Source organism: Polynucleobacter sp. MWH-Svant-W18, from assembly GCF_018687495.1.
In the GTDB taxonomy this organism is placed as follows: Bacteria; Pseudomonadota; Gammaproteobacteria; order Burkholderiales; family Burkholderiaceae; genus Polynucleobacter.
Map to the genome: position 1 here is coordinate 1,608,309 of NZ_CP061293.1, position 111,858 is coordinate 1,720,166.

Below are 111,858 nucleotides of genomic sequence, written 5' to 3' on the forward strand. Positions count from 1 at the left end.
CTCGACCAGCGATAGCACCTGCTTGGCATCAACGTCACCAGAAATGACCACAGTTGCATTATTGGGCTTATACCAACTGCGATACCAGTCGCGTGCATCAGATGCAGTCATGTTTTGGAGATCATTCATCCAACCCACTACCGGATGACGATAAGGTGAACTCATATAGGCAGTAGCCATCAATGATTCATTCAATAAGCTACTTGGATTATCTTCAGTGCGCAGACGTCGCTCTTCCATCACCACCTGAATTTCTTTTAAAAATTCAGCGTCATCAAAATTCAGATTCGACATGCGATCTGCCTCTAACTTGATGACTTCATCCAGTTTTGATTTTTCAACCTGCTGAAAATACGCGGTGTAATCACGTGACGTAAAGGCATTCTCACGACCACCCACTGCAGCAACTAGACGAGAAAACTCTCCCGCCTTTACTTTCTTAGTGCCTTTGAACATCATGTGCTCAAGTACGTGGGCTACACCCGTGCGCCCATTGACTTCGTCCATTGAGCCAGCCCGGTACCAAACCATATGCGCTACCGTAGGCGCGCGATGATCCTCGCGAACAATCAGCTTTAATCCATTATTGAGCATGAATTCATGGGTATCTGCTAAATCACTATTAGCAGCCCATGACAGTGGTGCTAATACCAAGAATAAAAAGAGAATTCGGAGTAAATTGGAACGCATCTGCTAAATCACCATATCCCAAAATTAAATTGATAAGATGCAAGGTTTAAATTGTATCGATTATGTTCGGCTTACGTAAAACCCTCGGATCCCTTTTTAAATCAAGCAAAATAGATGAAGCTTGGTTTGATACTTTAGAAGAGTCACTGATTCAAAGTGACGTGGGACTCCCCACGACTGAACAACTGATTAGCAAGCTTCGCAAAGCGGCTAAATCTGAAAAAGCATCTAGCCCTGAAGAGTTACAAGCCCTCCTGATTGAAGAGGTGGCTACTTTATTAAGGGTCCTAGAGCCCTCCCCAAATCCACTCTTTGGGCCCATTAAAGGCAGCATCCCTGAGGTCTGGTTAGTGGTCGGCGTTAATGGCGCAGGTAAAACCACCACCATTGGCAAGCTTTGTAGACTCTTTCAATCTCAAGGTAAGTCCGTCTTACTGGCTGCAGGAGATACTTTTAGAGCGGCGGCACGCAATCAATTACAAGAATGGGCTGGTCGCAATCAAGTAGACGTCATTACCCAAGAAGGCGGCGATGCTGCTGCGGTTGCGCACGATGCAATTCATTCTGCGATCTCGCGCAAAAGCGACATTCTCATTATTGATACCGCTGGACGTCTGGCCACCCAAGACCACCTCATGGAAGAACTAAAGAAGGTCAAACGTGTTATCGGCAAGGCACTTCCTGGAGCGCCTCACCACACCTTGCTAGTTCTGGATGGCAATACTGGACAGAATGGTTTAAGCCAAGTGAAGGCCTTTCACGCGGCCTTAAGTCTTACTGGAATCATCGTTACGAAGCTCGATGGCACTGCTAAGGGCGGCGTTATTTGCGCTTTGGCACATACCCTTCAAGAGGGGCCAAAACCGGCCATATTGGCCCTGGGCAAAGGTGAGGGTATTGATGATTTAGCCCCATTCACCGCCAGACAATATTCTTCTGAATTATTCAATTAAATCAATAAGTTAAAGATCAAATAAACCATTAGCACTCTCTTGACAGGAGTGCTAAAATAGTCTTTCATTCAAACCTCATATTGATAAGAAAAATGGTTCAAAAGAAATCTGACAAACCGAATATGCAAAGGCTGCCTGTAGCGCAGGCTGCAGCGGCGTCTGCGTTTCCAATGCTGCCATCCCTTGGGGTTGGCACTCTCGATTCATACATTGCGTACGTGAATCGCGTACCAATGCTTAGTGCTGCTGAAGAGTTACATCTTGCGCAGGAATTTCGTCGCACAGAAAATGTCGATGCTGCTAAAACTTTAGTGCTCTCCCATTTGCGTCTCGTTGTTTCTGTTGCTCGTCAATATCTGGGCTACGGCATTCCGCATGCTGACTTAATTCAAGAAGGCAATATTGGCTTGATGAAAGCTGTGAAGCGCTATGACCCAAGCAATGGCGCTCGCCTAGTGTCTTATGCGATACATTGGATCAAAGCAGAAATTCATGAGTACATTCTCAAGAATTGGCGTTTGGTCAAAATGGCAACGACCAAGGCACAACGCAAGTTGTTCTTTAACTTGCGTAGCAACAAACCTAGCTTAAGCGCTCTCACTCCAAGCGAGATCGATGCTTTAGCAAAGGCGCTTGATGTTAAGGGCTCCGATGTGAAAGAAATGGAGATGCGCTTGGCTGGTGGTGATATTGCGCTTGAAGGTGAAGATACTGATGAGGATGCAGCCTATGCACCGATTCAATGGCTGGCCGATAACAGCCAAGAGCCAACAGAACGGATTGCGAGCAACGAAACTGATGCCCTGCAAGGCCCCAAGCTTGATCAAGCTTTGATGGCCTTAGATGAGCGCAGTCGCAACATTGTCCAATCCCGCTGGTTGGCTATGGATGCCGATGGCAATGGTACAAAAACATTGCACGATCTTGCCGCTGAATATGGCATCTCTGCTGAGCGCGTTCGTCAAATTGAGACTGCAGCCCTCAAGAAGATGCGCGGCATGCTGCAAACTGCAGCAGCTTAATCAAAATCCTACTTTAGAAGTTCCTTCAAGTCATGTGCCAAGGTCTCAGGGCCTTGCGCATGTTTGATATAGAGGCGTAAGTGACCGTCTGGATCGAAGGCATAACTTCCCGCAGTGTGATCCATAGTGTATGAACCAGGAGTTGTGCCTGGCACTTTCTTGTAATAAATCTTAAAGTCTTTTGCGACTTTCTCTAAAGCAGTATCATCTGCTGGACGCAAACCTAAGAAACGAGAATCAAAAGAAGGTACATACTGTTTCAATATCGCTGCGGTGTCGCGCTCTGGATCAACCGTAACAAAAAGTACCTGTACTTTATCCGATTGTGTGCCTAGAAGAGTCATCACCTGCTGCATTTCAGTCAGGGTCGTTGGACAAATATCGGGGCACTGGGTATAGCCAAAAAACATGACCACGACCTTACCCTTGTAATCAGCAAGTGTTTTTACATTGCCGTCTGGATCTACCAAACTGAAGTCTTTCCCAAATGCACTGCTGCCAGTGATATCGATATTCTTAAACTCAGGCTTAGGACTACAGGCAGTTAATGCAATGAGAAGAGCGGCAACACAGCAATTACGCAAAAAAGTCATATTCATCTTAGAGAAAATAGTGATCAACCAGCAAGGCTGCAAAAAGCAATGACAAATAGGTAATGGAAAAACGAAAGGTTTTCTTTGCTAACGCATCGCTATACGACACAAATAAAGCGATGGCATACGCTAAGAAGATCAAACCTAGAACAATAGCAGATATTAAATACACCATGCCACTCATACCGTAGATATAGGGCAGCATTGTTGCGGCAATTAAAATCAAGGTATATAAAAGAATATTCAGCAGCGTAAAGCGTTCCCCATGAGTAACTGGCAGCATCGGTAAACCAGATTGCACATAGTCATCGCGACGGTACAAAGCCAAAGCCCAGAAATGGGGTGGTGTCCAAACAAAAATAATGAGTACCAACAGCCACGCTTCTGCTGAAAGGGTATTGGTCACAGCCGCCCATCCCAGGGCTGGCGGCATCGCACCAGATAAGCCACCAATGACAATATTTTGGGGGGTCGCCGGCTTCAATAGCCAGGTATAAATCACTGCGTAACCGACAAAGGTTGCCAAGGTAAGCCACATGGTTAATGGGTTACAAAAATTCCACAAAATAATCATGCCCAGTGAACCCAGGATGATGGAAAAAACAATAATGTGAAACGGGGTAACCTCTCCAGTTGCTGAGGGGCGCCATGAAGTGCGCTTCATCTTGGCATCAACCGCTTGCTCAATTAAACAGTTCACTGCAAAAGCTGCACCAGCTAACAACCAAATGCCTACAATTCCGCCAAAGAGTACTGGGTAAGGAACCATTCCTGGGGTAGCCAAGAACATCCCAATGACAGCACAAAACACAGCGAGCTGAGTCACCCTGGGTTTTGTTAAAACCCAGTACTGACGCCAACGCGGCATTGCCACTGGTTTTGATGTCTCAAGTGCGCTCATGAATTCATCTTCTTTTGAGTTGTTGAGTTCCAAGATGCCCAATAACTCATTCTGACCAAGCAGAATACCAAAGCGGCAGAACCCGCAGTATGTAAAAGGGCTGCTAGCAAGGGCCACTGAAATACTACGTTCGATATTCCAGTGATCACTTGCAGAACAAGTAAGGTGAGCAAAAGCTTAGCAAAGCGACTTAGACTGGATAAAACTGGGGTTGCTAATTTCATGGTCTTCCAACTTAATGTAGCCAGAACAATCAAAACAACCATCGCAAATAAACGATGTGCCCAGTGAATTGTCTGCAATGCCACCGGGGAAATAAACTCACCTTGTGCATTAAGACCTAATTGACGCCAGAAAGTGAAGCCCTCACTCCAATTAGTTTCAGGCCAAGCACTGCCTAGGCAAGTCGGAAAATCAGGACATGCTAGTACGGCGTAATTAGTGCTCACCCAAGCGCCTAAAAAGATTTGGATCGTTAGCACTACAAAAGCCAAACAGAGCAGTTGAGCTGGTACAGGACGAATACGAATTGTTCGTACCGTAGCAGATTTAGCCTCCCAATCTTGTTGAGCATAAGCAGTTAAGCAAGCCAATAAAAGTAATGCCAACATCAAATGCGTTGTCACGATGATGGGCTGCAATTTTAGGGTCACAGTCCAAGCCCCAAATGCACCCTGAATACAAACAAGCAAGAGCAGGCCTAGACTACCGAACAATGGTGTCTTACCTAAAGCCTTGAGCTTGCTAAATGCTAGGGCAACTTGAACCAAAATTAAGGCCCCTACCGTCATCGCTAAATAGCGATGAATCATTTCAATCCAAGCCTTAATCACCGTAACAGGACCACTTGGTAAGCTGGCTTCAGCCTGCTGTATTTCACCTAAAGCATGAAAAGGATTTGATACTCCATAGCAACCAGGCCAATCCGGGCAACCGAGCCCTGAGTCAGTTAAGCGAGTAAAGGCGCCAAACACAATCAGATCAAAAGTCATGAAGACTAAAACCCAGTTGAGTTTTTGAAAAAAGCTATACCCTGGCTTTCTCCAAAGATAGGCCAAGGGTAGGCCTGCAAAAATGATTGCTATCAACGCAAGCTCTAGAAGCAATACAAAATTAGGCATTACAAATTCTCGCCCTTGTGATTGAGCTTCAAAAGCTTTTCTAAATCTTTTTTAATACTCGCAAATTCCTTGGGAGAATTCGTAACAGGGAAATACATCATCTTTGCAGGACTTGGATCCAGTAGCTGAATTTCTTGCCCAGCGCCCTCTTTGTTAAGCCAAGCCTCAAAGGCTGCTTTTGTATCAGGGTCCGACGGTAGCCCAACCACTTTCAAGCCGGCTGATTGCTCGTCATAAACCTTAGCCACTTCAGGATCAACAGGCCGCCCATCCGTATTGACCCATAAAAGTTGTACACGATTACTTTCTCTGCCCATCGCAACCTTCACTTGACGCATTAAAAATAATGCCTCGATACATTTTTCATCCTTGATGCTGCACTCTCCAGCAGGACGGGCAATCAAGAGGGTCCACTTCCCCTGCAAAGGAACATTCAGCCAAGCGGTATTCAATTCTTGAACGGGATAAACCAAAGTACCAAAATTAGTTTTGCCGCCCTCAGGCTTAATCACGTAATACGCTAAATAAGAAGCAATGACCGGTGCTGCACAAGCAAGCAATAACAAGAGCATTTGGATGCGACCACGTCGAGTCTGTGCATTGATCGTCGATGCATCAGTCTGTGAAGCCGGAATTAACAACTCTTTATCGCTCACGCTCAATCCCCATTTTTACTATTCCGCGAATATTGCCGCAGACCAGTAATCAACCAAAATAAGAAGCCACAAGTGGCTAAAGCAAACCACTGGAATGCATAAGCATAATGGCGATCGACTCCGGTTGTCAGAGGCGCCCACTCCCGCAACAAGCCATCCGCGATACCAACCTCAACCTCACGCAAAATAAAAGGGCTTTGGTCCCAGTTGTGGATCCTAGCTTCAGCTGCCAAATCAAAGTTTTGCTCAATACGGGGTTTGCCTGTTTCAAGATTTGGCTTGCTGCTACCCAATTCATAGACTTTGCCGGGGTGCGCAAAGACAATACCCTCGATATTGACAACCCCTGAGGGTGTCTTCACCGATGGCAATGCTTCACGATCCTCATTATTGCGAGGCGCCCAGCCGCGATTAATCCAAAGCACATCCTTTTTCCCTTCAAGACGCATAGGCATCATCAGATAAAAACCGGATTGTGAGCTACTACTTCCAACAGGTGGAATGGGTCTTGGGCGGTTATCTAGCCATATCGCCGCTTCAGAGATATATTGCCCCCGTGCAATCATGCGCCGCTCACTCACCTCCTCTAAAGCCCAAGGACCAGCATTAGCGCTCAATATTGGCATTTGTTGCCGAGCCAATAAATTGGCTGCCAAAGCGATTTTGGTTTCCGCCCTATTGATTTGCCAAATTCCTGCGCCACAACCAATTGCCATCACCAGTAAGGCTGATACAGTAGCAACTAGGCGCTTAGCGATGAGAGTGTTAAATAGATTCAAGATAAGGATGCGAGATGAAGTGGATTATTCCGGTTGCCCTACTATTGATTGTTGCCAGCCTAGGATCAGCCCTGTATTACATGATGAAAGATCGGGGCAATAGCTCGAGAATGGTTCACTCTTTAATGCTGCGGATTGGCCTCTCCATTGCACTTTTCCTTGGCATTTTGGTCGCCTATCACTTTGGCTATATACAGCCTACTGGCATCAAAGTCGGCATCAACTAAAACTTCGCTGCTAAAAACTAATCGGGGCTTTACGCCCCGATTTTTACTTCAAATTACATCCAGTAGACGGCAATATAAAGGCCAAGCCATACAACGTCAACGAAGTGCCAGTACCATGCTGCACCTTCAAAAGCGAAATGGTGTTGAGCTGTAAAGTCACCACGAATCATGCGGCGTAAAACAATTGCCAACATAGTGCCGCCAAGGAATACGTGGAAGCCATGGAAACCTGTCAACATAAAGAAAGTTGAACCATAGATACCTGAAGTTAACTTCAAGTTCAGCTCATGGTAAGCATGGTAGTACTCATAGCCCTGGAAACCCAAGAAGATTGCGCCCAAAGCAACAGTTGCAGCCAAACCAATAATGGCTTTCTTCATATGGTTCTGCACTAAAGCGTGGTGAGCGATCGTAATAGTTACACCAGAGCTCAACAACAACAAGGTGTTGATAGTTGGAATCGGCCAAGGCCCCATGGTGGTGAATTTCTGTACCAAGCCTGAAGGACCATCATTCGGCCAAACTGCCTGGAAGTCAGGCCAGATGAGTTTGCTCTCAACACTACCCAACCATGGCATCGCAATATTGCGTGCATAGAACAAGGCCGCAAAGAATGCGCCGAAGAACATGATTTCAGAGAAGATGAACCAAGCCATTGACCAGCGATAAGAGATGTCTACGTTGACGCCATTCTTGCCAGCATTCGATTCTGCAATCGTGTCGCCAAACCAGTTATAGAGCACATACAGGATCCAAGCCACACCAACCAATGCCAGGGAGCCGCCCCAAGAAGTGTGATTCACCCAACCGGACATGCCAAAACCAAAGGCGATTAAGCCAAAGGCCGCCATGGCTGGATGTCTAGATAGTCCTGGGACGAAATAGTATGGGGTTGAATTGGATGACATCTTATTCTCTCTATTCAATCAAAAAATAATCAATGGGACACAACTGCTTTCACTATCAATAACAGGACGCCCATAAAAATCAAGGCACCAAGTACCCCTGCAATGATAATGTGTACAAAACTGAGTGAAGCTACATCTTCCTGCAAACCTGCTTTTTTACGCACTCCCAAGAAGCCCCATAAAACAGCTTTCATAGACTGCATAAAACTACTTTTCTTCTTCATGACACTACCTTTGATTTGGGTGCAGGCGGAGTGCCCAGTCCTAACTCAAAGAAGGTGTACGACAACGTAATTGTTTTCACATCATCAGGCAAGCCTGCATCAATCACAAAAACCACCGGCATCTTCTTCGTCTCATTTGCAGCCAGTGTTTGCTCCTGAAAACAAAAACACTCTAATTTCGTAAAAAACTCTGTTGCGCTTTTAGGCGCATAACTCGGTATTGCCTGAGCCCGTACCGTACGACCTAAATTGTTTGTTACTTCGTACACAATCTCGGTCATCTCACCAGGATGCACTTCCAAGAAGTTCTTCACTGGCTTAAAAGTAAATGGCCCACGACTATTAGAGTCAAATTCAATGGTCACTGTACGGGAGTAATCTACTTGCGTATTACCAACCCGATTAGGACTAAATGCTCTGACGCCATAATCGTTCTTGCTTGTTACTACGTTAATTCCAGTGACCTCACACAAGGCCTTATACATTGGAACCAAAGCGTAACCAAAACCAAACATCATTACTGCTGCAATGAGGAGCTTCAATAAAATCTGTCGATTCAGTGATTCAGTAGAAACCATCGCAATCGGCGGGATTAACCCAAGAAGCTCCGTTTAATCACAATTCCAATAAAAAATACCAACACTACGCTCAACAATACAAACCCTAATCTGCGGTTATTGGCAGCTAGGGTTTGCTTGGCTGAAGAATTAAATTCCTGCTTCACGCATTTGCTCCGCACTTGGAGGAGTCTCAAAAGTATGGTGTGGCGCTGGTGAAGGAATGGTCCACTCCAAGCCTTTCGCACCATCCCAAGGTTTTGCTGAAGCTTTGACACCATGACCGCGGTATGCAGGCAAGGCTACACAGAATAAGAAATACACCTGCGCTAAACCAAAGCCTAAAGCACCGATCGAAGCAATCATATTGAAGTCAGCAAACTGAGTTGGATAGTCAGCATAGCGACGTGGCATACCTGCAAGACCCAAGAAGTGCATTGGGAAGAAGGTGATGTTGAAGAAAATCATGGAAGCCCAGAAATGGATCTTGCCGCGAGTTTCATTAGCCATATAGCCAGTCCACTTTGGACACCAGTAGTAGAAGCCAGCAAACATCGCAAACAATGAGCCCGCTACTAGTACATAGTGGAAGTGGGCAACAACGTAGTAGGTATCTTGAACACCAATATCAATTGGCGCCATTGCCAAGATCAAGCCGGTGAAGCCGCCCATCGTGAATACGAAAATAAATCCAACCGCCCACAACATAGGAGTTTCAAAGGTCATTGAACCTTTCCACATAGTGGCTACCCAGTTAAAAATCTTCACGCCAGTTGGCACAGCAATCAACATAGTCGCATACATGAAGAACAATTGACCAGTCACTGGCATGCCAGTTGCAAACATATGGTGAGCCCAAACAATGAATGACAAGATTGCAATGGATGCGGTTGCGTACACCATTGAGCTATAACCAAACAATGTTTTTCTAGAGAACGCAGGAACGATTTCGCTCACGATTCCGAATGCCGGAAGAATCATGATGTAAACCTCTGGGTGACCAAAGAACCAGAAAATATGCTGGAACATGATTGGATCGCCACCGCCAACAGCGGAGAAGAAAGAAGTACCGAAATGACGGTCAGTCAAAACCATAGTGATTGCACCAGCTAATACCGGCATCACGGCAATCAATAAATAAGCAGTAATCAACCATGTCCAGCAGAACATTGGCATCTTCATCAATGTCATGCCAGGAGCGCGCATATTCAAAATAGTCACGATGATGTTAATAGAACCCATAATGGATGAAGCACCCAATAAGTGAAGGGCAAAAATCGCCATATCCATACCAGGGCCCATCTGTGAGGTCAATGGAGCGTAGATTGTCCAACCACCTGCAGGAGCGCCGCCGGGAACAAGGAATGAACTCAGCAACAAAGTAGCTGCAACCGGCAGAATCCAGAAGCTGAAGTTATTCATGCGAGCAAAGGCCATGTCAGATGCGCCAATTTGCAAAGGCACCATCCAGTTGGCAAAACCAACGAAGGCCGGCATGATCGCACCGAAGACCATTACCAAACCATGCATGGTAGTTAATTGGTTAAAGAATTCAGGGCGGAAAAATTGCAAACCAGGCTGAAACAGCTCTAGGCGAATACCCAATGCCATCACACCACCAGCCAATAAGCTGATGAAGGAGAAGATCAAGTACATCGTGCCAATGTCTTTGTGATTGGTTGCAAACAACCAACGACGCCAACCGTGTGGCATGTGATCATCATGTGCGTGATCGTGTCCGTGGTCAATAGTAGTAGAGACTGTGCTCATGGATTACTCCGGTTTCGTTTTATCTGTATTAGTAAATGGATTACTGGCCGCCACGTGCAGTAATAATGTCTTGGGTCTGAATCACTTCGCCCGTCTTATTACCCCATGAGTTGCGGGTATAGGTAATCACTGCGGCGATATCACCATCAGAAATCACGCCAGCCCACTTCGGCATTGCATTCTTACCGTTTAGCAAAATATTGAACTGGCCTTGTTTTGGACCATTCACCACTTTGCTGCCATCTAATGCTGGGAAGGCACCTGCGCCCTTACCATTTGCTTGGTGGCAAGCAGCGCAGTTAGCTGCATAGACTTTTGCACCACGCTCTTTTTGTTCTTCTAGTGTGTAAACCTTAGTAGGATCATCACCGCCTGCGCCCATTTCTTTTTTCTTTTGCGCAACCCAAGCCGTGTAGTCCTCTTGTGAAACAACCTTCACAACGATTGGCATGAAGGCATGCTCTGCACCACACAACTCTGAACACTGACCGCGGAAAGTGCCAATCTTGTCAGCTCTAAACCATGTATCCCTTACAAATCCTGGGATCGCATCTTGCTTTACACCGAATGCAGGAATGGTCCAAGCATGGATCACATCATTTGCGGTAGTGATCAAACGAATTTTCTTGCCAACAGGCACAACCATTTCGTTATCTACTTCCATCAAGTAAGTATTGGACTTAGGCGCAAGGTTGTTAATGGCTTCACGAGATGTAGACAGAGTTGATAGAAAGCTAATGCCTTCGCCTTCGCCCTTGATGTAGTCATATCCCCATTTCCACTGATAGCCAGTGGTCTTAATGGTGATGTCTGAGTTGGTTGTATCTTTCATTGCAACAACCGTTTTGGTTGCAGGCAATGCCATGCCGATCACGATGAGCAGTGGAATCACGGTCCAAATAATTTCAACCGTGGTGCTCTCATGGAAAGAAGCAGATTTATGGCCCAATGATTTGCGGTGCTTGAGAATGGAATAGAACATCACGCCAAACACGCCAACAAATATTACTGCGCAGATGATCAACATCATCCAGTGCAACCAATGAATTTCTTGCATGATTTTGGTTGCTGGTGCTGCGAAGTTCAGCTGATTAACAGCTGGGCCTCCTGGCATATTTTCTGATGCCTGCGCAAATGCTGTGCCGAAGGCTGCTACTAGATAGAGCGAAGCCCTAATGACTTTTCCAAATAAATTCATCTTATTCTCTGTTTATTGTCGTGAGCAAAGTGCTAAAAACGCTCCAAAAATGCCTAAAAAGCGGTTTTAAGCCAATACTGCCTGCGGTGATTATAGGGTTAATTGAACACAAGAACAAACAGGGTTATCCCAGCTCAATCCAATCTTGGTGTAGGTTTAAATGATAGTAAGCACTTACACTTAAGCAGAATCTCGCCTAGTCTTGCGTCCAATTTGATTTACGTCAATATAGGCAATATTGTCCTGCGGTTTAGCCAGGTGCTTTCCAATGGCCCAGGCATGGCCGTATACCACCTCTAAAGTCATTTTTTTGGGCAAAAGATCCTTTTCAGGGATTTCCTTTGCAGCCAATTGCAGTAATTTCAATGCATCGGCATCCGCTAGCAAAAGTGCATCTGTTTCGTAATCAAGATGAACAAATTCCATATCCATTACAGGATCAGAAAAACGCTCAGCCATCAGGGCATCACCCATATCATGCATATCCCAAGGATTTAATAAGCTCTTCAGCTGAAGGGCGTTGGTTTGGAGTCCGCGCAATTCTTTTCCGGTATCGGGCCCCAAATAGCTAAAAGTAATGAGGCCGCCCTCTCTCAGGACACGCCAACACTCCTGAAGAAAGTGTCGAGGATCCACCAAGTCCTGCATCAAAAGATCACTAAAGACTAAATCTACAGAATTATCAGGAAGGTCAAATTTACCGATAGATAAATATGTGGAAAGTGCATTTGTACTACCACCAAATATTGCACGCCAATTTGCCATTGCCTTTGCATATTTCAGATCGAAGCGGGGAATATTCTCTTCTGTCAGACTATGAATATTGGCATGGGGATAGCGCTTAGCAAAAGATTTCAAATGCCTGCCAATAAAGTCCGGAGCAATCAAAATATCTTTGACATCAAGTTTGACGATATCGAGTTTTTGCAACATACGGTCTGCAATTTCGTCCTGTAACCATCTGATCGGCTGGGTCATTGGCTCAGTATACTCAGCGCCCCATGGGATTTCTAGAGAAGCTTCTTCAGGCTATTGGCAGATACGGCATACCGAGCGCCTGCATCGTCTGTGAGCGCTATCAATGCGATACGATTTGCACCAACTGCCTAGAGTCTCTGGCCAATGATGCCTTGTTTAATTACGTATGCTGCTCCCAATGTGGCATTGCACTTCAAGCATCTGAGATAGCAAAACAGAAATGCGATTCATGCATCCTCAATCCACCATATTTTGATGCAAGCTATTGCTTAGATCGCTATGAGGGAGCACTTCAAAACGCACTGCATCAACTCAAGTATCAAAAACGTCTTGCTTATGCGCATGGGCTTGCAAACGCCTGGAACAAACTATTGTCAGAACAATTAAAAATGATTGATGCACAGCTCTTATTTCCAGTACCACTGAGTATTCAAAAATTGGGCGCCCGCGGTTTTAATCAAAGCTGGGAAATTGCTCGCAAAATTGAGTGTGGGCAAGGTCTCTTAAAAACACCCTTTGTACTAAAACGCCATCATCATGAATTTGCACAGGCGGGAGAGAAATTTTCTACTAGGCACCTGGCGATCCAGAATATGTTTTATCTCGACCCCCAATATAGGCAGCTGCTAAATGGGCAAAGCATAGTAATTTTTGACGATGTCATGACTACCGGGGCTACGCTCAATGAAATAGCCCGACTTCTGAAGGACAATGGAGCATCCCAAGTGATGAATTGGGTTTTATTGAGAACTACAAGAGCACCGCATGTTTAATATTGTCTTATTCGAGCCTGAGATTCCGCCCAACACTGGCAACATCATTCGCCTGTGTGCCAACACTGGGGCGAAGTTGCACTTAATCGAACCCCTAGGCTTTCCGATGGAAGATGCGAAGTTGCGCAGAGCTGGCTTGGACTATCACGAATTCGCTCAAGTCAAAGTTCACCCTAACTGGGCAGAGTTTATGAAAAATGAGGAAGTCGACCCAGAGCATCTATTTGCGCTCACCACCAAAGGGAACGCAAATTTTCATGATGGGAAATACGCCTCCAATGACTACTTTGTGTTTGGCTCTGAGACCAAAGGCATCACAGATGAAGTGCGTAACTCTATTCCAAAAAAGAATCAAATGCGTCTTGCGATGCAAGACAGTAGTCGCAGCTTAAATTTATCGAATACCGTAGCGATCGTAGTTTACGAAGCATGGCGTCAAAATGGGCTTGCGGGCGGAAGCTAAAAACTCGAAGACCCTAAGCTTCTATTTTTGGATCACGGCCCATGAGCTTTTTTAAGGCCTCTTGGGTGTTTAATCTTCCAGATAAGACTTCGCCCATCATTGCAGTAATGGGCATCTCAACATCCAAGCGTTTTGCTAAATCGGTCACTGCGGCGGCACACAGCACTCCCTCGGCAACATGACCTAATCCAGAGAGTATTTCTGCTAAGGGCCTACCTGCAGCAAGCTCCAAGCCGACGCGACGATTGCGGGAGAGGTTCCCAGTAGCAGTCAAAATTAAATCGCCTACGCCTGTCAGCCCCATGCAAGTCTCAGGTCTGCCACCTGCCGCTTTCACTAGACGCATCATCTCAGCAAGGCCTCGCGTCAGCACTGCAGCGCGTGCATTTAAGCCTAGGTCCAAGCCATCACCAATTCCGGCAGCAATTGCTAAAACATTTTTGATAGCACCGCCCAACTCAACACCAATCAAATCATCACTTGCATAAACGCGCATATTGCCATGATGAAACGCTGACTGTACTACCGCACACAAGTCACTTGAATTACTCGCGATGGTCAATGCACATGGCATGCCAGCCCCTACCTCTGCAGCAAAACTTGGGCCTGATAACGCACCATAAAAATGTTTGATGCCACGACTGTGTAGCTTGTCTTCACGCGCAACAACTTGGTGCGGCAATAGAGCTGTTGTCGGCTCCAATCCTTTGCATAACCAAATAATATTGAGCGGATGCTCAGCAATCGCCAATACTTTAGCAATCGTTTCTGAAAGTCCAGACATGGGTGTGGCGATGACCAATAGATCATCTGCAGAGAGTCTCTTAATAGCCTGAGAAAAGTCACTCTCAAACTGAAGATTTTTAGGCAGCTCAATGCTAGGAAGATATGGGCGGTTCTCACTGCTTCTCTCGATTTCTGCGAGCTGCTCTTTGCTACGCGACCATAAGCAAACTTGGCCATCTTGAAGATGGCGAGCCGCTTGGGCCGCCATCGCCGTTCCCCAGGCACCAGCGCCAATCAGGGTGACTTTCATGATCTGTGCGGGATTACAGCCTAGTGAGGGAGAATAATCTTGCTCTCATCAGCAGCGTCGTTCTCTTTGCTAGCTGCTTGTTGAGCTTGCATCAAACGATGCTCATACATGCCGTGGAAATTAATCTCATTCAAATGAATTGGCTGGAAGCCTGCGCGGCTAATAATGTCGGCAATATTAGAACGAAGGTAAGGGTACAAAATGGTTGGGCAAGCGATACCCAGCATCGGATCTAATTGTTGTGGTGGGATATTGTTAAATTCAAAAATACCGGCTTGATTGGCTTCAACCAAAAACAATACTTTTGAATCCACTTTAGCAGTCACAGTAGCAACAATCGAAACCTCGAAAATTTCATCGCTCAAAGGATTGACTGCAATATCAACCCCTACCTCTACCTGCGGCTCTGCTGCCACCAATAAAATTTGCGGTGCATTAGGCTGCTCAAGGGATAGATCCTTCAGATAAACCCGCTGGATACGAAATCCAGGCTCTTTAGAGCTGTCAGCTTGGGGTGCGGAAGTTTGTTCAGTCATTGCTGTCTTTCTTTACGATTGAATACATTAAACCAATAAAGGGTCGAGCTTACCCGCACGATCCAAAGCCACTAGATCATCGTATCCGCCAACATGAGTCTCACCAATATAAATTTGTGGAACCGTACGACGACCAGTGCGAGTCATCATCATTTCACGCTGTGCTGGATCACGATCAATCAAAATCTTTTCTAAATTATCAACGCCTTTTTTGAGCAATAGTTTTTCAGCCATTACGCAATATGGACAAACCTGGGTGCTGTACATCGTTACTTGAGGCATAAATTCCCTTATTTAACCAATGGGAGGGAAGCTTCTTTCCAGGCTTTAACGCCGCCATCAAGAACCCCAACTTCAGAAAAACCGAGCTTTTGCACATCTGCGAGTGCCTTGCGAGAGTGAGCGCCCGTATCGCAAACCAAAACAACTGGGTGCTTGCGATCCAATTTCAGCTTTTCAATAGCAGACGTGATCTCCGCTGAGTTAACCAATTTAGCCCCTGGCAGTCGACCCTCTTTAAATGCAGCCTCTGGGCGCAAATCGAAAACATAAGCCTTACGACGATTAATCCAAATAGTCGCTTCTGTAGGCGATAAGCCTTTTCCGCTAATAAGCGTAGATAATGTAGGTAGGAAAAGCGCGGCGCCCGAAACAACTAAAAGGGCAATAAGCGCTAAATTATCAATTTGAGTGAGAAAGTTCATCACTGGATTATAGAATGGCTCTATGAAACAACTCGTCCTTATTCGTCATGGCGAATCCGCCTGGAACCTCGAAAACCGCTTCACTGGCTGGGCGGATGTTGACTTAACCCCCAAGGGTGCGGAACAGGCCCTGAAAGCAGGGGAAAACCTCAAAAAAGCAGGCTATGAATTTGATGTGGCCTATACCTCAGTTTTAAAACGTGCCATTCGTACCCTCTGGCATGTTCAAGACAGCATGGATCTCATGTGGTTACCGGTGATTCATAGTTGGCGATTAAATGAGCGTCACTACGGAGCGCTAACGGGTTTGAATAAAGCAGAGACTGCCACTAAATATGGAGACGAACAAGTTCATATTTGGCGTCGCTCTTATGATGTGCGTCCACCATTACTAGAAGCAGAAGATGAGCGCAATCCTAAAAATGATCAGCGCTACTCCAAGCTCAGCACAGAAGACATTCCTTTGGGTGAGTGTCTCAAGGACAACGTTGATCGAGTATTGCCTTTATGGAATGAATCTATTGCGCCAGCCCTAAAAGCTGGTAAACGTGTTTTGTTAGTGGCGCATGGCAACAGTATTCGCTCGCTCATTAAATATTTAGATCAAATGTCTGATGAGGCCATTATGGAAATCAATGTACCTAATGGCATCCCCCTCGTATATGAGCTCGATGACAACCTTAAACCCATTCAGCACTTTTACCTAGACTAGATAAAAAGAAACATGCGTAAATTTCTCAAGAGCTTTGCCCTCATCGCTGTAGGCCTTATTGCTGGTGTAACCGCTACCATCCAACTGTCGGCTACTGCTCAACAAAATACGCAGCTTCCACTCGATGAGCTCCGCACCCTTTCCAATGTCTTTGCACAAATCAAGCGTGAGTACGTTGAACCTATTGAAGACAAGCAACTACTGACCGATGCCGTCAAGGGCATGGTTAGCAGCCTCGATCCACATTCCACCTTTTTGGACAAAAAAGATTTTGCTGAAATGCAGGAAGCTACTTCTGGAAAATTTGCAGGCCTCGGCATTGAAATCACTTCTGAAGATGGCGTTGTTAAAGTGCTTAACCCAATTGAAGATAGTCCAGCAGCACGAGCAGGACTTCAGGCTGGAGATTTAATTACTCGCCTAGATGACAAACCAGTGCGCGGAATGTCACTTGATAAAGCCGTACGCACTATGCGCGGCACACCCGGCACCAAAATCACCTTAACGATCTATCGAAAGAGCGAAGAGCGTAGCTTTCCGGTAACCATTACTCGAGCAGAAATCAAAGTTCAGTCAGTTAAAGCGAAGATCTTAGATAACGATATTGCTTGGGTTCGAGTGACAAGCTTTCAAGAGCGCACCGTTCCTGATCTTGCCAAAAAATTAACGGAACTAGCCAATCAAGATCCAAAACTTAAAGGCATTATTCTTGATTTACGAAACAATGGTGGCGGCCTTCTACAAGGTGCGGTTGGTGTTGCTGCTGCATTTCTACCAGCCAATGTTGTTGTTGTGTCTACCAAAGGTCAAGCTCCAGACTCTCAGCAAGTATTTAACGCAACCCCTGCCATGTATCGTCTGAGCGAATCCGGAGATCCTTTGGCAGGCGTGCCAGAAATGTTCAAAAAATTACCCATGGTCGTTCTGGTCAACGCCTATTCCGCCTCTGCTTCTGAAATTGTTGCGGGTGCATTGCAAGACTATAAGCGTGCCACCATTATTGGTAAGACAACATTTGGTAAGGGATCCGTGCAAACCGTACGGCCCTTAACGAATGACTCTGCTTTGAAAATCACTACGGCTTACTACTACACCCCAAGCGGTAAATCGATCCAGGCGTTTGGCGTCAAACCAGATATTCCAGTTGATCAAAATAAAGATGGCGATCCTGATGATGTCCTGATCACCCGTGAAATTGACAGTGAAAAACATCTTCGTAATAAGCAGTCTGCCGAAGATAAACTCATTAAAGATCGTGAGCAGCGTCGTCTCGAGGAGTTACAGCGCATTGAAGAAAAGAATGCAAAGAAAACTCCTGAAGAGAAAGAAAAAGATAAGAATAAAAAGCCACCTGAGCTTGGTAGTGCAGATGATTTCATGCTGACTCAAGCAGTGGCATTTCTGAATGGCCAACCGGTGAAGCGCTCTTCATCCAAGCTCGAGTAGCTTTCACTAATCTACCCATGAATGATGAGCAGTTACTTCGCTATTCAAGGCATTTACTGCTTGAAGAGATCGATGTTTCCGGTCAAGAGAAGCTCTTAAATTCTCACGCCTTGGTAATAGGGGCCGGAGGACTTGGCAGTGCTGCAGCCCCCTATTTAGCTGCCGCCGGCCTTGGGCACATTACCCTGATAGATCACGATCAAGTGGAGATTACCAACCTCCAGCGGCAAATCATGCATGCAGAGGCACGCGTGAATCAAAGCAAAGTTGCCTCTGGAAAGCAATTTTTACTGGGTCTCAATTCTGGCATTCGGATTGAAACTATTGAAGCCAAAGCAACATCTTCTCTGTTAGATGAATTATTGCCGAGCGTAGATATTGTTTTAGACTGCACCGATAATTTTTCTACCCGTCATTTGATCAATGCTAGCTGCGTCAAACATCAAGTGCCGTTGGTTTCTGGATCGGCCTTACGTTTTGATGGGCAGATCACCGTATTTGACCCACGCAAAGCTACTTCACCCTGTTACGCCTGCATCTTCTCACCAGATGAGCATTTTGAAGAAGTGAGTTGCTCTTCAATGGGAATATTTTCTCCCTTAGTGGGAATTATTGGCGCCATGCAGGCTGCTCAAGCAATACAGGTGATAGTAGGCTTCGGAGAGAGTTTGATAGGCCGTATGCTGCTGTGGAATGCGCGGACTACGCAAATAGATGAATTCAAAATGAGCCGCAACCCCGAGTGCTCGGTTTGCGGCAAGCCCCACTAGGCCAGTAGACGTTCCAAAGCCTTGGCTTGGGCCTCTGGCTCATAAGCCTTCAGGACTCTGGGAATAAGGCCTTTTAACATTCCTACATCAGCCTTCAAAATCTCACGCTTAACTAACAGCAGTTGACTGAAATGCATTGAAAAATCGGTCAAGCCTAAAGCAAGCAATAACTTCGTTAAAGCAGGATCACCGGCCATCTCACCACACACTGCAATAGGCACATTAGCGCGTTTTGCCTGATCAATAATGCTTGCCAACAACTGCAAAATGGCTGGGTGCAACGGATCATATAGATGGGCTACTGCATGATCAGCGCGATCAATTGCCAAGGTGTACTGAATGAGATCATTCGTACCAATCGACAGGAAATCAAATCGATTGATAAAAAGTGGCAGCACTAGAGCAGCTGCCGGAATTTCAATCATAGCGCCCACTTGAATATTTGGGTTGTAGGGTTGGCCACGTTGAAACAGTTGCTGCTTTGCTTTCTCAATCAAGCGGAAAGTTTCATCAATCTCTTTGGCGTGTGCCAACATGGGGATCATAATCCGTGCTTGGCCAAAAGCAGAAGCACGCAAAATTGCCCGCAGCTGGGTTAAGAATATTTCGGGCTCTGTCAAAGACCAGCGGATAGCCCGCAATCCCAGTGGTGAAGTGCCAGTTTGCGATACATCCATTCCTCCAGCACCCAAGGCTTTATCAGCCCCAACATCAATTGTTCTAATGTTTACAGGTAGTCCATGCATTAAATCGACTACCCTACGGTACTCTAGAAATTGCTGCTCCTCATCAGGGAGTGCTTGCTTACGATCCATGAATAAAAACTCTGATCGAAACAAGCCCACGCCTACTGCGCCCAGCTTGACGGCCTGTACCGCATCCTCAGGCAATTCAATATTGGCGAACAACTCAATCTCAACATGATCCAGAGTTTCTGTTTTGGTGTGCTTGAGCTCCTGCAGTTTGCGAGCTTCTTTGATAGCCTGGCTTTGTAGTTTTCGATACTCTTCAAGCAAGTTAGCATCAGGAGCTACCACTACTACACCTTGCTCACCATCGAGCACCAGCCAATCGCCATGCCGAATCATTTCACTTGCATGGCGAACACCCACCACAGCAGGAATTTCCATGCTACGCGCCACAATCGCAGTATGTGATGTCTTGCCGCCAAGATCAGTAACAAATCCAGTGAAAGCAGAGTCTTTAAAACGTAGCATGTCATGCGGGGCAATATCGTGAGCTACGATGATCGAATCGACCCCTAATTCGCTTGGCGACATTAAATCCGCACTATCCAATGAATCTTTATTCTGGGCATTGATGGCTTTAATCACCCGCTCAGCCACTTGTCGAATATCGTGCGCACGCTCTTTTAAATAGGGGTCTTCGATTTCAGAAAACTGCTCTAAAAGATCATTTAATTCGGTGGTGAGGGCCCATGCAGCATTCATGCGCTGGGTGCGGATCAATTGCATTGGCTTTTGCGCTAATGCGGGATCCTCCAAAATCATGCCATGCACATCAAGGAAGGCACCCATCTCCTGCGGAGCATCTTTTGGTAAACCTTTTCGCAGTTGGTTTAACTCTTGTCGAACCTGATCAAAAGCATCTAAGAGCTTTTGAACCTCAAGTTCTTCTTTGCCTGGCTCAACTAAATAATGACTTACCTCTAAAGCTGCACGTGAAATCAGTACTGCCTTGCCGATGGCAATGCCTTTTGATACTGGGATCCCGTGCAATGCAAATGTCATTGCTACTCGCCTTCACCAAAGCGGTTATTGATTAATTCTGTTAGAGCCTGCATCGCTTCATCTGCTTGCTCACCGACAGTCTCTAAGGTTACGGTGCTACCAATCCCTGCAGCCAACATCATGACGCCCATAATGCTCTTAGCGTTGATTTGACGCCCATTGCGTGACAGCAGTATTTCACATGGAAATTGTGCTGCCAACTGAGACAGCTTGGCAGAAGCACGAGCATGCAAACCTAATTTATTGATGATTTCGATTTCAGCAACTGGCATGGCAAATTCACTCCCTATTATTCTTGGCCAACCTTAGCGCCGAGACGCAAAATTCCATTTTGGCCACCCGCTAAGGCTTTTTGTGCCAATTCCTCTAAATCCTCTCCACGGTGAGAGATGCAGCGCATCAGCATAGGTAAATTCAAGCCCGCAAGCACAATCACCGGAGCATTCAATCCTGATAATGGTCCAAGCGCTTCAAGCTTAGACGCCACATTCGCAGGAGTTGCACCCATGACATCCGTCAAAATGAGTACGCCATTACCTGTATTCACGCCATAGGCAGCCTTCATCACCCGATCAAAGCTCGCTTTAGTATCTTCATGCGGGGGGACATCCACAGCCCTAACGCGCTCAGGAACAACGCCAAAAGTATGCTCTGCAAAGTTCAGCATTGCACTAGCAATCGGTGTGTGGGCAACAATGACGATTCCAGCCATGTTAAGACAAAGCCTTTTCAAGTGTTGATATAAAAAACTGAGCAACATTGAAATCACTTTGGTCTGTGATTTCTACAAAGCATGTAGGGCTAGTCACATTAATTTCAGTGAGATAGCCCCCGATTAAGTCTAGCCCAACCAAGAACAAACCGCGCTGATTCAGAATGGGTGCAAGTCTTTTGGCGATAGCGCTTTCAGCATCACTTAATGGCATTGCAACGCCCTTACCGCCAGCAGCTAAATTGCCACGGATTTCTTTACCTTGAGGAATGCGTGCTAATGCAAAGGGCACAACCTCTCCACCAATTAATAGCACCCGTTTATCGCCCTCGGCTATCTCTGGCAAAAAGCGTTGCACCATCAAAGTCCTAGCGCCATTTTTACCAAGGGTCTCCACAATACTAGCCAGATTCAGGCCATCAGAACCTACACGAAAAACACCCATACCACCCATGCCATCTAAGGGCTTAATGACAATATCTTGATGTGTCTGATGGAATGTCTCTACTGCGCTCAGTTCGCGAGTTACTAAAGTGGGTGGAATGAGCTCTGGAAATTCTGTGATGGATAACTTTTCAGAATGATCACGAACTGCGGCAGGATTGTTAAATACTTTTGCACCCTGTCGAACCGCCGCAGAAAGCAACCAAGTGGTATTGAGATATTCAATATCAAAGGGTGGGTCTGTGCGCATCAATACCGCAGAAAATGATTTGAGCGTGCGTGACTCTAAATCGCCCAGCTCAAACCAAGAAGAAGCACTAGGTTTAACTACCAGGGTTTGACAATCAGCAACAACAGATTCGTCTCTCCACAAAATGTTGCGACTCTGACAAAACCATAAACGGTGGCCCGCTTCTTGTGCAGCACGCATGATTGCCAAGGTGGAATCTTTTTTAATCTTAAAAGATTCGAGAGGATCGGCAATAAATAGAAAGTCCATGTTTATCAGCTCAATTAAGCCGCTTCAGCATCAGGATCAGTACGCTCAAGCTCTAAAGATGCCGCAAGCAATGCCAGTCGAGCCACTACCCCGTATAAATAGAAGCGATTTGGGGCGGCACTTCCAGGCTTAGCGCTCATATCTGGCATGGAATTTTGTTCAAATGCTAAGGGCACAAAATGCATCCCTGGGGCATTGAGATTTTCGTCAGGGCCACGGTCGGTATGTACACGATAGAAACCGCCAATCACATAGCGATCGATCATATAAACGACTGGCTCTGCTACTGCCTCATTGACCTTCTCAAAGGTATACACACCCTCCTGAATGAGCACGTCGCTTACTGCTAGACCCTCTTTGACTACGCTCATCTTATTGCGGTCTTTACGGTTTAGATCCTTGAGTTGTGAGGGATCATTCACCACCATGACACCCATGCCGTAGGTACCCGCATCCGCTTTGACGACAACATAAGGTTTTTCTTTGATGCCGTATTCACGATATTTCTTAGCAGTCTTTTTCAAGACTTGCTCTACGGCAGCTTGAAGTTCTTCCTCACCTTTGCGCTCGTGAAAGTTCACATCCGAACAACTCGTGAAGTAGGGATTAATCATCCAAGGATCAATATCAACTACTTTGGCAAACTTCTTAGCAACCTCTTCATAGGCGGCAAAATGATTCGACTTGCGACGGACATGCCAGCCAGCATGGAGGCCGGGCAAAAGGTATTGTTCATGCAGATTTTCCAAAATGGGTGGAATGCCTGCGGATAGATCATTATTTAAAAGGATTGAGCATGGATCAAAATCTTTTAAACCCAAGCGTTGTTTCTTTAAGCCCAAACGAGAGAGGGGTTCCATTAATAGGCGATTGCCATCAGGCAACTCAATCCAAGTGGGTTTCTTAATTTCTTCCGAAAAAGTACCCAGGCGCACATTCAAACCAGCTTGACGCAAGATGGAAGACAAGCGTGCAATATTTTGCAAATAAAAAGTATTGCGGGTATGACGCTCTGGAATCAATAACAAATTTTTGGCTTCTGGACAAATCTTCTCAATGGCAGCCATTGCAGCCTGAACGGCCAAAGGCAACATCTGCGGAGAAAGATTATTAAAGCCGCCAGGAAAGAGATTAGTATCTACCGGCGCTAGCTTAAAACCAGAATTTCGTAAATCAACTGAGCAATAGAAAGGCGGGGTATGTTCTTGCCATTCCAACCTGAACCAACGCTCGATGGTTGGGGTTGCTTCTAAAACCCTAGACTCTAGTTCGAGCAAGGGGCCGCTTAAGGCTGTGATGAGATGTGGAACCATTCCACCATTGTAAGATTATTAAAAGAAAGACGCGGAATCCAAGGATTCCGCGCTTAAAAACCGAGCAGCCAACCAAGGCCGCCCAGTGAGGGGTAATTTACTGATTAAGACTCGTATGCAGCCTCACCGTGTGAGCTGATATCCAAGCCTTCGCGCTCTTCTTCTTCTTTCACACGTAAACCGATCACGATATCAATCAATTTAAATGCGATATAAGAAACTACGCCAGACCAGATCAAAGTCGTAATCACACCTTGAGCTTGGATCCACAATTGGCTAGCCATGGAGTAGTCAGGAGCTGTAGCATTTGCTACGTAATCCCAGATACCTGTGCCGCCCAATGCTGGATCAGCGAAAATGCCGGTTAACAAAGCGCCTGAGATACCACCTACGCCGTGCACACCAAATACGTCCAAGCTGTCATCTGAGCCCAAGATTTTCTTGAGGCCAGTTACACCCCAGAGGCAAACTACACCAGCAAATACGCCGATTGCGATTGCGCCCATTGGGCCAACAAAACCAGCAGCAGGAGTGATAGCAACCAAGCCTGCTACGCAACCAGAAGCTGCGCCCAACATAGATGGCTTACCTTTGAGAACCCATTCAGCAACAGACCAACCCAATACAGCAGCAGCAGTAGCTAAATATGTGTTCACGAAAGCCAATGCTGCGCTGCCGTTTGCTTCGAGTGCAGAACCAGCATTGAAACCAAACCAGCCAAACCACAAGAGTGCAGCACCAGTCATGACATAAACGAGGTTATGTGGCTTCATTGCTTCTTTGCCGTAACCAACACGCTTGCCGATCACGAAGGAACCTACCAAGCCAGCAATCGCGGCATTGATATGAACAACGGTACCACCAGCGAAGTCGAGAATACCTTTTTGCCATAACCAACCAGCACGAGCAGTAATTGCTTCGAGTGATGCAGCATCTTTGATGTCATCAGGACCAGGCCAGAACCAAACCATGTGAGCGATTGGCAAGTAGCTGAATGTGAACCAAATAACCATGAACACCAAGATTGCAGAGAACTTAGCACGCTCAGCAAAGGAGCCAATGATCAAGCAGCAAGTGATAGTTGCAAACACAGCTTGGAATGCCATAAATACATACTCAGGAATCACAACACCCTTACTAAAGGTTGCCGCTACTGAGTCTGGATTCATACCAGCCAAGAACAGTCGATCGAATCCACCAATGAATGCGCCACCTTCCGTGAATGCAATGCTGTAGCCATAAATAGACCAAAGTACTGTAATCAAAGAAAAGACCATAAAGCATTGCATGCAGATCGACAAAATGTTTTTGCTACGTGTCAAACCACCATAGAACAAGGCCAAACCAGGAAGCGTCATCAAGAGCACTAATGCAGTCGATACCATCATCCAAGCGGTATCCGCCTTATTGCACTTTTCAGAGCAAAGTACTGGCGCAGGTTCTGCAGCAGCAGGAGTTGCAGCCGGAGCAGTCACTGCAGGTTTTTTTACTTCATCAGCATGTGCTGGCGAAGTAACTACTACACCAGCAGCAGCAATGGCCAAAGCCACAGCACCGCCAGCAACAAGTCGTTTCATCCAAGTTAACATTTTGAACCTCTCTTTAAAGTGCTGACGCGCCGGTTTCACCGGTACGAATACGAATGACGTGCTCAACTGGTGAGACAAAAATCTTGCCATCACCAATCTTACCTGTACGTGCAGATTTTTCAATTGCTTCAATCGCACGCTCCAAAATGCCATCTTCAACAGCAGCTTCAATTTTTACCTTAGGCAAAAAGTCGACAACATACTCAGCGCCACGATACAACTCGGTATGACCCTTTTGACGGCCAAAGCCTTTAACTTCAGTGACGGTAATGCCCGAAACTCCCACTTCCGAGAGAGCTTCGCGCACTTCGTCAAGCTTGAAGGGCTTGATGATTGCGGTAATTAATTTCATATATTTCTCCGTTCAGAGTGGAAATTAGAAAGTCTTTGTTAAAGAAATCAAGCCAGTGGACTTACCCAAGTTCTTGCCCTGTGGGCTTGAATAAGCATAACCACCCATATAGGTTGCTGCATTAGTTCCCACATAAGCAATCGCTGCAGATAAGCCGCCACCGAAATCTTTAGTCACACCTAATTTCCAATCGGTATAGCTGTACAAAGTGCTATTACTCGTTCCGTTGTTAATAGTCTTTCCAGTATATGATGTCGAACCATTATTCAGGTTTCCAGCAACGTACTGGTAACCTACGTGGCCATTCAAGGCTAAGCCCCAAACACCAGTATCGTAATTTACCGTCAAGTCTGGATAATATGATCCAGATGAATTAGCAGTACCAAACAATGTTGAAACTGCATAAGACACTTTTGCAAAACCAGTTACAGGGCCAAAAGTAAAGTTTTGCGCCACATAAATCTCACTAGTATTTGGATTGGTTGAGCCATTAGGCAAGCCTGAAGTTGGGTAGTAGTACTGAAGGAATCCAATATCTGAAGCAAAACCCTCGCCAATCAATTCCTTTTTGAAACCAGCATAGAAGTCCATTTCAATCGGCGCTGATACAGCTGTGCCTGAAGAAGCCTTGCCACCGTAGCTACCAGCCTGGCCATATGAATCACTGATCCAGCTAATTGAGCTATTCCAGTTTCCAATATAGAAACCACTCTCGTGAGCATAGTCAAAACCGCCTTGAATCGCTGGCTTAAAGTTTGATTGGCTGATACCACGATAGCGGTAATCATTAACGATAGTCACGTTTGCGGTAATTGGGCTCACTTCTGGTGCTTCTGCGGCTGCCTCTTCTGCAAACACAGATGAGCACGCCAAGCCGCTCAACAATGCTACTGCTGCTGCAGACATTGCTTTCTTGTGTAAAGTTTTCATGTAAAGCTCCTTACTGGTTGTAATAAAAAAGGGTTGAATGCCAAATGCATGGAGTGATATTGATGGTTTGGGGGTTCATGGATTTGTCACAAATCCCCTAATTAAGGCATATGCACTTTATTGGTGCTTAATATTGCACCATGACTGTGAATTTAAGGTCTTTTTGGGCATTTTTAGCTGTTTTACCCCTTTTTTGAGACCCAACATAAAATATCAATGTGTATCTTTTATGCAACTTTTTTAAGAACTGCAAAGGCCCCTCATGCAAAAACCTGGCGAAATCCTCGAGCAAATGCAACGTATTGCAAGTGATATACAAAACAAGGTGAGTGAAGCTATTCGCAATTCACCAGCACAAGAAATAGAAAAAAATGTTCGCGCAATGATGAACCAAGGTTTTCAGAAAATGGATCTGGTCACTCGCGAAGAGTTTGACTTGCAAACCAAAGTGCTTTCAAAGACCAGAGAAAAGCTAGAAGCGCTCGAAGCTAAAGTTGCCGCCCTAGAAAAAACTGTTTAAGTTTTTTTACTCTGGGTAGAACTCATTAAAAAAGTTTGCGTATTCTTCTTGAGATAAGAGAATCTTTGGAGAGTCTCCATTTGCATTTGAATGCAAAACAGATACTTGATAAATCATTGCATCTCCATTACTCGACTGCCGCGTGATCCAGCGCACTCGCATTTGTTGCTGCGCTCTTTCATTCAAATTAAAAGTGATGAAATAATCCGTCGTTGCCAAACGTTGACGATTGTTTGTTTGGTAGGTTGTCGACTCTTCTATTACTGTGCCACCAGATGCCTTAGCTCTATCGAGCAAATTACTTTTTAGTTTCACAACAATCTTTTCGGTCACGGCAGCTTGATTCACAGGAACCTGTATCGTACCGATCGAATAAATATCATCATCCACCTTTACTGCCTCAAGGGTTTGATTGAGCTCTTGATCTTGGTACGGAATATGTCGCTCTAATTTATCTGGCTTGCCAGGAAACAAAGCGCTATATCGCTCTTGAGGTGATTGAACAGTGCGCCAATCCAGCTTCGGACTACAGGCTACCAACAAAATAAATGCTGGCAGCAATACGCCAACCTTAAGGACTCTAAACAACTCCTGCTCCGTGAGCTTGTTGATCCGCATGGTAGCTAGACCGCACCATAGCACCCACAGCAGCATGGGAGAAGCCCATGGCATAGGCTTTCTCTTCAAACATCTTAAATACATCTGGGTGTACATAGCGACGCACTGGGAGGTGGTGGCCAGAAGGCGCAAGATACTGGCCGATTGTTAGCATGTCGATATTGTGCTCACGCATATCTCGCATCACTTCTAATATCTCTTCATCTGTTTCACCAAGGCCGACCATCAAACCACTCTTAGTGGGAATATTTGGGAAGCGCTCTTTGAAATCTTTTAAGAGCTTTAAAGAGTGCAAGTAATCCGCACCTGGCCTCGCTTCTTTGTATAGGCGTGGAACAGTTTCGAGATTGTGATTCATCACATCTGGTAAACCGTTAGGCGCATGCTCTGCAAAAATATCTAAGGCTTTATCAAGACGACCACGAAAATCTGGAACTAAAACCTCAATACGAGTACTTGGTGATAGGGTGCGCGATTCAGAAATACATTCCACATAATGCATTGCGCCACCATCACGTAAATCATCGCGATCCACGCTAGTGATGACAACGTAATTTAATTTCAGGGCCGCAATAGTACGGGCAAGGTTACCGGGCTCTTTCTGATCCAAGGGATCAGGTCGGCCATGACCCACATCACAAAATGGGCAGCGACGGGTGCACTTATCACCCATGATCATGAATGTGGCAGTGCCTTTACCAAAGCACTCACCGATATTGGGACAACTTGCTTCTTCACATACGGTAACCAATTCATTTTCGCGAAGGATCTTTTTGATCTCATTAAAACGAGAATTTCCAGAAGCCGCTTTTACCCTAATCCAATCTGGTTTTTTTAAGACATCTTCTAGAGGAATAATCTTGATTGGAATACGTGCAGTTTTCTCGCCAGACTTTTGCTTACGAGTTGCATCGTAGTTAAGGTCTTGACGAGACTCTATCGTTGTCTTGGTATCAGTTTTATTGGTGGTCATGTGGCATCAGTTGCTTTTGTAAATGCTCCAAAAGCCTTTGGCTAATAATGTCTATATTGTCCTTGATCCCAAGGGTTTGCATATCCACCGTCTTTAAGCCCTCATAACCACAGGGGTGGATGCGGCCAAATGCCTCCAAATCAGTCGCCACATTGAGCGCTAGGCCGTGATATGAACAGCCTTTAGAGACCTTTAGACCTAGAGCAGCGACCTTGGCCCCAAACCACTGAGCGGGCACTCCAGGCTGCTTAGTAACATAAATCCCTGGAGCGCCAACTTGCCTTTCCGCAGCAATTCCAAAATCTTGCAAGGTATCAATTAATGCTTGTTCAATTCTAAAAACCAATTCTTTTACAAAGATTCCAAGGCGCTTAAGATCAAGCAAAAGATAAATCACGACTTGACCAGGCCCGTGATAGGTAATTTCACCACCACGATCAACCTGCACTAATGGGATTTCATCGCTAGGTGAATGTAAATTACTAGCATCGCCTGCAAGGCCCAATGTAAAAACTGGTGGGTGCTCTAGAACCCAAATTTCATCAGGAGTTGAGTGATCCCGCGCACTAGTAAAGACCCGCATCGCCTCATAGGTTGATGCGTAATCTGCAATACCAAGATGCTTTACTAAAGCAGACATTAAATAAATTACAGAACAATACTAACGAGTGGGTGTGTAGACAGGGTTCGATATAGCTCATCTAGCTGCTCACGACTGGTTGCTGTAATTGGCAAAGTCAGCCCCAAGTAATTGCCATCTTTAGATGGGCGCTGCTCTACCTTGCTCTCATCAAATGTGGGATCAAATTGTTTTGCAATATGCAAAATCGCTGGCAGATACTCGGGATTCATCTTGCCCATCACCTTAATCGGAAATAGCGAGGGATACTCAATGAGGGATTTTTCTTCAGCCATAATTTTCTCTTATCTCAATGATTGTTTGCGGTGGTCGGGCATGCCCAACCAGGCGCCCGTAATAATGTTGCGAATGCAATGTAACCTACGATGGAAGAAATGATCTGCGCCAGGCACCACTTGTACTGTGAGCTCTTGAGGGCGCGCCCAATCTAGTACATCAATTAATGGGATTGTTTCATCTAACTCACCATGAATCAAAATAGTATCTGCAGGTACGGGTGCCAGTGTCCACTTACCAGCAGCGCTACCAACCATGACTAGGCGCTCAGCTGGACGACCGAGATCAATCAGCCTCTGAACTAAATGGCTCCCCACAAAACTACCAAAAGAAAACCCAGAAACCACCAGTGGCAACACATTTACACTGGCTCCCCATGATTGATTGGCAGTAGTCTCAAGCACAGCCCAGCTTGATGGTATGCGCATCCATTCAGCAATGTGTAGCAAATCCTCTAGCTCTCCAACACCATCATCATGCACACCTGCAGTGCCACCAACCCCACGAAAATTCGGACGCACACTAACAAAGCCTAGCTGATTAAAAGCCCGCGCCATCGTTGCCGCAACCTTGTTATCCATGGTGCCCCCCATCAATGGATGAGGGTGTGCAACTAAAGCTAAACCACGAATTACAAATGTTGGATCATTTTTTAATTCATCTGGAAGATCAATAGACATTTCTATCGAACCCACGATGCCATCAATATGAATGATTTTTGTACGGCTATTCATGAACATACTTTCAACAATAATTAAGCCAACTGCAGGCGCTCAACTGGGCGCCCAGAAATTAAATGGGATTGAATGATTTCTTCTATGTCTTCCTCATCTATGAAGGTATACCAGATACCCTCTGGGTAAACTACCATCACAGGACCCTCTGCGCAGCGGTCCAAGCAACCCGCTTTATTCACCCGAATCTTTCCGGGACCTGCAAGACCCAGTTCTTTCACTCGATTTTTTGCATAATCAAATAGTACAAATGCATTATGTAGATCGCAACAGTTGTCGCCATTGCTGCGTTGGTTCAAACAAAAAAATAGGTGGTGTGTAAAACTCATAGACATTATCTTTTTCTGTACTGCGGGTTAAATTCGCCAACGTGATAAATCATCCAAGTCAATGCGATTGGTAGCCATACTACCGAAACCCATTGCATCAAATCATTAAAATGTAACAAGCGTCCTTGATTCCAGTGCCGCAAGTTCATGATGAAATAGGGATTATCCGGCAAGACGTTAATGGCAATAGTGGCGATACCTAAACAGCACAAAGCTAGCCAAAACTTACTTCCCTGACCTAAGCGCAAAGCCCATCTCAATAAAATGCTTGCTAACACCATGCCCCATAAGGCGCCTGCTGTCAGCCAGATCAAACTAAACTCGCCACCGAATTGCAGGGCTGTAAATAAGATCTTAATCAACACTGTTAAACACAGCAGTCCATTCAGAATTCGCCACTGCGGGGCCTTGGAACGTAACCCTAAAGACAGTAACAAAGCGACGCCAAGCCAACATAAAGCAGTGATTAAGGTCTCTTGGACTACTTGATTGATAACTAGGGTTCCCCAATCAATCGAGCCAAAAATCGCATGGCCCCATACACCTGTACCCAACCAAGAACTTTGAGGATAAATTTGCGACCAAGGAAATAGTAGGAAAAGAGCGCAGGCACCCCAATTCAATCCAAACCATTGATCAAAACGTCGTCGTACAACGCTGCCTGATAACCATTGAGGGCCTAATGGAATGGCTAGCAAGCCCCCCAAGAGACCTCCAAAGATATTAGCCCACCAGTCCATCAAACTGGGTACTCGGGTGGGTAACCATGACTGTAAGGTCTCTACACTGATCGCCAAAATGGCGCTGAGGCTTAGAGCAATCCCCAAAGCAACAAAATTGCGCCACCGTGGATAAGCAGCAAATACCAACAAAAAACCAAACGGGATATATGCGAGGATATTGACTGAAACATCAAATAAAGTAATAAATCGCGGTAGAGGAGCGTCTATCCAAGACCAGGCATCAATGCCATTCTGAAAGTCAAAGTCAAAGGGATTTAGGCTGATGTAAATGATCAAGAGTGCATAACTGAGGCTCATGACCCTAGCTAAAGGCATGGCCTGCAAAGGCCAAACAAACTTATAGGGGCGCTGATCTTTTTGATCCATCCCACAATTCTAGGTCAGACCTTTCTACAATGGCGAAATGACTGCCAATTGCATCCTTGAACGCGTTACTGAAACTCAATCCACAAATGATGACCTCCTGGAGCGCTGGCGCGCGGGAGAGCTTATTGACCCCGTCGCTCGGCTTGCCCATAAGCAAACCGCAGGCAAAGGCCGGGCAGGGCGGAGCTGGTTCGCCAAGCCAGGCGACTCCATCAGTTTTTCATTAGCCTACCCCTTCAAAAGAACCCCCGCAGAAATGACTGGACTGAGTCTTCTGGTTGGAATGGCTGTCATTACCGGAATCGCAGAAGCCTTAAATCTTGATTCCAATGTTTTGCATCAAGCAGGCTTACGCTTAAAGTGGCCAAATGATTTACTTCTAAATAACAGCAAACTCGGCGGCATTCTCATAGAGGGCGGCCAAGCCAAAGCAGGCGATAGCACTTGGATGATTATTGGCATTGGCATGAACTTGCGCAATCGCGCTGCTATTGAAGCTGGACTTGATAATCCGTCTGGACTCAAGATAAGCGCACTAGATCAACTCATTACAGCGCCTGCAGAGTTACCCGATACGGAATATCTTTGGATCAAATTGATTGCAGCTCTAGAGAGTGCACTCAAGCAATTCGATGAAGTCGGTTTTGCCCCATACCAAGCACAATGGAAACACTGGGATGCCTACACTGGTCAGGCGGTGTCTATATCGGGTATCGGCAAAGAGCCCATTCATGGTATTTCACAAGGCATTAATGAAACCGGCGCATTACTATTGCAGCAAGACAATAAAACGCTCGTGATTCATGCGGGCGATGTATCCCTAAGAGCACAATCATGAGCCTTTATTTACTGTTTGATGTTGGCAATACACGCCTTAAATGGGCTGCAGTTGAGTCTACTCAACAACCCTCAGACCGACAGAAAAAGCTATGGGCTTACTCTGGATCGATTAGCAGTAAATCTTTAGCCTCGCCTGAACATAAAGCAGAGCTAACAGATTACATTTCGAAGACTTTACCCAAACCTGATGCGATTGGCTTTACTTGCGTTGCTGGTAGCGAAGCTATTGAAAATCTCAAATCACTTTTTCCACAATGGAGTGATGTCCTTTGGCAGCAGCTCAAAGGCAATAGTGAATGTGCGGGCCTGCGGACACTCTATCAAGATTCGAGCAAGCTTGGTGCCGATCGCTGGGCTGCAATGATTGGGGCACGCGCACTTTCAAACACCAATACCATCGTCGTTAATGCCGGCACCGCAACTACCATAGACCTTCTCGGTGCTAATGGAGTGCACTATGGTGGCTGGATATTGCCAGGACTTGAGCTGATGCAAAAGAGTTTAGCGGGTAATACAGCCGCACTCCCTCTGGCCGTGCGTGAGGGAGACTCTGATGGATTTGGTTTATCAACTAATCAAGCCATTATTGGTGGATGTGATGCTGCACAAATTGGCGCTATTCAGTATGCAGTCGCTCTAGCAAAAGAAATGAATTGTCCAGTTGAGCGAATTTGGCTTGATGGCGGCAATGCTCAGATTTTGGCTAGAGAGATGAACAAAATGAAATCTCAAACTTCCTGCGCAATAGAGATGACTGAGGGCTTAGTGCTACGAGGAATTTGGGCGTGGCTACTACAAAATCTCTAAGAGCGGATCTTACCTAACAAGCTTGTCGTAGAGCGCTCGTATAAGAATGGGATCGCAATAGCTTTTCCGCCCCAGGTCTTGACTAACTTTGTTTCCGCTAGAGTATCGATTTCATAATCGCCACCCTTGACGTAAATATCGGGGCGAATTTCTTCAATCAAATTCACTGGCGTTTGCTCAGTAAAAAGCACTGCCATATCAACACTCTCCAGCGCAGCTAACAGCGCCTGTCGATCTGCTTCAGAATTAATAGGTCGGTCATCACCCTTACCCAGCATCTTTACTGAGCTATCTGAGTTCACCCCCACTACCAAACTTGCCCCTAAAGCACGAGCCTGTGCCAAATAACTGGCGTGACCTCGATGCAAAATATCAAACACTCCATTAGTAAAAACCAAGGGTCTAGGTAGTTTTGCCACTCGGCTAGCCAGTTCATCTAGGGGGCAAATTTTGGATTCGAAAGAGGGCGGTGGCAATGTACTCATAACTCAATATTAATAGCATTAGCCAATGCTCAGCGATATTGCCCAGAATGTCTTAGACTTGCACTCTATTCACCCAATCCCAGAAGGTCTCAATGCCTCGCCAGATATCATCTTACCCGCGCCATCTCATCAGCGTCTGGGTCTTTGCCCTCCTGACAATGATCTGGGGTAGCCAAACTGCCAATGCAGCCTCCAGCTGTAGCCCTCTCCTCTCCCAAACCTTTTTGCGCCTTCAAGATGAAGTACCTCAAAGCCTTTGCCAATATCAGGGCAAAGTCATTTTGGTTGTGAATACTGCTAGCTTTTGCGGCTTTACCAGCCAATATGAAGGTCTGGAGAAAATCTATGCGAAATATAAAGATCAAGGTTTTGTAGTGTTAGGCTTCCCTTCCAACGACTTCGGACAACAAGAGCCTGGCAGCAATAAAGAAATCGCTGACTTTTGCAAGAATACTTATGACGTGAAATTTCCGATGTTCGCTAAGAGCTCAGTGACTGGTAGTAATGCGAATCCATTATTCAAAATGTTGATTGCGAAAACAGGCACAACACCTAAATGGAATTTCTATAAATATTTGATTGATCGTAATGGCAAAGTAGTGGATTCGTATGGAAGTATGACTAAGCCAACGAGTGGCAGCATCACTAGCGAAATCGAAAAGCTTTTGGGAGAAAAGTCCCAGTGACCAAAAAAAGAATTGCCATTATTGGCGCTGGGATCTCTGGTCTTGGTTGTGCATATGCCTTAAGACAGCATCCTGAATTTGAAATCACCCTTTATGAGGGCGGCGATCATATTGGCGGACATAGCAATACGGTTGATTTGACTTGCGAAATCAATGGTCAGAGAGTGACACATGGTGTAGATACTGGGTTCTTGGTTTTTAATCGGAAAACTTATCCCCGCTTGGTACGTCTCTTTGAAGAGATTGATGCTCCTAAAGCGCCTTCTGAAATGTCTTTCTCGGTCTCCATCGATACATCTGAGAAGGGCCAGTCTCATCGAAATATTGAATGGGCTGGCAATGATCTCAATTCTTTCTTTGGTCAAAGATCTAACTTACTGTCTCCGTCTTTCTGGAGAATGGCATACGACATCTTGCGCTTTAACCAACTGGCGACAAAGTTGGCTCAGGCTCAAATTGAAGCAGGCCATCTTTATAAAGAGCCGGATGAATCGATTGCCAACTTTTTAGATCGCAATCGATTGAGCCAAAGCTTTAGAGAGAATTATTTTCTGCCAATGATTGGCGCTATCTGGTCTTGCTCTGTCGAGCAGATGCTGCAATTTCCCATCCAAACTATGGTGCGCTTTTGTCATAACCATGGTTTATTACAAATTCAGAATCGCCCTCAATGGCTAACCATCAAAGGTGGCTCACGAGAGTATGTGAAGCGCATTGTGGCAGCCCTCGAATCCCATCAAGTACATATCCTACGTGAGAGTGTTGTACGCGTGAATGCTTCACGAGATGGCTCCTCACAAGTGGAGGTCATTAGCCCCTCCGGGAGCGCCTGGTTCGATGAGGTAGTCATGGCATGCCATAGCGATCAAACCCTCGATCTCGTTCACGGCATAGCCCAGCAAGCCCGAAATATTCTGGCGGCCATCCCATATCAAAAAAATCGCGCCATTCTCCACACCGACGAGCACTTTCTTCCTGAAACAAAGCGCTGTTGGGCTGCCTGGAACTACACCGCCAAAGCGGGGATACACACTTCGGCAAAACAACACGTCAGCGTGAACTATTTGATTAATCGCTTACAGCCGCTGCCAGTGGAGCTCAAAGATACACAAATTATCGTGAGCTTAAATCCCTCAGCTGAGCCAAATCCAAAGTTGATTCATCAAGAAATTCATTACTCTCACCCAGTGTTTGATATGAATGCTATTCAGGCTCAAAAAGAGTTGCCGCTGATTCAAGGAACGGGATCTATCTGGTACTGCGGTGCTTGGACGGGCTTTGGCTTTCATGAGGATGGCTTACGCTCTGGCGAATTGGTTGCAGAAGCATTGATTGAGAGCACTCACTCGCCACGCCAAACCCACCCCGAGCAAGATGCACATTAAATGAGTCAGGCCAAGATTAACTTTGGGGTTGTTAAGCATCGCCGCTTTCGGCCAGCACAAAATGCCTTTGGCTATGGTGTATTCACCGTATCGATCCCGATGCGCGCTAGAAAAGACAATCTGAAGTTACTCAGCCAGCATGGACTAAAAGACAATCAATTGGGCTTATTTTCTTTTTTTGATAAAGACCATGGCACGGGCGCAGCTGATAGCCTCCAATGGATTGAGCAGATCCTTCACGATAACCAAATTCAAAATGTTGATGGGGAAATCTGGCTGCAGACATTTCCTAGGGTACTAGGCTATGTATTTAATCCTGTGAGTTTTTGGATTTGTACTCGAGCAGACGGTCAAGTTCAAGCTGTATTAGCTGAGGTTAATAATACTTTTGGCGAGCGTCACTGCTACTTATTAGCTAAGCCTAATGGTGAAGCATTGCGCTCCGGAGAAACCTTAACTAGCCAAAAAGTATTCCATGTTTCACCGTTTTGTGATGTGCGAGGTGACTACCATTTTCGTTTCCTCTTTCCTCAGGATAGCAACAGCGGAAATCATTCAGTGTGCCGGATTGAGCTCCACGAAGATGGGCTCCCGCTCATCAATACCAGCATTAGCGGAACCAGCCGTCCCTTAAGCTCATCGTCTCTTTGGCTGGCTTTTCTTCGCTACCCCTTAATGAGTCTGGGCGTGATCTTTCGCATCCATTGGCAAGCATTGAAATTATGGCTAAAAGGTGTACCCTTTCATACAAAACCCCATCCACCGGAATTCGAAGTTAGCAAATGAACCGTCCTGGACAATCTTTACTCTCGCGACTGAATTTTGTGCGACCTCAAAATCGAGCTGTAAAAACATCTCCATCTAGAGTCAGCACTGAAACACTATTACGCCTTTTGTCAAAGCTGAGTAGCGGTTATTTAAGAATGACTCTACCGGATGGCAAAGTCAGGGAGTTTGGCAACCCAAACGATGCCCTGCATGCTGAGATTCATATCTTGAACTGGGCAGTATTCAAGCAAGTGCTGTCTCATGGTGACATTGGCTTTGCTGAAAGTTATATCCGCGGTGAATGGAACACCCCGGATTTAAAAGCTATTCTGGAACTGGCAATTCGTAACCGTCAGATTCTCGAAAAAGCCATTTATGGCAGCTGGTATGGCTCACTGCTCTATCGCGTCAGACACTGGCTCAGAGATAACAGCAAGTCTGGCAGTCGTAAAAATATTCATGCCCACTATGATTTGGGCAATGCATTCTATGCGCTATGGCTTGATCCAACCATGAGTTACTCTAGCGCTTGGTTTTCGGGTGATGAACAACAATCTCTTGCCGATGCCCAGAGAGCAAAGATTAGACGTATCTTAAAATCACTCCAAATCAAACCTGGCGATCACGTCTTAGAAATTGGTTGTGGTTGGGGTGGCGTTATGGAAGAAGCCCTTCAGAACAATATTTCCATTACCGGCTTAACCCTATCTACTGAACAGCAAGCATTTGCCAAAGATCGTCTCCAAAAGATTCAGTCTGCAATGGCGCACCCGAGCACATTTGAGGTTCGACTCCAGGACTACCGAGATTGCCAAGAGCAATTTGAAGGGATCGCCTCAGTAGAAATGTTTGAGGCAGTTGGTGAAAAACATTGGCCTGAATACTTCCAGACGATAGCGAAATGCCTCAAGGCAGGTGGTAAAGCCTGTATTCAAACGATTGTGATTGCAGAAGAACTCTTTGAGCGCTATCGCCACAATACGGACTTCATTCAACAATATGTCTTTCCTGGCGGAATGCTACCCTCTCGCTCCAGCTTTAAAGAATATGCTGCTAAGGCAGGGCTTCAAATTGAATCCGAATTTGCTTTCGGAGCTGATTATGCAAAAACACTTTGCCTATGGAGAGATGCCTTTAATCAAAAATTATCTGAAATTCATCGCCTAGGTTTTGATGAGGCCTTCATTCGTCTCTGGAATTTCTACTTAATGTATTGTGCAGCTGGCTTTTCAGAGCGCAATATCGATGTCGTGCAATTCACTTTGAGCCATAAACCCCCACAAGCATCCCCTGATGCTCTGAGCATATGAAACAAAAGGGTATTTCATCCTTCTCTGGTAAACGTGTTTGGATCATTGGCGCCTCCAGCGGAATTGGCGAGGCCTGTGCAAAAGCGCTTCTTCGCGCTGGTGCAAAGATTGCTATTTCGAGTAGAAGGGCTGAGCGCCTGAATCAAATTGCTTCTCTTGGGAATGCAGAGCAAGCATTGGTTTTGCCATTAGACGTAACCAATCAGACTCAATTGGAAAATGGCTATCAATCAATCCTCAATGTTTGGGGTGGCATTGATTTATTGTTATTTGTTTCCGGCATTTACATTCCACTAAGGGCTGACGACTTTGATATCAAAGCCGCAGAGCAAACAATTGATGCAAACTTATTGGGCCCAATGCGCGCTGTAGGACTTGTACTTCCCGAAATGCTCAAAGCCCATGCCGGCCATATTGCAATTGTAGGTAGTGTTGCAGGATACAGCGGCCTTCCTAAGGCCTTGGCCTATGGCCCAAGCAAGGCGGCAATTATTAACTTCTGCGAAATCCTCTATTACGACTTACTTCCTCAAGGGGTGAGCGTTCATATGATTTCACCGGGCTTTGTAGCAACCGAGGCGACCGCTCAGAACGATTTTGAAATGCCGGCCTTAATCAGCGCTGAAGAGGCTGCCGCTGAGATCTTGTCTGGAATTCAAGCGGGGGAATTTGATATCCACTTTCCCAAGCGATTTTCTAGATTCTTAAAGTTTTTAAGAATCCTGCCATACCCCATTTACTTTTGGATTGTGCGGCGCTTTGCAAAGATTTAAGCAGTGGTGCTACGTAGTTACTACTGCTTATATTTATCTTTGCGAATTTTATCCTCAAGATAATCCATCACCAAAATAGCTTTGGCTTTGCTGCCAGCAATGGATGGGGAGGTGACATATTTGCCCTGCATCACAATTGTTGGTACGCCATCGATGCGATAAGCCTCAGTTAATTGCTTGGCTGCACGAGCCTTTGAGACGATCGCAAAGGATCGGTAAGTTGCTAAGAAAGTATTGCGATCGATACCTTGGGATGCGACCCAATCAGCAATCTCAGATTCCGTGAGTAAACGCTTATTTTCCTTATGCATCGCATACATTACTTTTTCATTTAACGCATCGCCCTTACCCATAGCCTCTAAGGCATAGAAAAATTGGCTGTGCGGCAAGAAGTCATCACGAAATGCTACTGGCACTCTACGGAAAGATACATCCTTAGGCTGACGTTTGACCCAAGCACTCAGGTCTGGCTCAAAGTCATAGCAATGTGGGCAACCATACCAAAAGAACTCGATCACCTCTACTTTGCCCTTCACCTCTAAAGGTTGAGCGTTAGGTAAGACACGGTAATCGAAACCCTCTTCAATCTTTGTACTTTGTGCGCTAACAATCCCGCTTAAGCAAAAAATAGATAGTGCGATAAAAATTCTTTTACTAAATGAAATCATGATTTACTTGATTTAATGAGGGTTGGTTTGACGCCGATGCCATTTAACTTATCACGCACTGGATTGCTTTCTTCAACGCTATTGAATGGACCAACTCTGACACGCCAAAGCGTATTTCCATCGCTGGTCACTTCACTCAATTGCGCCTGAATGCCTTGAATGGCTAAGTTTGCCTTTTGCGCATCTGCATCAGCGCGCTTTACAAAAGCCCCAGCCTGCAGGAAATAAATTGCATCTGATTTTGCTGCTGCAGGTGCCAAGGTAGGAGGAGAATCAACCGGTTTTTTTCCATTTACCAAATCACCAATAGGGTCTGAGGACGCTGCTGCAGGTGATTTTCCTTGCAAAGGTTTATTCAAATCTAATGGCGCTGCAGGTGCAGCAACTTCGCCTTCAGCTGGCGATGGAGAAGGTTTAATCGTTAACGGTAAATTTGGCGCCCGAACACCGGGTCTTTCTTGGGGGGTATTTTTATTTAAATAAAAAGTAATGCCAAAGGCTAGTGCTAGACCGGCACCTAAACCCAAAACAAAGCCCAAGATCGTGCCACCATACTGGGCATTATTTCCGCTCTTGATGAAGCCAGTTTCTTGATTCGGTTTTTTCATGATTTCCTCATCTTACCTTTTCACTTCATACGCTGCCATTACATCTTAGCTGGTGCAGATACCCCTAATACTTTTAAACCATTTTGCAAGACTTGGCGAGTTGCTGATAAAAGCGCCAAACGAGCCAACTTCAAGCTTGGATCATCGACCAAAACTCGATCCGCATTGTAGAAAGTGTGGAAATCGCCCGCAAGATCGCGCAAATAAAAAGCCAGGGCATGAGGAGCCAGCTCATGTGCCGCATCTGTCAACACTTCGGGATACTCTGCCAAACGACGCAATAAATGATCCGAAGCTTTACTTTGCAATAAAGATAAATCTGCTGAAATCAAATCATCAGTCTGACCAGCCCATTGTTGCAAGATAGAGCAAATTCGTGCATGAGCATATTGAACGTAAAACACTGGGTTCTCATCATTTTGCTGAAGAGCCAAGTCAATATCAAAGACAAATTCCGTATCTGCCTTACGGGAAATCAAGAAAAAGCGCACTGCATCACGACCGCGCTGGAGAGCTAGCTCCCGCTCTTGTGGGGTCATTTCAGGAGTAACACCACCAGACCATTCCACCAAATCTCGGACTGTGACATAAGAGCCCGCCCGCTTGGAAATTTTTACCTCTTCGCCATGACGCATCACAGTAACCATCTTGTGCAATACATACTCTGGATATGTCTTGGGAATATCCCAACCACGCTTTTGTGCAACACCCTGCAAACCAGAGCGCACACGGGCAATCGTGCCATGGTGGTCACTACCCTGTACATTGATCACTTTCTGAAAACCACGATTCCACTTACTTGCGTGATAAGCAACATCGGGGACAAAGTAAGTGAAGCTCCCATCCGATTTACGCATTACACGATCTTTATCATCGCCATCATCAGTAGTCTTTAACCACAATGCACCTTCAGCTTCGTAGGTCTTACCAATGCCCTGTAGATCACCAACGATTTGCGCAACACTACCATCGGTATACAAAGAAGATTCTAGGTAATAGCAATCAAACTTCACGCCGAAAGTTTTTAAATCAATGTCCTGCTCATTGCGTAAGTAAGCAACTGCAAATTGACGAATCGCTTCAATGTCATCTTCATATTGAGGCGAGTCCTTAAAGGCGGAAGCAATCTCCGCAATATATTCACCGTTATAAGCTTGCTCAGGCCAAGCGGTATCGCCTGGCTTTAAGCCATGCAAACGGGCTTGAACAGATAATGCTAAGTTAGCAATTTGTACGCCTGCGTCGTTGTAATAAAACTCACGATGCACTTTGACACCTTGCGTCGCCAATAAATTAGCTAAGGCATCACCCAGCGCCGCTTGCCTACCATGACCTACATGTAATGGTCCGGTTGGATTTGCTGAGACAAACTCAATCATTGCGCTTGGAGCGTTTGCGCTGCTCGCGGGATGCTCTCCAAAGTGGGCGCCCTTCTCAAGAATCTCATTGATCACTGCTGTTTTGGCGATATTACTGAAGCGGAAATTGATAAAACCAGGGCCCGCGATTTCGCATGATGCAATGAGTTGATCAAAGCCGGCTTGCTGTTGCAGACGATCTACTAAGGTCTGGGCTAAATCTCTAGGATTGAGCTTCCAGGCTTTTGATAACTGCAACGCAATATTGCAAGCGACATCGCCATGATCTACTGCCTTAGGACGCTCTAAACGGGGCGCAGATGGCTCTGCCAAGCCTCGCTCCTGAGCGATACCAGCTAGGGCACTACCGAGCATCTCAATTAAATGGTTTTTATTGGTTAACAACATAGAAGAGTGAGTTTATCAGGTGGTAAGCTATCGAAATGATCTATCAATTTCGCTCAAAAGCTGGACCGGACGTCATTATGTTGGCCGATCTGACCAAGCGAATCTTTGATATTTTGGGTCGTCCACTGGAGCCCAGGGGAATTCTGACCGTAGAGCAATTACCGAATCTCATTACCACCCTAGAAAATGCAATTCTGAAAGACCTAGAAGAACGCTCAAAAACAGAGCATGAAGAGGGTGAAGAAAAGCCCAAACTTGCTGACCGACTTGGTCAAAGGGCCTATCCTTTTTTAGAACTGATGAAGCAGGCCAAAGCCAAAGATGAGCCCGTGATGTGGGGCGTTTAATCTATCAAGCTAGCGAGTTGACGGCGTACATCCTCAACTGACTCACCACGACGCTTAGCCAAATCTTCCAACTGATCAGTTGAGATTTTCCCAACATTAAAGTAGCGTGCATCTGGATGAGCTAAATAGAAACCGCTCACACTGGAAGCTGGATTCATGGCCATTGACTCAGTCAAGGTCATGCCAATATCTTCTGACCCGATTACCCTAAGAAGATCTTGCTTAACCTCGTGCGCTGGACACGCAGGATAGCCAGGCGCAGGACGAATGCCGCGATACTCCTCGTTGATCATCTGATCATTGGTCAGAATTTCATCGGTAGCATAGCCCCACAAATCCGTTCTCACTCGATGGTGCATTAACTCGGCAAAAGCTTCAGCTAAGCGATCAGCTAAAGCCTTCAACATAATGGCGCTGTAGTCGTCATGCTTGGCTTGAAATTCAGCAACCTTCTTTTCTACGCCGTGACCTGTTGTCACTGCGAAGCATCCGAGGTAATCATTCACTCCAGAATCTTTTGGTGCGACATAATCCGCCAAGCAACGATTTGGTCTGCGAGCTCCATCCACGATGGGTCGTTCAGCCTGCTGACGCAAGTTATGCCACACAAATAGTGGCTGCTCGCGCTTTTCATCGCTGTACAAAACAATATCATCGCCCACAGTATTCGCTGGGTAGAAGGCAACCACTGCATCAGCCTGCAACCACTGACCCTTGATTAGCTTATCTAGCAAAACCAGTGCATCTTCATATACCTTGCGAGCCTCAACACCTACTACTTCATCATCCAAGATGGCCGGGAATTTACCGGCCAAATCCCAGGTCTGAAAGAAAGGTGTCCAGTCAATATATTTAGCAATGTCACTCAGTGCAAAGTTTTTGAATACACGACGACCAATAAACTTGGGCTTCTCAGGAACGTAGGCAGACCAATCAATCAACTCACGATTTTTACGAGCCGCTTCTAAAGAAATTGTTGGGGCTGCTTTCTTATTGGCATGCTGCTCGCGAATACGGACATAGTCATCACGCAAATCTTGAATAAATTTCTTGGCACTTTCATCTGAGAGCAGACTGGAAGCGACAGAAACAGATCGGGATGCATCAGGGACATATACCACTGGACCATCGTAGTGGGGGGCAATCTTCACAGCGGTATGCACCCGTGAAGTAGTTGCACCACCAATCATCAAGGGAATTTGACGTTCACGGAAATAATCATCACGCTGCATCTCTTGTGCGACATAAGTCATCTCTTCCAGGGATGGTGTGATCAAGCCAGACAATCCAACGATGTCCGCATTCTCTTCCTTAGCGCGCTTGAGAATCTCTGCGCAAGGAACCATCACACCCATATTGGCTACCTCGAAGTTATTACATTGCAGCACTACAGTCACAATATTTTTACCAATATCGTGGACATCACCTTTTACTGTAGCCATCACGATCTTGCCTTTGGCTTTGGCCTCACCACCAGCAGCAATATGCTGACGCTTTTCTTCCTCGATATAAGGAATCAGAATCGCAACAGCTTGTTTCATGACCCGAGCACTCTTGACTACTTGTGGCAAAAACATTTTTCCTGCGCCAAACAGATCACCAACCACATTCATACCATCCATGAGTGGGCCTTCAATGACCTCAATTGGTCTACCGCCAGCACCCATGATTTCAGCACGTAATTCTTCGGTATCTTCTTCAATAAAAGTAGTAATCCCATGCACTAGTGCATGAGTTAAGCGCTCGCGCACTGGTGATTCACGCCACACCAAGTTCTCTACCTGCTTAGCACCACCACCCTTAAATTGATCGGCAATCTCTAACAAACGCTCTGTTGGCGTCTTGCCCTCTTTTTCCTTAAAGCGGTTTAGGACAACATCTTCGACACGTTCACGCAACTCAAGATCTAAGTCGGCGTACACACCCAGTTGGCCGGCGTTGACGATACCCATATCCATGCCTGCTTGAATCGCGTGATATAGGAAAACAGTGTGAATTGCCTCGCGCACCCGGTCGTTGCCCCGAAATGAGAAGCTCACATTAGAAACGCCACCACTCACTTTTGCACCTGGTAGGTTTTCTTTAATCCAACGAGTAGCATTAATAAAATCTACTGCGTAGTTATCGTGCTCTTCAATGCCGGTAGCTATTGCGAAGATATTGGGATCAAAAATAATATCTTCTGCAGGAAAACCAATTTCATTTACCAAAATCTCGTAACAGCGTTGGCAGATTTCTGTTTTACGTTTAAATGTATCAGCTTGACCTGCTTCATCAAAAGCCATCACCACAGAAGCAGCGCCGTATCGACGAATCAAGCGAGCTTGTTTCCTAAAGGACTCTTCGCCCTCTTTGAGTGAAATCGAATTGACGATGGGCTTGCCCTGAATACACTTAAGGCCTGCTTCAATCACGCTCCACTTGGAGGAATCAATCATGATGGGAACGCGGGCAATGTCTGGCTCTGAAGCAATCAGATTGAGGAAGCGAATCATCGCTGCCTCGGAATCTAGCATCGCCTCATCCATATTGATATCAATGACTTGTGCACCATTCTCAACTTGCTGACGCGCTACTGCGAGAGCCTCATCAAATTGATTGTTCAGAATCATGCGTGCAAATGCTTTGGATCCCGTAACGTTAGTACGCTCACCAATATTTACGAAACCGACAGCCGAAGTAACGTTAAATGCCTCTAAGCCAGATAACTTCATCGGCGGCGGCATTTTTTTCTCCAAACTACTCATTTGGCAGCCTCTGCGTTTTCGCGATAGAAAGCACGTGGCTTACGCTTACTCACTGCATTGGCAATTGCGCGAATATGATCTGGCGTGGTACCACAACAACCACCAACCACATTCACCAAACCATCCTTAGCAAAACCATCAACTAGACTTGAAGTAATTTCAGGGGTTTCATCGAAACCGGTGTCACTCATTGGGTTAGGCAGGCCAGCATTCGGGTAGCAAGAGATTGCTGCATCACAAATCCGCGCAAGCTCTGCAATATAAGGGCGCATTAATGCAGCACCTAGGGCACAGTTCAAACCAAATGTCAGTGGTTTTATATGGCGCAAGCTATTCCAGAAGGCCTCAACAGTTTGACCAGACAAAATACGCCCGGAAGCATCGGTCACCGTTCCAGAAATCATGACCGGCAAACGCTCTCCAGTTTCTTCAAAGAATTCATCTAAGGCAAATAGCGCAGCCTTTGCATTGAGCGTATCGAAAATCGTTTCAACCAAAAATAAATCAACACCGCCAGCAAACAAACCCTCAATCTGCTCACGGTATGAAGCGCGCAGCGCCTCAAAGGTAACATTACGAGCACCAGGATCATTGACATCCGGCGAAATGCTAGCGGTCTTAGGAGTTGGGCCAATAGCGCCAGCAGCAAAACGAGGCTTGTCTTGAGTGCTGTATTTTTCACAGGCAGCTTTGGCAAGTCGAGCAGAGACTTCATTCATCTCGCGAGCTAAGCCAGCCATTTTGTAATCTTCTTGTGCAACTGAGGTTGCGCCAAACGTATTGGTTTCAATAATGTCAGCACCGGCCTCCAGGTACTGCTCATGAATTTTGCTAATGATGTGGGGCTGGGTTAGAACCAACAACTCATTGCTACCTTTGATATCACCAGGGTGATCAGCAAAACGCGTATTTCCTGGCAATCCACGGTAGTCAGACTCAGTCAATTTGTACTGTTGAATCATGGTACCCATTGCACCATCCAAAATCAGGATGCGCTGCTTTAACAGCTCGGGAAGTGCCTGACCGCGGGTGTAGGGCTGGGAAATACCATTAAATTGCATTGATTAACCGGGATAAATCTCTAGAATCCCTTATTCTATTGGAAAAGCCACTTTTTATTTAACTCGGAGCCACTATGTTTGGAACCATTCCAGAATTTAATCAAAGCCTTGAAATGTTTAAAACCATGTGGGGTCAAGGAACAGCAGCACAGGCTGGTCAATTTCCCTTCACCACAGACGCCTCTAAGGGCGCTGGTGGGTTTGGCTCTGCCTTCCCAGGCCTTGATGTTGAAGAACTTGAAAAGCGTATCAAGGACCTTAAAAGCGTTGAAAACTGGCTTAATCTGAACCTCAATATCCTCAAATCCACGATCCAGGGCCTTGAAGTGCAACATGCCACGATGATGGCCTTGAAGTCCTTTGGCGATGCTGTCTCAGCAGCTGGTGCAGCAGCCACTGGCTCTAACGAAGAATCTGTAACAAAGAGTAGCGCAACTAAACCACGGAAAACCGCAACACGCCGTCGTCGCAAAGCAGGCGACGCAACTTACCTCGACGAAGTAGGTAATTCAGATGAGCAATAGCCTCGCCCATCGCAAAAGTAAGCTGATGAATATCTAACTCACGCTTAAATAAAACCGGCACTATCTCTCGAGCAGTGGCCGGTTTTTTACATGCCCCCAAGGTATCCGCTAGGCGCTCATCATGATGTGCTTTTAGTTGGGCAATACGTGGCTTCATTCCAGTAAATGGCTTGCCATGGGATGGCAGAACCAAAGTATCTTCAGGCAGCGGTAAATAACGATCGAGTGAATCTAAATACAAGCCTAAAGGATCGCCATCAGGCTCGGCATCATAGACGCTGACATTCGTTGAAATGCGCGGCAAGAGCATATCCCCAGATATCAATACCCCTAAGGACTCACAATACAGCGAGGCATGCTCTGGGGCATGACCATATCCCATGATGACTCGCCATTGCCTACCGCCAATCAGGATAATATCGCCATCCAAAATACGGCGATATTGACGTGGTACGCCTGGCACCATGTTGCTGTAGTAATTGAAACGCGCCCGAATTTTTTCTAAATCTTCTGGGCTTATTAAACCGTGTTTCTGAAAATGATCTGCAGAGCCACCGCCGCCGGCACGTGCACCAATTGCGGCGCCACCCTCTTTGCAGCTTAACCATTGCGCCGTCAAGTAGTCTGTCATCGAAATCCATAGGGGCGCATTCCACTTCTCACAAAGCCATTGCGACAATCCAACATGGTCTGGGTGCATGTGGGTAACGATGACACGCAATACCGGTAAGCCTTCTAACTGAGTTGCAAAAATCTTTTCCCACGAAGCTCTAGTCTCATCATTGGCAATACCGCAATCGACAATCGTCCAACCAGCTACACCATCAATTTCATCGCGTAAAAGCCACAGATTAATGTGGTCTAAAGCAAATGGCAGTTTCATTCTGAGCCAGCGAACACCGGGCGCAAGTTCAATCGTGCTGCCTAGATCCGGAAGAGCCTCACCTAATGGATAATGAATAGCACTTTCGGGTCTTGCCTGATTTTGAGTATTCATGGTGTCGATGTATTTTCTTTTGTAGTGTTATTGCTTTTAGGCTTATTTTGACAACAGTCCCATCACCTTGCATCAACTGGTGCGATATCAATCCTGAAAACGGTTATTGCCGCGGTTGTTATCGCACCTTGAGTGAAATTGCAGATTGGTCAGATTTTTCTAATGCCGAGAAACTTGAGGTTTGGTCAAAACTTAAAAAACGTAAACCTCAAGCCACAGAATAAATCCCAGTATCGGCTTACTTATTTACATCCACAATTAAGCGACCACGCACATTACCCGCCATTAACTCTTGTGCATACTTTAATGATTCTTCTAGAGTAATTTCGTAAGAGATTTCATCTAAGGTTTTTAGATCAACTAACTTACTTAATTGCTCATATGCGGCAATTCGTTTTGCACGTGGAACAGTTACGCTATTGACGCCATACAAAGTCACGCCGCGCAAAATAAATGGGGCAACAGTTGATGGGAAATCCATGCCCTGGGCAAGCCCGCAAGCGGCGACCGCGCCATCACTCTTGGTTTGGGCGCAGGCGTTGGCTAGTGTGTGACTACCAACACTATCCACTACTGCTGCCCAACGCTCCTTAGCCAAAGGCTTGCCTGGAGCAGATAAAGATGCGCGGTCAATGACTTCAGCGGCACCTAATTTCTTTAAATAATCTGCCTCAGCCATTCGGCCAGTACTAGCAACTACCTTGAAACCTAACTTACTCAATAAAGTAATGGCGAAGCTACCAACCCCTCCGGCAGCACCCGTTACCAATACCTCTCCATCGCTTGGCTTGAGACCATGTTTTTGCAAGGCCATGACACAAAGCATGGCGGTGTAACCAGCAGTGCCAATTGCCAAAGCTTGCTTTGCTGTAAATCCTTTAGGCAATGGAATCAACCACTCCGCCTTGACTCGGGCTTGTTGAGCTAAACCACCCCAGTGACCTTCGCCAACACCCCAACCATTTAAAAGCACCAGATCGCCAGCCTTGAATTCTGGACTAGAGCTCTCAATCACTTCCCCTGCAAAATCAATGCCCGGCACCATTGGAAAGCTTCTCACAACAGGGCCTTTGCCAGTAATAGCCAAGCCATCTTTATAGTTAAGGGTCGAATAGAGCACCTTTACTCGAACATCCCCTTCTGGCAGGCTAGCCTCATCTGCCTGCCCCAACTCGGCACGATAGCCTTGATCATCTTTATTCACTAATATTGCTTTAAACATGTCTCATCCTTTTATAACGGGGCATTTTCCCGCAGTCGTCACCCAATAGGTTTATCCTAACGAGCATTGCTAATTATGGAGGTTTCCATGAAAAAAATTCTACTATTAACTGCAGCTTCTAGCTTAATGCTCTCCGCTTGCTATTCCACTGAAATTAATATGTCTATGGGCAATATGCGCCTGATTACCTCCAGCGCAAGCCCCCAGGACGTTATGGACTTCGCCACTAAAACCTGTCGCAATGACTTTTATGAGGGCGCCAGCTTCTTATCGAAAGCTGGCAAGGAATATCGCTTTAAATGCGTTAGAGCAGAAGAAAATGAAGTGTTGATTCCAATTCCAGGAACAACGATCAACCCTGAAACCAAAACCGAAGCAAAGTAAGCTAAGCCTAATGACCCCGTTTACCTCGCAAGATTTGCGCAAGGGATTTGCATCGTTTGCTACTGGGGTCACTGTCATCACCTGCCTTGATGAGAGCGCTGGTCATCACGGCATCACCATTAGCTCATTCAATACGGTTTCTCTCGAACCCCCACTCATTTTGTGGAGTCTTAAAAAGCACTCTCGTTTAATGCCTTGGGTTGAGGTAGGCAAAAAGCATCTCATCCATGTACTAGAACGCTCTCAAGAGCAATTAGCAATGCACTTTGCTACCGTAAAACAAGACCAATTTCTAAGTGTTGAACATCGTTTAGCGGCAAGTGGGTTAACCCAAATTGAGCATTGCGTGGCCTACTATGAATGTGAGACAGTTTCTGTACACACTGGCGGTGACCACAACATTATTGTTGCCAAAGTGATTAGCTTAAAAAATCATCCAGAAAGAGAACCGCTGATATTTGCACGCAGCAAATTTGTCGGCCTAGATTTTTCTGAAATCAATCCTGCTTAAACTTCTTGGCGTGGTGATCTGCGCCAATGAAGAGGTACATTGCTGGCACTACAAATAGAGTGAAGAGCGTACCAATTGATAGGCCAGTGAAAATCACAATGCCCATTGATTTACGGCCAGCAGCCCCGGCACCAGAGGCAATCACTAGCGGTAAAACGCCAAGCACCATCGCTGCAGTCGTCATCAAGATTGGCCTTAAGCGCACACTACTCGCCTCCACAATAGCGTCCAATTTGCTCCGCCCTGCGGCTTGCAATTCATTGGCAAATTCCACAATCAAAATACCGTGCTTACTAATTAAGCCCATGAGGGTTACCAAGCCAACCTGGGTATATACGTTCAAGGTGGTAAATCCCAAATTAATAAAGATCAATGCGCCAAATAGCGCTAGCGGCACAGAAACCAAAATCACAATAGGGTCACGGAAACTTTCAAATTGCGCAGCAAGTACTAAAAAGACAATCAGGATCGCAAAGAACATGGTGACTAAAAAGCCGCCAGACTCGGCCATAAATTGGCGCGAAGGCCCTGCGTAATCCATACTGTAGCCATTGGGTGCAACCTCTTTCAAGGTTTGGCGCATGTACTCTAATAAATCTGCCTGAGAGATGAAAGGGGTACTCACCCCAGAAATCGTGGCGGAATTTAATTGCTGAAAATGGTTGATAGATTGGGGAACAACGCGCTGCTTAATACTAGCAATCGTGCGCGCCTGAATCATCGCACCACTAGGAGTACGAATATAGTAGTCAAGGATTTGATCTGGATTTAGACGATCTACCTGCTTCACTTGTGGAATGACTTTATAAGAGCGGCCAGCGACTGAGAAGTAATTTACATAACCGCCGCCTAAAGCTGCAGACAGTGCAGAGCCAACTTCTTGCTGGGTCATCCCTAAGGCAGCCACCTTCTCTCGGTCAATGACCAATATATCTTGTGGCTTGTCGATCTTCAAATCAGAATCTACAAAGAAAAAGTTTCCAGAGCGGCGGGCTTTATCCAAGACCGCCTGAGACACCTCATTCAGTTGCTCATAAGATTCGGTAGTGTTGATCACCACCTGGACGGGTAAGCCCTGAGCACCAGGTAATGCGGGGAACTGGAAGGCTGCAACGCGGGCACCTGCAATCGTGTTCCACTTCTGCTGCATATCTTCCTGGAACTTGGTTGCATTACGATTGCGCTCACCCCAATCTTTAAGGAGTACTCCACCGAAACTACTGGTTGGACTTGTAATTTGAAACATCTGCTCGTATTCAGGCTCAGCACTGGAGATTTGATAAATCTGATCAGCGTATGTCTGCATTTGATTCACCGTACTATTAGGTGGCCCTGATGCTTGCATTAATACAATACCCTGATCTTCTGTTGGTGCTAATTCACCCCATGCTGTCGCATATAAATAAGCAACGCCTCCTAGAAGAATGACACCCATCACAATAATGACCTGCCAGGTACTTAATAAATCTCGTAGAGTAGATTGATAACTGTGGTGCACCTTATCAAAGACTCGATCAATCTTTTGCACGAATGGAGAGGCCTCCTGCTCTTCCGTAAATATGCGTGAGCACATCATCGGTGAAAGTGTTAAGGCAATCAATCCAGAAACTGCAACAGCGCTTGCCAAGGTAAACGCAAATTCAGTAAAGAGTGCGCCCGTTAAACCACCTTGGAAGCCAATTGGAATATAGACCGCAATCAATACCACGGTCATTGCCAAAATTGGTCCGCCCAATTCACGAGCTGCAATTAATGAGGCTTCTAGAGGAGACTTACCCTCCTTCATATGCCGATCAACGTTCTCTACAACGATGATGGCGTCATCAACTACCAATCCAATCGCCAACACCAAAGCTAGCAAGGTTAATAAATTAATGGAATAGCCTAAGACCTGCATGAGGAAGAAAGTGCCAATCAAAGATAGCGGCATCGCAATTACCGGAACAGCAACTGCGCGCACACTACCCAAGAAAAGATAGATCACAACCGTCACAATGAAGAGGGCCTCAAGCAATGTAGAGACAACCTCATCTATTGAGCTTGTGATGAACTTCGTAGAGTCATACACAATCTTGCCAGTCATACCAATCGGCAATTGCTTTTGAATTCCAGGCACTACATCACGGACTCGCTGAGCAACATCAAGCAAATTGGCCTGGGGTGCCACCTTAATGGCAATAAATACCGATCTTTTACCGCTGAAGGCCACATTAGTGTTGTAATCCTCTGACCCCAAAGTCACCGTGGCTACCTGATCGAGATAGACGATATTGACGCCATCTTTTTTCACCACCAACTTGCGAAACTCTTCCAGAGTATGTAGGTCTGTTCCAGCCACCAAATCAACGGCAACCATGTCCCCCTTAGTGCTGCCAACGGCTGAGAGATAGTTATTGGCAGCCATGGCGCTATACACATCATCAGCGCCGACTCCCAGACCCGCCATCTTTTCGCGATCTAACCAAGCACGTAAGGCAAATTTTCTGCCACCAGTAATTTCAGCATTTTGCACACCCTCAACTGAATCTAACTTGGGCTTTACAACACGTAATAGATAATCAGTAATGGCGTTATTTGCTATCTCATCGCTATAAAAACCCATATACATTGCCGCAGTTGATTGACCAACCTGCACTGTCAATACGGGTTGCTGAGCTTGTGGTGGGAGCTGATTCTTCACTGCGCTAATTTGCGTCTGAATCTGCGTTAATGCAGCATTCGAGTCATAGTTCAACTTCAAAGTAGCAACGATTGTGGATACGCCACTGACGCTTGAAGAAGATAAGTAATCAATTCCCTGTGCTTGCGCAATAGAGGCTTCAAGCGGCTGCGTAATAAAGCCTGCGATCGTTTCTGGATCGGCACCATAGTACGCAGTAGTGATGGTGACAATCGCATTTTGTGTTTGCGGGTATTGATTAACCGGCAAAGATCCAATCGCCTTTAAACCAAATACCAGCACGAGCGCACTCACCACCAGTGACAGCACTGGCTTGCGAATGAATGTATCAGTCCAATTTATCAACTACTTATTCCTGCGGCTTAGGGTCAGGTGAATTTGCTGGTTGCACCTTGTTATTAATAATCAATGGTGTACCGTTCTTTAACTTTAGCTGGCCACTAGTAACGACTGTAGCGCCTTCATCAAGGCCTTTTAGAATTGCCACTTGATCACCGCGGGTTGATCCAGTGGTAACAAATACCTGTTGTGCCTCTAGGGAAGGATTACCTTGCTTATCTTTCTTTCCAGTTGGCTTAGCAATAAATACCGTTGAGCCATACGGGTTATACGTGACAGCAGTTTGCGGCAAAGTCAACAACTTGACCTGATCACCAAGCTTAATATTTACATTGGCAAACATGCCGGGAAGAATCTTCTTATCAGGATTGGCAATTTGTGCCTCAACTTGAATATTTCGTGTGTTGGTATCAACTTTCGGACTCACCGCAGTGATTTTTCCAGTAAAGCTAGCATCTTTAAAAGCATCAGTTGTCACAACAACCTCTTGGCCAACTTGTATTTGCTCTGCATTGTTCTGAGGCAAGTTGAAATCTACAAAAATAGGATCCAACGTTTGCAAGGTGAGAAGCTTATCGCCTGGGTTGACGTACTGACCAGGATTAATCGAGACAATACCGACGCGGCCACTAAAGGGGGCTTTCAGATTTTTCTTTGCTACTAAAGCTATCTGCGACTCAACCTGGGCTTGCTTTGATTTTGCATCAGCAGCGCTGGTATCAAAAACGTTTTTGCTAATTGCTTGGATAGCTAACTGCCGTCTATCACGCTCATTAATGACTTTAGCCAAATCAGCCATAGCCTTTAGTGATTTCAACTGCGCGACGTCTGAAGCATCATTTAACTTAATGAGTAATTCGCCTTCTGTGACATCTTGGCCAGATTTAATCGGCACTGTGAGCACCAGACCGCCAATTTCGGTACTTAACTCCACGCCCCGAAAAGCGCGAACATTACCAACGCTCGTTAATTTCGGTTGCCACTCTGTATTGGAGACCGCCATCGTTGAGACGGTTGCTGGTGGCAGACCCATACCGGAGATGAAATGCTTAATCATGAAAGTCTTGAACTGATTAAAAGCAAAAATCAATCCTAGGAGTAAAAAGACACCACACAACATAATGGTCATACGACGCTGCAATGGCTCCATAGCCATCAACTTGGCATAAGCTTTGGTACCCCGCCATTTTTGACCCATGCGCGCATAGAAGGCTTTGGCTTTTTCCCAGAGAGCGATTACCCTCTCGCGCAACTTCCACTCAATCGCCTTGCGCTGGACCCAGGCCCATAAAGCAAGCACCAAAGCAATAACTTTGCTTTTAATTGTTTCCGGAAGTTTCATTTTGATCTTTATTCGCTATGTCTTTTGGTTTAAATGCAGGACCGCTACGATTCCACCAGCCGCCCCCTAATGCTGCAAAAAGCGCTGCCGTATCAGAAAAGCGCGTTGCTTGAGCTGATACAGATTTCACTTTTGCTTGCTGATACTGATTTTGGTAATACAAAACGGCTAAGTAACTTGCCGTACCTAATTTGTATTGCTGTTGAACAAGCTCCAAAGTTTCGTAAGCATAACGCTCGGCATCAGATGCGGCTTTGAGTGCTTGCGCACCGGTTTCAAGCGCACGTAGAGCGTTGGCAACTTCTTGAAACGCATTTAAGACAGTGGCTTGATATTGAAAAGCCGCTTGCTCGTAGGCAGCAATGGCACCACGTCGCTGGGCCAGTAATTGCCCGCCTTGAAATAGTGGCTGCAAAATTCCACCACCCAATGACCACAATGATGAATTCGGACCAAATAAATTATTAGAGGTGAGTGAAGCAGATCCAATTGAGCCGGTGATGTTGAACTGCGGTAATAAATTGGCAGTTGCCACCCCAACAAATGCATTTTGAGCCTTCAGTTGGGCTTCTGCAGCCCGCACATCAGGGCGCTGACGCACTAGGTTTGATGGGACTGAGAGAGGCAATTTTTCAGGCAATTGCAAATTTGCAAGATCGAACTTTGCAATATTTGCATTGCTGGGTAGTTCACCAACGAGCACAGCCAATTGATTGCGAGCAAAGGCTAAATTACGTTCGTAGGTAAATAAATCTACTTGTGAGTTTGAAACCAATGTCCTTTGGGAGGTGACATCAACTTTAGACACCGTGCCAATCAGCAATTGTTTTTCAGTGACTTCTGCAAGATTGGTTTGCGCTTTCAGAATTTCTTCCGTTGCTTGCATTTGCGCACGCAGTGCTGCTTCTTTTACCGCACTGGTGACCACATTGGCAGTTAAAGAAAGATAAGCGCCCTCAAGCTGAAACTGGGCAACTTCTGCTTGTGCTTTAGCACCTTCTACAGCGCGGCGAGCCCCTCCAAACACATCTAACTTATAGGTAACGTTTACTGAGGCGTTATAGAGGTTATAAGTATCAGAGCCATAGGGTAGGCCATAAATTGCTGAAGGTTGAAGTTGACGAGTGGCCCCGCCACTTGCGCTCACCGCTGGAAAATATTGCCCGCCAATTTGAGCGTTTACATTTTCTTGTGCAACCCGTAAAGCAGCATCGGCTGCGCCTAAGGTTGGACTTTGTTCCAATGCCTTTTTAATCAGCGCATCTAACTCTGGTGATTTGTAAAGCTCCCACCATTGGGCCTCAATATCTGCACCCTCAATAAATTCTTGGGAGCTGCCCCCAGGAACGCCAGGCGCTGTAGTTAACTTTTGGGATAAGGTAGTTTCGGTATACGAAGAAGTTTTAGGCGATTCAGGTTGCTTAAAGTCTGGTCCTACAGCGCAAGCAGAGAGCGCCCCAGCACAAATCAGGGGAAGCAACTTTAAGCAGAAGGATTGGGAAACTTTTGGTAGAAACATGTGTTGCAACAAATATCCTCTTTTATAAGGCTTATTTGAACACAATTTAAAAATCAAATCTTATAAAGCTATGATTTTATTAGTGAAATTAGTACAACTCTGTCCATTTTATTTTATGCAGAAAACAAAATTGTCTTACTGCTTGGGAATGGCTCTAATTACATACTGCATCGGTAAAGCATCCGATGCTGAAACTTGTGGATCGGCACCAGCAGCTTTTGCCATTAACTCAATTATTGGCAAAAATAAATCTCTATTTTTTTCTTCGTATATCAATGGTCTACCATTCTCTATTTGGAACCCTGTTTGATCAAACATTTCAATTAAAGTCTGGCGCGTGAACCAGCGAAGATGAGTTTTATCTAATAGCCCCATATCTTCATAACGGAAATCCCCAATGCTGAGCTTAGCCTGCAAGCTCCAGTGCTGAGCATTAGGGATGCATGCTACAACACATCCAGAATGTGGAATTACCTTTCTAATACGTTGAAGAATCGCCCAAGGATCCCTGAAGTGTTCGAGTACATCCCCAAAAATCCAACAATCTCGATCGGATTGTTCAGTCCAAAAATCCTCAGTAGCAGCCTCAAGGTTAAGGACTATGGATCTATCACAATATCTTTTAGCAAGATCTGCATATCCTGCATCTATTTCAACACCCAAGTAATCACAATCAGGAGATAAAGTTTTAAATTCTCGAGCTAACGCACCCGAACTACATCCAATCTCGATTATTTTTTTGGAATTAGTAGGGATAAATTCTAAAAGTGCTGGATTATGCACATCATGCGCAGGGGTCTGGTCCACTTTTTAATCCTTTTTATATTGGTTGCTAATAGCAATCTTCAAAAATATTACTCAACTGTGACACTCTTTGCTAGGTTTCTGGGCTTATCCACATCAGTACCACGCGCACAAGCTGTGTGATAGGCCAGCAACTGAAGTGGCACTGCATGCAAAATAGGGGATAGATTGCCATAGTGCTCAGGTAGGCGGATGACATGAATGCCTTCACTATTCACGATCTCAGAATCTTGGTCCGCAAAAACATAGAGCTTGCCACCACGCGCTTTCACTTCTTGCATGTTGGATTTAAGCTTTTCTAAGAGCGTGTCATGAGGTGCAACGGTAACAACTGGCATCTTGTCTGTCACTAAGGCTAATGGCCCATGTTTTAACTCACCAGCTGGATAGGCCTCCGCATGAATATAAGAGATTTCTTTTAACTTCAGTGCGCCCTCAAGCGCAATCGGGTAATGCAAGCCACGACCTAAGAAAAGCGCATTTTCACACTTAGCAAACACCTCACTCCAGGCAATGATTTGTGGCTCTAAGGCTAATACAGCATGAAGGGCTTTAGGGAGATGGCGCAACTCTCTGAGAAGCTCTTTTTCCTTCTCGGAAGAGATTCTCCCTGCTCGCTTCGCCAACGATACAGCCAGAAGGTATAAAGCGAGAAGTTGGGTAGTAAATGCTTTAGTAGAAGCAACACCGATTTCAGTGCCAGCTTTGGTCAAGAAATGCCATGCAGTTTCACGCACCATTGCGCTGCTAGCTACGTTGCAAATTGCCAATGTATAAGGGTGCCCAAGCGCTTTAGCATGACGTAAAGCTGCCAAAGTATCTGCTGTCTCACCAGATTGAGAAACCACCACAATCAATGTCTTTGGATTAGGAACGGTTGTTCTGTAGCGATACTCGCTAGCAATCTCAACTTGTGTTGGAATGCCCGCAATATCTTCTAACCAATATTTAGCAACACATGCAGAGTAGTAACTTGTGCCACACGCCAGAATCAGAATTTGATCAAATGCTTTCCAGTCATCAGGATTGGCATGAAAGAGTTCAGGCCCAAAGCTAGCAATATTGGCTAATGTATCGCCAATTGCTCTAGGTTGTTCAAAAATCTCTTTTTGCATGTAGTGCTGATAAGGTCCAAGATCAACAGAATCAGCCTGCGCTGGCATGGGTTTACGCTCTCTTTGAACAGCATTTCCATGTTGATCAATGATGTCCACACTCTCAGCCTTCAGAATAGCAACATCACCTTCTTCCAAATACATCATGGAGCTAGCGCGCCCAGCTAAAGCTAGCGCATCTGAAGCAAGAAAGTTTTCATGATCACCCAGCGCTACGACCAAAGGCGAGCCAACGCGAGCACCGACAAGCATACTTGGATTGTCTTGAGCAATGACGCCAATTGCATACGCACCATGAAGCTTAGGCAAGACTGCCCTGACTGACTGAGCAATATCTTTTTGACCGCTAGCTACATATTGCTGATGAATTAAATGGGCAATCACTTCTGTATCAGTCTCTGAAGTAAATGTGTAACCAGCCGCTTTTAATTCTGAGCGTAGCGTTTCATAATTTTCAATAATGCCGTTGTGCACTACTGCCACAAGACTGCCAGATATATGCGGGTGGGCATTTTGCGTATCGGGCTTACCATGCGTTGCCCAACGAGTATGGGCAATACCAATAGTCCCTACGAACTCTTTACCCTGCTCCGCCAATTCTGAAACACGAGCGGTAGTTCGAGCTCTTTCAATCGGATGCTTAGGGTCTTCACTATTAATCAACGCAAATCCACAGGAGTCATACCCGCGATATTCAAGGCGACGTAGACCCTCTATCAAAACATCAACGATATTGTGGTGAGATGCTGCGCCAACAATGCCGCACATTATTTTTTACCTTTTACAGTTTTTTTAACAACTGCTTTCTTGACGAGTACTTTTTTAGCAACCGCTTTTTTCGCCACAGGCTTCTTGACTTGCTTTACAGGGCGCTGCCATTGCAAAGAAACTTGCCGAGCTCTGGATACTGTCAACTGATTGGCAGGTGCATCTTTAGTTAAGGTGGTTCCTGCGCCTAGTGTGGCTCCACGGCCTACACGAACTGGTGCAACCAATTGGGTATCAGAACCAATAAAAACATCATCTTCAATAATGGTCTGATGTTTATTGACACCATCATAGTTACAAGTAATTGTGCCAGCTCCGATATTGACTCTGGAACCGACAATGGAATCGCCAACATAGGCTAAATGATTTGCCTTACTGTTTGCTGCGATCTTGCTGTTCTTCACTTCTACGAAGTTACCAATATGAACATCGTTAGCCAGATCTGCTCCTGGGCGTAAACGTGCATAAGGGCCAATAATGGATTGGTTACCAACTTTGGCACCGTCAATATGGCTATAGGCATTTACGATAACATCTTTACCAAGTACGCTATTACGAATCACGCAGTAGGGCCCAATTTTTGTACCAGCTGCCAAAGAGACGTCGCCCTCAAAGATGCAGCCCACATCAATAAAAACATCTGTGCCACATTCCAAGGTGCCACGTACATCAATACGTGCAGGATCAGAAAGGGATACACCGGCAGCCATTAACTGAGTAGCAATATGCAATTGATGAGCTCGCTCTAAAGCGGCCAATTGATCGCGGCTGTTTACTCCAACAGTTTCAAACTCATGAGTGGCTTGTGTTGTACGAATTGGCACACCATCTTTAACCGCCATCGCAATCACATCCGTTAAGTAGTACTCACCTTGCGCATTGCTAGCACGCAATGCTTTAAGCCACCTCTTTAATGCATTGGTAGGCAGCACCATAATGCCGGTATTAATTTCTTGAATACTTTTTTGTGCAGATGTAGCATCTTTCTCTTCAACGATTGCTGCAACAGAACCATCGGTATCGCGCACAATGCGGCCGTAGCCAGTAGGGTTTGCAAGATGCTGTGTCAGCAAAGCCAAAGCAGCATCTTGACCACGGACACCATCGGCTAATTTAAGCAACTTGCTCAGAGTATCTTTACCAGTCAGCGGCACATCGCCATACAGAACTAAAGTGGGCTCTTGGACATCAAGTTTTGATAGTGCCTGTAATAGTGCATGTCCAGTTCCCTTCTGCTCAGCTTGAAGTGCAGTAGTCACTTTGGCAAATCTGGAATCTTCTTTGCTCAGATTGAGCAGAAAGTCTTTAACGTCAACAGCACCATGTCCAACGACAACGATGGGTCCTGTTTTAGACTGCTTGCCCTGTAAAGATAATGCGGTGTCGAGGACATACTGAAGCAGGGGCTTACCTGCCAGAGTTTGCAGAACCTTGGGCAAGGCGGATTTCATCCGCTTTCCTTGCCCAGCAGCCAATATGACGATATTCATAAAGGGGGATTATAAGTCCCCTGTATGAGGGTTCCACAAGCCAATTCATCCAATTCAGCCTCATCAATCGCCTTATCTCCAGATGACCTAGCGGCAATTCCGGATAGCTCTGTGGAAATCTCTAAATTTTGGAAGTCAAACGCTTCGCCATCCATTAAATGGGAGGGCACGATGTGATGCATGGAGCGAAAGAGATTTTCAACCCGCCCAGGATGCTTCTTTTCCCAGTCGCGAAGCATTTCTTTCATCACCTGGCGTTGAAGATTGGGCTGACTGCCGCATAAATCACATGGAATGATGGGGAAATTCATATCGACCGCATAGCGCTCTAATAGCTTCTCAGGCACATAAGCTAATGGACGAATCACAATATGCTTGCCATCATCTGAACGTAACTTCGGGGGCATGCCTTTTAACTTGCCTGCATAAAACATATTGAGCATCAATGTTTCTAGGATATCGTCACGATGGTGACCTAAAGCAATCTTAGTTGCACCCAATTCATCGGCAACACGATACAAAATGCCCCGACGTAAACGCGAACATAATCCACAAGTTGTTTTACCCTCAGGGATCACGCGCTTCACAATACTGTAGGTATCTTGCTCTTCAATATGAAATTGTACGCCTAAGCCCTTTAAATAATTTGGCAAAGTTTCTGCTGGAAAGTTTGGCTGTTTTTGATCTAGATTTACCGCAACAATTTCGAAGTTAATCGGTGCTCGCTCACGCAACTTCATCAAGATATCGAGCAGGGCGTAACTATCCTTGCCGCCAGATACACACACCATTACCTTATCGCCATCTTCAATCATGCCAAAGTCACCAATAGCCTGACCTACCAAGCGACAGAGTTTTTTCTCTAGCTTGTTTTCTTCAAAGACAACTTTACGAATATCGCCCATTGCTACTCACTTATGCTTGCTTAATCCGAAATACTTCAACACCCACTGAATGACAGTCGGGATAAACGTCAGGCTTGGCTGTACTGACTCGCGCAGCCAATACCTTTGGATGTAGCAGCATAGCTGCTGTAATGTCGTCACAAAAGGTTTCTTGCAGTTGAATATGGCCCTTGGAGGCTAAAGCCTTGATTGTTTCACGCATAAAATCGTAATCAACCACTTCATCTAATTGATCATTCGCTGGCGTATTCATGCCCAACGGAATATATAGATCTACGTTCAGAATGACGCGTTGCTCTGCCTTTTTCTCAAAATCATGAACACCGATATTGATATAAATTTCATAGTCACGCAAAAATAATCGGCGGCAATCGATGAGTGCAGGATGAGAAAGAATGGCGTGCATAAAATTGAACTTACTTAATTAGTTTTGAACATCACATCACGTGATGAAGGTAATAAATGTTGGCCACCATCTACATACAAAGTGGTTCCTGTAATGGCATTGGCCAGAGATAAAAATACAGTTGCTTTAGCCACATCGGCAGGGGTTGACGACTTGCCCAACGGTGTCATTTGATGGGCTTTAATAAAGCCCTCTTCGGTTTGGTCGCCAGATGGTAAGGATATTCCGGGGGCTAGACCCACTACACGCAGGTGAGGCGCAAAGTCGAGCGCTAGCATTTCGATAGAGGTCGCTAATGCAGCTTTAGATAAGGTGTAAGACAAATAATCAGGATTGAGATTAATCAACTTTTGATCAAGTAGTTGAATCACAGACGGAAGAAATTCGGCTTCAGTTTTACCTGCACTATTTTTATGATGTTCGAACATCAATTGAGATAACAAGATCGGTGCTGCCAAATTCACCTGCATATGGTCTTGCAAACTTTTAGCGCTTAAAGGCACTTTAGAATTCGCACGATCATATTCAAAAATAGAAGCGCTATTCACTAAGCAATGCAGATGGGGAAATTGCTCTCTAACGGATGCAAATAGCTTTTTAGTAGCTGCCTCATCGGCTAAATCGGCCTGGAAGGCCTGTGCTTTAACCCCCAAGCGCCCAATTTCCTTGACTGTTTCCTGAGCCTCTTGCTCAGATTGCCCATAATGGACAGCGACATCCCAGCCTTGACGCGCAAATTCCAAAGCAATTTCTCGACCCAGGCGCTTGGCGGCGCCAGTCACTAAAACTGCTTTATGTTGCTGAGATAAGGGTGTGTTCAATTAAATTCTCTTAGACTAGCGAGCTATGGATATTACCTTGACCAGCCTTGAAACGGAGCATAGCGCCCTACTCAAGGCCAAAATAGCCGAGCAAATTGCTTCGGAGGGCGGCTGGCTGCCATTTTCCCGCTATATGGAGATGGCGCTTTATGAGCCTGGCATGGGCTATTACAGTGCTGGGGCTCATAAATTAGGCTCCGGTGGAGATTTCACCACAGCCCCTGAGTTGAGCTCCTTATTTGGCTCTGCTATCTGCTCCACCCTCTTACCGGTTCTTGAGGGCCTCCAAGAAAAAGGCTTGCCCACCCAAATTCTTGAATTTGGTGCCGGAACAGGAAAGCTTGCCGCCTCAATTCTGAGTCGCCTAAAGGATCTGGGTTTTAACTTGGATCGTTACGACATCATCGAGATTTCACCAGACCTAGCGCAGCGGCAACAAGAACGCATTGGTGGCCTTGTGAAGAATCTCCATATATCGACAGAATGCAATTGGCTTAGTAAATTGCCAACAGATTTCAAAGGCATCATTCTCGCGAATGAAGTCATTGATGCCATTCCTTGCGATGTCATCATTTATCAAAATGGATTTTGGTACTCGTATGGGGTAGCACTTGAACACGATCAATTAATTTGGAAGTCAGGATCCCCCGTAGCCCAGGATTTAATTCCTGAAAGCTTATTAACTAGAAACTTTTCAGAAGGCTACGTCACTGAATTACATGCCCCGGCTAATGCATGGATGAGGCAAGTTGCAAAGCAATTGCATACCGGTTTATTTCTAACATTGGATTACGGATTCCCAGAGAATGAGTACTACCACCCACAAAGGCTAGAGGGTACTTTGATGGCGCACCACCGTCATCATGCAATTCAAGATCCATTTCATCTTCCGGGCCTATGTGATGTAACAACCCATGTTGAATGGTCACAGATTGCACGCAGTGCACTTGCAGAGGATGCGGATGACGTATATCTCACCAATCAAGCAGCCTATCTTTTGGATGCTGGTATTGGAGATATTGCATTAGAGCTTGGAGATCCAAGCGATCCAGAAACTTTTCTACCTATTTCAAACTCGCTACAAAAATTACTCTCTGAAGCAGAGATGGGCGAGTTATTTAAGGCATTTGCCTTCTCCAAAAGACTTGAAGATATATTGCCAGGTTATACCTTAGAGGATTTACCAGGCCTTAGAGGTAGAAATCGACTTTAGACTTGCAGCGCCTGAGCGATGGCGGCAAGTCTTGCACTCTCAAATGCGCTCCCAATACGCTCGCCATTTGAGCGATCCTGAGCCCCGATACCGGCAATAATTTCTGCCGTATTAATGGCTTGAGCATTGCGCATCGCCGCAATGAAAGATGAGACCGGCATTCCAAGCTTTTGACCAAGATTTAATAGCGCTAAGCCACGATCAGGTTTACGCCAAATATCAGCACGATTAAACCAGGCCAAAATATCTACTGCTTGAAATTTGCCATTGGGAAACTGATTCATCACATCGCGCAATTGTGCAAAGATCTCGCAGAAGTCACGTACTTCAATCGGCATACGAACACCATCAGCCCACGAACGAATTTCACTCACTGGCAAATGCATCAGAGTGATAGCGCATCGCTCCTCTAAGTTATTACTAGCTGATTCATAATGTGTAATCAATTCTTCACGAAATAATTCTTCCGCAAGGCTTGTCCCAAGGCTTGCTGGCAATATGGTCTTCGCTGCTCCGGTATTGAGTAATACCTGAAAGAGATGTATCGGTTTAGAGGCAACCAAACCTCTGGCAAGCTCCTGCCAGATGCGCTCAGCGGATAGTGCATTTAGTTCACCAGACTGAACAATCGCTTTTAATGCAGTCATTGTCGCGTCTGCAACTCTAAACTCTGGGAAACGAGCAGCAAAGCGGGCTATACGCAATAAACGCAAGGGATCCTCAGCAAATGCATCGGATACATGGCGAAATATCTTTGCAGCCAAATCTTCTTGACCGTTATACGGATCAATGATGGGGCCAAACTGTTTGCCATCAGCACCGACTTCTTGCGCCATGGCATTGATGGTTAAATCACGTCGCTCTAAATCCTGCTCTAGTGTGACTGAGGGATCTGCATAAAAATGAAAGCCTTTATAACCCTGTCCTGTTTTCCGCTCAGTACGTGCCAAGGCATATTCTGCTTGAGTATCTGGATGTAAAAAAACTGGGAAGTCCTTACCCACTGGCCGAAAGCCTTTTGCAATCATTTCATCAACGCTAGAGCCAACCACTACATAGTCGATATCGTGCACCGGCAAACCCATCAAGGTATCCCTTATCGCACCACCAACTGCATAGATTTTCATTACTTCATGCCCTCTAGAGTTCGCCGACTCATTCCAAATACTGCACTTAATGCATCAACTCCATTTACTGGCAAGATATTAGGCAATTGCATTGAGGCAATATTGTCACGAGACATCAAAGTGGGTCCAGGCAAAAACTCAAAAGCCAAGGCTTGTAGATAGCCAACAAATGCTGGCACCGGAATAATTGCACAAGAGGTCTTAGCCTTACGGGCTGCAAACTCGACAATCTCTTTCATGGTGTAAACCGTTGGTCCAACCAAGTCATAGGAGTGACGAATTGTTTGCGGCATTTTTAGCGCCATCACAAAAGCGCTTGCAACATCATCCACGCTCACCGGCTGAAACTGAGCGTCATAATTTGCCAAAGGCATTGCTGGAAGTGCCTTAGTAAGCTTTGCAAAGAGATTGATAAATTGATCTTGCGCACCAAAGATAACTGAGGGCCTAAAGATAGTCCAATCTAAATCGCTTGCTTTTACTGCCGCTTCCCCATCCCCCTTGCTGCGTTGATACATGGACGGTCCATTGGAGTCTGCACCCAAAGCACTCATATGCAGGTAGCGCTTTAGCCCGTGCAATTGCATCGCAGTAATAATATTTTTAGGTAAATCTACATGCGCTGCCTTGAAGATTTTTCCATAAGGCCTAGCGGGCTTATCGTGCAAAACACCCACTAAATTAATGACTGCGCCATATGGATGAATACGAGCACACAAAGCCTGAAGCTCATCAAAATCATGTATGTCAGTATCTTCAAGATGCACTTTAGGGAGCATTCTTAATTCACGGCCCGCAGCCAAATGGCTAGTGGGCAAGAGCACGGAATATCCCTGCGCCTGCAACTGTGCAGCCAAGACGCGACCCACAAAACCATTACCACCAATAAGAAGAATGTCGTATTTCATAAGTCCTTAGATTCACTTCATTAATTAAGGTAAATCAGATTGGGTAGCCGCTTTTGGTGCAATGACTCCCAAGCGCTGCTTTAAAGATTGTTGCTGACCATTCATTACTGATGAATAGTAATTTGCATTGGAAAGTACATTCTTGACATAAGTACGCGTCTCATTAAAGGGAATAGTTTCGGCAAAGATAGCCCCCTCGGTGGGCCCGGACAACTTCTCACGCCATGCCTTGGAGCGAGAAGGCCCGGCGTTATAAGCAGCTGATGCCAGCACCCAAGAACCGTCTAGGTCTATCAACACCATATTGAGATAGTTACTACCCAAAGTGAGGTTTGTATTTGTGTCACTTAATTTATCGTTGGTGTAATTGGCCATGCCAATCTTTTTAGCAACATACTTTGCGGTATTAGGCATCACTTGCATCAAACCCGAAGCCCCAACAGAAGATGAAGCATTCATGATGAACCGCGACTCTTGACGAATCAACCCATAAGCCCAGGCAAGATTTAAATCGATTTGTTTTGCAATTGGGGAAAGTTCTTCGCGATATGGTGTTGGATAGCGCAAAGAAAAATCATGCTCCTGTTTTGTCCGGTCAGCAGTATTGACTACACGGTCATATAAACCAATGCGCTTAGCGTATTCAGCAGCTGCAATTAATTGCCTGTCGGTCATATTCCGCAATTCCCAATTCCATTCTCGGTTTCCTTCAAAGCGTAAATTCATGGCATACAAACGTTCGCCTCGAACAAAGCCCTTACGCGTAGCCATCGCATCAATCTCTTGTTCGGTCGCCTTTGTTCGAGATGGCGCATGATTGGATTTACCCAGCTCTTCTCGTGCTAATTGGCCATAAAAGTTATATTGCTCTGCAATCAGCTCAAAGCTTTCTTTTGCTTTTGTATCTTGGCCTTCGGCCTTTAAGGCGCGCCCATACCAGTAAGTCCAAGCAGGGTCGCGGTTACGCACTGCTGGATTCATGCCATCAATTGCGTTTTTTACTAAGGCCCAATCTTTGGCGCGTAAGCCTGCTCGCACTTTCCACTCTTGGGTCTCAGCAGAGAGCAGTTCGTTATAGCCAAGCTCCTGTTGCAAACGATAAGCGTCATCCGCATTGGGATCTAGCTTCTTTGCCAAGAATTGACCGATCACTCCCCAGGCTACAGCCTGATTTTCTTTACTGTAGCGCGATGAACTTTGTTGAAAGTCACGATATGCCTTAGAGGGATCCGCTATAGCAGCTTTCACAATCTCCGCAATAGGATCTTCGCCACCCAAACGACGTGCCATGGTGTCGTACCCTTTTTCACTCGCAGCGCGGCCAATGGCCTTGGCCTCACTCGGCGTCATACCGCCAGCAGCGACTAGCGATGGAACCAACTCTTGGCAAGCCTGCCCGAAATAACTGGGGTCCAATAAAACAGCGCGAGCATCGATTGCCAATTTGGTTGGATTCTCTCCCTGAGATAACTTTGACAGCAATGAATAGCATTTCACTTGCGTATCGTCATCGAGTACAAATTTGGCGTACTCTGCATCAAAGCGCGCCCAGTCCTTACGCTTGCCCAATACCAGTAGCCAATCATTGCGCATACGGTCAGCCAATGCTGTACCTTGGTACTGATTTAAGAATGCAACTACTTGGGCATCTGCGCTGTAATCACTTCGAGCCCCGCCGCCACTGTCAAATAATTGAGGCTTAATCCGAAAATAGGCTACATAGTCATCAAATGGGTAACCTGCTAGATTAGATGAAAGTTGCTGCGTACGAAATACATCGTTTTTCTTGGCGGCTTCACGCAAATCAATAAACATCCGATCTGTATCACTAATCTCAACAGGGGCAGCTTTGCTTTCATAGGATTTAGGTAGGCTAGGTTTTTTAGATTTTTCTGCAAAAGCGCTAGGCATGGCTAAGGCTAGCCCTAGGAACAAAATCTTGGTCCATTGAGGGAGAGCGCTTTTTAGCATTTCAGACTTTACCTTCACCATCTACCCTTGTATTGAATTGCGCTAGCATTTACTCGATGCCAACTTGTTTACTATATCTTCTAATTTTCGCCTGATAATGGACGATATGCACGGTAATTCTCCAAAATCTCTTCGTCAAGATTTATTAAGGCAGCGCACAGAATATGCCGCTCGGCCTGATTACGCCCAGACTCAAAAGCGGCTTATTGACACCCTAAATCAGTTTCTAGTTAGCAATGGTAAATCCCTAAAAACGATTGCCCTGTATTGGCCAATTCAGGATGAGCTAGATTTACGGGAAACACTCATTTCTTGGGCTACTACTAACCCTGGCCACAAAATGGCTCTGCCTTTTGCTCGCCCAGACAAGCACCTGGATTTCTACGAGTGGCAGAATGGGGATGATCTGAGTCCCAGTAAGCATGGAGTTCCTGAGCCTATTCCCACCAATTCCCAAAGGCCTGCAATTGATCCCGATTGCATCTTAATTCCTTGCGTTGGATGGTCTAGCTCAAGCGAGAATGGCAAAACGCATTATTGGCGTCTTGGCTACGGTGGTGGATATTTTGATCGCACCCTTGCAGCTCTGAGAGAAAAAAATCCCAAGCTAATTTGCATTGGGATTGGATTTGATTGGCAAAAACTTAATGATAGCCAGTGGTCAGCTCAAACTCATGATGAACCTTTAGATATGCTCCTCACCGAATCAGGCTTACTTCGCTAAATCCAAGTTTTCTGCAATTGCCAAAACAGCATCTGCTTGATTCAGGGAATAGAAATGCAAACCTGGCGCGCCAGCAGTTAAGAGTTGGTCGCACAAATCGGTGACTACTTCTTCACCAAAAGCACGAATAGAGGCAATATCATCGCCGTAAGACTGCAAACGCAAACGAATCCAACGCGGGATCTCAGCGCCACAAGCATCCGAAAAACGCAATAACTGACTGCTATTGGTAATTGGCATGATGCCCGCAATAACTGGCTGTGTAACCCCTAAGTCATAGGCTTCATCCACAAAGCGGAAATAGGCATCAGTGTTGTAAAAATACTGAGTCACGGCAGAATCTGCGCCCGCCTTCATCTTCTGCACAAAGAAATGCACATCGCTTGCAGGAGATTTGGCTTGTGGATGACATTCCGGGTAAGCAGCGACATCAATATGAAACCAATCACCTGTTTCTGCACGGATAAATTCGACCAACTCATTCGCATGGTGAAACTCGCCATACTGACCCATGCCTGACGGCAAATCGCCGCGCAAAGCAACAATTCGCTTTATGCCCAATGCTTGATACTGCTTCAACATTTCACGCACACTTTCACGTGAGCTACCAACGCAAGACAAGTGAGGCGCAACTGTAGCGCCTGCTGCATGAATATCACTCACCACCTTTAAGGTGCCAGACTGAGTAGAGCCGCCAGCACCAAAAGTCACGGAGTAAAACGAAGGCTTCAGCATTTCGCTGAAACGCTCTCGCACAAGGTGTAGCTTATTCTCACCTTCAGGTGTTTTTGGAGGAAAGAATTCGACGCTTAATTCCATGATATTGGCCTGGCTATGCTAGATGGATTGGATTAATAACGATAGTGGTCAGCCTTATATGGGCCTTCCTTCGTTACACCAATGTAATTGGCCTGTTGATCGGTCAATTCAGTGAGTTGTGCATTGAGGGTCTTCAACTGTAAGCGTGCGACCTTCTCATCCAAATGCTTAGGCAGTGTGTACACACCAACTGGGTATTTATCTGTGCCAACTGCATTCCACAATTCAATTTGCGCAATCACTTGATTTGCAAATGAAGAGCTCATTACGTATGAAGGATGACCTGTACCGCAACCTAGATTTACTAAGCGACCCTTAGCCAAAATGATAATGCGCTTTTCAGGCTGACCATTGGCTGCTGGGAAAATTACGTGGTCGACTTGTGGCTTAATTTCTTCCCACTTGTATTTTTCAATACCAGCAACATCAATTTCATTATCAAAGTGGCCGATGTTACAAACGATTGCCTGATTTTTCATCTTCACCATATGATCATGCGTGATTACATGGTAATTACCAGTTGCTGAAACAAAAATATCTGCCTTATCAGCCGCGTAATCCATCGTAACAACACGATAGCCTTCCATCGCAGCCTGTAATGCGCAGATTGGATCGACTTCAGTCACCCAAACCTGAGCAGATAGGGCACGCAAGGCTTGCGCAGAACCTTTACCTACGTCGCCATAACCACAAACTACTGCAACCTTACCGGCAACCATGACGTCTGTTGCGCGCTTAATCGCGTCAACTAATGACTCGCGGCAACCATAAAGATTGTCAAACTTGCTTTTGGTTACAGAGTCATTCACGTTAATCGCTGGAAACTTCAATTCACCCTTGGCAAACATTTGATACAGGCGATGTACGCCAGTAGTAGTCTCTTCCGTAACGCCCTTCACTTTTTCTAAGCGCGTGGAATACCAAGTTGGGTCTTGTGCCAATTTTTTCTTGATGGCAGAAAACAAAATAGTTTCTTCTTCGCTAGTTGGATTATTGAGACAAGCTTGATCTTTTTCTGCACGCGCACCAAGATGTAACAACAAAGTAGCGTCACCACCATCATCCAAAATCATATTGGTATAGCCGCCATCAGCCCATTCAAAAATGCGATGAGTGAAGTCCCAATATTGCTCAAGGGTTTCGCCTTTAATTGCGAAAACTGGTGTGCCATTGGCAGCAATGGCAGCAGCAGCATGGTCTTGGGTTGAGAAAATATTGCAAGAGGCCCATTGGACTTCAGCACCGAGCGCCTCTAGGGTCTCAATTAATACTGCGGTTTGAATGGTCATATGCAATGAACCAGTAATGCGCGCACCACGCAGTGGCTGTGCAGCAGCAAATTCATCGCGTATAGCGATCAAACCAGGCATCTCAGTTTCAGCAATGGCGATTTCCTTGCGACCAAAATCAGCCAGAGAAATGTCCGCAATTGCGCAACGGGTTGCCACGAAATCTTGCAAATTAAAATCGGAAACGGTATTCATGTAATGCTCCAGCTAAATACAATTCAATGCTGGAGTAGATACTCGCTAGCCATTGAATCATGGGTTAGCGAGCGCGGTTGCAATTAGCAAACTCCGTTTAGGAATTCACTCCCTTCAAGCCTGGGGAAGTGCTGGGCCTCAGCAATCCTTGCAACGCTCCTTGAAGGTATGGCGTAATTGTAAACAATTACGCCATATTTCGCCTCAATACTACTGAATGCTGCCTTTTTAAAGCATTAGAGCTTATAGGCCAGCAGCTGCACGCAATGCAGCAGCCTTATCAGTCTGCTCCCAAGTAAATTCTGGTTCCTCACGGCCAAAGTGGCCATAAGCTGCAGTTTTACGATAAATTGGACGCAACAGATTGAGCATCTTCACGATTCCCTTCGGACGCAAGTCAAAGTGCTCAGAAACCAACTGGGCAATTTTCTCGTCAGAAATCTTGCCAGTGCCAAAGGTACTGACCATCACAGAGGTTGGTTTAGCAACACCAATTGCGTATGAGATTTGAATTAAGCACTTGCTTGCCAAGCCAGCAGCAACGATATTCTTGGCTACATAACGACCAGCGTAAGCAGCTGAACGATCTACCTTAGAGGGATCCTTGCCTGAGAAGGCGCCACCACCATGTGGGGCAGCGCCGCCATAGGTATCAACGATGATCTTGCGACCAGTTAAACCGCAATCACCTTGTGGGCCGCCGATAACAAAACGACCTGTTGGATTCACTAGAAAATTAATTGCGCCCTTAATCAAATGCTTAGGCAAGACTGGCTTAATGATTTCTTCGATCACTGCTTCACGCAATTTTTCGAGAGAAATATCTTCATCGTGCTGAGTAGATAAAACGACTGTATCAATGGAGTCAGGCTTACCATCGACATAGCGCAAGGTCACCTGGGACTTTGCATCTGGGCGCAACCAATTCAAACGGCCATCACGGCGCAGCTGAGATTGACGCTCGACTAAACGGTGCGACAAGTGGATTGGTAAAGGCATGAGCTCTGCGGTCTCGTCACAGGCATACCCAAACATCAAGCCTTGGTCGCCAGCGCCCTGATCTAAACCATCATCATGTGCCTTATCAACGCCTTGGGCAATATCAGGGCTTTGCTTGTCATAGGCAACCAATACAGCGCAACCTTTGTAATCAATACCGTAATCCGTATTGTCGTAACCGATTTCGCGCAAAGTATTGCGAGCCACCTGAATGTAATCAACGTTCGCATTGGTAGTGATTTCACCAGCCAGAACTACCAAACCGGTATTACATAAGGTTTCTGCTGCAACGCGTGCAGTTGGATCCTGGGCCAGGATGGCATCCAAGATGGAATCAGAAATTTGGTCTGCTACTTTATCGGGGTGACCTTCAGAAACAGATTCTGAGGTAAAGAAGTAATCGTTTGCCATTGCATATTCCTTTAAAAATTAACACGATCTATGGGACAACTCGACGTGCCAGGAACCACAACGGCGACGCTTTAGCAGAATTTATGAATCGCCCTGCAAGTTGCCTTAACTCAGCGATGGGTCAATTCTATCCCAAATAGGCGCTCCCATCAAGGCGCAGATAAATTTGGCCCTAGGGGCAGCATTGAATATCATTGGGGGGTGAGAACACTTCTTCTTCAACTCAGCCTCAAAGCGATTGCCGCACTTCCCCTCTCCTTGGTCCAGATTATTGGGTCATTTTTTGGCTTGCTAGCCTATGTTGGCTCAAAACAATATCGCTCACTGTTTCGCCCTCAATATGAGAGAGTTGTAAAACTTCACGGCTTGCCATGCAAACTTTGGGAAGCGATTCGAGCCTCAGGAATGCTGTTCTCAGATAGCTTATGGATCTGGCATAACCCCGAGAAAGCACTCAAATTAGTTGAAGTGACAAACTGGGATGTAGTAGAAACTGCTATCAATGAAGGCCATGGATTAGTGATGCTAACCCCTCACCTTGGCGGCTTTGAAATTATTCCTCGGGTATTGGCACAACATTTTCCAGCAACTATTTTGTACAGGCCCTCACGTCAAGAGTGGCTCAATGAAGTAGTGGAAACAGGTCGCGCGTATCCCAATATGCATTTTGTCCCCACCAACCTCAATGGCGTGCGCCAAATGACGCGGGCACTCACGCGCGGTGAAGCAATTGGCATTCTTCCCGATCAAGTGCCTAGTGGTGGAGAGGGTGTTTGGGTGCCCTTCTTTGGACGTCCTGCATACACCACACCATTGCCCGCCCGACTTGCGAATCGCAACAATACCCCAGTGGTGATGTTTACTGCCAAACGAAAGAAGATCGGTGAAGGCTGGCTCATGCAAGCCACTCGGCTGACTCCGCTATCTGAGAACGCCAACATTGCAGCTGCAGAATTAAATGTTGCCATTGAAAATGCGGTCTTAGTTGCTCCAGAACAATTTATTTGGTCATACAAACGCTACAAGCATCCCGCCGGTGCAGAATTGCCACCAACTCCTTAATAGAACTTTATTATTTTTTGAAATGGCCTGGTTATCCAACCTCTTCAATTTCTTAGGGCTCAGCTTACTGCGCCTCTTTGCCTTTCTTCCCTACTTCATAACAATTTATGTAGGTTATGCACTTGGTTGGCTTGCTGCCCATATTCCCAATAGCCGCTCCCGAGTGGTGAAAACGAATTTGCGACTGTGTTTTCCCAGTCTCACTGAAAAAGATATTGATGCCCTCGCACTAGAGCACTGGAAATTATTTGGTCGTAGCGTAGTTGAACGCAGCCGAGTATGGCTTGGGACTAGGAAACAAATTCTTGCGTTTGTTTCCATCAGCTCGGAAATTGATCTTGGCGACAAGAAACCACGCATCCTAGTAAACCCCCATTTTGTTGGTCTCGAGGGGGGCTTCATGGCGTTTTCTGCCTTAAGTGCTCGCAATCATTGGCCCAATGGTGTTGGTTTATATCAAAAAATGAAGAACCCGCTTTTTAATCAGAAGATGGTGCAATGGCGCGATCGATTTGGAGGTCAATCGATTGAAAGGCAGCATCGCTTGCGCGATCTGCTCCGCGAGCTCAAAAGTGGCAATGTAGCCATCATTGCTCCAGACATCGACTTAGGACCACAGGATTCTATTTTCGTACCCTTCTTTGGCATTCAGACTAGCACGGTGGACTCAGTATCACGCCTAGCCAAGCTTACCAATGCAGAAGTCAATCTCATGACCACAACTCTGAACAAAGATCGGAAAGGTTATACCTGTCACATTAGCAAGCCACTTCCCAATTTTCCGAGTGATGACCCAGAAAAAGATACCGCGCGCTTAAATCAATACATTGAAGAACTTGTTCGTGAAAGACCGGCAGAGTACTATTGGGTACATAAACGTTTTAAACATAGACCGCCTGGCGAACCCAGCCTTTACGATTAAGTAGAACTATTTTGAGCACACATTCACCGACACGGAAGTTGCGCTTCACCAAAATGCATGGTGCTGGCAACGATTTCATTGTGCTCAATGGTATCGATCAAGATCTGAGTGATATCACTACAGAGCAGTGGCAAACCTTAGCTCATCGGCAATTTGGTGTTGGTGCTGATCAAATTTTGATAGTAGAAAAGGCTACTCGCCCTGATGCGGATTTTCGCTATCGCATTTTTAATGCTGATGGCGGCGAAGTAGAGCAATGTGGCAATGGCTCCCGCTGTTTTGTTCGCTTTGTTTTAGACCAAGGCCTATCCACCAAAAACCCATTGCGTGTTGAAGTAGCACATACCGTCCTTACACTGAAATCCCACCCCGATGGTCAAGTTGAGGTGGATATGGGTGCGCCCATTTTTGAACATAATCAGATTCCATTTAATGCGAATGGCTTAGCAAGTGTTCAAGCGTTTCAGGAAATACTTTATGCGCTTCCTTTAAATCAGCCAGCCACTCATGACAGCCTTGTCGGGGTTATCTCAATGGGCAACCCTCATGCGGTTCAAGTAGTTGCTGATGTCGATAGCGCAGCTGTTTTAGAAGAAGGTCCAGAAATTGAAAGTTATCCGGCGTTTCCCAATAGAGTCAATGCGGGCTATATGCAGGTCATGAATCGCCATGAAATCAAATTGCGCGTCTATGAACGCGGCGCTGGAGAGACGCTAGCCTGCGGTACGGGCGCCTGTGCGGCGGTTGTTTCAGGAATCCGCAGAGGTTTATTAGACTCACCCGTAAAAGTTCATACTCGCGGGGGCGATTTACAAATTGCTTGGGGTGGCATTGCGCATAATATTGTTCAGCCAGTCATCATGACAGGCCCAGCAGTTACCGTCTTTGAAGGTGAAACAGAAATCTAAGAGAGTGCTGCCTTAGATTCCGTATTGGTCTCGATAAGCCTTCACTGCCGGCAAGTAATTGCTGAGCTCAGTGTCGCTAGATGCGGTTAAGAAAGCCATTAAATCTGCTAGGTTAGCAATGGCAATGACTGGCAAACCAAATTCTTGTTCAACCGCTTGTACAGCGGAGTGCTCGCCGATCTCGATAGCATTGCCAGAACGCTCCATCCGATCTAAGGCAATTAAGACTGCTACTGGCTCTGCACCAGCCCCCCGAATAAGATCGACGGATTCACGTACAGATGTTCCTGCAGAAATCACATCATCAATAATGACCACTTTCCCCTTTACTGGAGCGCCAACTAATGAGCCACCCTCACCATGATCTTTAGCTTCTTTACGGTTATAAGCAAAAGGAATGTTTAAACCCCCATCAGCTAAGGCAATTGCAGTGGTAGCGGCTAATGTGATGCCCTTGTAAGCTGGGCCATAAAGCATATCGAACTGAATTTTGGATTCTTTTAGAGCATTAGCGTAATAACGACCCAAGGCGCTTAAACGAGCTCCATCATTAAATCCTCCCGCATTAAAAAAATATGGCGAGAGTCTGCCTGCTTTGGTTTTAAACTCCCCGAAGGACAAAACCTTTGCCTCCAAGGCGAAGTGAATAAATTTATCTTGATTTGAATTATTTGAGCTCATAGGCCTACATGTTACGCATCATTTCAGCGAACCTCAACGGTATCCGTTCTGCAGTCAAAAAGGGCTTTCTGCCCTGGGCTGTTCAACAAAAGGCGGACTTCATTTGCATGCAAGAACTCAAGGCTCAACGAGATGACCTAGAGGACGCAATTCTGAACCCCGATGGGATGCATGGCTTCTTTCACCATGCAGAAAAAAAAGGCTACAGTGGCTGCGGTATCTATACCCCCCATAAGCCAGATGAGGTCTTATACGGCTATGGGAATGAAGAATTTGATGCAGAGGGTCGCTATGTCGAGGCGCGCTTCAAAGGCTTATCGGTGATTTCCGTCTATATGCCCTCAGGCTCAAGCTCCCCCGAACGCCAAGAGGCTAAATATCGCTATCTCGACAGCTTTTTGCCTCACCTGCTCAAGCTCAAAAAATCGGGGCGAGAAATCGTGCTCTGCGGCGACGTTAATATTGCCCATCATGAAATCGATCTTAAGAACTGGAAAGGTAATGTTAAAAATTCTGGTTTCTTACCTGAAGAGCGTGCCTGGCTAACGAACTTATTTGATCAGGTAGGCTATGTAGATGTCTATCGCAAACTTGAACCTGATGCTGGAGAGTCTTGCTACACCTGGTGGAGTAATCGCGGCCAAGCTTATGCCAAGAATGTCGGATGGCGAATTGACTATCACATCAGTACACCAAGCATTGCTGCTAGTGCAATCAAAACATCAGTCTACAAAGATGAGCGCTTCTCAGATCACGCACCACTCACGGTTGACTACGACTGGAAGCTTTAAAAACTATTCGATTTCTTTTTTAATCTGAACGACATTGAAGTGAATCGTTGCCCAAATGAGTATGAGAACTGGGGCGCCAATAATGGCGGTGCCGTAAAAAAATGCTTGATATCCATAGTTATCAACAAAAACGCCCGAGAAGCCTGCGAGCCACTTAGGCAACAAAAGCATCATTGAACTAAAGAGAGCGTATTGAGTTGCTGAATATCGGATATTAGTCAGGGCAGATAGGAAAGCAATAAAAGCAGCACTAGCAATGCCTGAGCTCAAATTATCTGCAGAGATAACCCAAATTAATCCATGTAAATCGTGCCCCTGGGTTGCAAGCCAGGCGAACAATAGATTGCTTACTGCTGACAGCACAGCACCCACAAATAGAATTCGCAGAACGCCAAAACGCAGTGTCAGTACTCCACCAATGAAGGCGCCAACCAGAGTCATCACTACGCCAAACACTTTGCTCACAGCAGCTACTTCATCTTTGGTGTACCCCATGTCTACATAAAATGGGTTGGCCATAATTCCCATCACCACATCGCTGATACGGTACACGGCAATGAGAGACAAAATCAATACTGCATGCCAACGATAACGCGTAAGGAACTCTGCAAATGGCTCCACCAAGGTTTGATAAAGCCATGCTTTAGCGGTGCGCACTTTGGCTAATTCATATCGCGCAGGTTCTTTACTCAATAAGGTGGTGATTACACCAACCCCAATAGATGCGGCCATACAAAGATACGCAAACTGCCAGGCACTGGCATCATAACCACTGCCAGATTCTGCTCTGGCAGCAAGCCATAAGACGCCTGCACCTGACCAAATTAAAGCGAGTCGATATCCTGTTTGATAAGTAGCTGCTAAAGCAGCCTGATGATCACTATTAGCAGACTCAATCCGGAAAGCATCTAATGCTATATCTTGCGTTGCTGAACCAAAGGCAACTAGGAGGGCACACCATACTACTGAGTTCAGGGCAAGCTTTGGATCCAACGTCGACATCGCCACCAGCCCCAAGATGATGAGTGCCTGAGCAAAGAGCAACCAGCTTCGGCGACGCCCAAAGAGTTTGGTTAAAAGCGGAATTTGCAGGCGGTCAACCAGTGGCGCCCAAGCCCACTTAAAGGCATAAATCAAGCCCACCCAAGTTAAGTAGCCAATGGTACTGCGATCAATGCCAGCCTCACGTAACCAGAAGCTCAAGGTTCCTAGAATCAGCAACAGAGGAAGCCCTGCAGAGAAACCCAGAAACAACATGCGAAGACATGGCCATTCGAGATAAACCCGAAACTCACTCAGCCAAGACTGAACTGCTTTGAGCACGGATTTAGGCGCTGCGAACGCGGAAGAGTGCCAAACTGCCAAAAAGATTTGGCAGTAAGGTGACCTGTTGTCCCTCGTGCAAGATACATTGATCAAGCACTTTGAGGCCCAGACTTGAAGCTAAATTTTCGAAGTCGGCCACCGTGAGTACGCGCACATTAGGTGTGTTGTACCACTGATAGGGCAGGCTCTTAGATACTGGCATACGGCCTAGTCCAACTGCCAATCGATGTGACCAATGGCCAAAGTTCGGGAAAGAAACAATGCATTCTTTGCCAACACGCACCACTTCACGCAAAATCGTTTCGGTTTCATGAATGGTCTGCAAAGTCTGAGAGAGCACAACAGTGTCAAAACTAGCATCCTCGAAGAGTGCAAGGCCACCTTCTAGATCTTGCTGAATGACATTCAGCCCTTTTTGGACACAAGCGAGTACGCGTGCGTCATCGATCTCAACCCCATAAGCATGAACCGGCTTTTGTGTTTGCAAATACTTTAAGAAACTGCCATCACCACAACCCAAATCCAACACCTGACTATTGGGAGAAATCCAATTGGCAATCGCTGCAAAGTCTGCTCGCTTATGCATCACGATCATGACTGGACCTCCAGCATTTGCGCAAAGTAGGCTCGCACCAGGTTGTGATAGCGTTCATCATCCAACAAGAATGCGTCATGTCCATGAGGTGCATCAATTTCAGCGTAGCTCACTTCACTCTTATTGCTCAGCAAAGACTGAACAATCTCGCGACTACGGTTGGGCGGGAAGCGCCAATCGGTTGAGAAACTCACTACCAAGAATTTTGCTTGTACTTCAGCTAAAGCTCGATTCAAGCTACCGTCATAACGACGAGAAGGATCAAAATAATCCAGGGCACGAGTAATTAACAAATACGTATTGGCATCAAAGTAAGTGGAGAACTTATCTCCTTGGTGACGCAAATAACTCTCAACCTCAAACTCGACATCAAAACTAAAACGATAATCGTTTGATTCGCCATGAGGGCGCTGTAACTCACGGCCAAATTTTTCAGCCATGTCGTCGTCAGATAAATAGGTGATATGACCAACCATACGCGCTAAACGCAAACCACGTTTAGGTACTACGCCATGCTCGTAGTAATTGCCGCCATGAAAATCTGGGTCAGACAAAATGGCATTGCGTGCTACCTCATTAAAAGCAATGTTCTGTGCGCTCAATTTTGGAGTGGATGCAATCACGACACAGTGGTCTAAGCGCTTTGGAAACTGGATGGCCCAAGCCATCGCTTGCATACCACCCAAACTACCTCCCATGACTGCAGCAAACTTACGAATACCCAATTTATCTGCAAGACGTGCCTGGGTGTTTACCCAATCCTCAACAGTAACAACCGGGAAGTCTGCGCCATAAGGCTTACTAGTCTCTGGGTTGATGCTCATTGGCCCAGTAGAGCCAAAACAGGAGCCTAAATTATTCACGCCAATCACGAAGAAATGATCGGTATCTACAGGCTTGCCGGGGCCGATCATGTTGTCCCACCAGCCAATATCTTCTGGATCCTCTGGGCTAGGGCCTGCTACGTGATGCGATGCGTTGAGTGCATGACAAATTAGAACCGCATTACTTTTATCAGCATTGAGCTTGCCATACGTTTCAATGACTAAATCATAGCCAGATAACATGGCGCCACTCTGCAAAGGCAGGGGCTCGGCAAAATGGATGGTATTTCTAGAGAGGTGTAACTCGCTCATTCTGAGAGAAGGATGCGCAGACTAATTTCAGAGGCTTCTGTTGGCAATTTTTTGAAACCGCTGCGAGCGAATCGATGCCAACGACCCAAAACAAAACTCATCAACAAGGCAGCACGAATACTCACCTCGTCTTGACTGACCTTTGCCCAAGCCCCGCCTTGAGTTTGTGCAATACGTAAAGCCTGCTTTAGAGAAGCTTCCACGCGATCAAGAACCTGAGTAATTCGCTCTTGCAAACGATCATCCTCTTGTAACAAAGCATCGCCTAAAAGAACGCGGGTCATACCAGGATTCTTCTCAGCGAAGAATAAAAGCATTTGCAAGATTCCTCTAGCCTGAGCAAGACCAGATTCTTCTTTTTGATTGATTTGATTAATTAAACCAAAGACAGTTTGCTCAATAAAGGAAATCAAACCCTCGAACATTTGCGCTTTACTCGCAAAATGACGATACAAAGCCGCTTCTGAAACTTGAATCTTCGCTGCTAAAGCCGCAGTAGTAACTCGCTCACTTTTAGGGTTCTGCAACATCTCAGCAAGCACTTGCAGAATTTGCAGACGGCGCTCGCCTGGGCGAGGACGCTTACGCGTCTTGCCAGCATCTACGCTGCTGTCGTCGAGATTGATCGGCTCTAAAGATGAAGGCATATGGTTTGCTTATCTCGAACGAATCATCGTACCGAAAGCTTGCTCGGTCAAAATTTCCAATAGGAGAGAGTGCTCAATCCGTCCATCAATGATGTGTACAGAGTTCACGCCACTTTTTGCTGCATCTAAAGCAGAAGAAATCTTCGGTAGCATGCCACCAGAGATAGTGCCATCTGCAAAGAGTGCATCTATTTCTCTAGCAGTTAAATCCGTAAGCAATTTGCCGTTTTTATCCATCACACCAGGAATATTGGTCATCATTACCAATTTCTCTGCATGCAAGATTTCAGCCATCTTACCGGCAACCAAGTCAGCATTGATGTTGTAAGCCTGACCTTCTTCACTAAAACCAATTGGAGAGATCACAGGAATAAAGGCGTCATCTTGGAGGGCCTTAACGACCGCAGGATTGATGGCTTCAATCTCCCCCACAAAACCCAGATCAATTTTTTGACTAGGATCTGTATCGCTTGGCACCATCATCTTTTTCGCATGAATCAAGCCGCCATCTTTACCAGTCAAGCCAACTGCTTGGCCGCCAAAGTGGTTAATCAACATCACAATATCTTGCTGGACTTCGCCTCCAAGCACCCACTCCACCACTTCCATGGTTTCTTCATCGGTGACGCGCATGCCCTGTATGAAGGTACCTGCTTTGCCAATCTTTTTTAATGCCTCATCAATTTGTGGGCCGCCGCCATGAACCACTACTGGGTTCATACCAACCAACTTCAACAAAATGACATCACGTGCAAAACTTTCCTTCAGACGCTCTTCCACCATCGCATTTCCACCGTACTTAATCACGATGGTTTTGCCGTGATATTGACGAATGTAAGGCAATGCCTCAGCCAATATCTCTGCTTTTAATATGGGAGGAATATCTCCCAAAGTTGGTAAACGTTCAGTCATGTTTAATCAGAATTTATTCGCCAAACAATTTTTGGCGGAGTTCACGACGCTCTTGAGCCTCAAGAGATAAGTTGGCTGTAGGCCTTGCAATTAAACGGTTTAAGCCAATTGGCTCGCCAGTCTCTTCACACCAACCATAGTCGCCAGATTCAATACGAGCCAATGCCTGTTCAACTTTTTTAAGCAGCTTGCGCTCACGATCACGCGTGCGCAATTCCAATGCATGCTCTTCTTCAATAGTTGCACGATCAGCAGGATCTGGAACTAGAATATTTTCACGTAAATGCTCCGTAGTCTCCGAAGCATTCTTCAAAATGTCGTCTTTGAGAGTCAACAGCTTCTGGCGGAAAAAATCTAACTGAGCTGCATTCATGTAGTCCTTGTCGGACATTTTGAGCAATTCCACTTCAGTTAATGGCGCACCTTTTGCAACCTTAGTGCTCGCAACCTTGCTGCTTGCTTTTGCAGCGGTCGCTGGTTTTGTTGCTGTTTTTACCGTCATCTCATTCTTTCCTGGTTTGAAGCATTATTGCCTCATTCTGCCAAACTTTTACGGCCCTTTTATTAATATTCATCAATCTTGACCGTGGCGGCGGATTGTACCCGAATCTTCCTAGGCCAAACATCCCTCAAGCCCAGCCAGTAGGGTGTCTTTAGGCAGATCGATGCCTATGAAGACCATCCGAGTTTGCTTAGGCTCAGCACCCCAAGGGCCTGCCAAATCGCTCCCCATCATCTGATGAACCCCCTGGAAGACCACTTTTCGGTTACTTCCCTTGACATACAGGACGCCCTTATAACGCAACATCTTCTCACCAAAGACCTCCAAAATGCCTCCCAGGAAGTCTTCCAGCTTTTTATGATCAAAGGGTTTATCACTACGAAAAACGAAGGATTGGATGCGATCTGTATGGCCTGCATGGCCGTGATGATCATGACTATGATCGTGCCCACAAGTGCTGTGATCATGATCGTGTGAATGGTCATGCCCGCAATGCTCATGATCGTGGTCATCTTGCTCTAAAAAATGAGGGTCAATATCCAGCTTCGCATTCAGGTTGAAACCTTTGAGATCTAAAACCGCATCTAATGGCACCACTCCTTTAGAGATTCCTGTAATTGGGGCTCTCGGGTTCATGTGCATTAGACGACAACGCAAGGCCTCCACCTCAGCGGGAGTAACGAGATCGGTCTTGGTAATAAAGATTTGATCTGCAAAGCCTACTTGGCGCTGCGCCTCTTCATGCTCATTGAGCTGTTGCTGCCCATGTTTGGCATCCACTAAGGTCACAACAGCATCCAATACGTAATGATCAGCCACATCATCATCCATGAAGAATGTTTGGGCTACTGGGCCTGGGTTAGCCACTCCAGTTGTTTCAATGACAACGCGATCAAACTGAATTTTTTTATCTTTGCGTTGCTCCCAAAGCGTATTTAGCGCTTCAACCAGGTCACCGCGAATGGTGCAACAAATACAGCCATTGCTCATTTGCACAATATTTTCTTGATTGTCTTGAACCAAGATGTCGTTATCAATATTCTCTTCGCCGAATTCATTTTCGATGACCGCAATTTTTTTACCATGTTGCTCAGTCAGAATATGTTTGAGCAAGGTGGTTTTTCCACTGCCCAAGAAGCCCGTCAAAATGGTTACCGGAATTAATGCCATGAATGATCCAATCAAAATCTAGAAACTGATTTACCCAAGGTGGGAAACCTACTATCTTACCGAGTTCCTCAGCCTTTGCCAGCCTTTGCGCGAGGATGCGCTTTATCGTATGCCTGAGCGAGGTGTTGAAAATCTAGTGAGGTATAAATCTGAGTGCTCGCGATACTGGCATGCCCCAGCATCTCTTGAACAGCTCGCAAATCTTGTGATGATTGCAATACATGGCTGGCAAAGCTATGGCGCATCATGTGAGGGTGTACATGAGTGGGCAATCCAGCTCGCATTGCTAGCGTTCGCAAACGCGCTTGCACTGTTCTGGGCGATAAACGCTTACCCGTTGCAGATAAAAAAAGCGCTTGAGATTGCTCAACAAAACTAGCCCCATCACGCATTTGCCGCCACTGAAGGAGTGATTGCATGGCAGGCGCGCCCACCGGAACAGAGCGCCTCTTCCCGCCCTTACCCAAGACCGTCACTTCAGCGGCGTCCCAGTCTAACCAGCCCGCAGATTCATGTTGTCGATCTTTGCTTTGCATCACATCAATCCCCAGGAGCTCAGAAAGACGCAAGCCCGAGGAATAGAGCAAATCAATAATGGCTGCATCTCGAATGGATTCCAAATCTTTTTTTTCTTCTGCCTCTTTAACCGCCTGGTTGACCAAGGAAAGTGCTTGCTCGACTGACAAGGCTTTAGGCAGCGATTTGAGGCGCTTAGGAGCCTTCACATCATCGACTGGATTGGCAATTAAATTACTTGCAACCTTCCCGGCACGGGCATCTCGGCGAGCATCTTTCTCTGTTAACCAGTCATACCATCCCCGCCATGCTGAAAGCGCTCTAGCAATACTTCTGGATGAATTACCTTTGGAATGCAAGCGTCCAGCCCAACGACGCACATGGCCATTGCTGACTTTTAATAAATCAATGGAATCTTCGAGAGCAAAATTTTGTAGATCGCTTAGATCCATACCATACGCCTTCAGCGTATGCGGTGATAGTTGACGCAGTACATGTAACTCATGCAGATATTCCTGCATGAGAGGATGAAGTTCAGTCGCCTTTAATTTCATAAGCCTGGATACGATCCAAAGCTGCTGCGGTAAGTTCGGCAATCTGACGCAAATAGAAAGCGCCCATATCTGCTGTAAAACGGGTTTCGTCTTTACTAGCTAGCAACAGCACTGCCGGCGATTGGTTAACGCCAATACTTTTACCTAAGGGCAAGCCAATGGCAACCATGCTTAGCCACTCAGGATCAATCGTGGTTTGGCTGGCTAGTAAATCCACGCTGGCTGCTGCGAGCTCTTTAGCTGAGCCACAAAGTGGTGTATCTATCCAGGGGCCAAATGCAGAATTTGGCGATAACAATTGTGCAGACTCCACCTCAAACACCTCTGATAATCCCGAAGTAATTGCAGCCTCTACATCAGCCTTATTGTTTGCCTTCATTAGACATAACAACCAAGCTACTAAACTTTGTTGAGTCTTGTCGTTGCGGCTACCAAAGTGCAGCATCTCACTTAAGCGACGATTGAGCTCTTGATTTTGGGTGCGCAAGACAGTCATCTGCCGCTCTTGTAATGAAATCGCACGATCTTCATGGGGATGCTTAATGCGAATCTCATTAAAGAGATCGGCATAACGATCAAAAAAACCTGGGGTTGCTCGCAACCACTCAGCAACTAACTCTTCTTGCTCTGCCTGCTTTGGATCTATTGCGCTCATCTATTTCTTTCTTAGCCTGCTGTTTATTAACCTACTTAACTCAGCTTTTTACGCAAGAGCTCATTTACCTGGCCAGGATTGGCCTTGCCTTGTGATGCCTTCATGATCTGACCCACTAGAGCATTGAATGCCTTCTCTTTACCAGATCGGAACTCTTCTACTGACTTCTGATTAGCTGCCAACACCTGATCAATGATGGCTTCTAGGGCGCCACTATCACTAATCTGCTTCAAGCCTTTGGCATCAATAATTTGATCGACTGAGCTCATCGCTTTACCTGCAATAGCCTCTTCCCATAGGATCGCAAGAATATCTTTAGCAATCTTGTTAGAGATCGTGCCATCCGCAACACGGATGAGTAACGGAGCCAAATGCTCGGCTTTTAATGGGGCATCATTGACGGCAAGGCCCGCACGATTTAATGATGAAGCGAATTCACCAGCGATTAAATTTGCTGCAGCTTTTGCTAATGGCTTACCAACAATTGAGAGAAGCTCTTCAAAGACGGCAGCAGTATCACGATCTTGCGTTAGTAGCTGAGTATCGTAAGCACTCAAACCATATTCCTTTTGCCACTGCTCACGGAGCTGTGCAGGAAGCGCAGGCATCTTGCTACGCACAGTACTAATCCATGACTCATCAATGACTACAGGCAATAAATCTGGATCAGGAAAATAGCGATAGTCATTTGCATCTTCCTTGCTACGCATACTGCGTGTTTCGCCACGGTCAGGATCGTACAGGCGGGTTTCTTGAACAACCGTACCGCCATCCTCAATTAACTCAATTTGACGACGCACTTCATATTGAATCGCCTCTTCCAAAAAACGGAATGAATTTAGATTCTTTATCTCGCAACGGGTACCAAATTCTTTTTGCCCCATCGGACGAACTGAAACGTTGGCATCGCAACGGAAAGAGCCTTCTTGCATATTGCCGTCACAAACGCCAAGCCAAACGACTAGGGTATGTAATGCCTTGGCATAGGCAACTGCTTCGGCAGCACTTCGCATTACAGGCTCAGTCACGATCTCTAAAAGCGGTGTGCCTGCTCGATTTAAATCAATGCCGCTAGAGGCTTCACCATGGGGGCCAATAAAGCCCTCTTCATGAACGGATTTGCCAGCATCTTCCTCCATGTGGGCACGTGTCAGCTGCACAAGCTTCACCTCATCACCAACCAAAATTTCTAGCTGGCCTCCAACGACAACGGGGATTTCCATCTGGCTAATTTGATAACCCTTAGGCAAATCAGGATAGAAATAATTCTTGCGCGCAAAAATGCTGGCAGGTGAAATCTTTGCGCCTACAGCCAAGCCAAAACAGATCGCGTGCTCAACCGCTTGGCGATTGAGAACCGGTAACACGCCTGGTAATGCGAGATCCACTGCACAAGCTTGTGTATTTGGTTCTGCGCCAAAGCGTGTGCTTGCACCACTAAATATTTTTGAATTCGTTTGTAATTGTGCGTGGGTCTCAAGACCAATAACGACTTCCCATTGCATCATGCCACCTCGCTTGCTTGACGTAAATGCCAATCAGTGGCTTGTTGGTATTGATGCGCTACCTGCAATAAACGTGCTTCAGAAAAATAATTGCCAATCAATTGCATACCAATGGGCAAATTGCTGGGATTAAATCCACAAGGCGCACTCATTGCTGGTAAGCCCGCCAAATTTGTTGAAAGGGTATAAATATCCTCCAAATACATTTGTACTGGGTCTTTGGATTTCTCCCCTAGTCGCCAAGCCACATCAGGCGCAACGGGCCCGAGGATGGCATCACACTCCTTAAAGGCTGCCTGAAAATCCGCGGCAATAATGCGACGAATTTTTTGTGCTTGCAAATAGTAAGCATCGTAATATCCATGACACAAGACATAAGTGCCGATCATGATGCGTCGCTTTACTTCAGCACCAAAACCTTCAGTTCGCGACTTCTGATACATATCACCAAGATCTTTGTATTCACTAGCGCGATGTCCGTAGCGAACACCGTCAAAGCGACTTAAATTACTGGATGCTTCTGCAGGAGCCAAAACGTAATACACCGGAATAGATAATTTCGTTTTCGGCAAACTCACTTCGACTAACTTTGCACCTAAACTCTCAAACACTTTGGCGGCCTCATGCACTGACTTAGCAACATCTGTAGCTAAACCCTCTGCAAAGAATTCTTTTGGTAGGCCAATGCGTAAACCCTCTAGTGGTTTGACAGCGTTCGCGTCTTTTTCTTGCCATGCTTGATTGAGGTAACGACCATAGTCTTCACCAGAATCTGCAAGCGATGTGGAATCGCGCGGATCATGAGAAGACATAGCGGAAAGTAACAATGCGCAATCTTCAGCAGTCTTTCCCATGGGACCTGCTTGGTCCAATGAAGATGCGTAGGCAATCATGCCGTAACGCGAGACACGCCCATAAGTTGGTTTAATTCCAGTCAGACCACAAAATGCCGCTGGTTGGCGTATTGAACCGCCCGTATCTGTGCCGGTAGCAATTGGGGCTAATCCCGCTGCAACAGCTGCGGCAGAGCCACCTGATGAACCGCCTGCAACATGAGCGGAGTTCCAGGGGTTGAGGACAGCGCCATAGGCAGAGTTCTCATTGGAAGAGCCCATAGCAAATTCGTCCATATTGGTTTTGCCCAAGCAAACCATGCCGGCACCATTCGGATTGCCCTCATCCGGAATTCCCAAATTGGCAACCACGGTTGCATCAAATGGACTTTGATATCCATCCAAAATTTTCGATGCCGCAGTCGACTTCCAGCCACGTGTCACAAAGACATCTTTGTGGGCGACCGGGATACCTGTTAATTTTCCAGCTTTACCAGAAGAGATTAATTGATCTGCTTTATTGGCTTGCTCTAAACTTAAGTGAGCACTTACATTTAAGTAAGCATTCCACCGCTTTCCAGCCTCAATTCTGTCTAAAAAGTACTGGGTTAACTCGGTACTAGAGACTTCTTTTGCGGCTAAGGCTTTCGCCATGAGAGCAATTGGGGTGTTGTGCCAGCTCATTCAATCACCTTGGGAACTAAGAAGTAGCCATCTTGCTGGGCTGGGGCAGACTGCATATTTTCAGCACGATGATCTGACTCGGTAACCTGATCCGCGCGCAAAGGCTGGGCCAAATCCCGCAAAAAGAGGATCGGATGAGCTAAAGGCTCAAGACCGCTGGTATCGACGGCTTGCATTTCTTCAACCAAAGAAAAAATAGCCTGCAATTGAGGCAAAACCGCTTCAGCTTCTGCTTGGTTTAACTCAAGCCTGGAAAGGTGCGCAATGCGCTGGACATCATCAAGATTCATGGGGCGCTAGAGTATCATTCCTATATATTTTTATTAACAACTTCTATTTTCCCACTACATCATGTTTGGTTTTTTCCGCAGCTACTTTTCCAATGACCTAGCCATCGACCTAGGAACCGCCAACACCTTAATTTACATGCGTGAGCGGGGTATTGTCCTCGATGAACCCTCGGTTGTGGCGATTCGCCAAGAAGGTGGCCCAAATGGCAAAAAAACCATTTTGGCCGTCGGAAAAGAGGCAAAAGCGATGTTAGGTCGGGTTCCAGGAAATATTGAGGCCATCCGCCCAATGAAGGACGGCGTTATTGCCGACTTCACTATTACCGAACAAATGCTCAAGCAATTTATCAAGCTTGTGCATGAAAGCAAATTATTAAAACCAAGCCCACGCATCATTATTTGCGTTCCTTGTGGCTCTACTCAAGTTGAGCGTCGTGCCATTCGTGAATCTGCATTGGGTGCAGGCGCATCACAAGTATTTTTGATTGAAGAGCCAATGGCTGCTGCAATCGGTTCTGGACTGCCAGTTTCTGAAGCAGCTGGTTCGATGGTAGTAGACATCGGTGGCGGCACTACAGAAGTAGGCGTAATGTCATTAGGTGGCATGGTCTACAAAGGCTCTGTGCGTGTTGGTGGCGATAAGTTTGATGAAGCCATTACCAATTACATTCGTCGTAACTACGGTATGTTGATTGGTGAACAAACTGCTGAACAAATTAAGAAAACAATCGGCTCTGCTTTCCCTGGTGCTGAAGTGCGCGAGATGGAAGTTAAAGGTCGCAATCTTTCTGAAGGCATCCCCCGTAGCTTCACTGTCACTAGCAATGAAATTTTGGAAGCGCTCACTGATCCATTGAATCAAATTGTCACCGCAGTCAAAGCGGCTCTCGAGCAGATTCCGCCTGAGTTGGCGTCCGACATTGCTGAGCGCGGCATGATGCTTACTGGTGGCGGCGCCCTTTTGCGCGACCTTGATCGTCTCTTGCTCGAAGAAACTGGCTTGCCAATTCATGTGGCAGAAGATCCATTAACTTGCGTGGCTCGTGGTTGCGGTATTGCACTTGAGCGCATGGATAAGTTAGGCGGAGTGTTCTCGCACGAGTAAGCGACATACACGTCGACTAGGGAATTGCAACATAGCGCTCCACCACTTTTCAGACAGGGCATTCCGGCCTTACTCAAACTGATTGTCTGTCTGTCGATCAGCATCGCTCTGATGCTGATCGATTTTCGTTTCAAAGCACTCGATCCAATTCGCAATAATGTGAATTGGATTTTGCGCCCCCTTGAATATGTCATGATGACGCCACGCAATGCTTATGAAGCAACGTCAGAATATTTTACTACGCGCTCAACGCTTGATCAAGAAAATCAAGTCATGAAAGCGCGGCAAGCAGAGCTCTCTTTACTAGCAAATCAATCTGAATTTCTCATGGTAGAAAACCAGAATTTGCGTGAACTGATGGCGCTCCAAAAACAGGTCGCCTTCAAAACCCTACCAGTAGAAATTCTGTTTAACCCCCCCAATCCAATATCCCAGCGGATTGTGATTAATCGTGGCAGTAATGATGGCTTGAAGCTGGGTAACCCGATTGCCAATGATTCCGGCATTCTTGGGCAAGTTGTCCGCCTCTACGATCGTTCAGCTGAGGTCTCTTTGCTCGAGGATCGTGACTTTGCGGTTCCCGTCCAAGTTGCTCGCAATGGGCTAAGAGCCGCTGTTTTTGGGGCAGGCCGCGGCAATCCACTAGAACTTCGCTACTTACCAGTCGCCAGCGACTTAGAGGTTGGAGACATCTTATTAACCTCCGGTATTGATGGCGTTTATCCGCCAGGATTTGCAGTGGCCATCATCAGCAAAATTGAACGAAACGCCGACAAGAACTCTTCCAATGTCTTTTGCGTTCCGGTGGCTGCAGTCAATCGCTACCGCCAAGCCTTGGCATTTTTATACGATCCACAGTTTGACGCTAAGGCACCGACGCTCAACAATAAGTCAAGCAGTGGCGCTCCACAAACGAATGCACCCGGTCGCCGTCAAACACGCGCAAGGGGAATGCAATGATTGATTTCCAAAGCGGCTATATTCTGCGTCCGGTAAATCCGGTGTTTATTTACTTCAGCCTCTTTTGTGCGCTGCTCTTAAATTTATTGCCTATCGGTAACTATGGCTGGGTTCCTGACTGGTTGATTTTGTGTATCGTGTTTTGGAACATTCACCAACATCGTTATGTCAGTGTGATCACCGCTTTCATACTTGGCTTAATGATGGATGTGCATAACTCGGATCTTCTGGGTCTTCATGCTTTTAGCTATTCCCTTGTGGCATACCTTGCCATCTCCTGGCATAGACGGATTGTTGCGTTAACTGTTTTATCCCAAGCCCTACACCTGCTACCAGTCTTCTTGCTCGTCTCTTTATTTCCAGTATTAGTGCATTGGTTACTCAGCGGAGAGCTTTACTGGTGGGCCCTCACAGGGGCTATACAGGCTTTTATTGAGGCAATGCTTTGGCCAGTGGCAACGCGCATATTGCTTGCGCCTCAGCGTCGCCCGATTGACGTCGATCACAATCGGCCACTCTAAGAAGCTGTATGGTTTCATTTAAAAAACCAGATCTCGACTCATTTCAAGAGCGCATTCATATTGCGACTTTGTTTGTTACCTTTTGCTTCTTGCTACTGGTAACGCGCTTGGTATGGCTCCAACTCATTAGCCACAGCAAATACTCCTTACTTGCAGAAAGCAATCGTATTGCTTTAGTACCTGCCCCAGCAAATCGCGGATTGATTATTGACCGTAACGGTCTTGTGATTGGTAGGAACTACTCTGCTCTTACGCTCGATGTGAATGCCGAAGAGGTGAAAGGCAATGTAGATCAGCTGATTAATGAGCTTTCTGAAATTATTGATATTTCCCCCAGAGATCGCCGAAATTTCAAGCGCTCCCTGGAAGATTCTCGAAATATGGGCACTTTTCCACTGCGTTCAATGCTCAATGAGACCGAAACAGCCCGGTTTATGGCCAATCGCTACCGCTTTCCAGGGGTTGAGATTCGGGCTAGAAGCTTCCGTGAGTACCCCTATAACGAACTAGCCTCGCACCTCATAGGCTATATCGGACGAGTTTCTCAAAAAGATAAAGAGCGTATGCAGGCCGAAATTGAGGGTGCCAAGGCAGACGATCCTGATGCCCTACAAGCCTCCTTTTTGCCTGGCATTCAGTACGTTGGGAAAATTGGCTTAGAGCAAAGTTACGAAAACGTTCTACGTGGTGTGCCTGGGTACGACCAAGTAGAAATTACTGCTGGCGGAAAACCGGTTCGCACACTCTCTAGCGCACCTTCAGTTCCTGGAAAAAATATTGTTCTCTCGGTAGACATCAAGTTGCAATATTTAGTTGAACAGTTGTATGGAAACTTTCGTGGTGCATTCGTAGCAATTGAACCAGCGACCGGAGATGTGCTCGCCTTCGTATCCAAGCCCAACTTTAACCCGAATGATTTTGTTGAAGGAATTGATTCGGTTACCTGGAAAGAGCTCAATGACTCTCCACAAAAGCCGCTCTATAACCGCCCGCTCAAAGGCATCTATCCACCAGGCTCAACGTATAAGCCTTTCATGGCATTAGCTGCCTTGGAAAATAAAAAGCGTACGCCATCACAAACTATTTCAGATCCAGGTTATTTTGATTTTGGCAATCACACTTTCCGTGACGATAAGAAGGGTGGTCACGGTATTGTGGATATGCAAAAGTCTATTGTTGAGTCTTGTGATACTTACTACTACATGCTTGCTCGTGATATGGGTGTGAATATGATTGCTGACTTTATGAAGCCGCTTGGCTTTGGTCAGATCACTGGGATTGATTTGCAGGGTGAAGCAAAAGGAGTTCTTCCTTCCACAGAGTGGAAAAAGAATACTTTCAAAAAACCAGAGCAACAAAAATGGTATGAGGGTGAAACGATTTCTTTAGGCATCGGCCAAGGCTACAACGCTTTCACTATTTTGCAGTTGGCCCATGCGATGGCAAACGTTGCAAACAACGGGATTGTGATGAAGCCACACTTAGTTAAAGCGATTGAAGATCCATTTACCCGTAATCGCGTTTTGACAACACCCAAAGAGAGCTATCGAATCGACCTCAATGCCGAAAATATTGAAGTAATCAAAAAAGCCATGGTCGAAGTGAACAACTCCGGCACATCTGCTGCAGCATTCAAAGGTACCAACTATCAAGTAGGCGGAAAAACAGGTACTGCACAAGTCTTTAGTTTGAATTCGAAAGATTACAAACATGGTGCTACTGCAGAGTTCTTGCGTGACCATGCTTTATATATTGCGTTTGCTCCTGCAGAAAAGCCAACCATTGTGATTGCGATGGTAGTCGAAAATGCAGGCTTTGGTGCGCAGTATGCTGCACCGATTGCACGTCAAGCGCTGGACTATTACATTGAGGGCAAGTGGCCTAAGGAGGTTCCAGAATGGAAAAGAGCCCCTTAATCAAAATTAAATCCGCTTTCTTTAGCATCTTTGCTGGATTAGATCGCCAGCTAGGCCTTATTCTGCTTGGCTTAGCGGCTGTTGGTTTTTTTACATTTCTATCTGCAAGTCAAAACACACCTGTGCAAATTTCTGATGAGCTACGCAATCTTGCTCTCTCATTCTTAGTGATGTGGATCGTCTCTCGTATTCCACCAAAGTGGTTAGAGATGGGGGCTGTTTGGATTTATGGATTCGGCGTTGCCTTGCTCGTTGCAGTTGCAGTATTCGGATTAATCAAAAAAGGTGCACGTCGTTGGTTAAATATTGGCATTGTGATTCAGCCTTCTGAAATCATGAAGATTGCTATGCCTCTGATGCTTGCTTGGTACTTTCAAAAGCGTGAAGGTATTCAGAAGAGTTGGGACTATGGAGTTGCAGCGATCATTCTGGCTATACCCGTTTTTCTGATTGCCCGTCAACCGGACTTGGGTACCGCGCTATTGGTTTTTGCAGCTGGGCTGTACGTCATCATCTTAGCTGGGTTGCCCTGGAAATGGATTTTGCCCTTTGTTGGTATTGGCGTAATTGGCATTCTCTTAATTATTATTTTTGGCGGCACAATTTGTGCACACGATGTTGTCTGGCCATTTGTGCATGACTATCAAAAGCATCGTATCTGTACATTGCTCGATCCAAGTAGCGACCCTCTCGGAAAAGGATTTCACACTATTCAATCGATGATTGCCATTGGCTCAGGTGGATTTTTTGGGAAGGGCTGGTTTCAGGGCACACAAGCCCACCTAGAATTTATTCCTGAAAAACATACGGACTTTATCTTTGCTGTTTTTTCAGAAGAGTTTGGTTTGCTAGGCAACCTCATATTGATTGCACTTTTCTTTGCACTCATTAAAAGAGGCTTAACTATCTCTTCAAGTGCACCTAACTTATTTACACGATTATTAGGCGCATCCGTTACGCTCATTTTCTTCACGTATGCATTCGTGAATATTGGTATGGTTAGTGGCTTACTTCCGGTTGTTGGCGTACCGCTGCCATTTATCAGTTATGGCGGCACTGCATTGGTCACCCTGGGATTTGGGGCTGGTATCTTGATGAGCATTCATCGTCATCGCCGCTTAGTCCAAAGCTAATGGAAATTATCTGAGAGCAATCCATTCTTCAGGCAATAAAAAAGCCCGGTATCCCGGGCTTTTTTATTAACAAAGAAAGAATTACTTCTTACGCTTGTTAACTGAATCTTTAAATGCTTTACCAGCAGAAAACTTAACAGTTTTAGCAGCAGCAATTTTGAGTGGCTCGCCAGTTTTTGGATTGCGGCCCATGCGTGCAGCACGCTTGCCAGATGCAAATGTACCGAAACCGATCAGTTGTACTGAGTCGCCTTTGGTAACAGCTTTGATAATGTTCTCAATTGCAGAATTCAATGCGAATTCAGCTTTGGCTTTAGAGATCTCCGCGTCGTCAGCAATCGCTGCGATTAGTTCGGCTTTGTTCAAGTGAAGCTCCTTATAGATATTGATGTCAGCGCACATTACGCTTACATGATTTTAACCACAAAAAATTATAAAAATAAAGATGCGATACAGCAATTTTTTACTACGACTACAAATTACTCATCCAAAACGATAATGCCAGATACGAAATATTCTGTATCCCCAAAACAGCTCGTTGGCAAACCAATGTGCTGTTGATATTGAAGAGCTACTTTTTTTCCTAGATTAGCATTAATTTTCTCTGCTACAGCGTCTTCAGGCACCGTAAAGTAGAATTTTTCAGACATTGTCCCGGGCATAGAAACCATCGCCAGCTCCCCTTCCCAAGTTTTACAAATAAACCCGCGTTTCGAAAATTTCTGCACATAACCGGCGCGTTCACCGCTGCCATAGCTCCAAGTAAGCATGAACCAGGTGTACAGGGAAATACCCACAACCCCAATTAAAACAAGGCTTAAGAGCCACTTTATGAACCTATTCATACGATCTTCCTAGACTAATATCCACATAAACCCTAATCGGGCACCCGAACCTATCTTTGCTAAGTATATGGGCATCCCTGCTGAAGAAATAGCCCATTGGACAAGCTTAGGCAAATTAAAATGGATGCACTTACTTAATTGGCTAACTCCATGCAAATTCGTCACATCGTCTTTTTTATTTTTATAGTCTCAGCCTTATATGTTTATTTCAGAGGCAAAGTACGCTTTGGAATTGTGCGCTCACTAATGGACTATCAAGTTCTATTAGCCCCAATTAATACGCTTTTATATTTATTTTCCAAAGTAAAGGCGACGGCTTATATTCCAGTAAGTCAATTTCCAGAGATGAAGCCTTTGCAAGATAACTGGGAAACGATTCGCCAAGAAGCTCTTTCATTAAACGCAGACGGGGCCATTGCAGCTGCTACCGGTTATAACGATATTGGCTTTAATTCCTTCTTTAGAACGGGCTGGAAGCGTTTTTATCTCTATTGGTATGGAAAGGACTTGCCTTCAGCCCAATCGAGCTGCCCAAAGACTGTTGCCCTGCTTAAATCGATTCCCTCGATTAAGGCGGCGATGTTTGCCTCTTTGCCGCCTGGAGCAACCCTAGTACGCCATCGCGACCCTTATGCAGGCTCACTGCGCTACCACATTGGCCTAGTCACACCGAATGATCCCAAATGCTTTATCGAGGTCGATGGTGAACGCTATTTTTGGAAAGATGGCGAGCCCGTCATGTTTGATGAGACCTATATTCACTTTGCTGCGAATGAAACCGATCAACAACGCATAGTGCTATTTTGCGATGTTGAGAGACCGGTTTATACAAAAGTAGTGCGCTGGCTCAATCGCTGGTTTGGTCACTACGTGATGAGTGCAGCCGCGTCTCAAAATGTTGAAGGCGAAAAAGTTGGGGCTGTAAATATTCTGTTCAAGTATTTTTATCACCTCAGAGCCCAAGCAAAAAAACTGAAAGCATCACATCGCGGCGTTTATTACATCGGCAAGTGGGTGTTGATCCTAGGGCTCTTGTGGGCAATTTTTTGGTGACTTAGGGGTTTAGGGCCAAAATAATTTGTTCCGCGCTAATCGGGCCCCAAACCTCCACTCGCTTTTTTCTGCTGTTTTGCCCTGAAACGAATTGAATTTGCTTTTGAGGCACCTTCAACTGCTTCGAAAGCCAGGCAAGCAATAGCTCATTTGCTTTATTTTCTTGAGCCGGAGCCTGTAGAGAAATCTTGAGGCACCCATCATGCAAGCCCACCACTTTGGTTTGCTTCGCACCAGGCTGGCAATGCAGATTTAACGTAATTCCGCTAGGGGTTTGTTTTAACCAAATAGGCGTCATTAAAGTACTTTAAACTTAAACCATGATTATGAAGAACTCCAAAGCATTGGAACACCTATTCGAAAACAATCGCGAATGGGCTGAGGGCATGGTTGCGAAAGATGTTGATTTTTTTAAGCGACTGGTTAACCAACAGGCTCCTGAATATCTCTGGATTGGCTGCTCTGATAGTCGCGTGCCTGCCAATGAAATTGTTGATCTTTTGCCCGGCGAATTATTCGTTCACCGCAACGTTGCTAACGTGGTCGTTCATACCGATTTAAATTGCTTATCGGTGATTCAATTTGCAATTGACTTATTGAAAGTCAAACATATCTTAGTAGTTGGTCACTATGGTTGCGCGGGCGTGCACGCTGCACTAAGCGATCTACGCGTAGGTCTTGCGGACAACTGGTTGCGGCATGTAAAAGACGTTCATCAAAAACATGAGCGCTACTTGGGAGAAGTTTTACCAACTCCCAAACGCCAAGATCGCCTATGTGAGCTCAACGTGATTGAACAAGTTGTGAATGTCTGCGAAACCACGATTGTTCAAGATGCTTGGGCACGCGGCCAAGACCTCACTGTGCATGGCTGGGCTTATCGTTTAGATACCGGAATTATCAAAGACCTGGGAATGTCTTGCAGCTCCATTGATGAAATGGAAGAACGCTATCAAAAAACTCTAACGCGCTACGAATCTGAGTAAATTTCATTTGCTCAGATCTTTGCTTAATCATCTTCTTGTTGCTTTTCTAAAGCTACTTTCCCTACTACCCTATAAGCTGCTAGTTGCCATTGGCTATGGCTTGGGGTTTATTGCTGCGCATATTCCTGGAGACAGAAACCAGGTAGTCAAGACTAATTTGCATTTGTGTTTTCCAAAATTAAGCACTGAAGAGATCGACCGCCTTAGTAAAGAACACTGGCGCCTGCTGGGCAGAAGCTTGGTGGAGAAAAGTATTATTTGGATGGGTAGTAGCAAGCAGCTCAGCGATATGATTGAAGTGAAATCTGCCGTAGACCTTGCAAGTAAAAAGCCGCGCATCCTCGTCAATATGCACTTCACTGGCATTGAAGGCAGCATCATTCTAAGCGCCCTCGCAAAGCAAGAACGCTGGCCTCGTACTTCGGGCTTTTTTCAGCGTATGAAGAATCCATTCTTTAATAAAAAAATTATTGAGTGGCGTAATCGCTTTGGTGGAAATTCAATTGATCGCCAAGGAAACACGAAAGAAATTATTCGCGAAATTCGCAATGGCGATTTCATCATCATTGCACCAGACATTGATCTCGGCATCAAAGATTCCGAGTTTGTCCCTTTCTTTGGAATTGAAACAAATACCATCACTGCAGTTTCGCGGTTAGCAAAAATCACTGGGGCAGATGTGTGTTTGATGACTACCACTTTAAAAGCGGATGAGTCTGGTTATCTTTGCGAAATCAGCAAACCCTTAGAAAATTTTCCAGGGCCAGATCCGATAGCTGACACGGCCCGGTTAAATCAATACTTTGAGACTGAAATCCGACTGCGCCCAGCCGAATACTATTGGGTCCATAAGCGCTTTAAAAATCCACCAAGCAATCAAGCTAACCCCTATAACCCTTCTATCTAATACCCTTTTGACCTATCATTAAGGGATGACAGAACGCATTGGGCTATTTGCCGATCTTCACAGTAATTTAGAGGCTTACGAGGCCTGCATGGCCAGGGCCGAAGAGCTTGGAGTAACCCGCATGGCTTTCTTAGGCGATATCGTTGGCTATAACGCAGATCCTGCAGGCATCATTGAGCGTATCGCTGACTTAGTAGACGCCAAAAAAGCGCTTGCCATATTGGGGAATCATGACGAAGCAATCTTTAAAGATTGCAGTATGAAAATGAACCCTAATGCCAATGCTGCAATTGAGTGGACTAAGACCCAGCTCAATGATAGTCATATCGAATTTCTAAAAAACCTCCCGCTGATCATAAATGAAGAGAAGATTTGCTTTGCGCATGCATCTGCTCACAATCCTGCTGACTGGAACTATGTCACGGATAGCATGAGTGCTTGGTACTGTGCCCAGAGTTCAGGCAAAAGCTATACCTTTGTAGGTCATGCGCACGAGCAAGCCCTCTTTTATCAAAGCGCCGTTGGCAAGCTCATTCGCTTTGCCCCTCATCCTGGCGATGAAATTCCAGTGCTCCCACATCGCCAGTGGGTCGGTGTTGTCGGGTCACTAGGCCAACCTAGAGACGGCAATCCTGAGGCATGTTTTGCGGTCTTTGAACCAGAAACTGAAGTGCTTACTTTTCATCGCACACCATACGATCATTTTGCTGCGGCAGATAAAGTGCGTCGCGCGGGATTGCCAGAAGAATTAGCCAATCGCTTGATCACTGGCAAATAAGCCATGCCGATTAATACGAATATTGAAGCGGTAGATGACATCTTTCAAGAAGGTAAAGTTGTCGATGGCTTTACCCTGGGAAAAGAAGTGCATCGCGGTGGAATGGCTAGCCTATTCTCTGCTACTAAGGAAGGTATTGATGTCCCGATTCTGTTGAAGATCCCCAGAGTGGGAAGAGATCAACCTGTTGAGAGCTTGATTGGTTTTGAAACCGAACTCACCATTTTGCGTTCCCTCAAAAGCCCTTATGTACCGAAGTTTCTGGGTGCCGGCAATATGGCAACTCGCCCCTACATTGCCATGGAAAGAGTTGCAGGCCGGCCATTAGAAGATCTTATTAAAGAAGGAAAATTATTTACCGTTGACGAGGTTGTACGCATTGGAGCAGATCTCGCACAAGCGGTGCAATCACTCCATTCACAGGATGCTATTCACCTGGATATCAAGCCAGAAAACATTCTGATTGATGAACAAGGCAAACTAACCCTCATCGATTTTGGTCTCTCGCATCATGCGCGTTACCCAGATTTGCTTGCGGAAGAGATGCGCAAGGGTATTGGCTCTGCTCCATATATCTCTCCAGAACAGGTTGCAGGTATTCGCTCGGACTCACGAAGCGATATCTACTCCATCGGCGTCATCATGTATGAATTACTCACTGGTGAGTTGCCGTTTGGCAATCCTCAAACCATGAGCGGCCTGCGAAGACGGATGTGGGCAAAGCCTTTTCCCCCGCGGGCAATTCGCCGAGAAATTCCGCGCTGGCTCCAAGAAGTCGTGCTGCGCTGTATAGAGCCGCGGGCCGCAGATCGCTATCAAAGTGCAACACAATTACGCCAGGCACTCAGAGATCCAGAGGGAATTAGGATTACAGAGCGTGGTGAGCGAGTAGAGCCTCCCAGCTTTTGGGAAAACCTGAAGGGAATGTTTAAAGCTGCTGGCTACGAACCCTCTCCCAGCCCACGTCCGAGTATGGGTAACTATGATGCGCCGCTGATGATTGCAGCGATTGATACCAGACAATCAGATGAAGATTTACGCGAACGCATGCAAAGCACCGCCAAAAATCTCTTGCAAGCCTATCCTGAAAGTCGCTTGGTGTGCTTAAGTACTATTGCAAGCACCCCAACCTACGAAGGTAATCACGAAAGTGAAACAGCCAGTGGAATTGTGCGTGGGCACCTAGTTCAATTGATGGATTGGGCGAAGCCTCTGAAGCTTCCACCAGAAAGAATTTCTTATCATGTACTAGAAGCGATGGACCCCGCGTCACGCATTGTGGAGTTTGCCAAGGACAATGATGCCTCACTGATTTTGATCGGCGCCTCCCACAAGCTCCCAAATAAAGTCGCTCCGTGGAGAACCTCTATGACGAAAATCGTAGAAGGGGCCCCCTGCAGCGTTCACATTGTGAGAACTTGATTAACGCATTTTTTCTTCTTTTTGATCCAACAAGTATTCAGGATCCTGCGCTTCAATCCAGCCATCTCTGTTTAAGGCGCTAGACAACTGTTTCTCATCTAGCTCGCCTGTCCACTTTGCAACAACGATAGTTGCAACGCCATTACCAACTAAGTTGGTCAAAGCACGTGCTTCAGACATAAAACGGTCGATGCCTAAAATAATTGCAAGGCCTGCTACAGGCACATTACCCACTGCAGATAATGTTGCTGCCAATACAATGAATCCGCTGCCCGTAATACCTGCGGCACCTTTTGAGGTCAGCAATAAAACCAGCAAAAGAGTGACCTGCTGAAAAATAGTCATGGGGGTATCAGTCGCCTGCGCAATGAATACTGCAGCCATTGTTAAATAGATTGAGGTGCCATCCAGATTAAATGAATACCCTGTTGGAATAACCAAGCCTACGCAACTTTTCTTGGCTCCCAAAAGCTCCATCTTCTCCATCATGCGTGGCAAAACTGATTCGGAGGATGAGGTACCTAAAACAATTAAAAGCTCTTCCTTGATATAGCGCACAAACTTGAAAATGCTAAATCCATTTAAGCGCGCGATGATCCCTAAAACAATAAAGACAAACAGTAAGCAGGTGATGTAGAAGGCACCCATCAGCTTGCCTAGAGAAAATAATGAGCTGACGCCATACTTACCAATCGTAAAGGCCATTGCCCCAAAAGCGCCGATTGGTGCAAATTTCATGATGATGCCAATGATGTCAAAAAGAACATGTGAGGTTTTTTCAATCAAGTCAAACACCATCGTTCCACGACCGCCAAATCTATGTAACGCAAAACCAAATAACACTGCAATAAAGAGCACTTGCAAAATTTCACCCTTCGCAAATGCGTCAACGGCTGTACTCGGAATAATGTTGAGTAAAAATTCAGTCGTTGTGGCCATTTTTCCTGGGCCAGTGTAAGCAGCAATCCCTTTAGTATCTAAGCTCGCTGGATCAATGTTCATACCGACACCGGGCTGTAGAACATTCACTACAACCAGTCCCACGATCAAGGCAATCGTGCTCACGATTTCAAAATACAGAAGGGCAATGCCGCCTGTCTTGCCAACTTTTTTCATGTCTTCCATACCGGCAATACCAACCACAACCGTACAGAAAATAATGGGCGCAATTAACATCTTGATGCCTTTAATAAAGGCATCCCCAAAAGGCTTCATATCAACGCCTAAGGAAGGATAGAAATGGCCCAGCAAAACACCCAAAACGACTGCTACCAGCACCTGAAAATAGAGAATTTTATAAATTGGTGGTTTTTTCAAACTAGCAGTCATTTTGTTTTTCCTTGTTCAATTTGGATGACTTTTGCAGTTTAGCGAATATCTAATATTGCCCTGCACCATTTAAATCCCATCTTTAACGGATAATGTAGCCATGGAAGAAAAAGTACGTGTTTCTAAACTGCTCTCAGAACTGGGATTATGTTCACGCCGCGAGGCAGATGCCTATATTGAGCAAGGCTTAGTCACCGTTGATGGTGAGGTAGTCAATGAGCTTGGTGTTCGTGCATATCGGCATCAAAAGATTGAATTACAGTCTGGAGCCAAAGTACAACAGGCTTCTCGAGTAACCGTGATTTTGAATAAGCCAGTAGGCTACATCTCTCACTACGATGATGAGCAAGAGTATCAACCTGCTGCCTCCTTAATCACCCCAGATAATTACTTCGGCAGTCCACTGGATAAGGGCCGCAGCCCGCGCTTTAATACCAAAGGACTAGCTCCTGCAGGTAGGTTAGATATTGACTCTACTGGCATGCTGGTACTGACCCAAGATGGGCGTATTGCTAAATTGCTGATCGGCGAAAACAGTCCGATTGAAAAAGAATATTTGGTGCGAGTGGAAGGGGCACTCTCATTTGAAGATCTCGATCGTTTAAAACATGGCCTCTCGCTGGATGGCGTTGCACTCAAACCAGCACAAGTGAGTTGGCAAAATGAAGATCAGTTACGTTTTGTATTGCGCGAAGGTCGTAAGCGCCAAATTCGCAGAATGTGTGAGATGGTAGGCCTCAAAGTCATTGGCCTGAAGCGCGTCAGAATGGGTCGTATCTCATTGGGCCCATTGCCCCCAGGCCAATGGCGATTTGTTAGGGCGGATGAGCAATTCTGAAGAAGCTTGCCCGCTTATAATTGCGTCCGAACCACACTAATCAGCGCAGAATTACCATCGAAACCACTACCTCCAGTACCCCAGGCGCAGAAGTATTACGACGTCGCAGCTTTGCCATCATCTCTCACCCAGATGCAGGAAAAACTACGCTTACTGAAAAACTACTGCTCTATGCAGGGGCGATTCAGATTGCGGGAAGCGTAAAGGCTCGCAAAGCCAGTCGACATGCAACTTCAGACTGGATGGAAATTGAAAAGCAACGCGGCATTTCTGTAGCAAGCTCAGTCATGCAGATGGAATATCGTGACTGCATCATTAATCTCTTAGATACTCCGGGCCACCAAGACTTCTCCGAGGATACCTACCGTGTATTAACGGCTGTTGACTCTGCATTAATGGTCATTGATGCTGCCAACGGCGTTGAATCACAAACCCTTCGTTTACTTGAAGTATGTCGTGCTCGCAACACGCCAATTGTGACCTTCATTAATAAGATGGATCGCGAGGTCAAACCTCCCATGGAATTAATGGATGAAATTGAAACCGCCCTAGGTATTGAAGTTGTGCCATTTACTTGGCCAGTAGGTATGGGCAAATCTTTTGCCGGCGTGATTGATATTGCCAATATGCGTATGCGCATGTTCAAGGCGGGCGAAGATCGTGTTACGGAAGACTCTCATGCAGTTGTCGATATCAATGATCCTGCCCTTAGAGAGCGTCTTGGATCTGATCTTGAAAACGCCTTAGCAGAAGTCGAGCTTATCAAAGAAGCGATGCCTGCTTTTGACCGCGAGGCCTTCTTGGCAGGCCGACAATCGCCCGTCTTCTTTGGCTCAGCGATTAACAATTTCGGGGTTCGAGAAATTCTGAATACGCTTGTTGAGCTGGCACCTTCACCAGGTTCACGCAAAGCATTGCAACGCGAAGTAAGTCCGTCTGAAAATAAATTCTCAGCAGTAGTGTTTAAGATTCAAGCGAATATGGATCCCGCCCATCGCGATCGCGTAGCATTTTTACGAATTTGCTCTGGTCACTTTCAGCGCGGCATGAAGCTCAAGATTTGTCGTAACGCAAAAGAAGTGCGCACCAATAATGCTTTGTCTTTTCTTTCGCAAAGACGCGATATTTTGGATGAAGCATTTCCAGGAGATATTATTGGTCTGCCAAATCATGGCCTACTTCGCCTGGGTGACACACTAACAGAGGGCGAGCAACTTCAATTTACTGGCCTACCTTTTTTTGCGCCTGAAATTTTTCGCATGGTTGAATCTGCCGATCCTTTGCGATCTAAACAACTGAGAACTGGCCTGATGCAATTAGGTGAAGAAGGCGCTATTCAGGTATTCCGCCCTATGTCTGGTGGCACGATGCTACTTGGCGCTTTTGGACAGCTGCAATTCGAAGTAGTGAGTCACCGCCTCCAAACTGAATATGGGGCAGAAGTACGTTTGTTGCCTGCACGCTATAGCTTAGCGCGCTGGGTAAGCTCAGATGACCCCGTAGCATTAAAAAAGTTCACTCAAGAAAACATTCACCGCATGGCAGAAGATGTTGTGGGCGCTTCAGTATTTTTGGCTTCCCATAAGTCGGAGTTAGATGTAGCACAACAGCGCTGGGAATCGATTCAATTCCACGCGCTCAGAGAACATGCCGGATTAATCTACCAGTCGGATCTGGCAGGCTAATTGATTGCTATTGTTTTTGTGGGTACTTGCAGTCAAAAACAGCAACCAACTGTGTGTCACTATTTCTGAAAGTGGCAACCTTACCGTATTGCGCACAATAAGTATTAGCGTTTTGGGTTAACTGTGCAATAGACTCGCCATTACTATTCAGATAGGTCACGTGATTGGCATCTGATGCGTCTGTATAGACTGCAGCACACCCACTGAGGCTAATGATGCAGAGAATGCTAGGTAGATAAGCCTTCATATAAAACCTTCCTGATGCCTTAGTTATTTACTGTGAATGATTTTTTCTAGTAATGCGGCCGTTATCCTGCTAGCGAATGGACGATAAAGCAATATACAGACGATTGCTACTGGATATGCTACCAACCAAACCTCAAGCCAAACTAAAAAGAAGTTTTCTATAGGTCCCACACGTACAAAAGTAGTTGCAAGGGTAATGCTCACTGACATCAGAAAGCCCATTACCAAAGAAAATAGGATGTTTGCAAGATTAATCATGCCTTAATCATAGCGCCTGAACATTGAAGCTGTTATTCTGAACTGTGATCACTATTGTGCGCCCTAGACAGGGGAATCTTTGAACTTGCTTCTAGGATTCATCATTCCATTACTCTAGGAAACTTCATGGCTGTAGGCCAAAACCAAAGAAACAGAAAAAACGACCCCATGCTCACCAAAACAGGAAAAGCGCGCCTTGGGCCACTGAACGTTACACAGCTCAATAAATTACTTGAGACCAGTACAAAACCAAAAGATAAAGACAAGATTTTAAGAGCGCTTAGCAAACACGCTATCGCTGCTGCGTAAATTCCAAGCCCCGCACCAACGGGGCTTTTTTACATCCTAAGTTTTGTTGAGGGCTTTATCATTGACCCATGACTACAACCCGCTTTTGCTTAGTGCGCCATGGAGAAACTGATTGGAATGTCGAGCGTCGCCTACAGGGTCATACTGATATTTCGCTAAATACTTCCGGATTAGAGCAGGCCTCCCAAATGGCTCAAGCCCTGAAAGAAATGAATTTGCAGTTCGATGTGCTTTACACCAGCGACCTACAGCGAGCTAGGCAAACGGCTAAAGCCATTGAAAACTTATATCAAGTTACCGCGATCACAAATAGCGCCCTTAGAGAACGTCATCTTGGCGCCCTGCAAGGCTTAAGCTTGAATGATGCTCCCCTAGTAGAGCCAGAGCTGTGGAAGATTCATTTGAGCAGGGACCTCTATCACGATATGCGTGGCGGAGAAAGTATTGTGCAATTTTCAGAGCGCATTCGATGTGCGCTAGAGGAGCTTAGACAAAAACATGTCGGCAAAACTATTTTGTTAGTTAGTCATGGGGGCGCATTAGACATGATGTATCGAGTGGCTAGCAATCAAGCCTTGGAGGCCGAAAAAGCCGTTACAGTCCCCAATGCATCGCTCAATTGGATAAGCCATGATGGTAATGCTTGGAAGGTTGAGCGCTGGGCAGATACCAGCCATCTCCAGAAAAACGCCCTCGATAATTTAGACCTTTAAGTCCGACTCCATGAAAGACAACTTTTAAGGGTGTTTTTTAAGAAATCAATAACCCAAGGGGCATCGCTATCACTCGGAAAGATAGGGTAATGCACGCCCACAATCACGCCATCATTTGCAATCAGCGTAACTCGCTTGAGCAAGGTCATTCCGCTAGCAACAAAGGTGGGCATATTCAACGCCCTCTGAAATTGATGGTCTGCATCACTGACTACTGGAAAAGGTAAATGCAACCTATCAGCCATCTCTTTTTGATATTCAGTAGTTTGCACGCTCAAGCCAATGACTTGTGCACCTAGCGACTGAAGCTCCTGATAGTGATCCCTAAAGGCACAACTTTGTGGTGTGCAACCCCTTGCTCCAGGGATTTGATCCCAGCCCTCAGGGAGGGCGACATTAGGCTGCCCTGTCATAGGGTAGCAGTAAATAACCAATTTGCCCTTGATCTTACCTAGAGCAATATCTTCGCCACTTGTGGATCTTAAGACAATCTGGGGCAACTGCAATCCACACAAGTGGGCTGCAGAACCATCGTCTTGTGGAATTGGAAGGTGACTTGGAAGTTGATTGAGATTAGAAATAAGACCCCCCTAGATAACTTAGTGGCGACTTAATCTACAAGCAAACTAGCGGCCACCTTGACAATCTACAGGCAACTCCCAAAAGGGTTTACCTTGACTGTAATCGCAATTAAGGCCAACAGGCGAAGTAGTGCTTGCCAGACAGCCGCCCAAAGTCATCAGAAAAGAAAGGGTGAAAACTAACCTAAATACTTGTTTCATAGCGCTCCTCCTAGGATATAGAGATATTCTCTCATAAGAATTTTAGGCCTGACGACGCAATAAAGCCATCATAACTAGGACCGCCACGACTTCTGCAATGACAAATCCCAGAACATCGCTTGGAGCAATACCGACAAAGGTATTCGTGAAACTTCGCGCAAAAGCAACTGCAGGGTTTGCGAAGAAAGTGGAAGAGGTAAACCAGTATCCGGCTGTTACCGTTAGTGCCACCAACATCGGCACATGATCTTTAGCCTCTTGATCACCCAGTCGAATTACTGAGAGCAAGATGATGGTGGATATAAATTCGCTGAACCAAATGCCAGGGCCAGATCTACTCTTGGTTGACTCTTGAAGGATGGTCAGGCCAAACATATAGTGCGTCAGCCAGATGCCAAGGATTGCCCCACTAAATTGACACGCCCAATAGCCAAGCATCTTTTTTAAATGAAGATGCCCTAATTTCCAGAACATCACGCTCACCACGGGATTAAAGTGTGCGCCTGAAATTGGCCCAAGTAAGGTGATCAGAACGTATAGGCCAGCTCCAGTGGCAATACTATTGCCGAGTAGAGCCACGGCTGCATTGCCGCCCCCCAAGGTCTCGCCCATGATTCCAGACCCGGCAACTATTGCAAGCAGTAAAGCGGTGCCAAAAAATTCAGAAAGGTAAGATTTCATATAAAAAGAGTATCGCTTTGAAATAAAAGTATTTGAGCCCAAACTATAGTTTGATCAAATAGGGTCAATATGCGTCATCACATTGAGAACGGGCAATTCTTTCATGATTTGATTTCTTGCTGCCAGGGCAATATCGTGCCCTATTTGAACCGTTGAATTAGCATCCACCTCAATGTGAACATCAACCAAGATCATGTCACCCATCTTGCGAGTGCGTAAATCATGAAATCCTCTAACCCCTATGGTCGATTGAATAATCTCTTCAATTCTTTGATGCTCCTCAACAGATATCGCCCTGTCCATCAAATCATTTAACGCATCCCAGCTAAATTGCCAGCCTGTCTTGGCAACCATCAGGCCAACGACTAATGCACCGACTGAGTCCAAGATAGGATAGCCAAAGAGAGCGCCTACAATGCCCACAGAAACCACTAAAGAAGATGCTGCATCTGATCTCGCATGCCATGCATTTGCCACCAACATCGATGAGCGAACTCGTTCGGCTACAGCCAACATATATCTAAAGAGTAGCTCTTTAGCAAACAGGCATCCTAGGGCTACATACAAGGCAATGATCTGAATTTGCCCGGCAGGTACTGGGTCAATAATTTTTTCACCAGCTTTCCACAACATCCCAACGCCAACAGCCAATAAAGATACCCCCAGAAATAATGAGGCAGCCGTTTCGTAGCGTTGATGTCCATAGTGATGGTCATCGTCTGCTTCTTTAGAGCTATGTTGATTGGCAAATAACACAACAAAGTCAGCAACTAAATCGGTCAGAGAATGGATTCCATCGGCAATCAAACCTTGTGAGCCAGACACAATGCCCGCAGACACCTGAGATATCGTTAGGCAAATATTGACGGCCACGCTAACCAAAGTACTTTTCTTGGCTGCTTGTTGTTTATCAGGCGTTTCGAGTTCGTGATCTTCGATTACTTTATCCATTGGTCGATACTAACAAACTCAAAAGAAAGGATTATGTTGTTTTGGCATTCTTTCTATAATGAGGCAAATAACCCGCTCCCAAAGGCTCAAATGGCTTGGATCATCACTAAATACTTACTCACCGCGGGAATGGTTGTATTCATATCCGAAGTGGCAAAGCGAAGCGATAGGCTAGGTGGTTTTATAGCTGCACTTCCTTTGATGACCGTGCTAACACTCGTGTGGCTATTTGTAGAAAATCAGCCGGAAGAAAAAATAGCCAATCACGCTTATTACACCTTTTGGTACGTTATTCCGACCTTGCCGATGTTTTTACTCTTTCCTTACCTGCTTCCACGAATTGGATTTTGGTTCACCATGAGTGCTAGCGTAGCGGTGACTGTGATTTGCTTTGGGCTATTCGCCTTGCTGATGAAAAACTTTGGCGTTGAGCTGCTATAGAAAAACTATTCAGTTGGTAAGGCTTGTGCTCCTACAGGAGTTTTATATCGGTTGTAGGACCACATGTATTGATGAGGCTTAGCAATGATCATTTGCTCAAAGTGTTGATTCATCACTGTACAAGCTTCAATTGGGCAAGTAGGAAAAGCTTCTGACATCAGCCGGCTCTTGATAAACCATCCCTTACCAAGACCACGTCTTTCTGCGCTTACAAATAGAGTGGCAACTTCAGTTTGACGTGCTAGCTTTGCTGGAAAGGATGTGGTGTAGGCATATTGATTAAAAAATTTAGCCCAAACGCCATCCCCGACATTCGGCACTTGGTCGGCCAACAAGCCAATTACCTCACCCTGAATCAATGCCCTCTTAATTTTGCGAACCCCGCCCAAATTTGCTTCAACAAATTCCATTTGAGCATGGTGTCGAGATCTAAGCATCAACCGATTAACCCAAGATTTTTTAGCGGGACGGTACATTACTGTTGCCTTCATATGTTCGGCAAAAATTCGCGGCACAATTTCAAATCCCCCCAAATGAGAAGCAAGAATAATGAGGCCTTTTCCATTTTTTGATAGATCAATAATTTGATCTAAGTTTTGGACTGTAGCTTTTTTGAGGGCCGAATTGGGGTGTCGCCAAATCCAAAGCGTATCTGCAAAAATAATTCCGGACTCGGCAGCCACTCTCCATGGCGTGAAAGAAAAACCGGAGTAATTTGCTGCATTGGCATGATTTTTATACAGACGCGCTCGGTAACTAGAAGAGCATAGAAAAACCAATACACCAATTCCAGCCCCAAAAACTTGGAGTACTGCCAAGGGCAGGGAGCTAAACAGCCTTAAGATGAAATACATTCGGCATTGTAGGCCTCCATGAAAATCTCGGTGGAATAGCTTTGCTCCGCCCCTCCTGGATAGTGTCATCAAAAAGAATTAGCATCAGAAATACGCAATTTGAGTCTTATCGGTTAAGCTGAAACAGCAAAGCAAACTGATTTACTAAAAGGAGATCAATATGACAGCAACAAGCGGATGTCCAATCGCTCATGGCGGCAATACCGAATCTGGTAATAGCCCAATGGCATGGTGGCCAAAGTCACTTAATCTCGATATTTTGCATCAGCATGACTCCAAAACTAATCCAATGGGGCCATCCTTTAACTATCGCAAAGAATTAAAAAAGCTCGATGTAAAAGCACTCAAGAAGGATCTCAAAAAGCTACTGACTACCAGTCAGGATTGGTGGCCAGCAGATTGGGGTCACTATGGCGGCCTGATGATTCGCATGGCCTGGCACTCTGCCGGCTCGTATCGCATTGCTGATGGCAGAGGTGGTGCGGGCACTGGAAATCAACGATTTGCGCCAATCAATTCTTGGCCAGATAACACCAATCTCGATAAGGCACGTCGTCTTTTATGGCCAATTAAAAAGAAATACGGTAACCAGATCAGTTGGGCTGATCTCATGATTCTGGCGGGAACGATTGCCTATGAATCTATGGGCTTAAAGACTTTTGGCTTTTCATTTGGACGTGAAGACATTTGGCATCCCGAAAAAGATATCTATTGGGGCTCAGAAAAAGAGTGGCTCCAAAAAAGTGGTGGCGAGGGAAGTCGCTACTCTGGAGAGCGTGATTTAGAAAATCCTTTAGCAGCAGTGATGATGGGTCTTATTTACGTCAACCCAGAGGGCGTTGATGGCACACCAGATCCTTTAAAAACAGCTCGCGATATTCGTATGACCTTTGAGCGCATGGCCATGAATGATGAAGAAACCGTTGCACTGACTGCTGGTGGGCATACAGTAGGCAAAGCCCACGGTAATGGCAATGCCGCAAATTTGGGACCAGCTCCTGAGGCAGCCCCAATTGAAGAACAAGGTCTTGGATGGATCAATCATAAGACCAGAGGAATTGGTCGCAACACCGTCACCAGCGGCATTGAAGGCGCTTGGACCAGCAACCCCACTCAATGGGATAACGGCTATTTTGAAATGCTTCTAAAGCATGAATGGGAGCTTAAAAAGAGTCCCGCAGGAGCATGGCAATATGAGCCTGTTAGCATCAAAGCAAACGACAAGCCTGTTGATGTCGAAGATCCGGCTATTCGTTGCATGCCGATCATGACAGATGCCGATATGGCGATGAAGATGGATCCGGAGTATCGAAAAATTGTAGAGAAGTTCTCTCACGATCAAGACTACTTCTCCAAAACTTTTGCACGCGCTTGGTTCAAACTTACTCACCGGGATATGGGACCGAAAGCAAGATACTTTGGTCCAGATGTACCCAAGGAAGAATTGATCTGGCAAGATCCAGTTCCAGCTGGTCGTAAAAAGTATGACCTTAAAGCAGTAAAAGCGAAGATTAAATCTAGCGGACTATCCAATAGCGAAATGATTGCCACGGCGTGGGATAGCGCCCGTACCTACCGCGGATCAGATAAGCGTGGTGGCGCGAATGGTGCTCGCATCCGCCTGGCACCACAAAAAGATTGGGCCGGCAATGAACCCGAGCGTCTGTCAAAAGTCTTGGCTATTTATGAAGCAATCGCTAAAAAGACGGGCGCAAGTATTGCTGACATCATTGTGTTGGCTGGCAATATTGGGGTTGAACAGGCTGCAAAGGCTGGGGGATTCTCTATCAAGGTTCCATTTACTTCAGGTCGCGGTGATGCTACACAAAAGATGACTGATGTGAAATCTTTTGAAGTATTAGAACCACTAGCAGACGGCTATCGCAACTGGTTAAAACAAAACTATGCTGTTACACCTGAAGAACTCCTACTAGATCGCACTCAATTAATGGGCCTAACAGCGCAAGAGATGACTGCTTTGGTGGGCGGCATGAGAGTACTGGGAACCAACTACGGTGGCAGCAAGGACGGAGTATTTACAAATAAAGAAGGGGTCCTAAGCAACGACTTTTTTGTGAATTTAACGGATATGAATTACCTGTGGAAGTCGACCGGGCGTAACAGCTACGATATTGTTGAACGCAATACCGGTAAAACTAAGTGGACCGCAACTAGAGTAGATTTAGTTTTTGGATCCAACTCTGTGCTTCGTGCTTATGCAGAGGTTTATGCTCAAAATGACAATCAAGAAAAGTTTGTTGAAGACTTTGTCGCAGCATGGACTAAAGTTATGAATGCTGAATTATTCAAGTAAGCGACTTAAAATAAATCCACTAGCGGGGGGTAGGCAACTACCCTTTTTTTTGATTGCTTGCAATTCATGCCTAGCGCTACTTACGGTAACCATCTAATTTCTCACTTAGAGCCTCCACTGCTTTAGCTAGGGCATAGAGCTCTTTTTCTTTCATCGCATCAATTTTCTGGTGTAGTAATTCAATTTCTAGTTCGGCTTTTACATTGACCTCAAAGTCATTATTCGCATGTTGTCGATCAATTTCTGAAAGTCGATTTTGGCTCATCATGATTGCCGGGGCGGTATAAGCAGCCTGAAACGACAGCATTAAATTCAATAAAATAAAGGGGTATGGATCCCACGCATTGTTATTGGTAGTGGAGTTATAGATAATCCAAGCGGATATACAAAGACTTTGGATGATGATGAACTTCCAAGATCCAACGGTCTTTGCTACAACATCAGATATTTTTTGGCCAACTGTCAGCGGGCCGATGGGCTGCTCAATATGCACAGGAATTTGACCAGAAAGCCCTTCGCGATGCCTTCTTCGGTGAGCGCGGAGAGCCTCTAGAACTTTTAGCTCTTGCTTATTGGGTGCAGTAATAGCCATAATAATTCTCCTAATGTGCTTTCCCTACTCTACGCTCTATAAATGAAAAAACCACCCGAAGGTGGTTTTGATGTTTCTTGGTGGCCCGGGGCGGAATCGAACCACCGACACAAGGATTTTCAACTCTGTCCCCCAGACTAAACTCCCGCTAGATCTCAAAAGGTTCACCCCACCCGAGTCTAACTTTGTGCACAAAACTTTCTTGGGTGTTTGTATGAGATTGATTTGGTTGAGTTATTTTGACCCACGCAAGGAGTACGAGTGAGTTTGGCGGCGTGATGGGGATTTGACTGACACAGGGATGACGACTCCTTGTTGTGATCGGGGTACCCCACGCATGAAGTGTCCTTTTAAAGGACGTTGCTCATTAATACTGTAAGTGAATGATAGATTCCTTACATACGCATATACGTATGTATACATGCATCAGCCAATAAGTAGGCATGGCTTTTAGTTCGAGTAACTATATATGCATATATACGTATATATGAGAAGTCTTTTTAAAGGACATCTTAGTGAACGTCTATTAACGCGACGGTTACCGTAATAAAAGTTTTATTTTTGTATTAATAAATTAGCCAATTGATCTACTACTTCTGACCACTCTGAGTCGTCGGCCTTAGCTTCAATCAAAAATGCTTTTTGATCTGGCGCCCAGTAAATGGCATCGTGAAGGACAGACCCTGGCTTAAGTTTATGTCTTTCTATGTATCTCTCCATATGAATCTTTTGGGATGACAAACCTAACTGTTCAAAAAGCTCTTCCAAAGTTCTATTGTTCATGCTCATCAGAATTCTCCTTCACCAGTATTTAAAGCGGGATCTCTCAACATCCACATCTGGACCTATAGCTCGCATCTTCATCTGACAATGTGGGCAAGTAAGCCCATCCCACTCTTCCAAATATTTGGTAGAGAGGCAACTTGTACAAGCAGGTGCAATACTAATTTCTGTATTAATACTGCCTGGATGAGCAACCATATATACATCAATGGTTGCACAAGATTTAC

The 111,858-nt window shown here is 45.8% G+C and carries 124 protein-coding genes and 1 riboswitch (2 of these 125 running past the window's edge); of the genes, 43 read left to right on the forward strand and 81 right to left on the reverse strand.

What is annotated here, in order from left to right; all coding sequences use genetic code 11:
- Nucleotides 1-690, reverse strand: the 5' portion of a protein-coding gene (locus tag C2757_RS08090) for a pitrilysin family protein (RefSeq protein ID WP_215374188.1). It extends 678 nt beyond the left edge of the window; only the first 690 of its 1,368 coding nucleotides appear in the window; its start codon is at nt 688-690; its stop codon lies off the left edge, out of view.
- Between the two features lie 62 nt (nt 691-752).
- On the opposite strand from C2757_RS08090, the gene ftsY reads away from it, so the two are divergent.
- Complete coding sequence (gene ftsY, locus C2757_RS08095) at nt 753-1,643, forward strand: signal recognition particle-docking protein FtsY (protein ID WP_215374191.1); 891 nt, start codon at nt 753-755, stop codon at nt 1,641-1,643.
- 92 nt (nt 1,644-1,735) lie between these two features.
- The gene (gene rpoH / locus C2757_RS08100; RefSeq protein ID WP_215374194.1) at nt 1,736-2,665 is read left to right on the forward strand and encodes an RNA polymerase sigma factor RpoH; all 930 of its coding nucleotides are present in this window, start codon (nt 1,736-1,738) and stop codon (nt 2,663-2,665) included.
- An 8-nt stretch (nt 2,666-2,673) separates the two neighbouring features.
- Here rpoH and C2757_RS08105 read toward each other — a convergent pair whose 3' ends face one another.
- From C2757_RS08105 to C2757_RS08125, 5 genes are read right to left on the reverse strand one after another with little or no spacing between them, the layout of a single operon-like run.
- Complete coding sequence (locus C2757_RS08105; protein WP_215374199.1) at nt 2,674-3,264, reverse strand: SCO family protein; 591 nt, start codon at nt 3,262-3,264, stop codon at nt 2,674-2,676.
- 1 nt (nt 3,265) lies between these two features.
- Nucleotides 3,266-4,159: a heme o synthase gene (cyoE, locus tag C2757_RS08110; RefSeq protein ID WP_215374202.1), complete on the reverse strand. Its 894-nt coding sequence runs from the start codon at nt 4,157-4,159 to the stop codon at nt 3,266-3,268.
- On the reverse strand, nt 4,156-5,280 hold the full coding sequence (locus C2757_RS08115) for a heme A synthase (protein ID WP_251366738.1): 1,125 nt from the start codon (nt 5,278-5,280) through the stop codon (nt 4,156-4,158). Before C2757_RS08115 ends, cyoE begins: the two co-directional genes overlap by 4 nt.
- A complete protein-coding gene (locus C2757_RS08120) occupies nt 5,280-5,936 on the reverse strand; it encodes a hypothetical protein (RefSeq protein ID WP_215374205.1) in 657 nt (218 codons plus the stop codon). Before C2757_RS08120 ends, C2757_RS08115 begins: the two co-directional genes overlap by 1 nt.
- Before the next feature lie 2 nt (nt 5,937-5,938).
- Complete coding sequence (locus C2757_RS08125) at nt 5,939-6,715, reverse strand: SURF1 family protein (protein WP_251366739.1); 777 nt, start codon at nt 6,713-6,715, stop codon at nt 5,939-5,941.
- Between the two features lie 14 nt (nt 6,716-6,729).
- Between C2757_RS08125 and C2757_RS08130 the strand changes: the two genes are divergently transcribed.
- Nucleotides 6,730-6,942, forward strand: a complete 213-nt coding sequence (locus C2757_RS08130; protein ID WP_215374207.1) for a twin transmembrane helix small protein — start codon at nt 6,730-6,732, stop codon at nt 6,940-6,942.
- A 53-nt stretch (nt 6,943-6,995) separates the two neighbouring features.
- Here C2757_RS08130 and C2757_RS08135 read toward each other — a convergent pair whose 3' ends face one another.
- The 7 genes from C2757_RS08135 to C2757_RS08165 form a co-directional block, all read right to left on the reverse strand.
- Nucleotides 6,996-7,850: a cytochrome c oxidase subunit 3 gene (locus C2757_RS08135; protein WP_215374210.1), complete on the reverse strand. Its 855-nt coding sequence runs from the start codon at nt 7,848-7,850 to the stop codon at nt 6,996-6,998.
- A 29-nt stretch (nt 7,851-7,879) separates the two neighbouring features.
- Nucleotides 7,880-8,074, reverse strand: coding sequence for a DUF2970 domain-containing protein (locus tag C2757_RS08140; RefSeq protein ID WP_215374212.1), 195 nt, complete (start codon nt 8,072-8,074; stop codon nt 7,880-7,882).
- Complete coding sequence (locus C2757_RS08145; RefSeq protein WP_215374214.1) at nt 8,071-8,652, reverse strand: cytochrome c oxidase assembly protein; 582 nt, start codon at nt 8,650-8,652, stop codon at nt 8,071-8,073. The genes C2757_RS08140 and C2757_RS08145 overlap by 4 nt, the downstream gene beginning before the upstream one ends.
- 14 nt (nt 8,653-8,666) lie before the next feature.
- Nucleotides 8,667-8,882, reverse strand: a complete 216-nt coding sequence (locus C2757_RS09050; protein ID WP_215374217.1) for a cytochrome oxidase small assembly protein — start codon at nt 8,880-8,882, stop codon at nt 8,667-8,669.
- On the reverse strand, nt 8,782-10,401 hold the full coding sequence (ctaD, locus tag C2757_RS08155; protein WP_215374218.1) for a cytochrome c oxidase subunit I: 1,620 nt from the start codon (nt 10,399-10,401) through the stop codon (nt 8,782-8,784). Before ctaD ends, C2757_RS09050 begins: the two co-directional genes overlap by 101 nt.
- A gap of 40 nt (nt 10,402-10,441) precedes the next feature.
- Nucleotides 10,442-11,599 carry a cytochrome c oxidase subunit II gene (coxB, locus tag C2757_RS08160; protein WP_215374220.1) on the reverse strand — a complete coding sequence of 386 codons (1,158 nt, stop codon included), beginning with the start codon at nt 11,597-11,599 and terminating at the stop codon, nt 10,442-10,444.
- Nucleotides 11,600-11,779: 180 nt separating this feature from the next.
- A complete protein-coding gene (locus tag C2757_RS08165) occupies nt 11,780-12,577 on the reverse strand; it encodes a class I SAM-dependent methyltransferase (protein ID WP_215374221.1) in 798 nt (265 codons plus the stop codon).
- A gap of 23 nt (nt 12,578-12,600) precedes the next feature.
- Here C2757_RS08165 and C2757_RS08170 point away from each other — a divergent pair, with 23 nt between their 5' ends.
- Nucleotides 12,601-13,350 (forward strand): ComF family protein, encoded by a 750-nt coding sequence (locus tag C2757_RS08170; protein WP_215374222.1) that lies wholly within the window; start codon nt 12,601-12,603, stop codon nt 13,348-13,350.
- Entirely contained in the window at nt 13,343-13,813 is a 471-nt protein-coding gene (gene trmL, locus C2757_RS08175; protein WP_215374224.1) for a tRNA (uridine(34)/cytosine(34)/5-carboxymethylaminomethyluridine(34)-2'-O)-methyltransferase TrmL, read from the forward strand. Before C2757_RS08170 ends, trmL begins: the two co-directional genes overlap by 8 nt.
- 13 nt (nt 13,814-13,826) lie before the next feature.
- Here trmL and C2757_RS08180 read toward each other — a convergent pair whose 3' ends face one another.
- The 4 genes from C2757_RS08180 to C2757_RS08195 are packed head-to-tail and all read right to left on the reverse strand — an operon-like array spanning nt 13,827 to nt 16,089.
- A complete protein-coding gene (locus tag C2757_RS08180) occupies nt 13,827-14,849 on the reverse strand; it encodes an NAD(P)H-dependent glycerol-3-phosphate dehydrogenase (protein WP_215374225.1) in 1,023 nt (340 codons plus the stop codon).
- 20 nt (nt 14,850-14,869) lie between these two features.
- Complete coding sequence (secB, locus tag C2757_RS08185) at nt 14,870-15,385, reverse strand: protein-export chaperone SecB (protein ID WP_215374226.1); 516 nt, start codon at nt 15,383-15,385, stop codon at nt 14,870-14,872.
- A 27-nt stretch (nt 15,386-15,412) separates the two neighbouring features.
- Complete coding sequence (gene grxC / locus C2757_RS08190; protein WP_215374228.1) at nt 15,413-15,667, reverse strand: glutaredoxin 3; 255 nt, start codon at nt 15,665-15,667, stop codon at nt 15,413-15,415.
- 8 nt (nt 15,668-15,675) lie between these two features.
- On the reverse strand, nt 15,676-16,089 hold the full coding sequence (locus C2757_RS08195) for a rhodanese-like domain-containing protein (protein ID WP_215374229.1): 414 nt from the start codon (nt 16,087-16,089) through the stop codon (nt 15,676-15,678).
- A gap of 22 nt (nt 16,090-16,111) precedes the next feature.
- Between C2757_RS08195 and gpmA the strand changes: the two genes are divergently transcribed.
- The 3 genes from gpmA to C2757_RS08210 are packed head-to-tail and all read left to right on the forward strand — an operon-like array spanning nt 16,112 to nt 19,017.
- Nucleotides 16,112-16,801, forward strand: a complete 690-nt coding sequence (gene gpmA, locus C2757_RS08200; protein WP_215374231.1) for a 2,3-diphosphoglycerate-dependent phosphoglycerate mutase — start codon at nt 16,112-16,114, stop codon at nt 16,799-16,801.
- A 12-nt stretch (nt 16,802-16,813) separates the two neighbouring features.
- Nucleotides 16,814-18,247 (forward strand): S41 family peptidase, encoded by a 1,434-nt coding sequence (locus C2757_RS08205; protein WP_215374232.1) that lies wholly within the window; start codon nt 16,814-16,816, stop codon nt 18,245-18,247.
- A gap of 17 nt (nt 18,248-18,264) precedes the next feature.
- Complete coding sequence (locus C2757_RS08210) at nt 18,265-19,017, forward strand: HesA/MoeB/ThiF family protein (RefSeq protein WP_215374234.1); 753 nt, start codon at nt 18,265-18,267, stop codon at nt 19,015-19,017.
- Here C2757_RS08210 and ptsP read toward each other — a convergent pair.
- The 8 genes from ptsP to C2757_RS08250 form a co-directional block, all read right to left on the reverse strand.
- Nucleotides 19,014-20,768: a phosphoenolpyruvate--protein phosphotransferase gene (ptsP, locus tag C2757_RS08215; protein WP_215374235.1), complete on the reverse strand. Its 1,755-nt coding sequence runs from the start codon at nt 20,766-20,768 to the stop codon at nt 19,014-19,016. The genes C2757_RS08210 and ptsP overlap by 4 nt on opposite strands.
- A gap of 2 nt (nt 20,769-20,770) precedes the next feature.
- Complete coding sequence (locus C2757_RS08220; RefSeq protein ID WP_215374237.1) at nt 20,771-21,040, reverse strand: HPr family phosphocarrier protein; 270 nt, start codon at nt 21,038-21,040, stop codon at nt 20,771-20,773.
- Nucleotides 21,041-21,057: 17 nt separating this feature from the next.
- Complete coding sequence (locus C2757_RS08225; protein WP_215374238.1) at nt 21,058-21,480, reverse strand: PTS sugar transporter subunit IIA; 423 nt, start codon at nt 21,478-21,480, stop codon at nt 21,058-21,060.
- Nucleotide 21,481: 1 nt separating this feature from the next.
- Complete coding sequence (gene gshB / locus C2757_RS08230; protein WP_215374240.1) at nt 21,482-22,423, reverse strand: glutathione synthase; 942 nt, start codon at nt 22,421-22,423, stop codon at nt 21,482-21,484.
- A gap of 14 nt (nt 22,424-22,437) precedes the next feature.
- Entirely contained in the window at nt 22,438-23,736 is a 1,299-nt protein-coding gene (gene gshA, locus C2757_RS08235; protein ID WP_215374242.1) for a glutamate--cysteine ligase, read from the reverse strand.
- A 104-nt stretch (nt 23,737-23,840) separates the two neighbouring features.
- Nucleotides 23,841-25,325 carry an ammonium transporter gene (locus C2757_RS08240; RefSeq protein ID WP_215374244.1) on the reverse strand — a complete coding sequence of 495 codons (1,485 nt, stop codon included), beginning with the start codon at nt 25,323-25,325 and terminating at the stop codon, nt 23,841-23,843.
- Between the two features lie 13 nt (nt 25,326-25,338).
- Nucleotides 25,339-25,677, reverse strand: coding sequence for a P-II family nitrogen regulator (locus C2757_RS08245; protein ID WP_011903792.1), 339 nt, complete (start codon nt 25,675-25,677; stop codon nt 25,339-25,341).
- Between the two features lie 24 nt (nt 25,678-25,701).
- Nucleotides 25,702-26,607, reverse strand: a complete 906-nt coding sequence (locus tag C2757_RS08250; protein ID WP_215374245.1) for a TorF family putative porin — start codon at nt 26,605-26,607, stop codon at nt 25,702-25,704.
- A gap of 262 nt (nt 26,608-26,869) precedes the next feature.
- Here C2757_RS08250 and C2757_RS08255 point away from each other — a divergent pair, with 262 nt between their 5' ends.
- Nucleotides 26,870-27,127 (forward strand): accessory factor UbiK family protein, encoded by a 258-nt coding sequence (locus C2757_RS08255; protein WP_215374247.1) that lies wholly within the window; start codon nt 26,870-26,872, stop codon nt 27,125-27,127.
- 6 nt (nt 27,128-27,133) lie between these two features.
- Here the strand turns inward: C2757_RS08255 and C2757_RS08260 are convergent, their stop codons facing one another.
- Genes C2757_RS08260 through C2757_RS08290 form a run of 7 tightly spaced genes read right to left on the reverse strand, consistent with a single transcriptional unit; the run spans nt 27,134 to nt 31,806 of the window.
- Nucleotides 27,134-27,715 carry a hypothetical protein gene (locus C2757_RS08260; RefSeq protein ID WP_215374249.1) on the reverse strand — a complete coding sequence of 194 codons (582 nt, stop codon included), beginning with the start codon at nt 27,713-27,715 and terminating at the stop codon, nt 27,134-27,136.
- Nucleotides 27,708-28,718, reverse strand: a complete 1,011-nt coding sequence (lipA, locus tag C2757_RS08265; RefSeq protein ID WP_215374250.1) for a lipoyl synthase — start codon at nt 28,716-28,718, stop codon at nt 27,708-27,710. Before lipA ends, C2757_RS08260 begins: the two co-directional genes overlap by 8 nt.
- Complete coding sequence (gene lipB, locus C2757_RS08270) at nt 28,705-29,358, reverse strand: lipoyl(octanoyl) transferase LipB (RefSeq protein ID WP_215374252.1); 654 nt, start codon at nt 29,356-29,358, stop codon at nt 28,705-28,707. The genes lipA and lipB overlap by 14 nt, the downstream gene beginning before the upstream one ends.
- A gap of 8 nt (nt 29,359-29,366) precedes the next feature.
- Nucleotides 29,367-29,633: a DUF493 family protein gene (locus C2757_RS08275; RefSeq protein WP_215374254.1), complete on the reverse strand. Its 267-nt coding sequence runs from the start codon at nt 29,631-29,633 to the stop codon at nt 29,367-29,369.
- Between the two features lie 9 nt (nt 29,634-29,642).
- Nucleotides 29,643-30,368: an alpha/beta hydrolase gene (locus tag C2757_RS08280; RefSeq protein ID WP_215374257.1), complete on the reverse strand. Its 726-nt coding sequence runs from the start codon at nt 30,366-30,368 to the stop codon at nt 29,643-29,645.
- Between the two features lie 20 nt (nt 30,369-30,388).
- Entirely contained in the window at nt 30,389-30,703 is a 315-nt protein-coding gene (locus C2757_RS08285; protein WP_215374260.1) for a ferredoxin, read from the reverse strand.
- Nucleotides 30,703-31,806: a VanZ family protein gene (locus C2757_RS08290; protein WP_215374263.1), complete on the reverse strand. Its 1,104-nt coding sequence runs from the start codon at nt 31,804-31,806 to the stop codon at nt 30,703-30,705. Before C2757_RS08290 ends, C2757_RS08285 begins: the two co-directional genes overlap by 1 nt.
- Nucleotides 31,807-31,843: 37 nt before the next feature.
- On the opposite strand from C2757_RS08290, the gene C2757_RS08295 reads away from it, so the two are divergent.
- Entirely contained in the window at nt 31,844-32,644 is an 801-nt protein-coding gene (locus C2757_RS08295) for a biotin--[acetyl-CoA-carboxylase] ligase (protein ID WP_215374266.1), read from the forward strand.
- Nucleotides 32,641-33,453: a type III pantothenate kinase gene (locus C2757_RS08300; protein WP_215374269.1), complete on the forward strand. Its 813-nt coding sequence runs from the start codon at nt 32,641-32,643 to the stop codon at nt 33,451-33,453. The genes C2757_RS08295 and C2757_RS08300 overlap by 4 nt, the downstream gene beginning before the upstream one ends.
- Here the strand turns inward: C2757_RS08300 and rfaE2 are convergent.
- Nucleotides 33,450-33,938, reverse strand: a complete 489-nt coding sequence (rfaE2, locus tag C2757_RS08305; RefSeq protein ID WP_215374272.1) for a D-glycero-beta-D-manno-heptose 1-phosphate adenylyltransferase — start codon at nt 33,936-33,938, stop codon at nt 33,450-33,452. The genes C2757_RS08300 and rfaE2 overlap by 4 nt on opposite strands.
- Nucleotides 33,939-34,096: 158 nt before the next feature.
- Between rfaE2 and C2757_RS08310 the strand changes: the two genes are divergently transcribed.
- The 5 genes from C2757_RS08310 to C2757_RS08330 are packed head-to-tail and all read left to right on the forward strand — an operon-like array spanning nt 34,097 to nt 38,860.
- Nucleotides 34,097-34,624 carry a glutathione peroxidase gene (locus tag C2757_RS08310; RefSeq protein ID WP_215377051.1) on the forward strand — a complete coding sequence of 176 codons (528 nt, stop codon included), beginning with the start codon at nt 34,097-34,099 and terminating at the stop codon, nt 34,622-34,624.
- The gene (locus tag C2757_RS08315; protein ID WP_215374275.1) at nt 34,621-36,009 is read left to right on the forward strand and encodes an NAD(P)/FAD-dependent oxidoreductase; all 1,389 of its coding nucleotides are present in this window, start codon (nt 34,621-34,623) and stop codon (nt 36,007-36,009) included. The genes C2757_RS08310 and C2757_RS08315 overlap by 4 nt, the downstream gene beginning before the upstream one ends.
- Nucleotides 36,010-36,795: a DUF1365 domain-containing protein gene (locus C2757_RS08320; protein ID WP_215374277.1), complete on the forward strand. Its 786-nt coding sequence runs from the start codon at nt 36,010-36,012 to the stop codon at nt 36,793-36,795. It abuts the gene before it with no gap.
- Nucleotides 36,792-38,087, forward strand: a complete 1,296-nt coding sequence (locus C2757_RS08325) for a cyclopropane-fatty-acyl-phospholipid synthase family protein (protein ID WP_215374280.1) — start codon at nt 36,792-36,794, stop codon at nt 38,085-38,087. Before C2757_RS08320 ends, C2757_RS08325 begins: the two co-directional genes overlap by 4 nt.
- Nucleotides 38,084-38,860 carry an SDR family oxidoreductase gene (locus tag C2757_RS08330; RefSeq protein WP_215374283.1) on the forward strand — a complete coding sequence of 259 codons (777 nt, stop codon included), beginning with the start codon at nt 38,084-38,086 and terminating at the stop codon, nt 38,858-38,860. The genes C2757_RS08325 and C2757_RS08330 overlap by 4 nt, the downstream gene beginning before the upstream one ends.
- A 20-nt stretch (nt 38,861-38,880) precedes the next feature.
- On the opposite strand, the gene C2757_RS08335 is transcribed toward C2757_RS08330, so the two are convergent.
- The 3 genes from C2757_RS08335 to argS are packed head-to-tail and all read right to left on the reverse strand — an operon-like array spanning nt 38,881 to nt 41,902.
- Entirely contained in the window at nt 38,881-39,528 is a 648-nt protein-coding gene (locus C2757_RS08335; RefSeq protein WP_215374286.1) for a thiol:disulfide interchange protein DsbA/DsbL, read from the reverse strand.
- The gene (locus C2757_RS08340) at nt 39,525-40,136 is read right to left on the reverse strand and encodes an SPOR domain-containing protein (protein ID WP_215374291.1); all 612 of its coding nucleotides are present in this window, start codon (nt 40,134-40,136) and stop codon (nt 39,525-39,527) included. The genes C2757_RS08335 and C2757_RS08340 overlap by 4 nt, the downstream gene beginning before the upstream one ends.
- Before the next feature lie 38 nt (nt 40,137-40,174).
- Nucleotides 40,175-41,902, reverse strand: coding sequence for an arginine--tRNA ligase (gene argS, locus C2757_RS08345; protein WP_215374293.1), 1,728 nt, complete (start codon nt 41,900-41,902; stop codon nt 40,175-40,177).
- Nucleotides 41,903-41,937: 35 nt separating this feature from the next.
- On the opposite strand from argS, the gene C2757_RS08350 reads away from it, so the two are divergent.
- Nucleotides 41,938-42,249 carry a DUF1840 domain-containing protein gene (locus C2757_RS08350; RefSeq protein ID WP_215374295.1) on the forward strand — a complete coding sequence of 104 codons (312 nt, stop codon included), beginning with the start codon at nt 41,938-41,940 and terminating at the stop codon, nt 42,247-42,249.
- Here C2757_RS08350 and metH read toward each other — a convergent pair.
- The gene (metH, locus tag C2757_RS08355; protein ID WP_215374297.1) at nt 42,246-44,996 is read right to left on the reverse strand and encodes a methionine synthase; all 2,751 of its coding nucleotides are present in this window, start codon (nt 44,994-44,996) and stop codon (nt 42,246-42,248) included. The genes C2757_RS08350 and metH overlap by 4 nt on opposite strands.
- Nucleotides 44,993-46,057, reverse strand: a complete 1,065-nt coding sequence (locus C2757_RS08360) for a homocysteine S-methyltransferase family protein (protein WP_215374299.1) — start codon at nt 46,055-46,057, stop codon at nt 44,993-44,995. Before C2757_RS08360 ends, metH begins: the two co-directional genes overlap by 4 nt.
- Nucleotides 46,058-46,131: 74 nt before the next feature.
- Here C2757_RS08360 and C2757_RS08365 point away from each other — a divergent pair, with 74 nt between their 5' ends.
- Entirely contained in the window at nt 46,132-46,581 is a 450-nt protein-coding gene (locus C2757_RS08365; protein ID WP_215374302.1) for a PhaM family polyhydroxyalkanoate granule multifunctional regulatory protein, read from the forward strand.
- Here C2757_RS08365 and C2757_RS08370 read toward each other — a convergent pair.
- On the reverse strand, nt 46,493-47,578 hold the full coding sequence (locus tag C2757_RS08370) for an MBL fold metallo-hydrolase (RefSeq protein ID WP_215374305.1): 1,086 nt from the start codon (nt 47,576-47,578) through the stop codon (nt 46,493-46,495). The two genes, C2757_RS08365 and C2757_RS08370, sit on opposite strands and share 89 nt — an antisense overlap.
- Nucleotides 47,579-47,625: 47 nt before the next feature.
- Here C2757_RS08370 and C2757_RS08375 point away from each other — a divergent pair, with 47 nt between their 5' ends.
- Nucleotides 47,626-47,802: a DUF1289 domain-containing protein gene (locus C2757_RS08375; protein WP_215374308.1), complete on the forward strand. Its 177-nt coding sequence runs from the start codon at nt 47,626-47,628 to the stop codon at nt 47,800-47,802.
- A 14-nt stretch (nt 47,803-47,816) separates the two neighbouring features.
- On the opposite strand, the gene C2757_RS08380 is transcribed toward C2757_RS08375, so the two are convergent.
- A complete protein-coding gene (locus tag C2757_RS08380; RefSeq protein WP_215374311.1) occupies nt 47,817-48,800 on the reverse strand; it encodes an MDR family oxidoreductase in 984 nt (327 codons plus the stop codon).
- An 87-nt stretch (nt 48,801-48,887) separates the two neighbouring features.
- Between C2757_RS08380 and C2757_RS08385 the strand changes: the two genes are divergently transcribed.
- Nucleotides 48,888-49,184 carry a hypothetical protein gene (locus C2757_RS08385; protein WP_215374314.1) on the forward strand — a complete coding sequence of 99 codons (297 nt, stop codon included), beginning with the start codon at nt 48,888-48,890 and terminating at the stop codon, nt 49,182-49,184.
- Between the two features lie 10 nt (nt 49,185-49,194).
- Complete coding sequence (locus tag C2757_RS08390) at nt 49,195-49,695, forward strand: flavin reductase family protein (RefSeq protein WP_215374316.1); 501 nt, start codon at nt 49,195-49,197, stop codon at nt 49,693-49,695.
- On the opposite strand, the gene C2757_RS08395 is transcribed toward C2757_RS08390, so the two are convergent.
- From C2757_RS08395 to C2757_RS08435, 9 genes are all read right to left on the reverse strand, one after another.
- A complete protein-coding gene (locus C2757_RS08395) occupies nt 49,682-52,717 on the reverse strand; it encodes an efflux RND transporter permease subunit (RefSeq protein WP_215377054.1) in 3,036 nt (1,011 codons plus the stop codon). The two genes, C2757_RS08390 and C2757_RS08395, sit on opposite strands and share 14 nt — an antisense overlap.
- Before the next feature lie 7 nt (nt 52,718-52,724).
- Nucleotides 52,725-53,864 (reverse strand): efflux RND transporter periplasmic adaptor subunit, encoded by a 1,140-nt coding sequence (locus C2757_RS08400; RefSeq protein ID WP_215377057.1) that lies wholly within the window; start codon nt 53,862-53,864, stop codon nt 52,725-52,727.
- Between the two features lie 169 nt (nt 53,865-54,033).
- The gene (locus C2757_RS08405; protein WP_215374319.1) at nt 54,034-55,575 is read right to left on the reverse strand and encodes an efflux transporter outer membrane subunit; all 1,542 of its coding nucleotides are present in this window, start codon (nt 55,573-55,575) and stop codon (nt 54,034-54,036) included.
- A 135-nt stretch (nt 55,576-55,710) separates the two neighbouring features.
- Complete coding sequence (locus C2757_RS08410) at nt 55,711-56,382, reverse strand: bifunctional 2-polyprenyl-6-hydroxyphenol methylase/3-demethylubiquinol 3-O-methyltransferase UbiG (RefSeq protein ID WP_215374322.1); 672 nt, start codon at nt 56,380-56,382, stop codon at nt 55,711-55,713.
- 47 nt (nt 56,383-56,429) lie between these two features.
- Complete coding sequence (gene glmS / locus C2757_RS08415; protein WP_215374325.1) at nt 56,430-58,262, reverse strand: glutamine--fructose-6-phosphate transaminase (isomerizing); 1,833 nt, start codon at nt 58,260-58,262, stop codon at nt 56,430-56,432.
- Nucleotides 58,262-59,752 carry a bifunctional UDP-N-acetylglucosamine diphosphorylase/glucosamine-1-phosphate N-acetyltransferase GlmU gene (gene glmU / locus C2757_RS08420; protein WP_215374328.1) on the reverse strand — a complete coding sequence of 497 codons (1,491 nt, stop codon included), beginning with the start codon at nt 59,750-59,752 and terminating at the stop codon, nt 58,262-58,264. The genes glmS and glmU overlap by 1 nt, the downstream gene beginning before the upstream one ends.
- Nucleotides 59,749-60,657, reverse strand: a complete 909-nt coding sequence (gene ttcA, locus C2757_RS08425) for a tRNA 2-thiocytidine(32) synthetase TtcA (RefSeq protein ID WP_215374331.1) — start codon at nt 60,655-60,657, stop codon at nt 59,749-59,751. Before ttcA ends, glmU begins: the two co-directional genes overlap by 4 nt.
- 10 nt (nt 60,658-60,667) lie before the next feature.
- Nucleotides 60,668-61,063: a dihydroneopterin aldolase gene (locus C2757_RS08430; protein WP_215374334.1), complete on the reverse strand. Its 396-nt coding sequence runs from the start codon at nt 61,061-61,063 to the stop codon at nt 60,668-60,670.
- A gap of 14 nt (nt 61,064-61,077) precedes the next feature.
- Nucleotides 61,078-61,884 (reverse strand): SDR family oxidoreductase, encoded by an 807-nt coding sequence (locus C2757_RS08435; protein WP_215374337.1) that lies wholly within the window; start codon nt 61,882-61,884, stop codon nt 61,078-61,080.
- Nucleotides 61,885-61,909: 25 nt separating this feature from the next.
- On the opposite strand from C2757_RS08435, the gene C2757_RS08440 reads away from it, so the two are divergent.
- Nucleotides 61,910-63,097, forward strand: a complete 1,188-nt coding sequence (locus C2757_RS08440; protein WP_215374340.1) for a class I SAM-dependent methyltransferase — start codon at nt 61,910-61,912, stop codon at nt 63,095-63,097.
- On the opposite strand, the gene C2757_RS08445 is transcribed toward C2757_RS08440, so the two are convergent.
- Genes C2757_RS08445 through C2757_RS08455 form a run of 3 tightly spaced genes read right to left on the reverse strand, consistent with a single transcriptional unit; the run spans nt 63,094 to nt 67,103 of the window.
- Entirely contained in the window at nt 63,094-64,224 is a 1,131-nt protein-coding gene (locus C2757_RS08445) for a polynucleotide adenylyltransferase (RefSeq protein ID WP_215374343.1), read from the reverse strand. The two genes, C2757_RS08440 and C2757_RS08445, sit on opposite strands and share 4 nt — an antisense overlap.
- Complete coding sequence (locus tag C2757_RS08450) at nt 64,224-65,132, reverse strand: complex I NDUFA9 subunit family protein (protein WP_215374346.1); 909 nt, start codon at nt 65,130-65,132, stop codon at nt 64,224-64,226. The genes C2757_RS08445 and C2757_RS08450 overlap by 1 nt, the downstream gene beginning before the upstream one ends.
- 24 nt (nt 65,133-65,156) lie before the next feature.
- Nucleotides 65,157-67,103: a lytic transglycosylase domain-containing protein gene (locus C2757_RS08455; RefSeq protein ID WP_215374349.1), complete on the reverse strand. Its 1,947-nt coding sequence runs from the start codon at nt 67,101-67,103 to the stop codon at nt 65,157-65,159.
- A gap of 97 nt (nt 67,104-67,200) precedes the next feature.
- Between C2757_RS08455 and C2757_RS08460 the strand changes: the two genes are divergently transcribed.
- Entirely contained in the window at nt 67,201-67,827 is a 627-nt protein-coding gene (locus C2757_RS08460; RefSeq protein WP_215374352.1) for a 5-formyltetrahydrofolate cyclo-ligase, read from the forward strand.
- On the opposite strand, the gene metF is transcribed toward C2757_RS08460, so the two are convergent.
- The 3 genes from metF to metK all read right to left on the reverse strand — a co-directional run bounded on the left by metF (nt 67,816) and on the right by metK (nt 71,540).
- A complete protein-coding gene (gene metF / locus C2757_RS08465) occupies nt 67,816-68,646 on the reverse strand; it encodes a methylenetetrahydrofolate reductase [NAD(P)H] (protein ID WP_215374355.1) in 831 nt (276 codons plus the stop codon). The two genes, C2757_RS08460 and metF, sit on opposite strands and share 12 nt — an antisense overlap.
- 32 nt (nt 68,647-68,678) lie before the next feature.
- Nucleotides 68,679-70,130, reverse strand: a complete 1,452-nt coding sequence (gene ahcY, locus C2757_RS08470; RefSeq protein WP_215374359.1) for an adenosylhomocysteinase — start codon at nt 70,128-70,130, stop codon at nt 68,679-68,681.
- A 62-nt stretch (nt 70,131-70,192) separates the two neighbouring features.
- Nucleotides 70,193-70,298, reverse strand: a riboswitch (S-adenosyl-L-homocysteine riboswitch).
- Between the two features lie 75 nt (nt 70,299-70,373).
- Nucleotides 70,374-71,540 carry a methionine adenosyltransferase gene (gene metK / locus C2757_RS08475; protein WP_215374362.1) on the reverse strand — a complete coding sequence of 389 codons (1,167 nt, stop codon included), beginning with the start codon at nt 71,538-71,540 and terminating at the stop codon, nt 70,374-70,376.
- Nucleotides 71,541-71,741: 201 nt separating this feature from the next.
- On the opposite strand from metK, the gene C2757_RS08480 reads away from it, so the two are divergent.
- The 3 genes from C2757_RS08480 to dapF are packed head-to-tail and all read left to right on the forward strand — an operon-like array spanning nt 71,742 to nt 74,432.
- Complete coding sequence (locus C2757_RS08480; RefSeq protein ID WP_251366742.1) at nt 71,742-72,602, forward strand: lysophospholipid acyltransferase family protein; 861 nt, start codon at nt 71,742-71,744, stop codon at nt 72,600-72,602.
- A 22-nt stretch (nt 72,603-72,624) separates the two neighbouring features.
- Nucleotides 72,625-73,524 (forward strand): lipid A biosynthesis acyltransferase, encoded by a 900-nt coding sequence (locus tag C2757_RS08485; RefSeq protein ID WP_215374365.1) that lies wholly within the window; start codon nt 72,625-72,627, stop codon nt 73,522-73,524.
- Nucleotides 73,525-73,577: 53 nt separating this feature from the next.
- Nucleotides 73,578-74,432 (forward strand): diaminopimelate epimerase, encoded by an 855-nt coding sequence (gene dapF / locus C2757_RS08490; protein ID WP_215377063.1) that lies wholly within the window; start codon nt 73,578-73,580, stop codon nt 74,430-74,432.
- Between the two features lie 12 nt (nt 74,433-74,444).
- On the opposite strand, the gene pyrE is transcribed toward dapF, so the two are convergent.
- Nucleotides 74,445-75,113: an orotate phosphoribosyltransferase gene (gene pyrE, locus C2757_RS08495; protein WP_215374368.1), complete on the reverse strand. Its 669-nt coding sequence runs from the start codon at nt 75,111-75,113 to the stop codon at nt 74,445-74,447.
- A gap of 8 nt (nt 75,114-75,121) precedes the next feature.
- Between pyrE and C2757_RS08500 the strand changes: the two genes are divergently transcribed.
- Nucleotides 75,122-75,904 carry an exodeoxyribonuclease III gene (locus tag C2757_RS08500; protein ID WP_215374371.1) on the forward strand — a complete coding sequence of 261 codons (783 nt, stop codon included), beginning with the start codon at nt 75,122-75,124 and terminating at the stop codon, nt 75,902-75,904.
- A gap of 3 nt (nt 75,905-75,907) precedes the next feature.
- Here C2757_RS08500 and C2757_RS08505 read toward each other — a convergent pair whose 3' ends face one another.
- The 12 genes from C2757_RS08505 to gatC form a co-directional block, all read right to left on the reverse strand.
- Nucleotides 75,908-77,269, reverse strand: coding sequence for an MFS transporter (locus C2757_RS08505; RefSeq protein ID WP_371817018.1), 1,362 nt, complete (start codon nt 77,267-77,269; stop codon nt 75,908-75,910).
- Nucleotides 77,232-77,825 (reverse strand): methionine biosynthesis protein MetW, encoded by a 594-nt coding sequence (gene metW / locus C2757_RS08510; protein ID WP_215374374.1) that lies wholly within the window; start codon nt 77,823-77,825, stop codon nt 77,232-77,234. Before metW ends, C2757_RS08505 begins: the two co-directional genes overlap by 38 nt.
- Entirely contained in the window at nt 77,822-78,961 is a 1,140-nt protein-coding gene (locus tag C2757_RS08515; protein WP_215374377.1) for a homoserine O-acetyltransferase, read from the reverse strand. The genes metW and C2757_RS08515 overlap by 4 nt, the downstream gene beginning before the upstream one ends.
- On the reverse strand, nt 78,958-79,608 hold the full coding sequence (gene slmA / locus C2757_RS08520) for a nucleoid occlusion factor SlmA (protein WP_215374380.1): 651 nt from the start codon (nt 79,606-79,608) through the stop codon (nt 78,958-78,960). The genes C2757_RS08515 and slmA overlap by 4 nt, the downstream gene beginning before the upstream one ends.
- A gap of 9 nt (nt 79,609-79,617) precedes the next feature.
- A complete protein-coding gene (argB, locus tag C2757_RS08525; RefSeq protein ID WP_215374383.1) occupies nt 79,618-80,520 on the reverse strand; it encodes an acetylglutamate kinase in 903 nt (300 codons plus the stop codon).
- Nucleotides 80,521-80,533: 13 nt separating this feature from the next.
- On the reverse strand, nt 80,534-80,911 hold the full coding sequence (dksA, locus tag C2757_RS08530; RefSeq protein WP_050747259.1) for an RNA polymerase-binding protein DksA: 378 nt from the start codon (nt 80,909-80,911) through the stop codon (nt 80,534-80,536).
- A 222-nt stretch (nt 80,912-81,133) separates the two neighbouring features.
- Complete coding sequence (locus tag C2757_RS08535; protein ID WP_215374386.1) at nt 81,134-82,192, reverse strand: GTP-binding protein; 1,059 nt, start codon at nt 82,190-82,192, stop codon at nt 81,134-81,136.
- A 68-nt stretch (nt 82,193-82,260) separates the two neighbouring features.
- The gene (locus C2757_RS08540) at nt 82,261-83,262 is read right to left on the reverse strand and encodes a tyrosine recombinase XerC (protein ID WP_215374390.1); all 1,002 of its coding nucleotides are present in this window, start codon (nt 83,260-83,262) and stop codon (nt 82,261-82,263) included.
- Nucleotides 83,243-83,917, reverse strand: a complete 675-nt coding sequence (locus C2757_RS08545; RefSeq protein ID WP_215374392.1) for a DUF484 family protein — start codon at nt 83,915-83,917, stop codon at nt 83,243-83,245. Before C2757_RS08545 ends, C2757_RS08540 begins: the two co-directional genes overlap by 20 nt.
- Nucleotides 83,918-83,952: 35 nt before the next feature.
- Nucleotides 83,953-85,422, reverse strand: coding sequence for an Asp-tRNA(Asn)/Glu-tRNA(Gln) amidotransferase subunit GatB (gene gatB / locus C2757_RS08550; RefSeq protein ID WP_215377068.1), 1,470 nt, complete (start codon nt 85,420-85,422; stop codon nt 83,953-83,955).
- Nucleotides 85,422-86,939, reverse strand: coding sequence for an Asp-tRNA(Asn)/Glu-tRNA(Gln) amidotransferase subunit GatA (gatA, locus tag C2757_RS08555; protein WP_215374395.1), 1,518 nt, complete (start codon nt 86,937-86,939; stop codon nt 85,422-85,424). Before gatA ends, gatB begins: the two co-directional genes overlap by 1 nt.
- A complete protein-coding gene (gene gatC, locus C2757_RS08560) occupies nt 86,936-87,229 on the reverse strand; it encodes an Asp-tRNA(Asn)/Glu-tRNA(Gln) amidotransferase subunit GatC (RefSeq protein WP_215374398.1) in 294 nt (97 codons plus the stop codon). The genes gatA and gatC overlap by 4 nt, the downstream gene beginning before the upstream one ends.
- 61 nt (nt 87,230-87,290) lie before the next feature.
- Between gatC and C2757_RS08565 the strand changes: the two genes are divergently transcribed.
- Genes C2757_RS08565 through rodA form a run of 5 tightly spaced genes read left to right on the forward strand, consistent with a single transcriptional unit; the run spans nt 87,291 to nt 92,864 of the window.
- The gene (locus C2757_RS08565) at nt 87,291-88,334 is read left to right on the forward strand and encodes a rod shape-determining protein (RefSeq protein ID WP_215374401.1); all 1,044 of its coding nucleotides are present in this window, start codon (nt 87,291-87,293) and stop codon (nt 88,332-88,334) included.
- 24 nt (nt 88,335-88,358) lie between these two features.
- Nucleotides 88,359-89,294, forward strand: coding sequence for a rod shape-determining protein MreC (gene mreC, locus C2757_RS08570; protein WP_215374403.1), 936 nt, complete (start codon nt 88,359-88,361; stop codon nt 89,292-89,294).
- Nucleotides 89,291-89,815, forward strand: a complete 525-nt coding sequence (gene mreD, locus C2757_RS08575; RefSeq protein WP_215374406.1) for a rod shape-determining protein MreD — start codon at nt 89,291-89,293, stop codon at nt 89,813-89,815. Before mreC ends, mreD begins: the two co-directional genes overlap by 4 nt.
- A gap of 8 nt (nt 89,816-89,823) precedes the next feature.
- Nucleotides 89,824-91,731, forward strand: coding sequence for a penicillin-binding protein 2 (gene mrdA / locus C2757_RS08580; RefSeq protein WP_215374408.1), 1,908 nt, complete (start codon nt 89,824-89,826; stop codon nt 91,729-91,731).
- Nucleotides 91,713-92,864 carry a rod shape-determining protein RodA gene (rodA, locus tag C2757_RS08585; protein ID WP_215374410.1) on the forward strand — a complete coding sequence of 384 codons (1,152 nt, stop codon included), beginning with the start codon at nt 91,713-91,715 and terminating at the stop codon, nt 92,862-92,864. The genes mrdA and rodA overlap by 19 nt, the downstream gene beginning before the upstream one ends.
- 81 nt (nt 92,865-92,945) lie before the next feature.
- Here rodA and C2757_RS08590 read toward each other — a convergent pair whose 3' ends face one another.
- Nucleotides 92,946-93,230, reverse strand: coding sequence for an HU family DNA-binding protein (locus C2757_RS08590; protein WP_087908896.1), 285 nt, complete (start codon nt 93,228-93,230; stop codon nt 92,946-92,948).
- A gap of 113 nt (nt 93,231-93,343) precedes the next feature.
- Nucleotides 93,344-93,709 carry a hypothetical protein gene (locus C2757_RS08595; RefSeq protein WP_215374412.1) on the reverse strand — a complete coding sequence of 122 codons (366 nt, stop codon included), beginning with the start codon at nt 93,707-93,709 and terminating at the stop codon, nt 93,344-93,346.
- Between the two features lie 156 nt (nt 93,710-93,865).
- Between C2757_RS08595 and C2757_RS08600 the strand changes: the two genes are divergently transcribed.
- Complete coding sequence (locus C2757_RS08600) at nt 93,866-94,762, forward strand: aspartyl/asparaginyl beta-hydroxylase domain-containing protein (protein ID WP_251366822.1); 897 nt, start codon at nt 93,866-93,868, stop codon at nt 94,760-94,762.
- 1 nt (nt 94,763) lies between these two features.
- On the opposite strand, the gene C2757_RS08605 is transcribed toward C2757_RS08600, so the two are convergent.
- On the reverse strand, nt 94,764-95,060 hold the full coding sequence (locus tag C2757_RS08605) for a DUF167 domain-containing protein (protein ID WP_215374417.1): 297 nt from the start codon (nt 95,058-95,060) through the stop codon (nt 94,764-94,766).
- A gap of 22 nt (nt 95,061-95,082) precedes the next feature.
- On the opposite strand from C2757_RS08605, the gene can reads away from it, so the two are divergent.
- Genes can through C2757_RS08625 form a run of 4 tightly spaced genes read left to right on the forward strand, consistent with a single transcriptional unit; the run spans nt 95,083 to nt 98,855 of the window.
- A complete protein-coding gene (can, locus tag C2757_RS08610; protein ID WP_215374420.1) occupies nt 95,083-95,748 on the forward strand; it encodes a carbonate dehydratase in 666 nt (221 codons plus the stop codon).
- A gap of 7 nt (nt 95,749-95,755) precedes the next feature.
- The gene (locus tag C2757_RS08615; protein ID WP_215374423.1) at nt 95,756-96,655 is read left to right on the forward strand and encodes a lipid A biosynthesis acyltransferase; all 900 of its coding nucleotides are present in this window, start codon (nt 95,756-95,758) and stop codon (nt 96,653-96,655) included.
- Nucleotides 96,656-96,680: 25 nt separating this feature from the next.
- A complete protein-coding gene (locus tag C2757_RS08620; RefSeq protein WP_215374425.1) occupies nt 96,681-97,433 on the forward strand; it encodes a metallophosphoesterase in 753 nt (250 codons plus the stop codon).
- Between the two features lie 3 nt (nt 97,434-97,436).
- Entirely contained in the window at nt 97,437-98,855 is a 1,419-nt protein-coding gene (locus C2757_RS08625) for a serine/threonine-protein kinase (RefSeq protein ID WP_215374428.1), read from the forward strand.
- Here the strand turns inward: C2757_RS08625 and C2757_RS08630 are convergent, their stop codons facing one another.
- The gene (locus C2757_RS08630; RefSeq protein ID WP_215374431.1) at nt 98,856-100,184 is read right to left on the reverse strand and encodes a dicarboxylate/amino acid:cation symporter; all 1,329 of its coding nucleotides are present in this window, start codon (nt 100,182-100,184) and stop codon (nt 98,856-98,858) included.
- A 100-nt stretch (nt 100,185-100,284) separates the two neighbouring features.
- Between C2757_RS08630 and C2757_RS08635 the strand changes: the two genes are divergently transcribed.
- Nucleotides 100,285-101,022, forward strand: a complete 738-nt coding sequence (locus tag C2757_RS08635; RefSeq protein ID WP_215374434.1) for a pseudouridine synthase — start codon at nt 100,285-100,287, stop codon at nt 101,020-101,022.
- A 56-nt stretch (nt 101,023-101,078) separates the two neighbouring features.
- Complete coding sequence (locus C2757_RS08640; RefSeq protein WP_215377071.1) at nt 101,079-102,707, forward strand: peptide chain release factor 3; 1,629 nt, start codon at nt 101,079-101,081, stop codon at nt 102,705-102,707.
- Nucleotides 102,708-102,714: 7 nt separating this feature from the next.
- On the opposite strand, the gene C2757_RS08645 is transcribed toward C2757_RS08640, so the two are convergent.
- Nucleotides 102,715-102,954, reverse strand: coding sequence for a hypothetical protein (locus C2757_RS08645; RefSeq protein WP_215374437.1), 240 nt, complete (start codon nt 102,952-102,954; stop codon nt 102,715-102,717).
- 23 nt (nt 102,955-102,977) lie between these two features.
- Nucleotides 102,978-103,211 carry a DUF2798 domain-containing protein gene (locus C2757_RS08650; protein WP_215374440.1) on the reverse strand — a complete coding sequence of 78 codons (234 nt, stop codon included), beginning with the start codon at nt 103,209-103,211 and terminating at the stop codon, nt 102,978-102,980.
- A gap of 126 nt (nt 103,212-103,337) precedes the next feature.
- Here C2757_RS08650 and C2757_RS08655 point away from each other — a divergent pair, with 126 nt between their 5' ends.
- Together C2757_RS08655 and C2757_RS08660 are read left to right on the forward strand one after the other, a co-directional pair.
- A complete protein-coding gene (locus tag C2757_RS08655) occupies nt 103,338-103,520 on the forward strand; it encodes a hypothetical protein (protein ID WP_215374444.1) in 183 nt (60 codons plus the stop codon).
- Nucleotides 103,521-103,588: 68 nt separating this feature from the next.
- A complete protein-coding gene (locus tag C2757_RS08660) occupies nt 103,589-104,233 on the forward strand; it encodes a histidine phosphatase family protein (protein WP_215374446.1) in 645 nt (214 codons plus the stop codon).
- Here the strand turns inward: C2757_RS08660 and C2757_RS08665 are convergent.
- The 3 genes from C2757_RS08665 to C2757_RS08675 all read right to left on the reverse strand — a co-directional run bounded on the left by C2757_RS08665 (nt 104,230) and on the right by C2757_RS08675 (nt 106,647).
- On the reverse strand, nt 104,230-104,733 hold the full coding sequence (locus C2757_RS08665; RefSeq protein WP_251366744.1) for a peroxiredoxin: 504 nt from the start codon (nt 104,731-104,733) through the stop codon (nt 104,230-104,232). The genes C2757_RS08660 and C2757_RS08665 overlap by 4 nt on opposite strands.
- A gap of 324 nt (nt 104,734-105,057) precedes the next feature.
- On the reverse strand, nt 105,058-105,696 hold the full coding sequence (locus C2757_RS08670) for an MIP/aquaporin family protein (RefSeq protein ID WP_215374449.1): 639 nt from the start codon (nt 105,694-105,696) through the stop codon (nt 105,058-105,060).
- A 54-nt stretch (nt 105,697-105,750) separates the two neighbouring features.
- The gene (locus C2757_RS08675) at nt 105,751-106,647 is read right to left on the reverse strand and encodes a cation diffusion facilitator family transporter (protein WP_215374452.1); all 897 of its coding nucleotides are present in this window, start codon (nt 106,645-106,647) and stop codon (nt 105,751-105,753) included.
- Between the two features lie 90 nt (nt 106,648-106,737).
- Here C2757_RS08675 and C2757_RS08680 point away from each other — a divergent pair, with 90 nt between their 5' ends.
- Nucleotides 106,738-107,088: a DUF3147 family protein gene (locus C2757_RS08680; RefSeq protein WP_215374455.1), complete on the forward strand. Its 351-nt coding sequence runs from the start codon at nt 106,738-106,740 to the stop codon at nt 107,086-107,088.
- Nucleotides 107,089-107,093: 5 nt separating this feature from the next.
- Here the strand turns inward: C2757_RS08680 and C2757_RS08685 are convergent, their stop codons facing one another.
- Entirely contained in the window at nt 107,094-107,906 is an 813-nt protein-coding gene (locus tag C2757_RS08685) for a hypothetical protein (protein WP_215374458.1), read from the reverse strand.
- A gap of 196 nt (nt 107,907-108,102) precedes the next feature.
- On the opposite strand from C2757_RS08685, the gene katG reads away from it, so the two are divergent.
- The gene (gene katG, locus C2757_RS08690) at nt 108,103-110,256 is read left to right on the forward strand and encodes a catalase/peroxidase HPI (RefSeq protein WP_215374461.1); all 2,154 of its coding nucleotides are present in this window, start codon (nt 108,103-108,105) and stop codon (nt 110,254-110,256) included.
- 76 nt (nt 110,257-110,332) lie between these two features.
- Here katG and C2757_RS08695 read toward each other — a convergent pair whose 3' ends face one another.
- The 3 genes from C2757_RS08695 to C2757_RS08705 form a co-directional block, all read right to left on the reverse strand.
- Complete coding sequence (locus C2757_RS08695; RefSeq protein ID WP_215374464.1) at nt 110,333-110,848, reverse strand: DUF1003 domain-containing protein; 516 nt, start codon at nt 110,846-110,848, stop codon at nt 110,333-110,335.
- Nucleotides 110,849-111,403: 555 nt separating this feature from the next.
- Nucleotides 111,404-111,631 (reverse strand): DUF2789 family protein, encoded by a 228-nt coding sequence (locus tag C2757_RS08700; RefSeq protein ID WP_215374467.1) that lies wholly within the window; start codon nt 111,629-111,631, stop codon nt 111,404-111,406.
- A gap of 18 nt (nt 111,632-111,649) precedes the next feature.
- A protein-coding gene (locus C2757_RS08705; protein WP_215374470.1) for a hypothetical protein crosses the window boundary here: on the reverse strand, nt 111,650-111,858 show its 3' portion. 7 nt of this gene lie beyond the right edge of the window; the window shows 209 of its 216 coding nt (coding positions 8-216); the start codon falls outside the window, past its right edge; its stop codon occupies nt 111,650-111,652.

Bases quoted from the DNA above. Each gene is read 5' to 3' on its own strand.
- C2757_RS08450 (WP_215374346.1), bottom strand. From the start codon at position 65,132: ATGAAATACGACATTCTTCTTATTGGTGGTAATGGTTTTGTGGGTCGC.
- lipB (WP_215374252.1), bottom strand. From the start codon at position 29,358: ATGTCTGCTTTAGTAAAGCATCTTGGTATTGCAGATTACGCATCAACC.
- mrdA (WP_215374408.1), top strand. From the start codon at position 89,824: ATGGTTTCATTTAAAAAACCAGATCTCGACTCATTTCAAGAGCGCATT.
- dksA (WP_050747259.1), bottom strand. From the start codon at position 80,911: ATGTCCGACAAGGACTACATGAATGCAGCTCAGTTAGATTTTTTCCGC.
- trmL (WP_215374224.1), top strand. From the start codon at position 13,343: ATGTTTAATATTGTCTTATTCGAGCCTGAGATTCCGCCCAACACTGGC.
- metF (WP_215374355.1), bottom strand. From the start codon at position 68,646: ATGGAATTAAGCGTCGAATTCTTTCCTCCAAAAACACCTGAAGGTGAG.
- gatC (WP_215374398.1), bottom strand. From the start codon at position 87,229: ATGAATCTTGATGATGTCCAGCGCATTGCGCACCTTTCCAGGCTTGAG.
- C2757_RS08605 (WP_215374417.1), bottom strand. From the start codon at position 95,060: ATGACGCCTATTTGGTTAAAACAAACCCCTAGCGGAATTACGTTAAAT.
- C2757_RS08350 (WP_215374295.1), top strand. From the start codon at position 41,938: ATGATCTATCAATTTCGCTCAAAAGCTGGACCGGACGTCATTATGTTG.
- C2757_RS08300 (WP_215374269.1), top strand. From the start codon at position 32,641: ATGAGCCTTTATTTACTGTTTGATGTTGGCAATACACGCCTTAAATGG.
- metW (WP_215374374.1), bottom strand. From the start codon at position 77,825: ATGATCGTGATGCATAAGCGAGCAGACTTTGCAGCGATTGCCAATTGG.
- metH (WP_215374297.1), bottom strand. From the start codon at position 44,996: ATGAGTAGTTTGGAGAAAAAAATGCCGCCGCCGATGAAGTTATCTGGC.
- argB (WP_215374383.1), bottom strand. From the start codon at position 80,520: ATGACTGAACGTTTACCAACTTTGGGAGATATTCCTCCCATATTAAAA.
- ctaD (WP_215374218.1), bottom strand. From the start codon at position 10,401: ATGAGCACAGTCTCTACTACTATTGACCACGGACACGATCACGCACAT.
- dapF (WP_215377063.1), top strand. From the start codon at position 73,578: ATGCATGGTGCTGGCAACGATTTCATTGTGCTCAATGGTATCGATCAA.
- ttcA (WP_215374331.1), bottom strand. From the start codon at position 60,657: ATGGGCGATATTCGTAAAGTTGTCTTTGAAGAAAACAAGCTAGAGAAA.
- C2757_RS09050 (WP_215374217.1), bottom strand. From the start codon at position 8,882: ATGGTGCGAAAGGCTTGGAGTGGACCATTCCTTCACCAGCGCCACACC.
- C2757_RS08285 (WP_215374260.1), bottom strand. From the start codon at position 30,703: ATGTCTATGAGTTTTACACACCACCTATTTTTTTGTTTGAACCAACGC.
- C2757_RS08565 (WP_215374401.1), top strand. From the start codon at position 87,291: ATGTTTGGTTTTTTCCGCAGCTACTTTTCCAATGACCTAGCCATCGAC.
- gatA (WP_215374395.1), bottom strand. From the start codon at position 86,939: ATGAGCTGGCACAACACCCCAATTGCTCTCATGGCGAAAGCCTTAGCC.
- C2757_RS08405 (WP_215374319.1), bottom strand. From the start codon at position 55,575: ATGTTTCTACCAAAAGTTTCCCAATCCTTCTGCTTAAAGTTGCTTCCC.
- gpmA (WP_215374231.1), top strand. From the start codon at position 16,112: ATGAAACAACTCGTCCTTATTCGTCATGGCGAATCCGCCTGGAACCTC.
- C2757_RS08695 (WP_215374464.1), bottom strand. From the start codon at position 110,848: ATGGCTATTACTGCACCCAATAAGCAAGAGCTAAAAGTTCTAGAGGCT.
- C2757_RS08440 (WP_215374340.1), top strand. From the start codon at position 61,910: ATGGATATTACCTTGACCAGCCTTGAAACGGAGCATAGCGCCCTACTC.
- ftsY (WP_215374191.1), top strand. From the start codon at position 753: ATGTTCGGCTTACGTAAAACCCTCGGATCCCTTTTTAAATCAAGCAAA.
- C2757_RS08310 (WP_215377051.1), top strand. From the start codon at position 34,097: ATGATCTGGGGTAGCCAAACTGCCAATGCAGCCTCCAGCTGTAGCCCT.
- C2757_RS08145 (WP_215374214.1), bottom strand. From the start codon at position 8,652: ATGGTTTCTACTGAATCACTGAATCGACAGATTTTATTGAAGCTCCTC.
- C2757_RS08625 (WP_215374428.1), top strand. From the start codon at position 97,437: ATGCCGATTAATACGAATATTGAAGCGGTAGATGACATCTTTCAAGAA.
- C2757_RS08360 (WP_215374299.1), bottom strand. From the start codon at position 46,057: ATGCAATTTAATGGTATTTCCCAGCCCTACACCCGCGGTCAGGCACTT.
- C2757_RS08340 (WP_215374291.1), bottom strand. From the start codon at position 40,136: ATGAAAAAACCGAATCAAGAAACTGGCTTCATCAAGAGCGGAAATAAT.
- C2757_RS08390 (WP_215374316.1), top strand. From the start codon at position 49,195: ATGACCCCGTTTACCTCGCAAGATTTGCGCAAGGGATTTGCATCGTTT.
- argS (WP_215374293.1), bottom strand. From the start codon at position 41,902: ATGTTGTTAACCAATAAAAACCATTTAATTGAGATGCTCGGTAGTGCC.
- C2757_RS08240 (WP_215374244.1), bottom strand. From the start codon at position 25,325: ATGTTAACTTGGATGAAACGACTTGTTGCTGGCGGTGCTGTGGCTTTG.
- C2757_RS08485 (WP_215374365.1), top strand. From the start codon at position 72,625: ATGGCCTGGTTATCCAACCTCTTCAATTTCTTAGGGCTCAGCTTACTG.
- C2757_RS08180 (WP_215374225.1), bottom strand. From the start codon at position 14,849: ATGAAAGTCACCCTGATTGGCGCTGGTGCCTGGGGAACGGCGATGGCG.
- C2757_RS08220 (WP_215374237.1), bottom strand. From the start codon at position 21,040: ATGCCAGTTGCTGAAATCGAAATCATCAATAAATTAGGTTTGCATGCT.
- C2757_RS08655 (WP_215374444.1), top strand. From the start codon at position 103,338: ATGGCTGTAGGCCAAAACCAAAGAAACAGAAAAAACGACCCCATGCTC.
- C2757_RS08335 (WP_215374286.1), bottom strand. From the start codon at position 39,528: ATGATTTCATTTAGTAAAAGAATTTTTATCGCACTATCTATTTTTTGC.
- rodA (WP_215374410.1), top strand. From the start codon at position 91,713: ATGGAAAAGAGCCCCTTAATCAAAATTAAATCCGCTTTCTTTAGCATC.
- C2757_RS08540 (WP_215374390.1), bottom strand. From the start codon at position 83,262: ATGAAATTAAAGGCGACTGAACTTCATCCTCTCATGCAGGAATATCTG.
- secB (WP_215374226.1), bottom strand. From the start codon at position 15,385: ATGACTGAACAAACTTCCGCACCCCAAGCTGACAGCTCTAAAGAGCCT.
- C2757_RS08130 (WP_215374207.1), top strand. From the start codon at position 6,730: ATGAAGTGGATTATTCCGGTTGCCCTACTATTGATTGTTGCCAGCCTA.
- grxC (WP_215374228.1), bottom strand. From the start codon at position 15,667: ATGCCTCAAGTAACGATGTACAGCACCCAGGTTTGTCCATATTGCGTA.
- katG (WP_215374461.1), top strand. From the start codon at position 108,103: ATGACAGCAACAAGCGGATGTCCAATCGCTCATGGCGGCAATACCGAA.
- C2757_RS08650 (WP_215374440.1), bottom strand. From the start codon at position 103,211: ATGATTAATCTTGCAAACATCCTATTTTCTTTGGTAATGGGCTTTCTG.
- C2757_RS08250 (WP_215374245.1), bottom strand. From the start codon at position 26,607: ATGAAAACTTTACACAAGAAAGCAATGTCTGCAGCAGCAGTAGCATTG.
- C2757_RS08205 (WP_215374232.1), top strand. From the start codon at position 16,814: ATGCGTAAATTTCTCAAGAGCTTTGCCCTCATCGCTGTAGGCCTTATT.
- C2757_RS08325 (WP_215374280.1), top strand. From the start codon at position 36,792: ATGAACCGTCCTGGACAATCTTTACTCTCGCGACTGAATTTTGTGCGA.
- C2757_RS08430 (WP_215374334.1), bottom strand. From the start codon at position 61,063: ATGCACGCCATTCTTTCTCATCCTGCACTCATCGATTGCCGCCGATTA.
- C2757_RS08445 (WP_215374343.1), bottom strand. From the start codon at position 64,224: ATGAAAATCTATGCAGTTGGTGGTGCGATAAGGGATACCTTGATGGGT.
- pyrE (WP_215374368.1), bottom strand. From the start codon at position 75,113: ATGAGCTCAAATAATTCAAATCAAGATAAATTTATTCACTTCGCCTTG.
- C2757_RS08105 (WP_215374199.1), bottom strand. From the start codon at position 3,264: ATGAATATGACTTTTTTGCGTAATTGCTGTGTTGCCGCTCTTCTCATT.
- C2757_RS08380 (WP_215374311.1), bottom strand. From the start codon at position 48,800: ATGTTTAAAGCAATATTAGTGAATAAAGATGATCAAGGCTATCGTGCC.
- glmS (WP_215374325.1), bottom strand. From the start codon at position 58,262: ATGTGCGGCATTGTTGGCGCAGCATCTCACCACAATATCGTTGATGTT.
- C2757_RS08670 (WP_215374449.1), bottom strand. From the start codon at position 105,696: ATGAAATCTTACCTTTCTGAATTTTTTGGCACCGCTTTACTGCTTGCA.
- C2757_RS08455 (WP_215374349.1), bottom strand. From the start codon at position 67,103: ATGCTAAAAAGCGCTCTCCCTCAATGGACCAAGATTTTGTTCCTAGGG.
- C2757_RS08365 (WP_215374302.1), top strand. From the start codon at position 46,132: ATGTTTGGAACCATTCCAGAATTTAATCAAAGCCTTGAAATGTTTAAA.
- C2757_RS08370 (WP_215374305.1), bottom strand. From the start codon at position 47,578: ATGAATACTCAAAATCAGGCAAGACCCGAAAGTGCTATTCATTATCCA.
- gatB (WP_215377068.1), bottom strand. From the start codon at position 85,422: ATGCAATGGGAAGTCGTTATTGGTCTTGAGACCCACGCACAATTACAA.
- ahcY (WP_215374359.1), bottom strand. From the start codon at position 70,130: ATGAATACCGTTTCCGATTTTAATTTGCAAGATTTCGTGGCAACCCGT.
- C2757_RS08545 (WP_215374392.1), bottom strand. From the start codon at position 83,917: ATGAGCGCAATAGATCCAAAGCAGGCAGAGCAAGAAGAGTTAGTTGCT.
- cyoE (WP_215374202.1), bottom strand. From the start codon at position 4,159: ATGAGCGCACTTGAGACATCAAAACCAGTGGCAATGCCGCGTTGGCGT.
- C2757_RS08170 (WP_215374222.1), top strand. From the start codon at position 12,601: ATGGGATTTCTAGAGAAGCTTCTTCAGGCTATTGGCAGATACGGCATA.
- slmA (WP_215374380.1), bottom strand. From the start codon at position 79,608: ATGCCTTCATCTTTAGAGCCGATCAATCTCGACGACAGCAGCGTAGAT.
- C2757_RS08595 (WP_215374412.1), bottom strand. From the start codon at position 93,709: ATGAATAGGTTCATAAAGTGGCTCTTAAGCCTTGTTTTAATTGGGGTT.
- C2757_RS08255 (WP_215374247.1), top strand. From the start codon at position 26,870: ATGCAAAAACCTGGCGAAATCCTCGAGCAAATGCAACGTATTGCAAGT.
- C2757_RS08195 (WP_215374229.1), bottom strand. From the start codon at position 16,089: ATGAACTTTCTCACTCAAATTGATAATTTAGCGCTTATTGCCCTTTTA.
- gshB (WP_215374240.1), bottom strand. From the start codon at position 22,423: ATGGACTTTCTATTTATTGCCGATCCTCTCGAATCTTTTAAGATTAAA.
- C2757_RS08700 (WP_215374467.1), bottom strand. From the start codon at position 111,631: ATGAACAATAGAACTTTGGAAGAGCTTTTTGAACAGTTAGGTTTGTCA.
- C2757_RS08535 (WP_215374386.1), bottom strand. From the start codon at position 82,192: ATGGCATTAATTCCGGTAACCATTTTGACGGGCTTCTTGGGCAGTGGA.
- lipA (WP_215374250.1), bottom strand. From the start codon at position 28,718: ATGACCACCAATAAAACTGATACCAAGACAACGATAGAGTCTCGTCAA.
- C2757_RS08635 (WP_215374434.1), top strand. From the start codon at position 100,285: ATGGAAGAAAAAGTACGTGTTTCTAAACTGCTCTCAGAACTGGGATTA.
- C2757_RS08400 (WP_215377057.1), bottom strand. From the start codon at position 53,864: ATGGAGCCATTGCAGCGTCGTATGACCATTATGTTGTGTGGTGTCTTT.
- C2757_RS08620 (WP_215374425.1), top strand. From the start codon at position 96,681: ATGACAGAACGCATTGGGCTATTTGCCGATCTTCACAGTAATTTAGAG.
- C2757_RS08135 (WP_215374210.1), bottom strand. From the start codon at position 7,850: ATGTCATCCAATTCAACCCCATACTATTTCGTCCCAGGACTATCTAGA.
- rfaE2 (WP_215374272.1), bottom strand. From the start codon at position 33,938: ATGAGTACATTGCCACCGCCCTCTTTCGAATCCAAAATTTGCCCCCTA.
- C2757_RS08500 (WP_215374371.1), top strand. From the start codon at position 75,122: ATGTTACGCATCATTTCAGCGAACCTCAACGGTATCCGTTCTGCAGTC.
- C2757_RS08225 (WP_215374238.1), bottom strand. From the start codon at position 21,480: ATGGCTGGAATCGTCATTGTTGCCCACACACCGATTGCTAGTGCAATG.
- rpoH (WP_215374194.1), top strand. From the start codon at position 1,736: ATGGTTCAAAAGAAATCTGACAAACCGAATATGCAAAGGCTGCCTGTA.
- C2757_RS08245 (WP_011903792.1), bottom strand. From the start codon at position 25,677: ATGAAATTAATTACCGCAATCATCAAGCCCTTCAAGCTTGACGAAGTG.
- C2757_RS08330 (WP_215374283.1), top strand. From the start codon at position 38,084: ATGAAACAAAAGGGTATTTCATCCTTCTCTGGTAAACGTGTTTGGATC.
- C2757_RS08460 (WP_215374352.1), top strand. From the start codon at position 67,201: ATGGACGATATGCACGGTAATTCTCCAAAATCTCTTCGTCAAGATTTA.
- C2757_RS08320 (WP_215374277.1), top strand. From the start codon at position 36,010: ATGAGTCAGGCCAAGATTAACTTTGGGGTTGTTAAGCATCGCCGCTTT.
- mreD (WP_215374406.1), top strand. From the start codon at position 89,291: ATGATTGATTTCCAAAGCGGCTATATTCTGCGTCCGGTAAATCCGGTG.
- C2757_RS08165 (WP_215374221.1), bottom strand. From the start codon at position 12,577: ATGACCCAGCCGATCAGATGGTTACAGGACGAAATTGCAGACCGTATG.
- glmU (WP_215374328.1), bottom strand. From the start codon at position 59,752: ATGAATATCGTCATATTGGCTGCTGGGCAAGGAAAGCGGATGAAATCC.
- C2757_RS08680 (WP_215374455.1), top strand. From the start codon at position 106,738: ATGGCTTGGATCATCACTAAATACTTACTCACCGCGGGAATGGTTGTA.
- C2757_RS08295 (WP_215374266.1), top strand. From the start codon at position 31,844: ATGACTGCCAATTGCATCCTTGAACGCGTTACTGAAACTCAATCCACA.
- coxB (WP_215374220.1), bottom strand. From the start codon at position 11,599: ATGAATTTATTTGGAAAAGTCATTAGGGCTTCGCTCTATCTAGTAGCA.
- C2757_RS08515 (WP_215374377.1), bottom strand. From the start codon at position 78,961: ATGAGCGAGTTACACCTCTCTAGAAATACCATCCATTTTGCCGAGCCC.
- C2757_RS08385 (WP_215374314.1), top strand. From the start codon at position 48,888: ATGAAAAAAATTCTACTATTAACTGCAGCTTCTAGCTTAATGCTCTCC.
- gshA (WP_215374242.1), bottom strand. From the start codon at position 23,736: ATGGTTCCACATCTCATCACAGCCTTAAGCGGCCCCTTGCTCGAACTA.
- C2757_RS08675 (WP_215374452.1), bottom strand. From the start codon at position 106,647: ATGGATAAAGTAATCGAAGATCACGAACTCGAAACGCCTGATAAACAA.
- C2757_RS08290 (WP_215374263.1), bottom strand. From the start codon at position 31,806: ATGGATCAAAAAGATCAGCGCCCCTATAAGTTTGTTTGGCCTTTGCAG.
- ptsP (WP_215374235.1), bottom strand. From the start codon at position 20,768: ATGACATTTGCATTGCACGGGATCCCAGTATCAAAAGGCATTGCCATC.
- C2757_RS08140 (WP_215374212.1), bottom strand. From the start codon at position 8,074: ATGAAGAAGAAAAGTAGTTTTATGCAGTCTATGAAAGCTGTTTTATGG.
- C2757_RS08115 (WP_251366738.1), bottom strand. From the start codon at position 5,280: ATGCCTAATTTTGTATTGCTTCTAGAGCTTGCGTTGATAGCAATCATT.
- C2757_RS08645 (WP_215374437.1), bottom strand. From the start codon at position 102,954: ATGAAGGCTTATCTACCTAGCATTCTCTGCATCATTAGCCTCAGTGGG.
- C2757_RS08660 (WP_215374446.1), top strand. From the start codon at position 103,589: ATGACTACAACCCGCTTTTGCTTAGTGCGCCATGGAGAAACTGATTGG.
- can (WP_215374420.1), top strand. From the start codon at position 95,083: ATGATTATGAAGAACTCCAAAGCATTGGAACACCTATTCGAAAACAAT.
- C2757_RS08275 (WP_215374254.1), bottom strand. From the start codon at position 29,633: ATGGCTGAAGAAAAATCCCTCATTGAGTATCCCTCGCTATTTCCGATT.
- C2757_RS08280 (WP_215374257.1), bottom strand. From the start codon at position 30,368: ATGAATAGCCGTACAAAAATCATTCATATTGATGGCATCGTGGGTTCG.
- C2757_RS08630 (WP_215374431.1), bottom strand. From the start codon at position 100,184: ATGACTGCTAGTTTGAAAAAACCACCAATTTATAAAATTCTCTATTTT.
- metK (WP_215374362.1), bottom strand. From the start codon at position 71,540: ATGGCAAACGATTACTTCTTTACCTCAGAATCTGTTTCTGAAGGTCAC.
- C2757_RS08210 (WP_215374234.1), top strand. From the start codon at position 18,265: ATGAATGATGAGCAGTTACTTCGCTATTCAAGGCATTTACTGCTTGAA.